Annotated in this window: 114 protein-coding genes, 1 other RNA gene and 3 pseudogenes (2 of these 118 running past the window's edge); 69 read left to right on the plus strand and 49 right to left on the minus strand. The window is 37.0% G+C overall.

Annotation, left to right across the window (positions count from 1 at the left end; all coding sequences use genetic code 11):
* Nucleotides 1–1416, minus strand: partial view of a glycoside hydrolase family 65 protein gene (locus tag LDL57_RS13625; RefSeq protein WP_225505983.1) — the 5' portion only. It extends 1314 nt beyond the left edge of the window; 1416 of the gene's 2730 nt are visible here — the first part of the coding sequence; its start codon is at nt 1414–1416; its stop codon lies off the left edge, out of view.
* A 41-nt stretch (nt 1417–1457) separates the two neighbouring features.
* The gene (treB, locus tag LDL57_RS13630) at nt 1458–2891 is read right to left on the minus strand and encodes a PTS trehalose transporter subunit IIBC (protein WP_225505984.1); all 1434 of its coding nucleotides are present in this window, start codon (nt 2889–2891) and stop codon (nt 1458–1460) included.
* Nucleotides 2892–3635: 744 nt separating this feature from the next.
* On the opposite strand from treB, the gene LDL57_RS13635 reads away from it, so the two are divergent.
* From LDL57_RS13635 to LDL57_RS13650, 4 genes are read left to right on the plus strand one after another with little or no spacing between them, the layout of a single operon-like run.
* Nucleotides 3636–4301, plus strand: coding sequence for a hypothetical protein (locus LDL57_RS13635; protein WP_225505986.1), 666 nt, complete (start codon nt 3636–3638; stop codon nt 4299–4301).
* A 27-nt stretch (nt 4302–4328) separates the two neighbouring features.
* Nucleotides 4329–5009, plus strand: a complete 681-nt coding sequence (locus LDL57_RS13640; RefSeq protein ID WP_225505988.1) for a glycosyltransferase family protein — start codon at nt 4329–4331, stop codon at nt 5007–5009.
* A gap of 40 nt (nt 5010–5049) precedes the next feature.
* Nucleotides 5050–6324, plus strand: a complete 1275-nt coding sequence (locus LDL57_RS13645; protein ID WP_180559440.1) for a glycosyltransferase family 2 protein — start codon at nt 5050–5052, stop codon at nt 6322–6324.
* Nucleotides 6324–7070, plus strand: coding sequence for a radical SAM protein (locus LDL57_RS13650; protein WP_225506056.1), 747 nt, complete (start codon nt 6324–6326; stop codon nt 7068–7070). The genes LDL57_RS13645 and LDL57_RS13650 overlap by 1 nt, the downstream gene beginning before the upstream one ends.
* Before the next feature lie 19 nt (nt 7071–7089).
* Here LDL57_RS13650 and LDL57_RS13655 read toward each other — a convergent pair.
* Nucleotides 7090–8315 (minus strand): annotated as a pseudogene (locus LDL57_RS13655) (RNA-guided endonuclease InsQ/TnpB family protein).
* Nucleotides 8316–8373: 58 nt separating this feature from the next.
* Here LDL57_RS13655 and tnpA point away from each other — a divergent pair.
* The 3 genes from tnpA to LDL57_RS13670 all read left to right on the plus strand — a co-directional run bounded on the left by tnpA (nt 8374) and on the right by LDL57_RS13670 (nt 10617).
* Entirely contained in the window at nt 8374–8778 is a 405-nt protein-coding gene (gene tnpA / locus LDL57_RS13660) for an IS200/IS605 family transposase (protein ID WP_225506073.1), read from the plus strand.
* 97 nt (nt 8779–8875) lie between these two features.
* Complete coding sequence (locus tag LDL57_RS13665; RefSeq protein WP_225506084.1) at nt 8876–9565, plus strand: hypothetical protein; 690 nt, start codon at nt 8876–8878, stop codon at nt 9563–9565.
* 242 nt (nt 9566–9807) lie between these two features.
* Nucleotides 9808–10617, plus strand: coding sequence for a hypothetical protein (locus LDL57_RS13670; protein WP_225506086.1), 810 nt, complete (start codon nt 9808–9810; stop codon nt 10615–10617).
* Nucleotides 10618–11324: 707 nt separating this feature from the next.
* On the opposite strand, the gene LDL57_RS13675 is transcribed toward LDL57_RS13670, so the two are convergent.
* Nucleotides 11325–12200, minus strand: a complete 876-nt coding sequence (locus LDL57_RS13675) for a LysR family transcriptional regulator (protein ID WP_180559437.1) — start codon at nt 12198–12200, stop codon at nt 11325–11327.
* A gap of 1586 nt (nt 12201–13786) precedes the next feature.
* Between LDL57_RS13675 and LDL57_RS13680 the strand changes: the two genes are divergently transcribed.
* Nucleotides 13787–15808 (plus strand): NADPH-dependent 2,4-dienoyl-CoA reductase, encoded by a 2022-nt coding sequence (locus LDL57_RS13680; RefSeq protein ID WP_180559436.1) that lies wholly within the window; start codon nt 13787–13789, stop codon nt 15806–15808.
* A 337-nt stretch (nt 15809–16145) separates the two neighbouring features.
* Here the strand turns inward: LDL57_RS13680 and LDL57_RS13685 are convergent, their stop codons facing one another.
* Nucleotides 16146–17102: a TerC family protein gene (locus tag LDL57_RS13685; protein ID WP_225506104.1), complete on the minus strand. Its 957-nt coding sequence runs from the start codon at nt 17100–17102 to the stop codon at nt 16146–16148.
* A gap of 531 nt (nt 17103–17633) precedes the next feature.
* On the opposite strand from LDL57_RS13685, the gene LDL57_RS13690 reads away from it, so the two are divergent.
* From LDL57_RS13690 to LDL57_RS13710, 5 genes are all read left to right on the plus strand, one after another.
* The gene (locus LDL57_RS13690; protein WP_180559434.1) at nt 17634–18299 is read left to right on the plus strand and encodes a DedA family protein; all 666 of its coding nucleotides are present in this window, start codon (nt 17634–17636) and stop codon (nt 18297–18299) included.
* A gap of 224 nt (nt 18300–18523) precedes the next feature.
* Nucleotides 18524–18820 (plus strand): ElaB/YgaM/YqjD family protein, encoded by a 297-nt coding sequence (locus tag LDL57_RS13695; protein ID WP_180559433.1) that lies wholly within the window; start codon nt 18524–18526, stop codon nt 18818–18820.
* Nucleotide 18821: 1 nt separating this feature from the next.
* A complete protein-coding gene (locus tag LDL57_RS13700; protein WP_180559432.1) occupies nt 18822–19229 on the plus strand; it encodes a phage holin family protein in 408 nt (135 codons plus the stop codon).
* Nucleotides 19216–19512, plus strand: coding sequence for a YqjK-like family protein (locus LDL57_RS13705; protein ID WP_180559431.1), 297 nt, complete (start codon nt 19216–19218; stop codon nt 19510–19512). The genes LDL57_RS13700 and LDL57_RS13705 overlap by 14 nt, the downstream gene beginning before the upstream one ends.
* A 226-nt stretch (nt 19513–19738) precedes the next feature.
* Nucleotides 19739–20134 carry a DoxX family protein gene (locus tag LDL57_RS13710; RefSeq protein ID WP_180559430.1) on the plus strand — a complete coding sequence of 132 codons (396 nt, stop codon included), beginning with the start codon at nt 19739–19741 and terminating at the stop codon, nt 20132–20134.
* A gap of 58 nt (nt 20135–20192) precedes the next feature.
* On the opposite strand, the gene LDL57_RS13715 is transcribed toward LDL57_RS13710, so the two are convergent.
* Nucleotides 20193–21110: a LysR family transcriptional regulator gene (locus tag LDL57_RS13715; RefSeq protein WP_180559429.1), complete on the minus strand. Its 918-nt coding sequence runs from the start codon at nt 21108–21110 to the stop codon at nt 20193–20195.
* Between the two features lie 113 nt (nt 21111–21223).
* On the opposite strand from LDL57_RS13715, the gene LDL57_RS13720 reads away from it, so the two are divergent.
* The 11 genes from LDL57_RS13720 (at nt 21224) to dagF (ending at nt 30047) form a co-directional block, all read left to right on the plus strand.
* On the plus strand, nt 21224–21925 hold the full coding sequence (locus tag LDL57_RS13720; protein ID WP_180559428.1) for a pirin family protein: 702 nt from the start codon (nt 21224–21226) through the stop codon (nt 21923–21925).
* 197 nt (nt 21926–22122) lie between these two features.
* Complete coding sequence (locus LDL57_RS13725; protein ID WP_225506115.1) at nt 22123–22752, plus strand: BglG family transcription antiterminator; 630 nt, start codon at nt 22123–22125, stop codon at nt 22750–22752.
* Nucleotides 22753–22803: 51 nt separating this feature from the next.
* Nucleotides 22804–24057 carry a BglG family transcription antiterminator gene (locus LDL57_RS13730; protein WP_225506131.1) on the plus strand — a complete coding sequence of 418 codons (1254 nt, stop codon included), beginning with the start codon at nt 22804–22806 and terminating at the stop codon, nt 24055–24057.
* Nucleotides 24058–24545: 488 nt separating this feature from the next.
* The gene (locus LDL57_RS13735) at nt 24546–24884 is read left to right on the plus strand and encodes a transcriptional antiterminator (RefSeq protein WP_180559427.1); all 339 of its coding nucleotides are present in this window, start codon (nt 24546–24548) and stop codon (nt 24882–24884) included.
* A gap of 20 nt (nt 24885–24904) precedes the next feature.
* A complete protein-coding gene (locus tag LDL57_RS13740) occupies nt 24905–25270 on the plus strand; it encodes an SFCGS family glycine-rich protein (protein ID WP_026821393.1) in 366 nt (121 codons plus the stop codon).
* Complete coding sequence (locus LDL57_RS13745; RefSeq protein ID WP_180559537.1) at nt 25270–25566, plus strand: DUF4312 family protein; 297 nt, start codon at nt 25270–25272, stop codon at nt 25564–25566. The genes LDL57_RS13740 and LDL57_RS13745 overlap by 1 nt, the downstream gene beginning before the upstream one ends.
* Nucleotides 25567–25593: 27 nt before the next feature.
* On the plus strand, nt 25594–26385 hold the full coding sequence (locus LDL57_RS13750; RefSeq protein WP_225506145.1) for a DUF4311 domain-containing protein: 792 nt from the start codon (nt 25594–25596) through the stop codon (nt 26383–26385).
* Nucleotides 26386–26387: 2 nt separating this feature from the next.
* On the plus strand, nt 26388–27038 hold the full coding sequence (locus LDL57_RS13755) for a DUF4310 family protein (protein WP_180559425.1): 651 nt from the start codon (nt 26388–26390) through the stop codon (nt 27036–27038).
* A 27-nt stretch (nt 27039–27065) separates the two neighbouring features.
* Complete coding sequence (locus LDL57_RS13760) at nt 27066–28205, plus strand: amidohydrolase/deacetylase family metallohydrolase (protein WP_180559424.1); 1140 nt, start codon at nt 27066–27068, stop codon at nt 28203–28205.
* A complete protein-coding gene (locus LDL57_RS13765) occupies nt 28189–29304 on the plus strand; it encodes a DgaE family pyridoxal phosphate-dependent ammonia lyase (RefSeq protein ID WP_180559423.1) in 1116 nt (371 codons plus the stop codon). Before LDL57_RS13760 ends, LDL57_RS13765 begins: the two co-directional genes overlap by 17 nt.
* Nucleotides 29304–30047, plus strand: coding sequence for a 2-dehydro-3-deoxy-phosphogluconate aldolase (gene dagF, locus LDL57_RS13770; protein WP_180559422.1), 744 nt, complete (start codon nt 29304–29306; stop codon nt 30045–30047). Before LDL57_RS13765 ends, dagF begins: the two co-directional genes overlap by 1 nt.
* A gap of 103 nt (nt 30048–30150) precedes the next feature.
* Here the strand turns inward: dagF and rnpB are convergent.
* Both rnpB and rsmI read right to left on the minus strand, forming a co-directional pair.
* Nucleotides 30151–30525: RNase P RNA component class A (gene rnpB / locus LDL57_RS13775), an RNA gene on the minus strand.
* Nucleotides 30526–30592: 67 nt separating this feature from the next.
* Nucleotides 30593–31489, minus strand: coding sequence for a 16S rRNA (cytidine(1402)-2'-O)-methyltransferase (rsmI, locus tag LDL57_RS13780; protein ID WP_180559421.1), 897 nt, complete (start codon nt 31487–31489; stop codon nt 30593–30595).
* 59 nt (nt 31490–31548) lie between these two features.
* On the opposite strand from rsmI, the gene LDL57_RS13785 reads away from it, so the two are divergent.
* The 4 genes from LDL57_RS13785 (at nt 31549) to dolP (ending at nt 34928) form a co-directional block, all read left to right on the plus strand.
* Nucleotides 31549–33237 carry a penicillin-binding protein activator gene (locus LDL57_RS13785; RefSeq protein WP_180559420.1) on the plus strand — a complete coding sequence of 563 codons (1689 nt, stop codon included), beginning with the start codon at nt 31549–31551 and terminating at the stop codon, nt 33235–33237.
* Between the two features lie 112 nt (nt 33238–33349).
* Nucleotides 33350–33730 carry a YraN family protein gene (locus tag LDL57_RS13790; protein WP_180559419.1) on the plus strand — a complete coding sequence of 127 codons (381 nt, stop codon included), beginning with the start codon at nt 33350–33352 and terminating at the stop codon, nt 33728–33730.
* Nucleotides 33731–33752: 22 nt separating this feature from the next.
* Nucleotides 33753–34343, plus strand: a complete 591-nt coding sequence (gene diaA, locus LDL57_RS13795) for a DnaA initiator-associating protein DiaA (RefSeq protein WP_026821383.1) — start codon at nt 33753–33755, stop codon at nt 34341–34343.
* A gap of 9 nt (nt 34344–34352) precedes the next feature.
* A complete protein-coding gene (gene dolP, locus LDL57_RS13800; protein ID WP_180559418.1) occupies nt 34353–34928 on the plus strand; it encodes a division/outer membrane stress-associated lipid-binding lipoprotein in 576 nt (191 codons plus the stop codon).
* A 639-nt stretch (nt 34929–35567) separates the two neighbouring features.
* On the opposite strand, the gene mtgA is transcribed toward dolP, so the two are convergent.
* The 8 genes from mtgA to zapE all read right to left on the minus strand — a co-directional run bounded on the left by mtgA (nt 35568) and on the right by zapE (nt 43490).
* Nucleotides 35568–36308 carry a monofunctional biosynthetic peptidoglycan transglycosylase gene (gene mtgA / locus LDL57_RS13805; RefSeq protein WP_225506148.1) on the minus strand — a complete coding sequence of 247 codons (741 nt, stop codon included), beginning with the start codon at nt 36306–36308 and terminating at the stop codon, nt 35568–35570.
* On the minus strand, nt 36289–36945 hold the full coding sequence (gene elbB, locus LDL57_RS13810) for an isoprenoid biosynthesis glyoxalase ElbB (RefSeq protein WP_225506155.1): 657 nt from the start codon (nt 36943–36945) through the stop codon (nt 36289–36291). Before elbB ends, mtgA begins: the two co-directional genes overlap by 20 nt.
* Nucleotides 36946–37185: 240 nt before the next feature.
* Nucleotides 37186–39519 carry an aerobic respiration two-component sensor histidine kinase ArcB gene (gene arcB, locus LDL57_RS13815; RefSeq protein WP_225506157.1) on the minus strand — a complete coding sequence of 778 codons (2334 nt, stop codon included), beginning with the start codon at nt 39517–39519 and terminating at the stop codon, nt 37186–37188.
* Between the two features lie 233 nt (nt 39520–39752).
* A complete protein-coding gene (sspB, locus tag LDL57_RS13820; RefSeq protein ID WP_180559415.1) occupies nt 39753–40244 on the minus strand; it encodes a ClpXP protease specificity-enhancing factor in 492 nt (163 codons plus the stop codon).
* A gap of 6 nt (nt 40245–40250) precedes the next feature.
* On the minus strand, nt 40251–40892 hold the full coding sequence (gene sspA / locus LDL57_RS13825; RefSeq protein WP_180559414.1) for a stringent starvation protein SspA: 642 nt from the start codon (nt 40890–40892) through the stop codon (nt 40251–40253).
* 396 nt (nt 40893–41288) lie between these two features.
* Nucleotides 41289–41681: a 30S ribosomal protein S9 gene (gene rpsI, locus LDL57_RS13830; protein WP_026821376.1), complete on the minus strand. Its 393-nt coding sequence runs from the start codon at nt 41679–41681 to the stop codon at nt 41289–41291.
* Between the two features lie 18 nt (nt 41682–41699).
* Complete coding sequence (gene rplM, locus LDL57_RS13835) at nt 41700–42128, minus strand: 50S ribosomal protein L13 (protein WP_180559413.1); 429 nt, start codon at nt 42126–42128, stop codon at nt 41700–41702.
* Nucleotides 42129–42377: 249 nt separating this feature from the next.
* On the minus strand, nt 42378–43490 hold the full coding sequence (gene zapE / locus LDL57_RS13840) for a cell division protein ZapE (protein ID WP_180559412.1): 1113 nt from the start codon (nt 43488–43490) through the stop codon (nt 42378–42380).
* Between the two features lie 223 nt (nt 43491–43713).
* Between zapE and zapG the strand changes: the two genes are divergently transcribed.
* The 3 genes from zapG to degS all read left to right on the plus strand — a co-directional run bounded on the left by zapG (nt 43714) and on the right by degS (nt 46952).
* Entirely contained in the window at nt 43714–44118 is a 405-nt protein-coding gene (gene zapG, locus LDL57_RS13845; protein WP_180559411.1) for a Z-ring associated protein ZapG, read from the plus strand.
* Nucleotides 44119–44362: 244 nt separating this feature from the next.
* Nucleotides 44363–45781 (plus strand): Do family serine endopeptidase, encoded by a 1419-nt coding sequence (locus LDL57_RS13850; protein WP_180559535.1) that lies wholly within the window; start codon nt 44363–44365, stop codon nt 45779–45781.
* 97 nt (nt 45782–45878) lie between these two features.
* Nucleotides 45879–46952 carry an outer membrane-stress sensor serine endopeptidase DegS gene (gene degS / locus LDL57_RS13855; protein WP_180559410.1) on the plus strand — a complete coding sequence of 358 codons (1074 nt, stop codon included), beginning with the start codon at nt 45879–45881 and terminating at the stop codon, nt 46950–46952.
* A gap of 55 nt (nt 46953–47007) precedes the next feature.
* Here degS and murA read toward each other — a convergent pair whose 3' ends face one another.
* From murA to mlaF, 7 genes are all read right to left on the minus strand, one after another.
* A complete protein-coding gene (gene murA / locus LDL57_RS13860; protein ID WP_180559409.1) occupies nt 47008–48273 on the minus strand; it encodes a UDP-N-acetylglucosamine 1-carboxyvinyltransferase in 1266 nt (421 codons plus the stop codon).
* A 51-nt stretch (nt 48274–48324) separates the two neighbouring features.
* On the minus strand, nt 48325–48579 hold the full coding sequence (ibaG, locus tag LDL57_RS13865; protein WP_180559408.1) for a BolA family iron metabolism protein IbaG: 255 nt from the start codon (nt 48577–48579) through the stop codon (nt 48325–48327).
* Between the two features lie 147 nt (nt 48580–48726).
* Nucleotides 48727–49011 carry a lipid asymmetry maintenance protein MlaB gene (gene mlaB / locus LDL57_RS13870; protein WP_225506160.1) on the minus strand — a complete coding sequence of 95 codons (285 nt, stop codon included), beginning with the start codon at nt 49009–49011 and terminating at the stop codon, nt 48727–48729.
* Nucleotides 49008–49640, minus strand: coding sequence for a phospholipid-binding protein MlaC (mlaC, locus tag LDL57_RS13875; protein ID WP_180559406.1), 633 nt, complete (start codon nt 49638–49640; stop codon nt 49008–49010). The genes mlaB and mlaC overlap by 4 nt, the downstream gene beginning before the upstream one ends.
* Before the next feature lie 35 nt (nt 49641–49675).
* Nucleotides 49676–50209 carry an outer membrane lipid asymmetry maintenance protein MlaD gene (gene mlaD, locus LDL57_RS13880; RefSeq protein WP_180559405.1) on the minus strand — a complete coding sequence of 178 codons (534 nt, stop codon included), beginning with the start codon at nt 50207–50209 and terminating at the stop codon, nt 49676–49678.
* A 3-nt stretch (nt 50210–50212) separates the two neighbouring features.
* Nucleotides 50213–50995, minus strand: coding sequence for a lipid asymmetry maintenance ABC transporter permease subunit MlaE (mlaE, locus tag LDL57_RS13885; RefSeq protein WP_180559534.1), 783 nt, complete (start codon nt 50993–50995; stop codon nt 50213–50215).
* 7 nt (nt 50996–51002) lie between these two features.
* The gene (gene mlaF, locus LDL57_RS13890; RefSeq protein ID WP_180559404.1) at nt 51003–51806 is read right to left on the minus strand and encodes a phospholipid ABC transporter ATP-binding protein MlaF; all 804 of its coding nucleotides are present in this window, start codon (nt 51804–51806) and stop codon (nt 51003–51005) included.
* Between the two features lie 305 nt (nt 51807–52111).
* Here mlaF and kdsD point away from each other — a divergent pair, with 305 nt between their 5' ends.
* From kdsD to npr, 10 genes are all read left to right on the plus strand, one after another.
* Complete coding sequence (gene kdsD / locus LDL57_RS13895; protein ID WP_180559403.1) at nt 52112–53080, plus strand: arabinose-5-phosphate isomerase KdsD; 969 nt, start codon at nt 52112–52114, stop codon at nt 53078–53080.
* 16 nt (nt 53081–53096) lie between these two features.
* The gene (gene kdsC, locus LDL57_RS13900) at nt 53097–53660 is read left to right on the plus strand and encodes a 3-deoxy-manno-octulosonate-8-phosphatase KdsC (RefSeq protein WP_180559402.1); all 564 of its coding nucleotides are present in this window, start codon (nt 53097–53099) and stop codon (nt 53658–53660) included.
* Between the two features lie 16 nt (nt 53661–53676).
* Nucleotides 53677–54267: an LPS export ABC transporter periplasmic protein LptC gene (gene lptC / locus LDL57_RS13905; RefSeq protein WP_180559401.1), complete on the plus strand. Its 591-nt coding sequence runs from the start codon at nt 53677–53679 to the stop codon at nt 54265–54267.
* Between the two features lies 1 nt (nt 54268).
* Nucleotides 54269–54823 carry a lipopolysaccharide ABC transporter substrate-binding protein LptA gene (lptA, locus tag LDL57_RS13910; protein WP_225506165.1) on the plus strand — a complete coding sequence of 185 codons (555 nt, stop codon included), beginning with the start codon at nt 54269–54271 and terminating at the stop codon, nt 54821–54823.
* A 5-nt stretch (nt 54824–54828) separates the two neighbouring features.
* Nucleotides 54829–55554, plus strand: coding sequence for an LPS export ABC transporter ATP-binding protein (lptB, locus tag LDL57_RS13915; RefSeq protein ID WP_180559399.1), 726 nt, complete (start codon nt 54829–54831; stop codon nt 55552–55554).
* A 62-nt stretch (nt 55555–55616) separates the two neighbouring features.
* Nucleotides 55617–57056: an RNA polymerase factor sigma-54 gene (rpoN, locus tag LDL57_RS13920; RefSeq protein WP_180559398.1), complete on the plus strand. Its 1440-nt coding sequence runs from the start codon at nt 55617–55619 to the stop codon at nt 57054–57056.
* Between the two features lie 22 nt (nt 57057–57078).
* Nucleotides 57079–57366: a ribosome hibernation promoting factor gene (hpf, locus tag LDL57_RS13925; protein ID WP_180559397.1), complete on the plus strand. Its 288-nt coding sequence runs from the start codon at nt 57079–57081 to the stop codon at nt 57364–57366.
* Between the two features lie 119 nt (nt 57367–57485).
* Nucleotides 57486–57953, plus strand: a complete 468-nt coding sequence (ptsN, locus tag LDL57_RS13930; RefSeq protein WP_180559396.1) for a PTS IIA-like nitrogen regulatory protein PtsN — start codon at nt 57486–57488, stop codon at nt 57951–57953.
* Between the two features lie 67 nt (nt 57954–58020).
* Nucleotides 58021–58875, plus strand: coding sequence for an RNase adapter RapZ (gene rapZ, locus LDL57_RS13935; protein WP_180559395.1), 855 nt, complete (start codon nt 58021–58023; stop codon nt 58873–58875).
* On the plus strand, nt 58872–59144 hold the full coding sequence (gene npr / locus LDL57_RS13940; protein ID WP_180559394.1) for a PTS phosphocarrier protein NPr: 273 nt from the start codon (nt 58872–58874) through the stop codon (nt 59142–59144). The genes rapZ and npr overlap by 4 nt, the downstream gene beginning before the upstream one ends.
* 299 nt (nt 59145–59443) lie before the next feature.
* Here npr and pmbA read toward each other — a convergent pair whose 3' ends face one another.
* Nucleotides 59444–60784 carry a metalloprotease PmbA gene (pmbA, locus tag LDL57_RS13945; RefSeq protein WP_225506168.1) on the minus strand — a complete coding sequence of 447 codons (1341 nt, stop codon included), beginning with the start codon at nt 60782–60784 and terminating at the stop codon, nt 59444–59446.
* A 182-nt stretch (nt 60785–60966) separates the two neighbouring features.
* Here pmbA and yjgA point away from each other — a divergent pair, with 182 nt between their 5' ends.
* Complete coding sequence (yjgA, locus tag LDL57_RS13950) at nt 60967–61506, plus strand: ribosome biogenesis factor YjgA (RefSeq protein ID WP_180559392.1); 540 nt, start codon at nt 60967–60969, stop codon at nt 61504–61506.
* Here the strand turns inward: yjgA and LDL57_RS13955 are convergent.
* The 10 genes from LDL57_RS13955 to mreB form a co-directional block, all read right to left on the minus strand.
* Nucleotides 61503–61793: a barstar family protein gene (locus LDL57_RS13955; protein WP_225506170.1), complete on the minus strand. Its 291-nt coding sequence runs from the start codon at nt 61791–61793 to the stop codon at nt 61503–61505. The two genes, yjgA and LDL57_RS13955, sit on opposite strands and share 4 nt — an antisense overlap.
* Nucleotides 61794–62255: a ribonuclease domain-containing protein gene (locus LDL57_RS13960; RefSeq protein WP_180559391.1), complete on the minus strand. Its 462-nt coding sequence runs from the start codon at nt 62253–62255 to the stop codon at nt 61794–61796.
* A gap of 20 nt (nt 62256–62275) precedes the next feature.
* Nucleotides 62276–63721: a metalloprotease TldD gene (gene tldD / locus LDL57_RS13965; RefSeq protein ID WP_180559390.1), complete on the minus strand. Its 1446-nt coding sequence runs from the start codon at nt 63719–63721 to the stop codon at nt 62276–62278.
* Between the two features lie 15 nt (nt 63722–63736).
* Entirely contained in the window at nt 63737–64594 is an 858-nt protein-coding gene (locus tag LDL57_RS13970) for a carbon-nitrogen hydrolase family protein (protein ID WP_180559389.1), read from the minus strand.
* A complete protein-coding gene (gene yhdP / locus LDL57_RS13975; protein ID WP_180559388.1) occupies nt 64584–68405 on the minus strand; it encodes an AsmA2 domain-containing protein YhdP in 3822 nt (1273 codons plus the stop codon). The genes LDL57_RS13970 and yhdP overlap by 11 nt, the downstream gene beginning before the upstream one ends.
* Before the next feature lie 54 nt (nt 68406–68459).
* Entirely contained in the window at nt 68460–69929 is a 1470-nt protein-coding gene (rng, locus tag LDL57_RS13980) for a ribonuclease G (RefSeq protein WP_225506174.1), read from the minus strand.
* Nucleotides 69919–70515: a Maf family protein gene (locus LDL57_RS13985; RefSeq protein WP_180559386.1), complete on the minus strand. Its 597-nt coding sequence runs from the start codon at nt 70513–70515 to the stop codon at nt 69919–69921. The genes rng and LDL57_RS13985 overlap by 11 nt, the downstream gene beginning before the upstream one ends.
* Before the next feature lie 42 nt (nt 70516–70557).
* Complete coding sequence (gene mreD / locus LDL57_RS13990; protein ID WP_180559385.1) at nt 70558–71046, minus strand: rod shape-determining protein MreD; 489 nt, start codon at nt 71044–71046, stop codon at nt 70558–70560.
* Between the two features lie 42 nt (nt 71047–71088).
* Nucleotides 71089–72078 carry a rod shape-determining protein MreC gene (mreC, locus tag LDL57_RS13995; RefSeq protein ID WP_180559384.1) on the minus strand — a complete coding sequence of 330 codons (990 nt, stop codon included), beginning with the start codon at nt 72076–72078 and terminating at the stop codon, nt 71089–71091.
* A 103-nt stretch (nt 72079–72181) separates the two neighbouring features.
* Nucleotides 72182–73225 carry a rod shape-determining protein MreB gene (gene mreB, locus LDL57_RS14000; RefSeq protein ID WP_180559383.1) on the minus strand — a complete coding sequence of 348 codons (1044 nt, stop codon included), beginning with the start codon at nt 73223–73225 and terminating at the stop codon, nt 72182–72184.
* Nucleotides 73226–73849: 624 nt separating this feature from the next.
* Here mreB and acuI point away from each other — a divergent pair.
* From acuI to LDL57_RS14060, 12 genes and pseudogenes are all read left to right on the plus strand, one after another.
* Nucleotides 73850–74826: pseudogene (gene acuI, locus LDL57_RS14005) on the plus strand (acrylyl-CoA reductase (NADPH)).
* 186 nt (nt 74827–75012) lie between these two features.
* Nucleotides 75013–75510, plus strand: coding sequence for a type II 3-dehydroquinate dehydratase (gene aroQ / locus LDL57_RS14010; RefSeq protein ID WP_180559382.1), 498 nt, complete (start codon nt 75013–75015; stop codon nt 75508–75510).
* A gap of 17 nt (nt 75511–75527) precedes the next feature.
* The gene (gene accB / locus LDL57_RS14015) at nt 75528–75998 is read left to right on the plus strand and encodes an acetyl-CoA carboxylase biotin carboxyl carrier protein (protein ID WP_180559381.1); all 471 of its coding nucleotides are present in this window, start codon (nt 75528–75530) and stop codon (nt 75996–75998) included.
* A gap of 10 nt (nt 75999–76008) precedes the next feature.
* Nucleotides 76009–77355, plus strand: a complete 1347-nt coding sequence (gene accC, locus LDL57_RS14020; RefSeq protein ID WP_180559532.1) for an acetyl-CoA carboxylase biotin carboxylase subunit — start codon at nt 76009–76011, stop codon at nt 77353–77355.
* Nucleotides 77356–77481: 126 nt separating this feature from the next.
* Nucleotides 77482–77724, plus strand: a complete 243-nt coding sequence (locus tag LDL57_RS14025; RefSeq protein WP_180559380.1) for a YhdT family protein — start codon at nt 77482–77484, stop codon at nt 77722–77724.
* Nucleotides 77714–79156 (plus strand): sodium/pantothenate symporter, encoded by a 1443-nt coding sequence (gene panF / locus LDL57_RS14030; RefSeq protein ID WP_180559379.1) that lies wholly within the window; start codon nt 77714–77716, stop codon nt 79154–79156. Before LDL57_RS14025 ends, panF begins: the two co-directional genes overlap by 11 nt.
* Before the next feature lie 31 nt (nt 79157–79187).
* Nucleotides 79188–80075, plus strand: coding sequence for a 50S ribosomal protein L11 methyltransferase (prmA, locus tag LDL57_RS14035; protein WP_180559378.1), 888 nt, complete (start codon nt 79188–79190; stop codon nt 80073–80075).
* 421 nt (nt 80076–80496) lie between these two features.
* Entirely contained in the window at nt 80497–81522 is a 1026-nt protein-coding gene (gene dusB, locus LDL57_RS14040) for a tRNA dihydrouridine synthase DusB (RefSeq protein ID WP_180559531.1), read from the plus strand.
* Entirely contained in the window at nt 81489–81785 is a 297-nt protein-coding gene (gene fis, locus LDL57_RS14045) for a DNA-binding transcriptional regulator Fis (protein WP_032115641.1), read from the plus strand. Before dusB ends, fis begins: the two co-directional genes overlap by 34 nt.
* Nucleotides 81786–82616: 831 nt before the next feature.
* Complete coding sequence (locus tag LDL57_RS14050) at nt 82617–83006, plus strand: hypothetical protein (protein WP_225506177.1); 390 nt, start codon at nt 82617–82619, stop codon at nt 83004–83006.
* Nucleotides 83007–83098: 92 nt separating this feature from the next.
* The gene (locus tag LDL57_RS14055; RefSeq protein WP_225506180.1) at nt 83099–83293 is read left to right on the plus strand and encodes a hypothetical protein; all 195 of its coding nucleotides are present in this window, start codon (nt 83099–83101) and stop codon (nt 83291–83293) included.
* The gene (locus tag LDL57_RS14060) at nt 83290–83907 is read left to right on the plus strand and encodes a reverse transcriptase domain-containing protein (protein WP_255653905.1); all 618 of its coding nucleotides are present in this window, start codon (nt 83290–83292) and stop codon (nt 83905–83907) included. The genes LDL57_RS14055 and LDL57_RS14060 overlap by 4 nt, the downstream gene beginning before the upstream one ends.
* Before the next feature lie 253 nt (nt 83908–84160).
* Here the strand turns inward: LDL57_RS14060 and LDL57_RS14065 are convergent, their stop codons facing one another.
* The 6 genes from LDL57_RS14065 to ftsY all read right to left on the minus strand — a co-directional run bounded on the left by LDL57_RS14065 (nt 84161) and on the right by ftsY (nt 90519).
* On the minus strand, nt 84161–85732 hold the full coding sequence (locus tag LDL57_RS14065; RefSeq protein ID WP_310740133.1) for a DUF8451 domain-containing protein: 1572 nt from the start codon (nt 85730–85732) through the stop codon (nt 84161–84163).
* 272 nt (nt 85733–86004) lie between these two features.
* Nucleotides 86005–86190: an AlbA family DNA-binding domain-containing protein gene (locus LDL57_RS17990; RefSeq protein WP_310740135.1), complete on the minus strand. Its 186-nt coding sequence runs from the start codon at nt 86188–86190 to the stop codon at nt 86005–86007.
* A 376-nt stretch (nt 86191–86566) separates the two neighbouring features.
* On the minus strand, nt 86567–87424 hold the full coding sequence (gene rpoH / locus LDL57_RS14070; RefSeq protein WP_180559377.1) for an RNA polymerase sigma factor RpoH: 858 nt from the start codon (nt 87422–87424) through the stop codon (nt 86567–86569).
* A 227-nt stretch (nt 87425–87651) separates the two neighbouring features.
* Nucleotides 87652–88611: a permease-like cell division protein FtsX gene (gene ftsX, locus LDL57_RS14075; RefSeq protein ID WP_180559376.1), complete on the minus strand. Its 960-nt coding sequence runs from the start codon at nt 88609–88611 to the stop codon at nt 87652–87654.
* Nucleotides 88604–89269: a cell division ATP-binding protein FtsE gene (gene ftsE, locus LDL57_RS14080; RefSeq protein WP_180559375.1), complete on the minus strand. Its 666-nt coding sequence runs from the start codon at nt 89267–89269 to the stop codon at nt 88604–88606. Before ftsE ends, ftsX begins: the two co-directional genes overlap by 8 nt.
* 5 nt (nt 89270–89274) lie before the next feature.
* Complete coding sequence (gene ftsY, locus LDL57_RS14085) at nt 89275–90519, minus strand: signal recognition particle-docking protein FtsY (RefSeq protein WP_180559374.1); 1245 nt, start codon at nt 90517–90519, stop codon at nt 89275–89277.
* Between the two features lie 213 nt (nt 90520–90732).
* Between ftsY and rsmD the strand changes: the two genes are divergently transcribed.
* Complete coding sequence (rsmD, locus tag LDL57_RS14090; protein WP_180559373.1) at nt 90733–91311, plus strand: 16S rRNA (guanine(966)-N(2))-methyltransferase; 579 nt, start codon at nt 90733–90735, stop codon at nt 91309–91311.
* Nucleotides 91312–91327: 16 nt separating this feature from the next.
* Entirely contained in the window at nt 91328–91603 is a 276-nt protein-coding gene (locus LDL57_RS14095; RefSeq protein ID WP_180559372.1) for a DUF1145 family protein, read from the plus strand.
* A gap of 47 nt (nt 91604–91650) precedes the next feature.
* On the opposite strand, the gene LDL57_RS14100 is transcribed toward LDL57_RS14095, so the two are convergent.
* Entirely contained in the window at nt 91651–92007 is a 357-nt protein-coding gene (locus tag LDL57_RS14100) for a DUF2500 domain-containing protein (RefSeq protein WP_180559371.1), read from the minus strand.
* Nucleotides 92008–92105: 98 nt separating this feature from the next.
* On the opposite strand from LDL57_RS14100, the pseudogene LDL57_RS14105 reads away from it, so the two are divergent.
* Both LDL57_RS14105 and LDL57_RS14110 read left to right on the plus strand, forming a co-directional pair.
* A pseudogene (locus tag LDL57_RS14105) lies at nt 92106–92728 on the plus strand (lysoplasmalogenase).
* A gap of 139 nt (nt 92729–92867) precedes the next feature.
* Nucleotides 92868–95234, plus strand: a complete 2367-nt coding sequence (locus tag LDL57_RS14110; protein WP_225506200.1) for a zinc/cadmium/mercury/lead-transporting ATPase — start codon at nt 92868–92870, stop codon at nt 95232–95234.
* Nucleotides 95235–95339: 105 nt separating this feature from the next.
* Here LDL57_RS14110 and tusA read toward each other — a convergent pair whose 3' ends face one another.
* The gene (gene tusA, locus LDL57_RS14115; RefSeq protein ID WP_180559369.1) at nt 95340–95588 is read right to left on the minus strand and encodes a sulfurtransferase TusA; all 249 of its coding nucleotides are present in this window, start codon (nt 95586–95588) and stop codon (nt 95340–95342) included.
* Between the two features lie 199 nt (nt 95589–95787).
* Here tusA and LDL57_RS14120 point away from each other — a divergent pair, with 199 nt between their 5' ends.
* The 3 genes from LDL57_RS14120 (at nt 95788) to glpQ (ending at nt 99519) form a co-directional block, all read left to right on the plus strand.
* Entirely contained in the window at nt 95788–96459 is a 672-nt protein-coding gene (locus tag LDL57_RS14120) for a 7-cyano-7-deazaguanine/7-aminomethyl-7-deazaguanine transporter (RefSeq protein WP_180559368.1), read from the plus strand.
* A 528-nt stretch (nt 96460–96987) separates the two neighbouring features.
* Nucleotides 96988–98340: a glycerol-3-phosphate transporter gene (gene glpT / locus LDL57_RS14125; RefSeq protein ID WP_180559367.1), complete on the plus strand. Its 1353-nt coding sequence runs from the start codon at nt 96988–96990 to the stop codon at nt 98338–98340.
* A 102-nt stretch (nt 98341–98442) separates the two neighbouring features.
* Nucleotides 98443–99519 (plus strand): glycerophosphodiester phosphodiesterase, encoded by a 1077-nt coding sequence (gene glpQ, locus LDL57_RS14130; RefSeq protein ID WP_180559366.1) that lies wholly within the window; start codon nt 98443–98445, stop codon nt 99517–99519.
* Nucleotides 99520–99578: 59 nt separating this feature from the next.
* On the opposite strand, the gene epmA is transcribed toward glpQ, so the two are convergent.
* A complete protein-coding gene (gene epmA, locus LDL57_RS14135) occupies nt 99579–100559 on the minus strand; it encodes an elongation factor P--(R)-beta-lysine ligase (RefSeq protein WP_225506203.1) in 981 nt (326 codons plus the stop codon).
* Nucleotides 100560–101483: 924 nt separating this feature from the next.
* On the opposite strand from epmA, the gene frdA reads away from it, so the two are divergent.
* From frdA to frdD, 4 genes are read left to right on the plus strand one after another with little or no spacing between them, the layout of a single operon-like run.
* On the plus strand, nt 101484–103280 hold the full coding sequence (gene frdA / locus LDL57_RS14140; protein ID WP_180559364.1) for a fumarate reductase (quinol) flavoprotein subunit: 1797 nt from the start codon (nt 101484–101486) through the stop codon (nt 103278–103280).
* Complete coding sequence (locus LDL57_RS14145; RefSeq protein ID WP_180559363.1) at nt 103273–104007, plus strand: succinate dehydrogenase/fumarate reductase iron-sulfur subunit; 735 nt, start codon at nt 103273–103275, stop codon at nt 104005–104007. Before frdA ends, LDL57_RS14145 begins: the two co-directional genes overlap by 8 nt.
* 9 nt (nt 104008–104016) lie before the next feature.
* Nucleotides 104017–104409 carry a fumarate reductase subunit FrdC gene (frdC, locus tag LDL57_RS14150; RefSeq protein WP_180559362.1) on the plus strand — a complete coding sequence of 131 codons (393 nt, stop codon included), beginning with the start codon at nt 104017–104019 and terminating at the stop codon, nt 104407–104409.
* A 13-nt stretch (nt 104410–104422) separates the two neighbouring features.
* On the plus strand, nt 104423–104779 hold the full coding sequence (frdD, locus tag LDL57_RS14155; RefSeq protein WP_180559361.1) for a fumarate reductase subunit FrdD: 357 nt from the start codon (nt 104423–104425) through the stop codon (nt 104777–104779).
* Between the two features lie 77 nt (nt 104780–104856).
* Here frdD and LDL57_RS14160 read toward each other — a convergent pair whose 3' ends face one another.
* The gene (locus LDL57_RS14160) at nt 104857–105495 is read right to left on the minus strand and encodes a CatB-related O-acetyltransferase (protein ID WP_180559360.1); all 639 of its coding nucleotides are present in this window, start codon (nt 105493–105495) and stop codon (nt 104857–104859) included.
* Between the two features lie 657 nt (nt 105496–106152).
* Here LDL57_RS14160 and LDL57_RS14165 point away from each other — a divergent pair.
* The 3 genes from LDL57_RS14165 to LDL57_RS14175 all read left to right on the plus strand — a co-directional run bounded on the left by LDL57_RS14165 (nt 106153) and on the right by LDL57_RS14175 (nt 108708).
* Nucleotides 106153–106530 (plus strand): SgcJ/EcaC family oxidoreductase, encoded by a 378-nt coding sequence (locus LDL57_RS14165; RefSeq protein WP_441293613.1) that lies wholly within the window; start codon nt 106153–106155, stop codon nt 106528–106530.
* Between the two features lie 517 nt (nt 106531–107047).
* The gene (locus LDL57_RS14170) at nt 107048–107713 is read left to right on the plus strand and encodes a DUF1007 family protein (protein ID WP_180559359.1); all 666 of its coding nucleotides are present in this window, start codon (nt 107048–107050) and stop codon (nt 107711–107713) included.
* A complete protein-coding gene (locus tag LDL57_RS14175; RefSeq protein WP_225506209.1) occupies nt 107704–108708 on the plus strand; it encodes a nickel/cobalt transporter in 1005 nt (334 codons plus the stop codon). Before LDL57_RS14170 ends, LDL57_RS14175 begins: the two co-directional genes overlap by 10 nt.
* Here LDL57_RS14175 and LDL57_RS14180 read toward each other — a convergent pair.
* Together LDL57_RS14180 and dcuC are read right to left on the minus strand one after the other, a co-directional pair.
* A complete protein-coding gene (locus LDL57_RS14180; protein WP_180559358.1) occupies nt 108705–109496 on the minus strand; it encodes a sulfite exporter TauE/SafE family protein in 792 nt (263 codons plus the stop codon). The genes LDL57_RS14175 and LDL57_RS14180 overlap by 4 nt on opposite strands.
* A 179-nt stretch (nt 109497–109675) precedes the next feature.
* On the minus strand, nt 109676–111037 hold the full coding sequence (gene dcuC, locus LDL57_RS14185) for an anaerobic C4-dicarboxylate transporter DcuC (protein ID WP_225506211.1): 1362 nt from the start codon (nt 111035–111037) through the stop codon (nt 109676–109678).
* 441 nt (nt 111038–111478) lie between these two features.
* On the opposite strand from dcuC, the gene mqo reads away from it, so the two are divergent.
* Nucleotides 111479–113113 carry a malate dehydrogenase (quinone) gene (gene mqo, locus LDL57_RS14190; RefSeq protein ID WP_225506230.1) on the plus strand — a complete coding sequence of 545 codons (1635 nt, stop codon included), beginning with the start codon at nt 111479–111481 and terminating at the stop codon, nt 113111–113113.
* A 92-nt stretch (nt 113114–113205) separates the two neighbouring features.
* On the opposite strand, the gene LDL57_RS14195 is transcribed toward mqo, so the two are convergent.
* The 3 genes in view from LDL57_RS14195 to LDL57_RS14205 are tightly spaced (at most 20 nt apart) and all read right to left on the minus strand, a layout consistent with a single transcriptional unit that may run on beyond the window.
* Complete coding sequence (locus LDL57_RS14195; protein ID WP_180559355.1) at nt 113206–113940, minus strand: fimbrial biogenesis chaperone; 735 nt, start codon at nt 113938–113940, stop codon at nt 113206–113208.
* The gene (locus tag LDL57_RS14200; RefSeq protein WP_225506233.1) at nt 113937–115274 is read right to left on the minus strand and encodes a fimbrial protein; all 1338 of its coding nucleotides are present in this window, start codon (nt 115272–115274) and stop codon (nt 113937–113939) included. Before LDL57_RS14200 ends, LDL57_RS14195 begins: the two co-directional genes overlap by 4 nt.
* Nucleotides 115275–115294: 20 nt before the next feature.
* A protein-coding gene (locus tag LDL57_RS14205; RefSeq protein ID WP_310740191.1) for a FimD/PapC C-terminal domain-containing protein crosses the window boundary here: on the minus strand, nt 115295–115343 show its end. The gene runs 308 nt beyond the window's last position; the window shows 49 of its 357 coding nt (coding positions 309–357); its start codon lies off the right edge, out of view; it ends in the stop codon at nt 115295–115297.

Here is a 115343-nt window from a genome sequence, read left to right on the forward strand (position 1 = left end):
AAATGGCAGAATGAATATCTCATCCCAAAAAATATGCCCTCGGTAAGCTTCTCCATGTAAACCTCTGGCAGTAACAGAAACATCTAATTTATGTTTGCCATTCGTTAATGGGGAACAAGAGGCTAATAGATGATAAGTATGTAAACGCAGAAGTTTTTGCGTCATCATATCACCAGCAATGACAATATCACTTTCCCGCCACAGTGTTTGCCAAGCAAGCTGACTTTCTGCTAACTGAGCGGCAAAATTAGGCAATTGCCATGTATTTACCTGTTGCCAATCTTGTTTAAAAACAGTAGAAATCGCGATCGCTACATTTTTCTCTAACCGATAACAGTTGCCTTGCTCCGCAGAAAAAACCACTTGTTGAACAATACTATTTTCATTTATCCTATTTTCGACACTATCTGGCGCAAAGAAATCACCACTAATTTCTGTCGAAATACCAATACCTATTTTACTTTGATAGGTTTGCGCTAATAAATAGGTTTTGTGTTTATCAGCAATTAAATCTTTTATCTGATAATGATAAGAATTGAGCGAACGATAACGTTCAACACCATAATTAAACGTTCCACCATCTGTTTTGGTACAAATGGTTATTTGATCAGAAAAGTTTAACGGACAAAATTGATATTCAATACTGTAGTGCGTCATTCTTGCCATATTAGTAAATTTTCGACAATCTATTTTTAAGCGACGCCCTGCTTCATCTTCAATTTGTAATTCACTCGATAAAATCCCTGCTTGCAAGTCTAATCGACAATAAAGAGATATGATCTTAAAATCAGTAAGATTAACAAATTTACCTTGGCCAATACGTAGCGAGATATATTGTGCATTGGGTGCATTCACGAAATCTTCATTATGCACTTGGTGACCATTTATTACCGAAATAGCTTGATTATAAAGCCCAGCAAGATAAGTTGCCGGATAGGTATCATCACTGATTACCATTTCAGGTAACGTACCCCTTAATCCTAAATATCCATTTGCAACAGTCAATAAAGACTCAGTGGTATATTCCGCTTTGCCTGGATTATATCCGCAATAATCAATGCTCCAACCTATTGTTTGTTGTTTCTCTGTTAAAGCATTTTTTAATGTTTCTTCAGCATTATCAAGCAAAATATCTGCTCGAATGAAAGGAACATTAAATATTTCAGCAAAACATTTCTCCATATCAACAACATCTTTATTAGCAATTTCTATACAAAATGGCGAATAAAACGCTAACGCATCTCCTTTTAATATTCCACCCTGAATATGGGGAAAATCTAATTTAATTTGCTTAATTAACGCTAATAAATCTAATTTATTAATTTTCTGATAGGTAACCGGATAAGATTTATTATTCATTTGGGCTTGGTAAACCACTAATTCTTGTGGTTTAAAAACAACATGCAAATAATTCATATTCAAATTCACTATTAAAAATATATTAGTCAAATAATCCTTTAATCAGAAATAAGTATGCCTTTTCGTTGTTGATAACGGTAAATCAATATCGTCAATATAATTGGAACAACAATAGCAATGATTGTGGCAAATGAGTAAACTAGCCAATAAATCGGTTGGATAGAAAGAATACCCGGCAATCCGCCCACACCGATACCGTTGGAAAGTACGCCACAAGCACCGCAGATAAAACCGGCAAAAGCAGAACCTACCATAGCGCAGAGCAAGGGAAAACGATAATAAAGATTAACACTATAAAGCGCCGGCTCAGTAACTCCCAGATAAGCAAAGATAGCGGCTGGGATGGTGACTTCACGTTCATTTTCTTTACGACTGACAATAATAATGCCAACTACAGCGGAGGCTTGTGCGATATTGGAAAGCGCAATAATTGGCCAAATTGGTGTTCCACCCTGCGCTTGCATTATCTGCAGATCAATCGCCAACGTAGTATGATGCACGCCACTGATTACTAATAGAGGATAGGTGAAACCAAAAATAGCAGAGCCGATTGGCGCAAAACCACCGAACATGATAATTCTAACTACTTCTGCAATTTCGTTACCTATCATTCGTCCTATGGGACCGAGTATTCCATGGGCCACAAAAACAGAAATGCTCAACGTAATAATAGGAACAATCACAAATTTTAAATAACCTGGAACATAACGACGTATAAATATTTCAAACCAACCTAAAAATAAGCCAGCAAAAATAGCGGGAATAACTTGAGCCTGATAACCTACTTTTTGAATAGTAAATAGACCAAAATCCCAAACAGCAGGTAACTGATTACCTAAATTATAGGCATTCATTAACTGTGGTGAAACTAATGTAATTCCAAGAATAATACCTAATATTGGCGTTCCGCCTATTTTTTTTACTGCTGACCAGCAAATTGCAACCGGCAAAAAATGAAAAATTGCCTCACAGGGCAACCAGAGAAAATCATAAATTGGTTTTAGTGCAGGATAAAATGCCACTAATGGTTGATTATTTACTATTGGCATTTCACCTAAAACATTTCTCAAACCTAACAACAAGCCGCCACAAATAAGCGCAGGCAACAAAGGGAAAAAAATTTCAGCCAGATTAGTTATTAACCGAGTCCAAATTTTTGGCTTCTTTTTAATCGCTATCTTAGCCCCTTTTTCGTCGTCGTCACTGTTTGTTATATCAAATTGTTCTTGAATTGCTTTATAATATTTATCTACATTAGTACCAATAACAATTTGTAATTGCCCTGCTTGATTAAAACAACCTTTAACTTCCGGCAGTTTTTTTAAATCTTCTATATTGGCCTTTTCTGGTTCATGTAAAATAAAACGTAATCGAGTCAAACAGTGGGTAAAACTATTTACATTATTTCTACCACCAATCGTAGAAATAATCTTGTTAATATTAACGTAATTTATTGTGATGTTCTTTAACATAATTTCAATAATTTTTTATTTTTACATAATAAAATATAAAATATCTCATCAATAATCATATTTCATAGAGATCAATCACAAAATAGATATAAAACAAAATGAATATAATTTTTTTGAAAAAAATATTATTTATTTTGAATAATGTAATGATAATTTTATGATTTTAATAAGCATTAGTATGAGCATTTTCCTTTTTAAAATAAATATAACTTACTTATGTCAATTTACTTTAAAAATAATTTTTCATTATTCTAATTTTTAGAATAAAAAAAACAGAAAAAAATTTTACGACACTCAGTTATCAATAGAAATTTCCATCAAAAAAATTTATTAAATTAAAATAACATTCATATTAGTCATTATTATTAAATATAAAAATTGAAACTTTACTAAAGTTGTATTGATAGATGTTATTACTTGGTTTCAGTTATTTTAATAACATTTATCGTTAATCATTTTTTTGTTCTAATTTAATATTTTTAATAAACTGTTTATATATATCTAATTAATATAAATTTTAATGTATTAAAAGTTGAAATATATTTACAGTTAAATGACAAGTGTTATTTGAAAAATTTTTATTTGTATCTCAATTATCGCAAAAATTACTTTTTCCCTTGTTGCAAATATTTTTATTCGATACTTATCACAAAATATATTAATAATCATTATAAAATAATAAAATATTTATATTATAAATGATAAATATTTTTTATTCAAAAAAAATAAAAGATAGGAATTAATATGCCTTATAAAAAAAAAGTTATGTTTATTTCATTTGATGCCATAGCTGTTTCAGGTATTACAGTTGAAGCAGCAAAATTAGCATGTTATTTAAATAATAGAGGGTTTGAATCCTTTATTGATTTAGGCTATGACATAAAAATTGATAAAGGAAATTTTGCCAAACCCTATTCTTGTTATGAAAAATCAATTTTTGATAAACATTTTAACTTAGTAAGAATTAATGATATACATTTGTTAAAAAATTACACCACTGAATTTATCGATAAAATAAATAATACTTTAATTAAAGGTACGACAAAAGCTAATTTAAAAGAAAAAAATAGACTACTAGAACAAGTAGATATTGTTGCCGATCAGTTATCTGAATTAATTTTTAATATATGGAATAAACTAGAGATTACTCATTTAGTCATTGAAAATGGAACATTACCTGAAAATATTATTTATACTAAAGCACTATATAAAAGTATAGAAAAATATGGTACACAAAAAAATCTAGCCTGTTTTGTATTATGGCGAGATTATGATCTAATGTGGAACAGCGAAACTTTATCAAAAAAATATGGCCAAGAGCCTTGGTATTATGCGATCAAGCCTATTAAATCAAAATATATAAAATATGTTACGTTAAACAATTCATTAGCTAAAAAACTAAAAGATTGAAGTAAACAAGATATCAATATTGATGTTATGCGTAACACTTATTTATTTAATAATAATCATGATAGAATAAATATAAGAGATAGATTTAATATATCAAAAGATGATTTTTTAATTGCTAGAACCACTAGAATTATTCCTGAAAAAAAACTACAACGAGATATTTATCTAATAAAAAAACTTAACGAATTATATATAAAAAATAATAAATCAAATTATATATATTTAATTATTGCTGGTGATGAAAAAGAAAATAGTGATTATTCACATTATCTAAGGAAATATATAAAAAAATTGGAACTAGATAGTTTTATAAAATTTTCTGGGCCACTACAACATGATTTTATCGAAAATGAAAACAATAAACCAACTATTCAAGACCTCTATTATTCTAGCGATATGGTTTCATTCTTAACATCCTATGATTATGATAGTTATGGTAATCCCATAGGTGAAGCAATTAGTCATAATCGTTGTTATATATCTACAAGTTACGAATATTACCATGAAGTTTATGGTCAACATGGTTTTAAAACTGAATTAATGAATATTTCGCCAAAAGAAGATGGTCTACCGGACGATGATTTTATCCAGCGAGTTTATAATTTAATCAATGATAAAAATAAGACAGCAGCTTTAGTGAAACATAATTTTAATATAGGGAAAAATTTATTATCTAATCAGATAATAAATAAAATATTTAATATCTAGTATTAAAAATGAGTATTTTAACCTTTAATATGGATAATTTATGCGTAAAGAAACCTTCATATCTATTGTATTCCCTTTTTATAATGAAAGTGAACGATTAGAAAGTGTCATAGAATCAATTTATAATCAAAAATTTAAATATAAACTTTTTGATCTTAGTAATGCTGAGTTAATTTTCGTTGATAATAATTCAACCGATGATTCTGTTAACAAAATTATTGCTTGTCAAAACAGATATAACAATCTAGATATTCATATTATTAATGAAAAAATTCAAGGCGTTTCTTCAGCAAGAAAAAAAGGGATGGATTATGCCTCCCTAAGAGCTGAAAAACGGCGGGCTCAATTTAACAACTGGCCAAAACATTATATTGTTTCAGCTGATGCTGATTGTACTGTAGATCAATATTGGCTTGACGAACTTATTTATACAATGATCACCGAAGATGGTGATTTAGGTACCTGTAATTATTTTTATGAAAAAAATGATTTTATCGAGCGACCTAATTTATATAAAGAAATAAATAAGACATTACGCTGTCGTGATTTTTCATTCTCCTTGTTTGGTGGCTTTCCTGATGGAAAAGGATTTGCTGTTGAAAAAAATATTTATGATCTTGTTGGTGGCATTGAAATATTTTACCAATTACAAGATGGTAAATTTGTCGAACATTTATCTGACGATTGGGATTTTGGTATCAAAGTTATTGCTTATGGTGGAAAACCAGTATATTCACCAAAATCATATGTAAAAATTAATAGTCGAAGAGTAGACACCTTATTAAATGATGTTATCCATGGCATCGCCTATGGTGAAAATGGCGTTATTACAATGAAGGATGTAAGGCCATTAGACAATCAATTAAATCATTATCAAGATTTAAGTCTTAATGATGCTGAACAAGCCTGGTTTTATTCAATCAAAGATTATATCCCGAAAAACATTATATTACCGGCGTTATTAAATCCTAATATTTTGATTAATAACCAAGAAGTTATTAAATTTTTCACACCTGACATTGCCAAGGATCTCTATAATAGGATTAAAGAAATCAAAAATGAAACCAGTATTACTGATTTCAAACCCATACATTCTTACAAAACCCCCGCCTTCCGACTCTATTTTGAATTTAAAGAAGAGATATTTAACTCACTTCGCCGTTATGTAGGTGAAGACATAGGTTTTCCTCCTCCGCTTCCTGACTGTTTTAACGCTATAGATAACAAAGATTTTAATAGATTTGTTTATTATTTTTGTGAGGATAGAGAATCAGGAGAGGCTCACAATTATTTTGCTAATGGTGGAGTGTTCTAATGCGAGATACTTATATTGCCTCTCTTAATGATATTGATGAAAAATATCCTAGACCAAATATATGCAATATTTTAAGTAAAAAAGAAAATACAGATTTACTTGAGTATGTCATTAAAGATCCTTTTGGTTGTCATATTTTCCCCGGCGATATTGACAATTATCCCTTAACCTCATTTTTTGATGATATGAATAAGGAGATAAAAAAGGCTGAAAATATTCATCTCTGGGTCTATATTCCAACTTGTCGTTATCGATGCCACTTTTGTCAGTTTCCTACCGTTATAGTGAACCCTAAATCAGCAAAAGCTGACAGTTTATTTAAAGAAATCGTTGATCTTAATATTAAAGAGGCCACGCTTTGGTTAAAACAAGTACCAAATCTTGCTAATGTGAGTATTGGTGAATTTAATATATTTGGCGGTACACCTTCTCTTCTACCTGATAGCGAATTAAAAAGACTAATAAATTTTTATAAAGATAATTTTAACTTCTCATCCACAACTATGCGATTTGAAGGAGAGCCAGGTAGTCTTAATAAAGAATATTTATCGTTACTGAAAGAACTTGGTTTTTCTAAATTATCCTTTGGTACCCAATCATTTCAGGATCATTTAATTAAAGCCTGTGGCAGGAAACATACTGCTGAAGAATGTTTTAAAACCATTGCAGATGCTAATACATTAGGTTTTGAATTAATTAGTGTCGATCTCATTTTTGACATCCTCCCCCACCTTCACACTTCGTGACTCAGGAGGGGGATTCCCGTTAGTCGGAGACTATCTGATCGCTCAGAAGCCTGGTTCCTGCTGCTGACGGCATTACTGCACCGTTCACTTCACAGGCTAACACGGCATGTCCTGCCGCTAAAATGTTACGAGCTCCGTTGATATCTGCGTTCTCTGTATACCCGCACTCAAGGCACTCGAATCTACTTTGTGATTGACGATTTTCTTTCGCTGTATGACCACAACATGCACACCGTTGACTTGTATATGCCGGAGGCACAGCTAATACCTGACCACCGCGCCATAGCTGCTTGTACTCAAGCTGACGGCGCATTTCATACCAACCCTGATCCAGTATCGAACGGTTAAGTCCTGATTTTGCCCTGACATTCCGTCCGTGCTGCTCTTGTGTACCTTTTGCCGATTTCGACATGTTACTGACCTTTAAGTCCTCAATGACGATCATCGCGTGGTTTTTGCTGATTTCACTGGTGACTTTGTGAAGGTAGTCTTTGCGGATATTGGTTATATGCGAGTGGAGACGTTGGATTTTTCGCTTCTGTTTTTTCCAGTTATTGCTGAATTTAACTTTACAGCTTAACTGACGCTGGAATTTCGCCAGCTTTTTTTGGTTGGTTTTAAAACTGTTTACAGGTTCAAACACTGTGCCGTCTGACAGCGTGGCGAGTCTGGTTACACCTGCATCCAAACCAATCATTGTTGCTGACGAATGAGGCTGAATGTCCATTTCCAGTTCGACCTGAAACGATATATACCAGTGTCCCGCATGTTGGCTAACGGTTGCGTTTTTAATCTTACCGTACAGCTTTTGCGACTGCCGGAACTTTACCCATACCAAACCTGACGGTAATCTCACTCTGCCATTATCGAGCTGACAATATTTATCAAAATTAACAAAACGAACTGAATCACGCCCGTCATTTTTCCTTTTAAATACAGGAGCTTTTGCTGCCAGTTTTTTATCAAAGCAGCGTTTCCATGCCCCGTGCAGATCTTTGAGTTTCTGCTGAAGATTATCCGTGTAGGCTTCTTGCAAAAGGAATGTTCCGGCTTTTTTTTCCATTCTGTGAGCATCCGATTTAGTTCAAACGCTGACGGTAGTTTACCGCCGGATTCAATAATGCGTTGCGTCTCTGCTAGCCCGTAATTCCAGATAAAACGAGCGCATCCGCACAACTGCCGCAAACGTTGCGACTGTTTTTCGGTTGGTTCGAGTCTGAATTTGTAGGCTTTTAGAATTAGCATTATTACTCAGTGTGTAGTAAATTATCTCACTATCTTACCGTATATCCGGTTAATTTCAATGCAAAAATATAAAATCAACCGTTCAAGACATGCAGCGTTTCTTTTACATGTTCACCTTGTCTTTGTGACTAAGTACCGAAAGAAAGTACTCAGTGGCTTGCACTACAAAGCATTTTATCAGTATGCAGGTGAAGTGTGTCGCGACTTTGGGGCTGATTTAAAGGAAAGTAACGGAGAGTCCGATCACGTTCATATGCTGATCGAGTACCCGCCCACAGTGCAGTTGTCAGTACTAGTAAACTCGCTGAAAGCGGTAACGTCTCGTCGTCTGCGTAATGAGTTTCTAGACTTGCGTGGGGCTTACGGCAAGCCAGTGTTGTGGTCTCGATCATACTTTGCAGGTTCGTGCGGGGGAGCACCGCTGGAAGTTGTTAAGCAATACATTCAAAATCAGCGTGGCTGATCATTCTTCGGGCTTTTCAAGCCCGACCAAATTCCCCTCCCACCTTATGTCGGTGGGAGTACCCTTTGGAGGTTAAGATGGTATATTTGGTCAAACTGTGGATGATGTAAAAAACGACATGGAAATAATAAAAAGACTCAATATTTCTCATGTTGTTTGTACTAAATTACATATGAAAGAATTTATGCAAACCAGAACTGGCGTATCAGGAGAGAGAGATAGTTTATGGCAGAAAAAAATAATTTCTGACGCAGATAAATCGCTACCCAGTTTAGGGAAACAGTATCAAATGCGCGATTTAATAGATAAATATCTAGACAGGGAATATAACGAGCACCCGACAATGTATTTTTATAAGAAAAATACTTATCCTGAAAAATGGAAAAGCCTTATTACTGATCTTAATAAACAATACCCTGAGATAGCGATCGGATTAGGTGGAAGCTCAAAATCTATCTCCTCTGAAATGATAAATATAACAAACTATAAACAATACAAAGAATCTATCACTAAAAGCCAACTACCTTGTCACTCCATTAGAGGTTTTTCAAACAATCAAAAAAGAATAAATGCTTTTAAAATGGCATTATCTAGCTTGATCCCAGTAGATGATAATGTTTATAAAACAAAATTTGCTGGGGAAAGTTTTTTTACCAACAAAACTATTAATAATGCACTAACAAAATTACAGCTGAGAAAACTTATTTTTATTGATAATAATAAGGTTTTTTTAACTAAAGAAGCGGCAATATTAGTTGAATCCATTATTAACACCCAATTTAGTTAAGATGGATTAATTAAAAAAATCAACCCTATTTATTGGATGCCGTATTTCAGGTATGGCTTACAGAGGTGATAACGTTATTATCACGTCAGATGTATAAGCCGTTATTAATAAGTAGAAGCCCATACTTTACGATGGTCACACTATATCATAGCCAATAAGCATCATACCGGATGCCTAATGACATAATGTTTAGCAAGAAGCTATAGCCGGACATCTACGGCAAAAATGTAAGGAAATCATTGATGGAAAAAAAATATAACTTACCCTTACCCGTTTTCAGTCTGTATTACATTGCAATTGACACCGAAGCAGGTGTTACACCAGAGCAATTTGAAACATTCGTTCGCCAAAAAGGTGTCTATCTTCCATGCTATCCTGGTTGGCGCTGGACGCTATTGCGTGGTCTGCGCGGTGAGCGAGTTGGACAATATCTGATGCTGTTTGAAATAGACAGCGTTGAACATCGTAATCGCTATCAATTATGTGACGGCAATAAAAAAGAATTAGCCAATCAATTCTGGCAGGCACAACCACAAAAAATACATAAAATCCTTGCTGAATGGCAACGTTATGCTACTTTTAGTGAAATTCCCACTATTTACACGGATTATCAACTACTAGCGGAAAATAAAAAAAGCACTGTCTGTCATGGCCCACGCTATTTGGAACGACCTAACCAAGAGTCTATCGCCAGAATAATTGGCATCCACAACCTAGCACTCAAGCCTGGAATTATGGCAAAAACTTTTGAAAACTTTATTGCTGAAAACCATCATCGAATAGAAGATTATCCAGGATGGAAATTTCGCTTGTTAAAAGGTGAGTGCGGAAATCGTCTAGATCAATATGTGGTAATGATGGAGATTGAAAGTTTTGCAGCACTTAATCTATTTTATCCCAAACCAGACATAGCCACTGATGAGGCTTTTCATTTTGCGCGCGCACATCAGGACACTAAACTTATGTATAAAGAGTGGAAACAATTTGCCTCCTTCTCTGGCTCTCCTCAAATTTATACTGATTATTTGTCAGTAGCAGAAAGTTTAGCTTAAAGTAACAAACCAGAAGTTCAACTTGCAGTTATCAAGCTTCATAATCAGACCATCCCTGCTTATCACTGCTTTGCGATATCATTATCGATGATAAATAAGAATATTTTTAACAGTACTAAATAATAAATTTATCAACATCTTAAAGCATGAAAATTATTCAAATTGTTAATTGCTTATCGTATGAAAGTTTAGTGTTTTTTATAAGCTATTTAAAAAAAATATTTTCGTTAACTAAAGTTTTTTCAAACATCGATAATATGATGTTGCGAAGAAAAACAATAATTTTCTAACTTACCATACTTAATAAAATATTATATAAATATTGAATTATTTTAAATTTATTTTTATATTCAATTGTTAAAAAAAATTTATCTTATAATTTATTAAAATTACTCTACAAAATTAATCATGAATTAAAATTACTAATAAATAGTTATTAAATAAAAAAATTAACTCATTATTTCATTTAAATTAATATATATAAATCATTGGAATAATAAAAGATAATATAATCATTTATTAAAATGATAATTAAATAAAAACTGACAACAATTAAAAACCAATAAATGTCGCTCAAGGAAACAATAAATATCATGTAATAAATAAAAACCAGAAGATAAATTTCAAATAGAAACTTGATACAGAAAAACTGCTATATTATATATTTTTGGTTTAATATTAGATTCCCTGGTGTTTATTACATCATATTAATCACATATTAAATCTATAAGCCATTGTAAAGATTCTTTTTTTTCAGCCTTATAATATAATTTTCCTCGAAATTCTATATTGAAAGGTGCAGGAGGAATAGCAAAATTCACCTTATGTTGCTTACCTAATGATATATTTTTATTGGATTTAGGAATAAACGAAATACCTTTCCCATCCCCTAATATCTGAAAAACATCATCAATACTTGAAACTGAAATTATATTTTTCTTATGCTTATCCATTAATAAATTTTTTATTCTCTCAAAACCTTTCGATAACAACATACTTTCTGTTTGTATAATATTATTATTAAGCAGTAATTCCATTTTATCTTTATAGTTATTTATAATATTTTCAGCTGCACCTAACTCTAACTTAGAAGATAGTGCTAAGCTTTCAATATTAGTAGGTAAATTCTCCTCTTCTCTTGAACCAATAAAAATATCAGCCTGAATACGACATATAATATCTGATATTAAATGATTAGAATACTTCTTAATATCAACAAGAATTCCCGATTCAATTGAGTCTATTTTTGATATTACTGATGCCAGATCAGGAAAATATGCATCATCTGTCGCTATATTAATAACAGACTCTTTTTTACTAGAAAAACCTAAAATTAATTTTTTTGTTGTAGCACTTACATCCTGATAATGTGGAAATAATTCTTGATATAATTTTTCCCCATTAGAAGTTAATCTTGCTCCTCTTCCTGAGTGTCGAAAAAGTTGAACACCTAACTGCCCCTCTATTTCCTTCATTCCCTTACTAAGGGCAGAAGGAGATATACATAACTCATCTGCCGCTTCTTTAAAAGTTCCTTTTTGGGCAATAGTTATAAATTGCTCAACTCTTTTTGAGAAAAACATATTATCTCCTATATGAAAATCTGATAAAAATAAATTTTTTACGAAAAACATATTATCTTCTCTATAAAAAATTAGATAGAAGCAAAATTTTATTAAAAAAACAACTCAAAACCTATAAATAACCAGTTCAATAATTTTTATATTTTTAGAATTCTCAATGTAATAATATATAGTGTAAGCTTTTATTTCATCCTAATATAGCTACATATAACTTCTCCCTATCAATTGTTATTACTTCTTATAACTTATAAATAATAAAATGTCACATACCTTTTTTTCATTTATTGTTTACTTATCATCAATTTGTAATCATTTATAAGAATAATAATGAAATTTTTAAAATTTAAAAATTTATCATATTTAACCACTTATAATAAACTGTATAAAAACACATATATTTTTCATTTTTAAAAATTAAAAATTGTGATATTGTAAAATTAATAATTCTTAGTGCATTTAAATAAAAAAATAAATAACTAGAATATATACATTACAATTAAAAAATTGTAATGTATATTTTATTTTACTATGGTACATCACAATATTTTAAATTTATTGAATTTTGTAACAAAAGATCATGTAATGTTTTTTTGTTATAACATTACCTTCTTTGGTTTATTGATTAAAACCAAATACTAGGTATTACATTAATCTTTATATTATAGAGTTAATTAAAGATAAAAAATTTATTGTTAATAAAGAATATAATTAATTTCATATGAAAAATTACTCATCCGAATTATATTTCTAGAGATACTCATCATATTGTAACATTAATTTTTTTATTCTTTATTTTCGATTAAAGCCATTTTTCTTCTTATGACTACCTATTTTTTTATAAAAAGCTAAAACTTTTTAGTTTTATCTTACTTATCCTAAATCCAGCAATACCTCAACATAATCAGATTGACCTTAATAGTTAAGAATATTAACACTAAAATAAAATAACAAAGAACGACCGAATACCTTGTAAACCTATTTTGATTAATTCTCGCACAACTAACTTTTTTCTACTTAAATTTCAGCTAAGTTTCAAAAAAATCTTATCCATATAATAAAAGCAATAATATAACAATTTCTTAGTCTACTCCCAAAGAACGTAAGTAAAATGAATACAAAAATTGTCAATTATTATAAATAACTTTTCTAAATCAATACATTAAAATTACACAATCATGCATACCAAATATGTGGTTTATAACTGTCCTGTAAAATTTAGTTGATATCGCTATGTGACAATAGATCTATGAAGAAGCACAATTATATCAAATCTCCAATCATTCAAATGTGACCCTACACTAAAATTAATAACATTTAACTACCAAAAGAATGAAAATTGCATTTTTAGGCTGTTACAACCTTATTTTTAACCTAATTATAATTAGTAGAGGACTTTATGAGTATCGATTAATCAGAAAGCATACTTCAGTAACTATGATAAAAATTACAATTTATTAATAATAATATAGTCTTTCAACTATTAATATGAATTAAATTAAGATAATGTTTCTACAATTTGCGTTGCAATTAGCTATTAAGTAATAACAATAATCCTATACTAAGAACTCATCATAAGGAAAATGGATATGCATCTCTTTCCTCATTTATTTAAGCCATTAGACTTAGGTTATACGCAATTAAAAAACAGAGTAATTATGGGCTCTATGCACACTGGACTAGAAGAGCATCCTCAAGCTAGTGTTAGGCTAGCCACGTTCTATGCAGAAAGGGCAAAAAATAATATTGGATTAATTATTACTGGCGGCATCGCCCCTAATCACCCTGGCAGCCTTACCAAAGATGGTGCAACCCTAATTAGTAAGAAACAAATTATTCACCATCAAAAGATTACTAATGCGGTGCATCAAGCAGGAGGGAAAATCGCCTTGCAAATCCTTCATGCTGGCCGTTATAGCTACCATCCTGATCTAGTTGCACCTAGTGCATTACAAGCGAGTATTAATCCCTTTTTGCCTAAACCACTCAGTCATACTGCAATTTTACAAACAATTGAAGACTATGCCCATTGCGCTGAACTTGCTTCGCTGGCAGGCTATGATGGTATAGAAATTATGGGTTCAGAAGGTTATTTAATTAACCAATTTATTACTCAATATACAAATCATCGTGAAGATTTGTGGGGCGGTAGTTATCAAAATCGGATCCGATTTCCGATTGAAGTTATTAAAGCTGTTCGACAACGAGTAGGCCATAATTTTATTATTATTTACCGATTATCTATGCTTGATTTAATTGAAAAAGGATCCGATTGGAGTGAAATAGAACACTTAGCAAAAGCAATCGAAATGGCTGGAGCATCGATGATCAGTACCGGTATTGGCTGGCATGAATCGAGGATCCCGACTATTGCAATGATGGTACCAAGAGCAGGCTTTACTTGGGTCACTAAAAAATTGATGGGAAAAATATCAATTCCTTTAATCTGCGCTAATCGCATCAATTCGCCTGAACTAGCCGAGCAGATTTTATCTGATGGCTGTGCTGATTTAGTCTCTATGGCGCGGCCTTTTCTTGCTGATTCAGAATTTATGACTAAAGCGGCGGAAAATCGTGCGGATGAAATTAATACCTGTATCGCTTGTAATCAAGCCTGTTTAGATCAGATATTTGTTGGTAAGCAAGCATCATGTTTAGTTAATCCGCGCGCTTGTCATGAATTAGACTTTCCATTTCGACCAGCATTAAAACCAAAAAATATTGCGGTTATTGGCGCCGGTCCAGCGGGATTATCATTTGCTATAACCGCAGCAGAGCGTGGCCACCATATTACCCTATTTGAGCAAGAAAGTCAGATCGGTGGTCAACTAAATCTTGCTAAACAAATCCCTGGAAAAATAGAATTCCAAGAAACAATTCGTTACTTTCAACGCCAACTGACACTAAAAAATGTTACTATTCATTTAACTAACAAAGCCTCAGCCGAACAACTGGTAAACTTTGATGAAATCATCATTGCTACCGGCGTACTACCTAAAAAAATCCACATAGAAGGCATTGATCACGACAGTGTCGTGAATTATTACGATGTACTAAAACACCATATTACCATCGGTTCGCAAGTAGCAATTATTGGCGCTGGCGGGATCGGCTTTGATATCGCACAATATCTTTGTCAAGAAATAGATAAAAGTAGCCAAGACATTGATGCATTTACTCATCAATGGAACATTGATACAACGATCACACAACCAGGCGGTATTTATCCTAAAGGAGAACATCAACTTGCTTCTCCTAGTAAAATTTATCTGCTACAACGAAAATCAACGCGTGTTGGTGAACAACTTGGCAAAACAACCGGCTGGATCCATCGCTTAAACTTACTACGTTATGGCGTTACTATGATGAATGGTGTTAGCTACCAGAAAATTGATGATCAGGGATTGCATATTTACCATAACAAGCAAAAAAAGTGTTTGCCTGTTGATAACATCATCATCTGTGCTGGCCAAGAATCCCTTCGCACTTTAGCCGACGCACTATACAAATTAGGCAAAAAACCCCATATTATCGGTGGTGCTGATATTGCCGTAGAACTTGATGCACGGTGTGCTATTGATCAAGGAATGCGCCTTGCATATGCAATATAAAGAAAAACACTAATAATCGCCGATAATTAGTCTTTGCTTTATGCTTTACTAAGCTTGCATGTATGATATAAGACAGTAACCAACATGTTTTTTTCTATAATCATGGCAAATTGTTTTTATGGTTATAAAATGTTGTATCTACGTTAGTTAGGATAAAAAAAGATACCACCATATACAAAAACAGATTTATTAGATAAACAACTAACTAACCCTTTTATTAATAAATTAACTAGCAGAACAAATTTAGCTAATAGAGAAATAACAATATCCCTTTTTACCATTTTTAATTAATATTAAGGGATACAGTATTATAATATTTAAAACTATTATTTAATTATTAAATATGTTTTTTATATTTATTAAAGATATAATTAAAGAACATTGTCAATGTTAAAATAGCCGCAACAATAGTCAGTGAAACAGCGGTAGGAATGTGAAATACATCCATTAATAACATTTTTATGCCAATAAAAATTAAGATAATAGACAGTCCGTACTTTAGCATAGAGAATTTTTCAGCAATACCTGATAAAACAAAATACATCGCCCGCAAGCCTATAATCGCAAATAGATTTGAAGTCAATACAATAAAAGGATCCGTTGTTACTGCAAAAATAGCCGGGATGCTATCCACCGCAAAAATAATGTCACTAATCTCAACTAAAATTAATACCATAATCAACGGTGTCGCCAATAAAATGCCTTGTTGACGAATAAAAAAACGCTCATCATGTAAAGTATTTGTCATGCGTATATGAGAACCGAGCCATTTCACTAATGGTTTTTTATCAATCGATTGATCATTTTCTTTAACAAAGAACATCTTAATACCAGTGAAGAGTAGAAAAATGCCAAAGAGATACAAAATCCAGTGGAACTGTGAGACTAGCCAACTACCTGTAAAGATCATGATAGTACGCAATACTATCGCTCCCAATACACCATAGATAAGGACTCGGCGCTGTAAATTCACCGGAATTGAAAAATAATTAAATAACATTAACCAAACAAATACATTATCAACAGCTAATGCTTTTTCTAGTAAATAACCGGTTAAAAAAGCCATTGTTTGGCGGTTAGCAATCATTAGGCTAGTTGTTTGTTTAAAATAAAACCATAAACCTAAGGCAAACAACAATGCCAAACTAATCCAAATTAAACTCCATATAATCGCCTGTCTTACTGTTATTTCCCTTCCCTTATGCTTACCCTGTAAAGAAATATCAATAAGTAACATAACCGCAATAACAATAGTAAAGATTGCCCATAATACGGGAGTACCAACAGTATGCATATTAGCTCCTAGAAACGAAAAACGGCCGAACCCCACAGAAGGCTCAGCCGTTATAATCCATTTTAGTCTTCATAGGTTTCTATTCCACTAATTTAAATTATAAGTAAACCTTGCCTACTGGCAAGGTCTCACTTACAACACAAAAGCGACTTAGAAATTCACCTGTGATGCCCGGTTACCGGGTGCATAACACCGTAATGACGATAAACCGGCTGAAGAAGTTACTCCCCTTTGCTAGCTAATAAAATAAAAGATCTGCTACCAAAACACAAGATGTTGGTAAATGTATTTCATGAATTGTAAAAAAATAAAATATTAAATAGAAAGTCAATTTCACCGAAAATTTACTATTTAGTTATTTATGATTTTGTTAGAGTATCACATTAGTCTAATATATTATGCTTATACCTGAATTTAATATTTAAAGCTCATATACAAGCTTTTTAACTAGGATTGCATTATCTCTAATAAGGGATAATAGATAATAACTGCCAATTAGGTTTAAAGATAACGGTATTTAGGAAACACTTGATGGAATTAGTTAAAGAACTTTTTTTTGCACTCTGGCATCAAGATTACAATATGCTAATGAATCCTTCATTAGTATGGGCTATCTACATTATATTGTTTGCAATATTATTTTTGGAAAATGGAATATTACCTGCCGCTTTTTTACCTGGTGACAGTTTGCTTATCCTAGTCGGTGTCCTAATAGCCAAAGACACGATTAATTATCCATTGACAATCATTATCTTAACCGCAGGTGCCAGTTTGGGTTGCTGGATAGGATATCTCCAAGGTAAATGGCTAGGAAACAATAAAATCGTGCAAAGCTGGCTCTCTCATCTACCTGAACATTATCACCAACGTGCTTATAGCCTTTTCCATCGCCATGGCTTGGCAGCGCTGCTTATTGGCCGCTTTCTTGCTTTTATCAGGACAATTCTACCTACCATTGCCGGCCTATCCGGTTTACCTAATGGACGCTTTCAGTTTTTTAATTGGCTTAGTGGGTTACTTTGGGTATTGATTTTAACCACTATTGGTTATGTATTCGGTAAAAGTCCACTCTTTCAATACTATGAACGCCAAATCATGAGTATTTTGATGCTGATCCCGGTTGTCTTGCTTTTTATTGGTCTAATAGGCAGTATAGCCGTAGTACTAAAGAAAAAATTTAATCGCCGTAATCCTTAAATCCAACTTAATTTATGCTGTTGCCTACTTTCCTGGTAACAGCATTCCTTTCAATCAAACTTTTTATCAAATTTTTATACCAATATAGTTATTTTTATATTTCAATATAACAAATTTTAAATTACCTTTAATGAGATATAGATTGATTTTATTGGATCTTTTACTATTCTCAAAGAACAAGAGTAGTAAAAATTAACGATCTTTATTGAAAAGAGGTTAACGTTATGAAAAATACCGAAAACCTACGTACAGAATTAAAATCATTAGCTGATTCTTTGGAAGAAGTTTTGAACAATACAGAAAATAAGTCCAAAGCAGAAATTGATAAAATTCGCCGTAAAGCAGAAAAAGCGTTAAACGATTCTCGCCAAAAACTGAGTGATGTCAGCAGCAAAATTATTGATCAAACCAAGGAGGTTGCTGGCCGGGCTGATGATTATGTACATGAAAAACCATGGACCGGTGTTGGTGTAGGTGCCGCTGTCGGGCTGGTATTAGGCATTTTACTGGCTAGACGTTAACATGCGAGAAAATCAACATCCAAATGGACCGGCTAAAGGCTTGCTAACTACCTTACAACGGATAGGTTCTATTCTTGTTAATATGGTTGAGACGCGACTGCAACTCATTGCAGTCGAGCTCGAACAAGAAAAGCAAACCTTTGTCCAACTGATTTTATTAGCCGGTACCACATTACTATTGATCGCATTCGGCCTGATGAGTTTGCTGGTATTAATTTTTCTTATGGTTGATCCCGCCTATCGTATACAAGTGGTTGCTATTACAACAGCTGTTTTACTTATCCTGGCATTATTAGGTACTTGCTGGACATTAAAAATAGCCCATCGCACGTCTCTATTAGCGGCAACCCGTGAACAATTAAAGCAGGATATCAAACAGTTAAAACAGGATGAACATGAAACTGAGTAAAGCGAAACAATTGGCATTAAAAAAGCAGCAATTGTTAACCAATATTCAGCAGCAGCGTAATGTGCTGTCCGCAACTTCTGAGCATTGGTTAGCAATTACTGCACCCTATGATCGTACCTGGCAAAAGATGCTAGCTTTCAAACCATTGGTTATTGCAAGTTTTTCATTAATTGCACTCTATCATATTCGTCATCCTAAAAAACTTTATCGCCTCAGTCGACGCGCTATTGGTATTTGGGGAATAGCAAAAACTTTACAAACATTTATAGCAAAAAAAGCGTAACCGATTGGCAAATTCGAAAAAAACTTCCTCCTATCAATAACAAATTATCCTCCATTAATTCATTCAATTTTTTTGCATAATAGATTGAATTTTTCTGGCTAGTATTTTTAATAATCTAGGCTTTACTATAAATAAAACAGCAATTAATTAATTCTTGTTTGGCAGTCAAACGTTCACTACAGATTAAAACCCTTACTTTAAATAGTAAGCTTTAAGAAGGATGTATATGAAAAACATAGAGAATATCACAATCCTGGTGGCTCGTATTTTAATGCCACTGTTATTTATTTTTGCCGGCTATGGTAAGCTTGGCAGTGGTTATATTGAAACCCAGCAATATATGCATGCAATGGGCGTGCCGGCTTTTTTACTGCCATTAACTATTTTATTAGAGCTTGGCGGTGGCATCGCGATCCTATTTGGTTTTTTAACGCGAACCACAGCTATTTTTACCGTTGCTTTTAGTTTGTTAACCGCTTTTATTTTTCACTTCAACTTTGCCGAAGGCGATAACCAATTGATGTTTTTAAAAGATCTCTCTATCGCTGGCGGTTATATGCTATTAGCCATTCTCGGGCCAGGCAAATTCAGTATCGATCACTGGTTAAATAAAAAATGGTAATATAACGTTTGGGCGATCATATTACCATCGCCCATAAGTAAAATTTAACCAACTATTTTTAAGCTAAATGATCGGTATTGTGATCACTATTAAACAACTGTGGAATTTGACGCAAGCACCAAAATTTAGCTTCACCAATTTTGCCACGATGCCAAGCCATAATAATATTCGTCTCATGGCTATATTCTGATCCGACGACACGTAATCGCCCCTCTTTAATATCTTTTTCAACCAACCTATAAGGCATAGTCGCAACACCCAATCCTGCTAATAAAGCACGACGTTTTTCATCAAGCGAACTTACTGTTAATCGCTGCTGTTTATCTAATAACTGTACCGTTAAGACTGGTCGTTCTTTGGCGGTATCTGCAATAGCAATTCCACGATATTTAATCCGTGTCATGTCGGAAAGTGGCTCTGGCTCTTGATGAATAGGATGCTCAGGACTAGCAACATAAACATTATTGATAGTACCAAGTAAACGACTATTAATTTCAGGTGAAGAACGAAAATGCAAATCAGGTGCAATCACAATATCTGCTTTACCGGTTTCTAAACATTCCCATGCGCCGGCTAACACTTCAGTTAACAAACTGAGCTGAGTTTCCGATTTTTGTGCTAATTTATCGACTAAAGGGAAAAGTGTTGAGACCGGGATCAATACTTCACAAACAATGGTAAGATAGGGTTCCCAACCACGCGCCAAGGCTTCAGCATCAACCACAAGTTTATCGGCCGCTTCTAACAATAATCGCCCCCGCTCCAACAACATCCGTCCAACATCAGTAAAACGTGTCCGATGGCCAGAACGATCAAAAAGCTCCACATCGAGCTCTTCTTCCAATTTTTGCATCGTATAACTTAATGCAGAAGGGACTTTACCTAATTCATCAGCTGCTGCTGCAAAACTTCCGCGTCGATCAATCGCATTCATTACGCGTAACGCATCTAATGTTAGTGCACGCTCTTTACTCATAAAAAATCTCAATCAAGAAATTTGAATGTTTAACTCAGATTAACTAGCTAACAATTTTTCGTCTAGTTAATTATTATTTTTTCATCATAAATTATCTGAAAGGTAAAATTACTATGATAATTCCTAGATTAGAAAAAGAGTGTGGTCATGCTGATTTTGGTTGGTTACAAGCACAGTATACTTTCTCTTTTGGTCACTATTTTGATCCTAATTTTACCCATTACGGTGCTTTGCGAGTATTAAATCGAGAAATTATCGCGCCAAAAGCCACCTGTCGAGCCAAAAGCTATCCCAATATCGATATCATTAATTTGGTTTTACAGGGCGACGCTGAGTTCCACGATAGTGAAGGAAATTGCATTCATCAATCAGAAAATGAGTGCTTACTTTTCTCTCCGATCCATAACATAAGTTATAGCGAACACAATACTAATCACGAAAAACCATTAATCCAATTACAATTATGGATCAATGCCTGTGTTGAATATTTCTGCCAACCACCACAAAAACGTAAACTGATTAATAATAACTCATTGACATTACTTGCTTCACCAAATGGTTCGGAGAATAGCTTAAAAATCCGACAACAAACTTGGGTTAGTCATATTTATTTAAAAACAGAACAAAATATGACACTTAGCCTGAAAGGGAAAAAGAGTTATCTATATTCGATTACAGGAATAGTAAAATTAGAAAATAACAATCACAAAATTGCTTATATTGACTATAGTGATGGTGCATTTTTGATGCAGGAACAAAAGGTAAAATTAACTGCCCAAACAGATTTTCGTGGCATGTTGGTTTATTTAAATTAAACATAAAATTGATAACTTTCAATAAAGTATTTAATAAAAAGATCGACAACCAATAAAAGTGATAGAATAAATATAGTTGTTTTAATAGATATAATTTATTTGGATGTCAGTGATAACCTTTTCATCAAGTTTTTAACTAGGATATCATCTTCAATCACCAACAACTTTTCTATTTTATTAATTGAAAGGTATAACTCGTGGCTGTGTTTACAAATCAACGTATTCATCAAATTTTTACTAATATTCAGACCGAAATTGTATCGCAAGAAGAACTTGCCAAGCGTTTTGGTGTTTCAACGCGAACCATACGTTCAGATATTAACGAATTAAATGAATATTTGCAGGGCTATGATGCGTGCATCGTTTATGAGCGCGGTAACGGATACCATTTAAAAATTAATAATGAAGCCCTTTTTGCTACCATCAAAACGGAAAAAATAGCCGATGATGAAAATATTCCCCGCACCGCAAGAGATCGGGTTGATGCATTATTATTAAAGCTTTTAATGTTGCCATTACCCGTTAAACTTGATGATATTGCAGAAAAATGGTTTATTAGCCGCGGTACTATACAGCAGGATATGAGTATCGTCAGAGAATATTTACATAAACATGACATCCAACTGGAAGGCATTCCACATCAAGGGATACGATTAAGCGGGGATGAATGGGCAATTCGTACTTGTATTACCGAAATATTATGGCGGCGTTTCTCACAGGAAATAAATAAAGACATTGTTAAATTTAGTCTGACCTATCTTGATAATATTGATTTAACCTATATTGATAAAGTACTACAAAATAGCCTTAGCCGTTTTGATATTTGACTGACTAACGAAGGCCACCAATATCTTATCTTTAATTGTGCTACCACTATTTTGCGTATTACTCGTGGCCGTGAATTAACCACTTTTATCAATAACGAAATGGATCCTGTTATTCAGAACGCAGTGAAAGAAATTTCTAACGGGTTGATTTACTTTCTCGGCGGTGATCTATCAAAAGCTGAACAAGCTTACTTATGCACACAACTAGCTGCCCAACGTATTATTGGTAATGAACAGCCCACGCAAAAAACAGGTTTACATACCAAATTGCTTGATCATATTTTGCAATATATAAACGACTCCTATAATTACGATTTACGTAATGATGAGAAATTAAAACGTGATTTGACCACCCATCTCGCCACTTTATTGACTCGTTTACAATTTAATATTAATACACCCAATCCTTTACTTAACGATATCAAACAATTTTATCCTTTTGCTTATGATGTCACCCTCGATGCACTACGCAGTGCCAGTACCCTACTCCCTTACCCAATAAGTGAAGACGAACTTGGTTATCTGGCAGTCCATATTGGAGTAAGTTTGGAATGTAATTATGGTACCAGCCACCATCACCCAACACAGGTACTAGTCGTTACTGATTCAGGCAACTCAACAGTACGCGTTATAGAAACCAAAATTATGCGTGAATTTCCACAACTAAAATTTAATCGTGCGCTATCGTTACAAGAATATGAAGCCTTAGAGAACATCGATGAAGACTTTGTCATCACCACTATCCGATTAGCGGAAAAAAATAAGCCGGTAGTGAAAATCGCTCCCTTTCCAACTCCCTATCAATTGGAGCAAGTCGGGCGTCTTGCGATGATCAACCAAACCAAACCTTATATTATTGAACGATTCTTTGATAAACGTTATTTCATCATACTTAATGAAAAAATTAGCCAAGAAGCACTATTTAAAAAAATTTGTAAAAAACTCCAAGTCGATGGTTATGTCACAAACGATTTTTATCCATCGCTGATCGAACGCGAATCTATTGTGTCAACCTTACTGGGCGGAGGTATTGCCTTACCTCACTCATTAGGTTTATTGGCAAATAAAACGGTGGTTGTTACCATAATTTCACCACAAGGAATCGAATGGAATGCAGAAACTAAGGAAGTTGCTAATGTCATTTTTCTGCTAGCTATTAGTAAAGCAGACTATGAAGAAGCAATCGCTATTTATGAGTTATTCGTTACTTTTGTCAAAGAAAAAGCGACCAAAAGGCTAATTAATAGTAGAAATTTCAATGACTTTCAGGTTATTGCCAAGGATAGCCTAAGTCGTATTAATTAATAATTTCCACTTAATAGTGGAAAAGTGGAAATAATAAGCTAAAAGTGCCATTTTTAGTGATCATTATCATAAGACAGGTAACTTTTTTATCTTTTTGGCTCGCCTCTTGCTCTTAGTTTGCTTTAAATTGGCAAGCTAAACTTCCAGAAACCTATTATTATTTAGCTGGCTATTTCCACTTAACCAGCTCACTAAATAAACAAATAATTAATCAACTTTACATTACCTAATCTACTGAAATAAAACAAAAATAATAATATTGCAACGTATTGAATAACAATAAAAATAATAAAAAATCTACCCTTGATTTAGTTAAATTTCCAGTTTGATTAAAATTAATTCATTATTTTGGTCTTTATTTTTCCAGATATTTGCCAGTTTAAAGTGGAAATGTTTCCTCTCCAAAACCATACTGGAAAGAACTAAAGTTATTCACAATAGCAAAAGACTGGTTTTATTTTAATTTCCAAATGGGATAGCGAAAGTTTATGAGTGAATCCTCAATTGTTTTTAATGTCGCAAAAGATAACCTGGATGTAGAGACTGTCACCAATAAATTAATTTCTATTATCGATGGCTGGCTAAAAGCGGAAGGGGCCCATACAACTGATGTTCAACAACAGATGCTACGTTCTCACGTTAAAGCAATGGTAGAGAGAGCAAAAACAGGTGAGTCTCTGCCTGAAGTGGATGTCTCACTGTTTGAAGAAATATCGCCTGAATCTATAGCCTTGGCCGAGAAAGTTGTTAATACCTTGCCTGGCCTGGCATACGAAGAGGCTTATCTGCTCTCAGTTCATTTTGAAGTAGCACGTTCTAACTCTTAAAGATAATAGGAGAATTAAATATGAAACAGATCCATGTCGTTATTGGTGATCGTTTAGGCAAAGGACAAAAAGTGGCTGCCGGTGTTGAAGCTGCTGGTGGTAAAGCAACCGTCATTCCTGGCGTTGCTGCTGATATGAAGTTAGGCGACGTAATGAAAGAGCATAATGCAGACCTAGGGATCTCATTCTGTGGTAGTGGCGGTGCAGGTGCCATCACTGCACAGACTAAGTATGGTTATAAAGCACGTTATGGTATGCGTTCGATTGAAGAAGGCGAAACGGCGATTGCAGATGGCTGTAATGTCCTCGGGTTTGGTTTTATGGATAAAGAAGAGTTGGGCGAACGTTTAGTCAAAGCATTTAATAAGAAACATGGCAATGCATGATGAAACAGAAAATGGAAACATCTGTACGTGTTAATGGTCAAGGGAATTCCCGACAAAAAGCACTTGCTGATGCACTAAGTTCAATACAACGTACCATACTAAAAAACACTGATAACATTCTGCTACGTATCGAACCGAAAGACATCACTGTTATCAGTGCTAAAGTAAAAACGACAACAGAAAGGTTTCTTTTTTTATTCTTACCTCGCAAGCGTGAATATTTCTCTGTTGTTTTAGATGTTTCATTAGATATCACCTTGCTAAATGTTAAAGAAATCACATTTACCGATGAATAATCGGTATCTTGATTTGGAGAAAAAGTCATGGGCGAGACAACGTCTTTTTTAGAAATACTCGGCATGTCCCTAATTATCGGTGGCTTATGTGGTTTTGGCCTCGGTGCAGGTGCTGCGCGTATGTTTCACGCACCCACCGTTCAAGGTATGGGAGCTTTCCGTACATTAGGTGAATTAAATTCCTGTGAAGGCGATCCTGCTTCTCACTTTTCATTCGGCTTAGGTTTTTTCTTCAATGCTTGGGCATCATCTGTTGCTGCTGGTGCTTTTACGCAAGACGTTGATCACCGAATTATACCCAACTGGGGTACCGCCGTTTTGATGATCAAAAACCGCAATGTCGCAGAAACAATGCATAATCCGAAGAAAATGGCTATTGCCTGTGCCATTATCGGTGCCATAGTGGTTGCTTTCTTAAATACAACGGCTTCTGCTGTGCCTGCTGCGCTACAAACAACGGCAATTAATGTCTTAGTCCCTGCGGCAAATTTATTAGTCGAAATCGTCATGCCGGTTATCTTCTGGTTAGCCGCCATGGATGCTGGTCGGCGTTCTGGCTTTTGGGCAACGCTGTTTGGCGGTTGTGCACAACTTGTTATGAGCAATGCCATTCCAGGTCTGGTACTTGGGATTTTAATTGGTAAAGGCGTCGACGATAGTGGCTGGACAAAAATTACCCGCACTATGATGATAGCAGTGATTTTATTGTTCGTACTCAGTGCCTTCTTCCGCGGATTTGATATCAAAATACTCGAATCTTTCCATCTTGGTGCACCAAACTGGCTGCAACATATCCACCAAATCATGAGTGGAGAATAATTATGACAACGGAAATCAATAAAAAAGACTTTTGGTATGCAGAGTGGTCATTTCCTCTGTTTGTTGGACTTCTATCCGCCGGTATCTTTGCCGGCACCCATATGTATGTCGTTTATGGCTTTGGCGCTTTCAATGAAGTTGCCTTTGTGGCTATGCTACGTTCTGGTCTTGATACCGGTGTCTTTGGTGCAGTGGCGGCATTTGGTGCTAGTTTCCTCTTTGCCCGTATTATTGAAGGATCACTGGTAGGGATCTTGGATATCGGTGGTGCGTTGCAAACTGGACTTGGTTTAGGCGTACCAGCGCTATTACTTGCTAGTGGTATGGACTTTTTGGTCACCAATTTCTGGGCATCGCTGATGACCGGCTTAGTATTAGGTATCGTTATTGGTTGTATCATTATCTTCGCCCGCAAATTTACCGTTGGACAAACTAATTCCACCTTCGGGGCTGATGTCATGATGGGTGCAGGTAACACCTCTGGTCGGTTTTTAGGGCCGTTGATCATCTTAGCCGCGATGGCAGCCTCGATTCCAATTGGTATCGGTTCGCTGATTGGTTCGCTACTTTTTTATATTTGGAAAAAACCGATTGCCGGCGGAGCAATACTCGGTGCGATGGTTCTGGGCTATTTCTTCACTATCGCCGCCTAAATTAGTAAGAAAATAAAGAAGGCTATTATGAACGATCTCATTATCAAACAAGGGAAACTTATCAACGACCAGATCGTTGATATCTTAGTACGTGATAGCAAAATTGTTGCCATTGGCCCAGATGCTGCCAAAGGACAACAAGCAACTAAAATGATTGATTTAAAAGGCCAACTCTATATTAGCGCTGGCTGGATCGATGCCCATACCCATTGTTACCCAGAATCACCGATTTATTTCGATGAACCCGACTTAGCCGGCGCATCCTGCGGGGTTACCACACTAGTAGATGCTGGTAGTGTCGGGGCTGACGATATTGATCACTTTTTTGCTGTTACACGTAAAGTCAAAACCAATGTTTATTCACTGCTTAATATCGCTAAAACAGGTATTATTGCTCAAAATGAATTAGCCGACATGCAGCAAATTGATGAAGCTAGTTTACAAAAAGCTATCGATGATCATCCAGACTTTGTCGTCGGGATAAAAGCACGCATGAGTAAAAGTGTGGTTGGTGAAAATGGTATAACTCCGCTTGTCAAAGCAAAAGCGATGCAGAAAAAAAGTGGGTTACCATTAATGGTGCATATTGGTAATAATCCTCCCAATCTCGATGATATCGCTGATTTGTTAACCAAAGGTGATATCATTACCCACTGTTTTAATGGTAAACCTAATCGTATTTTGGATGATAATGGCAATTTAAAGCCATCGATTCAACGCGCTCTTGCCCGTGGCGTGATCCTGGATGTGGGTCACGGTGGTGAAAGTTTCAGCTTTAAAGTTGCGGAACAAGCAATGCGTATTGGAACTTATCCCGATATTATCAGTTCCGATATTTACCACAAAAACCGTATCAATGGTCCAGTTTATAGTCTGGCTTTCGTAATGACCAAATTTCTTTGTATGGGGTTCTCAATACAACAAATCATTGATTGTGTTACGAAAAAAGCTGCAGACCTGCTTCATTTGCAAGGTAAAGGCTATCTAGACATTGGTATGGACGCAGACTTCACTATCTTTGATCTCAAAGAAGAGCGTACTCAACTTTCTGATGCAGAAGGTGAAGTACGCATTGGTAGCCATAAGTTTGTGCCTGTTGTTGCCATTGTTGGCGGTAAAGAAATCGTTTCCACAGAAAGTGAGTCTGAATATGCAATCGATTTATGAACAATATCAACTCAAAAATGTCATTAATGCCTCCGGTCGCATGACAATGCTAGGTGTTTCAACGCCCAAAGCAGAAGTTACAGAGCGCGTCGGTTATGGACTTAATCATTACTTTGAAATCAAAGATCTGGTAAATAAAACCGGGCAATATATTGCCAAGCTACTTAAGGTGGAAAATGCGGTGGTTGTTTCTTGCGCCTCAGCAGGAATTGCGCAATCCGTCGCGGCCGTGATAGTAAAAGATAATGCCGATTTACTTTATAATCTTCACACTTCTCATCAACCTGTTGCCCGTGAAATTGTCATACCAAAAGGACATAATGTTAATTATGGGGCACCAGTTGATACCATGGTTGCACTTGGTGGGGGTGAAGTTGTCGAAGCCGGTTATGCTAATGAGTGTAGTGCTGCCCAAGTTGCTGCTAAAATTACCGATCAAACCGCAGCTATTCTTTATGTAAAATCGCATCACTGCGTACAAAAAAGTATGTTAACGGTAAAAGAAGCGGCACTAGTTGCTAAGAAACATAAAATCCCGTTAATTGTCGACGCCGCCGCAGAAGAAGATCTAATGGCTTATTATCAAGATGGCGCTGATTTGGTGATCTACAGCGGAGCTAAAGCAATTGAAGGTCCAACTAGCGGCCTAGTTATTGGTAAACATCAATACGTTGAGTGGGTTAAACAACAAAGTAGCGGCATTGGTCGCGCAATGAAAGTTGGTAAAGAAGGTATTTTAGGTCTAACACTGGCGATTGAACTTTACCTAACTGCCATAAAAGAAACCGGTAAACAAATGGTTGAGCGGATGTCTGACTTTATCAGTGAGCTCAACAAAATCAAAGGTGTCAAAGCCCAAATTGTTTGGGATGCAGCTGGCCGTGATATTGCTCGGGCAGAAATAAGCTTCGATCAAAAAGCCATTGGTAAAACCACTTACGCCATGATGGCAGAATTGAAACAAGGCGATACCGCTATCTATTTTCGCGAATATAAAGCCAACGAAGGGAAAGTTGAGGCTGATATCCGTAGTGTTACTAACGAACAAATGAAAACAATTGTCTCACGCATACGCCAAGTTGTTACTGGAGTCAAATAATGGGAAAACAATTAACCCCTAATTTTTATCATGATCGTGTTTGTCTGAATGTTCTGGCAGGCTCTCACCAAAATGCTAAAGAAATTAATCAAGCTGCTGAAACTTATGTCGTGGTTGGCGTGCTGTCGAAAAACTATGCTGACTTAAATAGTGCCATCGAAGATATGGCTAAGTATGCTGATGAAATTGATAATGCGCTTTCTGTCGGTTTAGGTGCAGGCGATCCTAATCAATCTAATATGGTTTCGCAAATTGCTAAAGTTATTCAACCTCAACATGTAAACCAAGTATTCACTGGGGCGGCAACCAGTCGTGCACTATTGGGCCAAGAACAGACTATCGTTAATGCCCTTATTTCACCCACTGGCCAAGTTGGTAAAGTAAAAATTTCTACTGGACCGCTAAGCTCAAATTATCCTGATGCCATTGTTCCTGTTGAAACGGCAATTGCAATGCTAAAAGATATGGGCGCAAGCTCAGTGAAATTTTTTAATATGGCAGGATTAAAATATCGCGAAGAGTATCAAGTTGTTGCCGAGGCTTGTGCTAGCTGTGATTTTTACCTTGAACCAACCGGCGGTATCGACTTAGACAATTACACGGAAATTCTTAAAATCGCATTAACTGCTGGCGTAAAGAAAATTATTCCGCATATTTATAGTTCTATTATCGATAAAGCAACCGGTAATACCCGTCCTGAGGACGTCAAAAAATTACTTGAAATGACTAAGCAGTGTTTATAGACGCTATTGATAATAAATAATCGGTTTATCAATTCTATTGCATTTTAAATAGTTAAAAAGTAAAACCCCATTGTGAGTAAACTTACAATGGGGTTTTTTAATGGTTTAGAGTCAGCCGATAAGCCGGGTTCTGTCGTGGACAACCATTCATCTAGGCCAGCACTTGCGCACTGACTCAAGCAGCCTACCCGGGTTCGATGCGGGCCGCATCTAATGAACCCCTATTTGGCCTTGCTCCGGGTGGAGTTTACCGTGCCACAAACTGTTGCCAGCTGCGCGGTGCGCTCTTACCGCACCCTTTCACCCTTACCTGTGCTTTAATAGCCATCGGCGGTTTGCTCTCTGTTGCACTAGTCGTAAGCTTTCGCCTCCCAGACGTTATCTGGCACCCTGCCCTATGGAGCCCGGACTTTCCTCCCCTTTATTATCAATTACCTACGGTAACCAACAACAAAGCAGCGGTCGTCTAGCTAACTCCAACGCCAAATTATAGGGATTTAACATTAATTTGTATAGTTATTTATAACAGCTGGCCAACTGCTAATCTACTTGATTGCACTATCAGCGCTAACTTGTTGCTCAAGGGCATGCTTATATAATGCATTCTTCTTTAAACCATAAATTTCTGCGGTAATGGCCGCCGCTTTTTTTAACGGTAATGATTGTTGTAATAATGCTAACGTTTTCTTCACCTCAGAGGAAATGGCTGCATTAGCCTCCTTTGGTGCTCTATACCCTTCAACCACCAAAACCATTTCGCCGCGATAACGATTTTCATCTACTTTTACCCAGTCAAGTAGTTCTCCAACCGGCAAACCATGAATAGATTCCCAGGTTTTTGTCAATTCCCGCGCCAAAATAACATAACGTTCAGCGCCCCAAATAGTTACCATATCCGCTAAGGTGTCTAACAAACGGTGGGGTGACTCATAAAAAATTAGTGTTCTAGACTCATCCATTAGCTCTTGCAATACCTCTTGTCGACTCTTGCGTTTTGCCGGTAAAAAACCTTCATAACAAAAGCGATTTGAAGCAATTCCGGCCGCAGAAAGCGCTGTAATTGCAGCACAAGGCCCTGGCAAGGGAACCACCCGAATGCCAACTTGTCGACAATATTTTACCAAATGATAACCAGGATCATTAATTAATGGTGTTCCAGCATCAGAAACTAACGCTATACTTAGTCCCTGTTTTAATTGCGGAATTAATTGATCTGTTTTCTGCTGTTCATTATGATCATGTAAGGACATCATGCGGGTATCAATAGCAAAGTGCTGCAATAATAAACCCGTACGCCGGGTATCTTCCGCGGCAATAAGATCCACCTGCTTAAGGATCTGCAATGCACGCAGAGTGATATCGTCCAAATTACCAATTGGAGTTGGTACAATATATAGCGTTGATACCATCTCTACCTCTTTAGCTTGATTTGGTTCATTCATTGTTTCTTCCGAATAACCGATTAAAATTGAGCAATGATAATTACATCACTGGACAAAGTATGCGTTCTTTAATTTTTGTTAAAAAAGGTTTGATCTGTATAGCAATACTATCCTCACTTTTATTAGTGGGATGTCATTCCTCAGTAAATCAAAGTGAACCAACTACCGATACATCTATACAGACCAGCTCCGAAAGCAACCATTATCAATCAATTATTGATGCTGCTAATGGTACACCATCTGCGGAAGCTTTACGCGCCTATATTGCGCAAGAACCACTCTTAAAAGATCAGGTTCGTCACCAAAAGAATATTGATGATTTTTGGCAAATGTTAATCAATATGCCGGCTGAACAAATTCAAAAACTCGACGTTAGGGCGGATGAAAATGTTTTACAGGGTTGGGTTGATCTGCTTGATCTCTACCATAATAACTACCAAGATCCAGCGGCATTACATAATGCATTTAACGATTGGAAAATACGCTATCCAGCCAACCCAGGTGTTAAAACTTCCCCAACAGCACTAATACAAATCATTCATCACTCTTCAATCAGTAGCAACCCTAAAATTGGTCTATTCTTGCCTTTAAGTAATAATGGCAAAATATTTGCTGAAGCCATTTTACAAGGTTTCCTTGACGCCCAAAAAGGGTTACCTATTAATAAGAACGCAATAACCAGCTCATCTGAGCAAAACAATCAAAATAGTGATACTGTTCAAAGTATTATTGATTCAATTACTAACAGTAGCAATAATATAGCGCAAGAAAACAGTCTACAAACCCCATCGCTTGTTATTGACAATGCGCCTATTAATAATCAACAGGTTAAAGTATACGATACCAATACTCAATCGATTGAGACACTAGTTCGACAAGCCGAGCAGGATGGCATTACTTTAGTTGTCGGGCCATTGTTAAAACCGGATGTTCTTAAAGCTATCCAAATAGATACTCCATTAAATTTATTAACATTAAATGAATTAGATAATCATAAAATGCCGCTTAAAAATAATGTCTGTTACTTTTCTCTATCGCCAGAAGATGAGGCGATCAATGCGGCTCGCCATATTGCAAAACAAGGTAAACAAGCACCATTGCTGCTGATCCCGGCTTCACCTTTTGGGGAACGTATCGCAAATGTATTTGCTCAAGAATGGTTAAAATTAAGACAAACTTCTGTACGTAAACAAAGCTTTGGTGATATTAATAGCCTAAAAGCCCGAACTACTCAGAGTACTGGCATACGTATGGTAGGCACACCAATAGTGCTTGCCGAACAGCAATCATCAATTACCAACGATCCGGCTGAGACTATTGATGCCGTGTATATTGTGGCCACAAGTGATGAATTATCATTGATTAAACCGATGATAGATATGGCAACTGATAGTCGCACACGTCCAACGCTTTATGCTAGTTCTCGTAGTCATCAAACTGGTTTAAGTACCGATTATTATCTGGAAATGGAAAATCTGCAATTCAGCGAAATCCCTTTACTCGCTGGTGCTAATTCCGCTTTACTAACCCAAGCTAATCAACGACTCTCGGCTGATTATTCCTTGATTCGTCTTTACGCCATGGGAATTGATGCTTGGTTATTAGCCAATCATTTCAATCAACTACAACAACAAAATATCGAGTTAAATGGTGCCACAGGCAAACTAAGCGTAGATAGTGACAATTGTATTATTTTTCGTACCCTGCCGTGGTTAAAATTTCAACAAGGAAAAGTTCAGTTGATCTAATAAATTGTAAGTTAAAAGTAAAATTTATCAGTCAATAGATAAAAATAGAGTAAAATAGTGACTAAAGTGTCATCTTAACAGCATCTTCACCTGACAGATAAGGATATCCGCTATGCTTAAATCGCCAAATTTATCTTGGATACAAGGACGCCATTTCGAATACAAAGCCAAACAATTCTTACAACAGCAAGGGCTGCAATTTATTAGCCGCAATGTGAGTTTCGCGGTTGGAGAAATTGATTTAGTTATGAAAGATCAAAACATCTGGGTATTTGTTGAAGTACGTTTTCGCCGCCATGATAACTTTGGTAATGCATTAATATCAGTAACTTTAAGTAAACGAAAAAAATTACTTGCAGCCGCTAAATTATGGCTACTTAAACATAATGAAAACATAGAAACCGCTTTATGTCGTTTTGACATTTGTGCTACGACAGGAAATCAGTTTGAATGGTTACCAAATGCCTTTAGTGACTATGATACCATCCACTAATTATATGTAAGTAGGTCTTAACGTGTTGGAGAAAATAAAAGCCTGTTTTACCGAAAGTATTCAAACACAAATTGCTGCTGCTGAAGCATTACCCGATGCTATTTCTCGGGCAGCGATTATGATCGTTCACGCCTTACTAAATGGTAATAAAATTTTATGTTGCGGCAGTGGCGGCTCGGCAGTTATTGCACAACGCTTTGCAACCAGTATGATTAATCAATTTGAAGCTGAGCGTCCAAGTCTTCCCGCTTTATGTCTTAACACAGATAATGCAATTATAACCTCGATCGCTAATGGCCAAAAACCGGAAGAAGTGTATGCTAAACAAGTGCGTGCATTAGGCCAATCTGGTGATGTACTCCTGGCAATTGCTACCAAGGGTGATAGTCGCGTTGTGATAAAAGCGGTTGAAGCTTCACTAGCACGTGATATGACTATTGTGGCCTTAACCGGTCATGATGGAGGAGAATTAGCCGGCTTACTAGGCACACAGGACGTAGAAATTCGAATACCTTCGCAAAGAAGCATTAGAATCCAAGAAGTTCACCTATTAACAGTTAACTGTTTATGTGATCTAATCGATAATACACTTTTTCCGCATCAAGATGACTAAGGAGTAATAATGAGATTATTTCCTCTAATTACCATAATATGCAGTACCCTTTTGTTACAAGGATGCCTTGGTGCTGCTGTAATAGGCTCAGCGGCGGTCGCTACAAAAAGTGCGACGGATCCGAGAAGTGTAGGCCGCCAAGTCGATGATGGAACATTAGAAGCTCGCGTTAGTGCTGCTATTAACAAAGATCAAGACATTACTCGTAATGCTCGTATTATTACTACGGCTTATGAAGGTAAGATACTACTTACCGGCCAAGCGCCTGATCTTGCATTAGCTGAAAGAGCGAAGCAGATAGCAACCAAAGTAGAAGGTGTTGAAGCGGTTTATAATGAAATCCGCCAGGCAATGCCAGTTGATCTTGGTACGGCGTCTAAAGATACCTGGATAACAACCAAAATAAAATCGCAAATTCTTACCAGCGATTCGGTTAAATCATCAACTGTTAAAGTTATTACAGAAGCTGGGGAAGTGTTTTTACTTGGCATTCTAACCCAACAAGAAGGAGCTGCGGCAGCAAAAATTGCTAGTGAAACAGATGGCGTGAAACGTGTCACGACGGCATTTACTTATCTTAATTAATCTCCTTTCTCGAGCAACTTAAGAAGTTATCGCTTTGTTAACGACCCGGCAATCATTTGTCGGGTAGCAATTCTTAGCATAGTCACTAGCTGTATTTTATCTATATTAAGAGCGACTCAATATTTGGACTAGTTTTATAATAATTTAAAAAATCGTGTAGATTAACTTTAGCTACTTACCTTCAATATGAGCACTTTGTATCGAAATTTAATCACAGTTGTAAAGTGTTTAAATTGATCGATCTGGAATTATGATCACTATTTCTTGAACAACAATTTATCTTAAAAGAATATTACTCAGGGTAAATATTACGTACTCGGCAATACTGCCTGGCTGAATTGGTAGGAGCATAGCTAGCAGTGCGGTTCCATATAACTCTATTTTAAGGTAACGGTTATATTTAATTGGAAAATAACAAAATTTATAACACCTAAATTTGCTTAGACCATACATTGACTATTTTGCTAGTTTATACACAGAGGTATCGGTTTTTTGCTGAAACTTAATTAGCTATTTTACATTTAAAATAACAAAAGTTATGACCTAGCAAAAATAATAAAAAAATGAAATAATTTACCTTTGTAAATAATAAAAATCCATAAAAAATAAAATTTTCAATATTATCTACTAGCACTAAAATTAATCAGCAATGAAGTCATATTTTTTCAGAAAATTCTTACCACCTAACTGCTGCATTTGCCGCAGTATCCAAGCTTGTTTTATTAATAAACCATTAGATGGTCTTTTTACTTGATAAACTAAAGGATTTGGCAAAACCGCCGCTAAAAGAGCAGCTTCAGCTTCATTTAATTGATTTGCCTGCTTTTTAAAATAATATTTTGCAGCTTCTTCTACGCCAAAAATACCTTCACCGAACTCAGCAATATTCAAAATCGTCAAAATCCGCTTTTTAGACCACATAACTTCAATTATTGGCGTCATAATAGCTTCAATCCCTTTACGTAACCAGCTTCGTCCATCCCATAGCCAAAGATTTTTTACTACTTGTTGAGTTATAGTTGAAGCTCCTCTGACAGGTTTTTTGTTAGCCGGATTTTGGTTGATGGCGCTTTCTATGGCCTGAAAATTAAATCCCCAATGATTTGGAAAATTTTGATCTTCTGCGGCAATAGCTGCAATTAACATGTTGGGCGAGATAGCATTAATTTCCACCCAAGTGGAGCGAGATACATAAGAAAAATTTAATGATAACCAAGCATTAATTTCTCTTTCTACCATTACCATCGAACAGGGAACAGGCAAAAATTTAAAAATTACAATCGTTATTGCCAGCATGAAAATAAGATTAATAATGCCCTTTTTAACCAATGCCACAATAATAATAAGTAAGCTGACATAATTAACAGCTAGCCATTTCAATGACTTTTTTTACTAATTTATTAATCCCTTGCCATGCTTGATTGGGTGATGATGCTGACATATAAGCGGGTGTTGTTATTACTTTATTATCTTCATCAACTACAATATCATCAAAGGAACAAATAATATGTTCTCCTCCCATTTGTTCTATTTGAGCAATGGTTTTTTTATCATTGCCAATGGTTAACTTTACCGTTTTATTTAGAATTTTAGGTAGCATAACAGGTGCTATACACATCAACCCCATGGGCTTCCCTTGTTCATGTATTTTTCGACAAAATGTTAATAAATCTTTATCTATTTCACAATCACTTCCTTTAATAGCAAAATTAGATAAATTCTTTGCTACCCCAAATCCACCAGGAATAATAACTGCACTAAAGTTATTAGCATCAGCAGAGGCTAAAGGCGCTATTTTTCCACGAGAAATACGCGAAGATTCTACCATTATGTTCCTTTTTTCTTGTTTTTCTTTTCCATTTATATGATTAATAACATCTAGTTGCTCTTGATCAGGCGCTAAAAAATACATTTCAACATTGTTTTGACTTAAAGATAACATAGTGAGTACTGACTCATGGATTTCGCTACCATCGAATACACCACATCCACTTAAAATTACTGCAATAGGTTTCATTTTTGACTCCATTTGTAGTAGATTGTTACTCATTCATTTAATGTGATAACATGGAACTTAATCACAAATTTTAATGAATCTTGTAACAAAAACGATTATATTTGTTATGTTGATTGGCTGACAAAAAATCAAGATTTCTATTTTACTCACCATCTACATGCACTCATATCATAATTGGTGAGTAGAAAACGATTTCCCTGGTGTTGGCGCAATATTCGCGCACCCCAACTTCGGTTGGGGTTATTTTTTTTCAGCTACAGCTAACCATCGCTTCAAAACCTTAACATCTTTTTGCCAATCTACTTTTAATTCATCAAACCATTCTTGGATAACATCCCACCAGGCTGGCAAATCAGGGGATTGTATCTGTTGAGCTAACTGCTGGAGGTGGCGCAAACCAACTGCACCCGCAGCACCTTTAATTTTGTGGGCTTGGGCAACAATGCCATTTCGATCTTTAGCCACAATATTAGAATCTAGTAAAGATAGATATCCTGGCATCACATTTTCAAAGATCTTTATGCTGTCTTCAATCAGTTTTGGACCAACTAATTCGAAATATTGGTTAAGCATATTGAGATCTAATACCTCATCATGATTAGCAACTTTTTTTAGCGGAATGTTGATGGCATTGTTTTTACAATCAGTTAAATACTTCTCAATAATCTTTATTAATGCACTTACAGAGAGTGGTTTACTTAATACATCATCCATACCTGCCGCAAGATACTCTTTTTTATCTTTCAATACATTAGCCGTTAATGCAATTAAAGGTGGAAGTTGATTATTAGCATAGTTTTGACGAAGCTGACGTGCAATATCGAGACCGGTCATATCAGGTAGTTGAATATCCAACAAAACCAAATCGTAACGACCAATCTTGAACATTTTTAATGCATCCTTACCATTCATAGCAACATCAACGGTATGGCCTAATTTTTCTAATACAGATCGTGCGACGATAATATTTAATTCAATATCCTCCACCAAAAGGATATGCAATTTAGGTAGTAAAACAGCTTCTGGAGTTGGCATTTCAATCGTTTTTGCAACAATTGGCGCTATCACTGATACAGTGAAGCAAGATCCTACCCCTAATGTACTAGCGACCTGTATATCTCCTCCCATGCTTTGCGCTAACCGCTTAGAAACAGCAAGACCAATCCCCGTACCCGTTTCTGGCCGACCACCAGCACTACCTTTTACCTGATAGTACATAGCAAAAATTTTTTTTTGCTCTTCTTTTGGGATCCCAATGCCACTATCAATAACCTGAATAAAAAGCTGCTCATGTCCTTCATACCAAATACGAACCTTGATCTCACCTTTTTGGGTAAATCTCACAGCATTACCAATTAAATTCCATAGTATTTGGCGTAACCGTGTTGCATCGGTAATGATCTTACTCGGTAAATTTTCTTTTACTTCAAGGATAAATTTTAAATCTTTAGGTTGTACTAAAAGCCCCGATAAATTTTCAAGGTCAAAAATAAATTCATTAAAATCGATTGGTTGACTATCTAAACTAACTTTGCGCCGTTCAATCTTATCCATCTCAATAATGTCATTGAAAATATTACCTAAAGTGATGGCACTGACGTGAATAGTTTTCAAATAATTTGTCTGTTCATTGGTTAATTCTGTATCGAGTAATATACGACTCAGCCCAACAATCCCATTAAGCGGCGTACGAAGCTCATGGCTGATGGTTGAAATAAACGTTGTCTTATCCCTGCTAGCATTTTCTAACGCTTCTTGATAATGTTTACGCTCGGTTATATCGCGTCCAAACCCTACTAATCCATGACGTTTTCCCACCCGATCATAAAAAGGGACTTTACGTATTTCAAAACATGCTTTCCGCCCATCTGGGTATACCAACCATTGTTCATAGGTCAATGACACATTATGACGAAATACTTTTTCATCAGTTTCAAGTTCTTTCTCTGCAACTTCCTCACCATAAATTTCACGATAAGTTAGTCCAATAAGCTGCTTTTCACTACGACCTGTCAATAATTCCATTGCTCTATTACAACAAGAGAAATCATTATTTTCATCACGATAATAAACAAGATCAGGTGATGCATCTAAAAATGATTGTAATAATATAGACTGCTGTTCGAACTCGAGTTGTGTCTGCTCTCGACGTTTCATCTCTTTTTGCAATTTTTCTAATAATTCTAAATGCGCCTTTTGTACTTTTTCACGCTCTGCAATTTCCAAATTCAGCTGAGCAATATTCCCTTTAAGTTTGTCAGTAAGCTCAGCATCACGCTTACGCATAACTTCTAATTTATCAACCATAGCTGATAAACGACGTCGAGACTCTTCTAGTTGCTCGACAACTACAGAAAGAAAATAGACCGCCCAAGGCGTAATAATCAATCCAAAAAAGATAGAGCGAACCAAATCAATATTATGAATATTGCCATATAATAAAATATCAACCGCTATCTGTAATACCATGGCTAATACAACAAGTGCTGTGGCTAACAGTAAGGAAAATCCTATCAAGCCAAGCTTCATCATTAAATCAACATAATACTGAGCAAGTCCTTTAAGCAGCTTCATACACACTCCGATACCGAAAATCAGCTTAAATCATAACTTATATAGATAAAAAGCAGAGGGATCTAACATACATTATGAGGGATAAATTACATTTAGATTTTCATAAACAATGAATTAACTTATAAACTAAGTCTTATAATTATCAGATAAATAAAAATTTAATAAACAAAAAATAGAGATTTAAAAATAAAAAAAGGGCAGTATTTTATACTCCCCCTCAATCATAATATAACTTATTTAATAACACGTAGTGTCGGGCGTCCTTTTGGTGGCGTCGGCGGCTCATCATCAGAAGAGGAAATCGATGTTATTTCTTGCGCTTCATTTGATAATTCAGTATCACTGACAAGCACTAAATTTTCACTTTGAGCAATAGAATCACCTGCGCCACTCTCATATTCTGGCTCAGGTTCAAACATCATTCCTGCTCCATTTTCGCGCCCATAGATAGCAATAATTGCGCTCATAGGCACTTCAACATGGCGAGGAACACCACCAAAACGGGCATTGAAGCTGACGCTTTCATTTGTCAACTCTAAATTACCGACGGCAGAAGGTGTAATATTTAAAATAATCTGTCCTTTATGAGCATATTCCATCGGTACATTTACACCAAAAATATTAACATCCACAACTAAATGAGGTGTCATATTATTGTCGAGAAGCCATTCATAATGAGCCCTAAGAAGATAAGGACGACGTGGCGACATTCCTAACAACTCCATAATAAATTAACCTGTGGTAGATAAACGCATCTCACGTTCAGCTTCAGTTAGTGAAGCAAGGAAAGAGTCTCGTTCAAATACACGTTCCATATAAGAACGAATGCCCTCTGTTTCTTTTCCTTTGGGGATGTCGATATTCCAAAAAGGTAAACGCCACAAAAGGGGAGCTAAATAGCAATCAACCAGACTAAATTCTTCACTCATAAAAAACGGCATCTCTTTAAAAATTGGCGAGATTGATATCAATTCCTCTCTTAACTGCTTACGGGCAGCATCTGCTTGAGGATCTTTATTTTCAATCTTATACATCAAAGAATACCAATCTTTATCTATCCGATGCATCATCAAACGACTACTACCACGAGCCACTGGATAAACCGGCATCAATGGTGGATGCGGAAAGCGTTCATCAAGATATTCCATAACAACGCGGGAATCATACAATGTTAATTCTCTATCGACCAGCGTTGGTACTGTTTGGTAAGGATTTAGATCAATTAAATCTTGAGGCAAATTACCTGCTTCAACATTCTCAATCTCAACGCTCACGCCCTTTTCTGCCAATACGATCCGCACTTGATGGCTAAATATGTCGGTCGGGCCGGAAAACAGTGTCATTACCGAACGTTTGTTGGCAGCGACAGCCATGAAAACCTCCAAGTTTTATTAAAAAAGAACAAACAGCCATAATATAACAATAAGGCCATTCTCACATGTTTAAAACGCTTGTAAACCAATTCATTCAGTTAACAGGCATCTTTTCATTGATTCATTGAACTGCAATTAACACATGTCATTTCCACCAAATTTGGTGAGAAATAGATAAGAAATTAATGACCTATAGTCTATCAGATTTTGGTCAATATGGGGGAAAGTTTGACAAGATTTTATGATAAATGTACAAAATTAGAACAATTTTTTATTGAAAAAAATAATAATAAAAAAAATTAAATTAAGAATGGCAAGATAATATAAATTTATAATATACGAAAAACCCGCCTAAAGGCGGGCTTTATGTTAATAATTTGTTGCAAAAACAAGAAATTAACGTTTAGAGTATTGTGGACGACGACGTGCCTTACGCAGCCCCACTTTCTTACGCTCAACAGAACGCGCATCACGAGTAACAAACCCAGCTTTACGTAGTTCAGAACGTAATGTCTCGTCATATCCCATCAATGCACGTGTAATACCATGACGGATTGCACCTGCTTGACCAGAAATACCACCACCTTTAACGGTAATGTATAAATCCAGTTTTTGTAACATATCGACCAATTCTAACGGTTGACGAACAACCATTCGCGCCGTTTCGCGGCCAAAATACTCCTCAAGGCTGCGTTGATTGATAGTAATATTACCGCTACCTGGCTTAATAAAGACACGTGCGGAAGAGCTTTTGCGGCGACCAGTGCCGTAGTATTGATTTTCAGCCATTGCCTATATCCATCCCGATTAAATGTCAAGAATTTGCGGCTGCTGTGCCGCGTGGTTGTGATCACTACCCGCATAAACTTTCATTTTACGGTACATCGCACGACCAAGAGGTCCTTTGGGTAGCATACCTTTAACCGCAATTTCAATTACACGTTCAGGGTGACGGGCAATCATTTCTTCGAAGGTCGCTTGTTTGATACCACCGATATAACCAGTATGGCGATAGTAGATTTTGTCTTCACGCTTGTTACCAGTAACAGCAACTTTTTCTGCATTAACAACAATGATGTAATCACCAGTATCGACATGCGGAGTATATTCCGCTTTATGCTTGCCGCGTAAACGACGAGCAATTTCAGTTGCAAGACGGCCTAAAGTTTTTCCATCTGCATCAACAACGTACCAGTCGCGTTTTACGGTTTCTGGTTTAGCTGTAAAAGTTTTCATTAAAGCTTACCCATATATAAGTTACATGTTGGCGAACACTCATATTTTATATAAATACTTCAGCATGTTCACGCTAGTTGTGTCCAGTGAATCCTACCCCTTCGAGTAGTCAAACTGACATTAATGCAAGATTTTTGGGAAATAAAAAACTTGCTGTAACGTGGGGTGGCGAGATTATAGAGAAGTTTTTGCCAAAAATCGACCCAAAAATAAATTTTCTCAGTAATTTATTGTATTATTACTCGCTAATCAAGCTAGATGAGGTAATTTTAGGTACTCCTCACTCTGCATTTCCTGCAATCTTGATAAACAACGTTGATATTCAAAACGTAATAAATGTCCTTGGTAAAGTTTATCCATTGCAACCTCGGCATTTATAATCAACTTAACTTTTCGCTCATAAAATTCATCAATTAGAGCAACAAAACGCCTAGCTACATCTTCATGGATTTCGGACATCATCGAAACATTATACAGTAATACAGTATGATAATCTTTCGCTAAAATGATATAGTCATTTTGACTACGTGCATCTTCACATAATGCTTTAAATTCAATTGATAAAATACCTTCTGCGGTACAAATTGCCGGCATAGTACGATGATTAATCTCAAGGATAGGGAATTTATCTCCAGGTTTACCCGCTAATTTAATAAATATCTCATCCATCCTATTGCAGCTCTCTTCATCAATTGGCGTAAGATAAAGATCCGCTTGTTTCAAGGTACGTAAACGATAATCAATACCTGCATCAACATTTATAATGTCACAGTATTTTTTAATTTGTTCGATAGCAGGTAGAAAACGTGTTCGTTGCAATCCATTTCGATAGAGTTCATCGGGTGGAATATTAGAAGTTGCTATTAAACAGATTCCTCTGGCAAATAAAGCTTTTAATAACGTTGACAAAATCATTGCATCAGTGATATCAGAGACAAAAAATTCATCAAAGCATAAAACATCAGTCTGTTTTTTAAATCTCTCGGCGATAATTTCTAATGGATCTTGCTGACCTTGTAACTCAATCATTTCATTCTGTACTCGCCACATGAAGCGATGGAAATGTAAGCGTAATTTTCTGCCATCTGGTAAACTCTGATAAAAGAGATCCATCAGCCAGGTTTTTCCTCGGCCAACACCACCCCACATATATAATCCGTGGATAGGCGCACAATTCTTATATGATTTCTTAACAAATAATTGACCAATTTTATTTCTCAATGATAATTGGGATGTTCTGTTTAGTAGCTGATGATGAATAATATCTAAACGTGCTATCGTTGTGCTTTGCACCTCATCAAATTGATAATCACCGGTAGCCAAAAACTGATGGTAAAGTTTAGTGGGAGTCAGCAATGCCATTAACGTGATACTCCTTAAAAGGTCATAATTTTATTGGCCAATGAAACCTATCATAAACATTATATCGATAATTTTTCTTACTTTAATACCTCAGAATAATATGAAATCATTAGCAACAACTTTTCCTGCTTTCACTTATCTCCTTTTAACAGGTATAGTGACTGCTATAATGTGAATTTATTTCTATGAAAATAAATGTTGTTTTGTTAATGAAGGAGTCACCATGACTTGGGAATATGCACTAATCGGTCTAATTGTAGGTTTCATTATTGGTGCACTAGTAGTTCGCTTTGGCAATACCAAGCTACGTAACCAACAAGCTTTGCAAGCCGAACTTGAAAAGAAAAACCATGAATTGGAAGAATATCGTAAAGAATTAGTCAGCCATTTTGCGCGTAGTGCAGAATTACTCGATAACATGGCGCAAGATTATCGGCAACTCTATCAGCATATGGCGAAAAGTTCTCATGACCTCATGCCTGATATGCCAATACAAAACAACCCTTTTAACTACCGTTTGACTGAATCAGAATTAGATAATGATCAAGCTCCCGTTAATTTACCGCCCAAAGACTACTCTGAAGGCTCTTCTGGCTTATTTCGCTCAATGAAAGAAAAAAAAAGGTAAATTAGGTTACCTATATTAATAAAATTGCATCGTTACCTAATTTTGATGGTAGTGCATCCGCCTGATAGATCCATTTTGTTATAAAAAATTAATATCATGTAAATACATGTAAAAATACAATTACCACTATCGGTTGGCTGAACTTTTTTGCATAATTTATAGTCTTAGACCTGCTGAGGCCTTTTCTATCCAGGAAGCAAATTACCTTAAAATAAATTAGGTATGTAAGAGAATTGAATTCATGATGAAAAAAGAGAAACATTTTTTAACTATATTAGCTATGAGTATCAGTCTTTCACTCATAAGTATACCTGCAGTAAGTTATTCTGCATCAATGCCACCAGTTACTTTATCATCTGGTCAAGAATTACCTAGCCTAGCCCCTATGCTAGAAAAAGTACTTCCTGCCGTAGTTAGTATTCGTGTATCTGGAACACGTGTTCAAAATCAACAGTTACCCGAAGAATTTAAATTCTTTTTTGGGCCCAATTTCCCTTCACAGCAACAGAGTATTCGCCCTTTTGAAGGATTAGGTTCCGGGGTCATTATTGATGCTGAAAAAGGTTATATCCTAACTAATAACCATGTCATCGATAATGCTGATAATATTCAAATTCAGCTTAATGATGGCAAAGAAATTGATGTTAAACTTATTGGCCGTGATCCTCAAACAGATATCGCCTTGTTACAAATCAAAGATTCGAGCACAGCAAATCTAAAAAAATTGAACTTAATAGCGATAAAAATAGCTGACTCCGATAAACTGCGGGTTGGCGATTTTGCTGTTGCTGTTGGTAACCCTTTTGGCTTGGGTCAAACGGCAACATCCGGTATTATTTCTGCATTGGGTCGCAGTGGTTTAAATGTAGAAGGTTTGGAAAATTTTATTCAAACTGACGCTTCTATTAATAGAGGTAACTCAGGTGGCGCATTGGTTAATCTAAATGGTGAGCTTATTGGTATTAATACCGCTATTTTAGCACCTGGCGGGGGTAATATTGGTATTGGCTTTGCCATTCCATCCAATATGGCTAAATCCCTTAGCGATCAAATTATCAAACATGGTGAAGTAAAACGTGGATTATTGGGGATCAAAGGCACAGAAATGACCTCTGATGTAGCAAAAGCCTTGAATATTGATGCACAGAAAGGGGCATTTGTCAGTGAAGTAATCCCAAATTCTGCCGCAGCTAAAGCAGGCATTAAACCTGGTGATGTTTTGGTTTCAATTAATAACAAATATATCAATAGTTTTGCCGAGTTGAGAGCTAAAATTGGCACCAGTGAAATTGGTAAACAGATTACTATCGGACTACTGCGTAAAGGCAAGCCGATGGAAGTAAACGTTGTCTTAGAAGATAGTGAAACCAGTAGTACAAAGGCCGAAGTTTTAACTACTTCTCTGATGGGTGCCACTTTAAGCAATAGTACAATTAGGGGTACAAAAGGTGTCAAGGTCGATAGCGTTTCGCCTAATTCACCTGCAGCAATGCTTGGTTTGGCAAAAGGTGATCTTATTGTTAATGCCAACGAACAACGGATAGAAAATATTAATCAACTTCGTAAAATTATTGAAACTAAGCCTACCGCTTTAGCATTAAATATTTTACGTGGTGATCAAAATATCATCTTATTACTTCGTGGTAATAATATATTCAATTAATCATCCAACAAACAGGTACAATTAACTACCGTACCTGTTTTTATTTATGGTATCCTGCTATTTTATTATCTCGTTCGCTTATTACAGAATACTTACTATGTTCATCAAGCTTTTTCGTGCCGTTATTGTAGGGCTTGTTATCGCTGCTATTTTGCTAGTGACAATTCCATCTATTCGCCCAAAAGGACTCACTGATCTCCTTGACGGTAAAAAAGATGATCAACCTATTAGTTTTAGTAAAGCGGTACGTAGAGCAGCACCGGCAGTAGTCTATGTTTATAGCAGCGGTACCGGTAGTTTTTCCCAGAATGGACGCGAATTAACCGCACTAGGCTCTGGTGTCATTATGAGTAGTAATGGTTATATTATTACTAATAGACATGTCGTTAATAATGCAGATCAAATTCAGATTGCACTACCTGATGGGTTAATTTTTGACGCGTTAATTGTTGGCTCAGATAGCTTAACAGACCTGGCTGTTTTAAAAATAGACGCCGAAAATCTTCCCGTGATACCGATTAATCCACATCGTAAAGCACACGTTGGTGATATCGTGTTAGCCATCGGTAATCCCTATAATTTAGGACAAACGGTAACACAAGGCATTATTAGCGCCACCGGACGTGTAGGACTAAGCCCCACCCGCCGACAGAATTTTCTACAAACAGATGCATCTATTAATCATGGAAATTCGGGCGGAGCACTAATTAATACTGAAGGCGAATTAATGGGTATTAATACCCTCTCATTCGATCATTCAGAAAATGGTTTTACACCTGAAGGGCTAGGTTTTGCTATTCCAACTGAATTAGCAGCTAAAATTATGGAAAAACTTATTCGCGATGGACAGGTGATCCGCGGCTTTATCGGTATCACTGCGCGGGACTTACCTCGTATTCGCTCTAACAATAACGATATTAATCAAATTAAAGGGTTACGAATTTTCCAGGTTGCGCCAAATGGTCCAGCAGAAAATGCTGGTATTCAAGTCGGTGATATTATTATTTCTGTTAATGGCCAGCCGGTTATCTCCGCTGCTGAAACCATGGATCAAGTCGCTGAAATTAATCCTGGCAGTATCGTCCCAATCGTACTACTACGCAACGACAAAACAATCACTGTTCACGTTAAAATCGAAGAATACAATGAAGGAAAATCATTACTACAATAAGTAAGAACCAGTAATCTAACTAAGCTACTGATTTTTACCTTTGTACAATAGTGGGTTATTTTTTATCTGCGCTAATACGCTCTATATTTGCCCCTAAACTACGTAGTTTCTCTTCTATTCTTTCATATCCACGATCGATATGATAAATCCGATCAACAATTGTTTTTCCTTTCGCGACACAGCCTGCCAGCACTAAACTAGCTGATGCCCGCAAATCCGTAGCCATTACTTGAGCACCCATAAGTTGTTTAACACCATGACAAACAACGGTATTTCCTTCTATTTCCGCATGGGCTCCCATACGGATCAACTCTGGGATATGCATAAAACGATTTTCAAAAATAGTTTCCGTTATTGTACTAACACCTTCAGCCACCAAATTAAGTAAGCTAAATTGCGCCTGCATATCTGTTGGAAAGCCAGGATGCGGCTCTGTTCTGATAGTCACTGCTTTTGGTCGCTTACCATGCATATCCAGTTGGATCCAGTCCTCACCAATTTCAATCTCTGCCCCCGCTTCCCGTAATTTAGCTAATACTGCATCCAATGTAGCCGGTTTAGTATTGCGGCAAATAACTTTTCCACCAGAGATAGCAGCGGCAACAAGGAAAGTTCCTGTTTCAATGCGATCAGGTAAAATTCGATAAATACCACCACCTAAGCGCGCTACACTGTCAATAATAATGCTGTCGGTGCCCGCACCCGTAATTTTTGCTCCCAATGAATTTAAAAAGTTAGCTGTGTCTTCAACTTCAGGTTCACGAGCGGCGTTTTCAATGACGGTTTTTCCCTCTGCTAGGGTTGCAGCCGTCATTATAGACACAGTGGCGCCAACACTAACCTTATCCATAACAATATTGGCGCCTTGCAAACGACCCTCAACCGAGGCTTTAACATAACCTTCGTCTAAAGTAATTTTTGCGCCAAGTTGCTCAAGTCCAGCAATATGCAAATCTACTGGACGTGCACCAATCGCACATCCTCCCGGTAAAGACACCTGACCTTGACCGAAACGAGCAACTAATGGTGCCAAAGCCCAAATAGATGCACGCATCGTCTTGACTAATTCATAAGGAGCACAAAATTTATTAATACCACGTGCATCCACAAAAATAGCACCATTACGTTCAACTTTGGTACCTAACTGATTAAGTAATTCAATTGTTGTATCAATATCTTTTAACTTTGGCACATTTTGTAATTCAACGGGTTCTTCTGCCAATAATGATGCAAACAATATCGGTAGTGCTGCATTTTTTGCACCAGAAATCGAGACCTCTCCCATCAAACGAGTTGGTCCTTTTAATCGAAACTTATCCATCAAGAAATTCTCTATGAGTAATATTTATATTATTAATGCAGAAGTATAGTCTTAAAAACCATTGAGCTTACGATCTCTTGTCCATTCTGCAGGGGTATAAGCTTTAATTGATAATGCATGAATCCGATTATCTGCAATATATTCCATTAGCGGCGCATAAATCACTTGCTGCTGCTTAATCCGACTCATGCCATTAAACATTTCACCAACAGCAATTATTTGAAAATGGCTACCATCGCCATTGACGATCACTTCATCAAGTTTCAATTGTTCTATTAATACTTGCTTTATTTCATTTGTATCCATAATTAAACTCAATTCTAACATTAAAAGATAATGTATCTATCCTAATCGATCTATTATCTACTGCAAATCAAGCAAACGCCCTTGGCATAAAAAATGCGCAAGAGCGACTGCTTTATATATAAGCTAGTTTTAAAATTTATAACCTGATTAGTTTATAAAACTCTCAAGTTTATAAAGCCTGATAAGCGTATTAAAACGTTCACTAATACCTTCAAATACCAATTTATTCTCTGACCGCTGTTCTGACTTTAACCTAACAAACATAGCAAGTCCGGTAGAATCGATATGAGATAACTGGGAAACATTAATTGCATTGATACCTTTTAGTAACTGATTTCTCTGTTGCCAAAAAGCAGGCAAAGTATCACGATCAAGCTCACCATTTAAAATCAACGTATTACCATTCTGCTCCCAGGTTAATATAAGTTTCATGATTTTTTATTTTCCAAGGTGATCGGATTTTTTGCGCTACTGAGCAATTCTTGCGTCAAGCCGTCAATACCTTTGGTACGTAAAATATTAGCCCACTCATTTTGTTTAGTGGTAATTAAACTGACGCCTTCAGTAATCATATCATAAGCTTGCCAATAGCCTGTTTTACTGTTTTTACGCCATTGAAAATCAAGACGCACAGGAGGTCGCCCCTGTGGATCGGTAATCGTTACCCGAATAGCAACTACATTCCTATCACCTAGTGGTTGTTCAGGCGCAATTTGATATTGTTGACCATGATACATTGCCAAAGCCTGGCCATAAGCCTGTTCCAAATAGGCTTCAATTGCTTGAAAATAAGCATCCCGTTGTGAAGGCGTTGCACTACTATAATAAGATCCTAAGACTAATGCGCCAGCATATTTAATTTGGACATAAGGCATAAGTTCTTCACGAACAACCCTGCGTAAGTAATCTGGATTTTGCCGGATCATTGGTTGCTCATTTTTTAAGCGTGTAAAAGTTCTAGCGGCGGCTTCTTGCATCAGTTTATATGGGTTGGTTTGATCTATCGCCATCGCAAACGGAGCAACCACTAATAAAGCCACTATTAAGAAACGTTTAAGCATAAAATAGGTTCCTTCTCGTCATATTAGATTATTCATTATGGTGTCGCGGAAGATTTTTCGTTATTGCCGGAAACTGAGCTTGCCCTATTTGAACGATTAGGATCGCCACTTCTATATAATAATTGCCCAATTAAATCTTCCAATATTATGGCCGATTTCGTATCTTCAATGCGTCCACCTTCTTTAAGAAAGGTAACGCCCATATCTGGATCATAAAAACCCACATTCAGTGCTAAAAACTGTTCACCTAATAATCCAGCGGTGAGTATTGATAATGAGCTGGTATCAGGAATATTGTCATATTGACTAAAAATCGCTAAGGTAACACGTGGAGTATAAGTTTTCTTATCCAACATAATATCGACTATTCGGCCAACCACAACACCACCTATCTTTACCGGTGAATTGACTTTCAATCCACCTACATTGGTAAAAGAAGCTGTAACTTTATAAGTCGGTTGATTTCCAAATGATTTAATATCTGCAACTTTTAAACACAAAAAGACAATCGCAGCTAATGCAATCAAAACAAATAGTCCAACTAGAATTTCACTTTTCTTACTTTGCATGAATTAATTCCCAAACATCAGTGCAGTAAGCACAAAATCTAAACCCAACACAGCTAATGACGAATGTACAACAGTTCTGGTTGTTGCGCGACTGATCCCTTCCGATGTTGGGATTGCATCATAACCATTAAATAAAGCGATCCAACTGACCGTAAAAGCAAATACCACACTTTTAATAAAACAGTTGAGAATATCCTTTTTCCACTCAATAGCAGATTGCATCGATGACCAAAAAAAGCCCTCATCAATTCCTTTCCAATCGACACCAACTAGTGCACCTCCTAATATGCCCACTGCGACAAAAATCAATGCCAGTAATGGCATACTAATTAGCCCAGCCCAAAAACGCGGCGCAATCACTCGGCGTAGAGGATCAACTGCCATCATTTCCAAACTTGAGAGCTGCTCTGTGGCTTTCATGAGTCCTATTTCTGCTGTTAATGCAGAACCCGCTCTGCCAGCAAATAAAAGCGCTGTCACTACCGGCCCTAATTCCCTTAATAAAGAAAGGGCTACCATCATGCCAAGACTGGACTCAGCACTAAACATGGTCAAGACTAAATATCCTTGTAAACCAAGTACCATGCCAATGAATAATCCCGATACAGCAATAATTAATAAAGATAAGACTCCTACATTGTAGAGCTGTTTTATTAATAATGGCCATTGTTTTGCAAATTCAGGTCTACCAAATAAAGCCCGAAATAACAAATAGCCTGCACGGCCAAATGTCGCCACCACAGCCAATGAACGACGGCCTAATGCTGCTAGTGTATCAATTAGTATCATCCCATTACCCTAATAAATCTGCTGCATAATTTCCTGCCGGAAACTTAAATGGTACTGGACCATCTGCTATACCATCAAGAAATTGCCTAACCCGCGCATCCTTATTTTGTTGCAATTCTTTCGCTGTACCTTCAGCAATGACATGTTGCTCTGCAACAATATAAGCTTTATCCGCTATACTTAACACTTCTGGTACATCGTGAGAAACAATAACGCAAGTAATACCTAATGCCTGATTAAGTTCATCAATAAGTTTAACCAAAACCCCCATGGTTATCGGATCTTGCCCAACAAAAGGCTCATCAAATAGAATTAATTGTGGGTCAAGGGCAATAGCCCGTGCTAACGCGGCTCGTCTTGCCATACCGCCTGATAATTCAGCTGGCATAAGATTGGCTGCGCCTCTGAGTCCAACAGCTTCTAGCTTCATCGTAACAACTGTTTGAATAATTTCTGCTGCTAAAACAGTATGTTCACGTAAAGGAAAAGCAACATTGTCAAAAACATTCATATCAGTAAACAAGGCACCAGACTGAAACAACATACTCATTTTCTTTCGAGCGGCATAAAGTTCTGTGCTTGATAGTGTTGGAATATTAACACCATCAAACCAAATTTCTCCCTTATCTGGCCGTAATTGTCCACCAATCAAACGTAGCAAAGTTGTTTTTCCAATACCTGATGGCCCCATAATTGCCGTAATTTTTCCCCTGGGGATCGTCAAGCTCATATCGGTAAAAATCGGCCGTTGACCCCGAATAAAAGACATATCTTTGATTTCTATGATATTATCTACAGACTTCTTCATGACGATAATAGCCTTTCTGTCTAACTATCATTTAAGTATATTTACTCAGTATGGAACATATTACCTAAAAACTACCATATATTCGCTATCAATATTATTGCCAATTTTACTTTTGCTCATTACATGGTCACAATAAACAAATTCTCAAATGTCATCATAGTGAAAAATGCTATTTTTTTAATAATATGATGTACGGATAATACAATGTTGGCTGTAATATAAAACGAATGATATGAAAAAACAGCCTTACCAAAGAGCTATTAACCCATATAATTAAATTACTTATATCAAATTGGTAAATAAAAATGTCGGAAATTGATTTTCAAAAAACAGCAAAAAAGGTATTGGAAATTGAACGTAGTGGACTTGCCAATCTGGAGCAATATATTAATGATGATTTTAACCAAGCTTGTGAGCTGATTTTCACATGTGCTGGCAAAGTGGTAATTATGGGGATGGGAAAATCAGGCCATATTGGCCGTAAAATTGCAGCCACATTAGCCAGTACTGGAACACCTGCATTTTTTGTCCATCCAGGAGAAGCTAGTCATGGTGACTTAGGCATGATTAGCAGTAAAGATATTGTTCTAGCTATTTCTAACTCCGGTGAGTCAAATGAAATATTAGCACTCATTCCGGTGTTAAAACGCCAACACATTGCGCTAATTTGCATGACAAAAAACCCTGCAAGTAGCATGGGCAAAGCGGCAGATATTCACCTTTGTATCAAGGTGCCACAAGAAGCTTGCCCATTAGGTCTAGCGCCAACAACAAGCACAACTGCGATGCTCGTTATGGGAGATGCCATTGCTGTCGCTTTACTTGAAGCTCGTGGTTTTACTGCTGAAGATTTTGCACTCTCTCATCCCGGTGGCACATTAGGACGTAAACTTTTATTAAGAGTGAGTGACTTAATGCACACAGGGAAAAATATTCCTAATGTCCCGAAACAAGCAACATTACAGCAAGCATTAGTGGAAATTACGCACAAAAAACTTGGCATGGTGGTGATTTGTAACGAAGATATGCAGATTGAAGGTATTTTCACTGATGGTGACTTACGACGTGTCTTTGCAATGAATATTGACTTAAATAATGCCAAAATTGCCGATGTAATGACAACTGGGGGTATTAGAGTAAAACCTGATATGCTAGCGATTGACGCCTTAAATTTGATGCAACACCACCATATTACTTCATTACTGGTAGCAAAAGCAGATAAACTTGTGGGTGTTATTCATCTGCATGATCTTCTGCAAGCTGGCATCATATAATTATTGGAAATAATACATGAATGATCACAATAAAATAACAACTTGTTATGGCCCAGTAGAACAGCATATTGTTGAAAAAGCACGTCTGATAAAATTACTCATTTGCGATGTTGATGGTGTTATGACAGATGGCTTAGTTTATATGGGAAATAATGGTGAAGAGCTAAAAGCATTCAATGTAAAGGATGGTTACGGTATTCGTTGTTTACTAACCTCAGCGATTGAAGTTGCCATTATTACCGGGCGAAAAGCCAAATTATTGGAAAATCGTGCCAAAACGCTCGGTATCAATTATCTTTACCAAGGGCAAAGTGAAAAAAATTTAGCTTATAATGACCTGATGACCCGATTAAAACTCCAACCTCAACAAATTGCTTATATTGGTGATGATTTAATTGACTGGCCTGTCATGTCCCAGATAGGGCTTTCGGTTGCCGTAGCTGACGCGCATCCAATGTTGTTAAGTAAAGCGCATTATGTTACATATCAAGCAGGAGGCAAAGGTGCGGTACGTGAAATATGTGATCTTATCCTGCTTGCTCAAGACAAGATAGAAAATGCCCACGGTTTATCAATATAGGCAAAAATGAAACAACATGAGCAAATTTAAGTTTTGTCTTAACATTATATTAACACTGATTGTTTTAGCACTTATTGGCTGGAACTTAGCTGATTTTAATCAATCAAAAACGCCTGCTATGATTGATAACAGTCAACCAAATTATCAAACTGGCAATGCCGTTACCCATGTCTATGATCCAATGGGTAAATTGGCTTATAAGTTGATAACGGATGAGACACACCACTTTTCCAGCAATAAAATCACTTGGTTCATTAATCCAGTATTAACAACCTACGACCCAAAGAGTATCCCAACTTGGGCCATACGAGCCAATAAAGCTAAATTAACAAATGACAACATGCTCTATTTATATGGTAATGTTCAAGTAAATAGCTTAAATCCAACTTCAGATTTACAAAAAATTTTGACAGAAAATGCCATCGTTAACCTAATTACCCAGGATGTTTCATCCAATGATAAAGTCACGGTAATTGGTATCGGTTTACGATCAGTGGGTATGAAAATGCGCGGTAATATGCGAACCCATACCGCAGAGTTAATTGAAGATGTTAAGACCTATTACGAAATCCCAAATAAGCAGACCGCTCCCGAAGGAAACCACTAAAATGATATTGGCAAAAAAGATTTTCCTTAATATAGCACTTACTAGCTCAATATTTATATTAAGCTTGCCAGCAATGGCGCTGAAAAGTGACTCTCAACAACCCATTCAGATTGATTCAGTCAAACAGTCACTTGATTTAGAAAAGAATATTACTACATTTACAGAAAATGTTGTCATAAAACAAGGTTCTATAGATGTTCGAGCTGATAAAGTCGTTGTTACTCGTCCAAACGGCGATGCTAAAAAAATGGTTGTCGAAGCCTATGGTACGCCAGCGACCTTTTATCAATTACAAGATGATGGTAAACCAATCAAAGGCCACAGCGATAAAATGCGTTATGAAATGGAAAAAGAGCTGGTTATTTTAACGGGTAATGCTTATCTTGAACAACTAGATAGTTATATTAAAGGTGACAAAATTACCTATTTAGTCCCAACCCAACAAATGGAAGCGTTTAGCGATAAAGGGAAACGAGTAACAACCATATTGTTACCTTCCCAATTACAAGAAAAAGGCCCTGGTGTGAAAAACACAAATGATAGTAAGAGTAAATAATAAAAATGGCTAAATTAACTGCGAAACAGTTGGCAAAAACATACAAAAACCGTAAGGTTGTCGAAGATGTTAGCCTAGAAGTCAGTTCAGGTGAAATCGTTGGTTTACTAGGGCCAAACGGTGCAGGTAAAACGACAACCTTTTATATGGTAGTTGGTATCGTTCCTCGTGATATTGGAAAAATTACTATTGACGATGAAGATATCAGTTTGCTACCGCTGCATGAACGGGCTCGTAGAGGAATAGGCTATTTACCACAAGAAGCCTCAATATTTCGTCGGCTAAATGTTTACGATAATCTGATGGCAGTATTAGAAATTCGTAAAGATTTAACATCTGAAGAAAAACAACAACGCGCCGAAGAATTGATGGAAGAATTTAGTATTACTCATTTAAGAAATAATCTCGGTCAATCACTTTCTGGTGGGGAGCGCCGCCGAGTGGAAATAGCACGGGCATTGGCGGCTAATCCTAAATTTATTCTCTTAGATGAACCTTTTGCTGGTGTTGATCCGATTTCCGTATTAGATATAAAAAAAATAATCCAACACTTGAGAGATTATGGTTTAGGCGTGTTAATAACCGATCATAATGTCAGAGAAACATTAGATGTTTGTGAACGCGCTTATATTGTCAGTCAAGGTCATCTTATCGCTCATGGAACCCCTAAAGCGATTTTAGAAAATGAGCAAGTCAAACGCGTCTATTTGGGAGAAGGTTTCCGCCTCTAACCGTGACTCATTAAAGTTGTAAATTTTTTATTATGTTATTCCCAAGAGGTTAAGCCAATTTTATGAAACAGAGTTTGCAACTCCGACTCAGTCAGCAGTTGGCGATGACACCACAGCTACAACAAGCTATTCGTTTGTTGCAACTTTCAACATTAGAACTTCAACAAGAAATTCAGCAAGCACTTGAAACCAATCCTTTACTTGAACAAGATGACCTCTACCAAGAAATCGAAACATCAGATATCAATGATAACGAGCCAGCGGCACTAGATAGTTTTGAAGCAATTGAACAAAATGAGATGCCTAACGAATTGCCTTTAGATACTAACTGGGAAGAAATTTATATTTCAGATAGTCATTCAAAGCTAACCAATAATTTTAGCGACAATGATTTTACCCTCTACCAAGGGGAAACGTTACAAACATTGCAAGATTATTTATCCTGGCAAGCATCGTTAACCCCCTTTACTGAAATAGATGCAGCAATTGCTACCGCCATTATTGATGCTATCGACGATTCCGGCTATTTTAGCACCACTATTGAAGATATTTATACCGGTTTAGCGCTAAGCGATATTACCCTGGAAGAAGTAGAAATTGTATTAAAACGGATCCAACACTTTGATCCGATTGGCGTTGCAGCAAAAAATTTACAAGACTGCTTACTTATTCAGTTATCAGCGTTACCTAACGAGACTCCTTTTCTAAAAGAAGCTAAACTAATAATTAACGACCATTTAGAATTACTTGGCAATCGTGATTTTCGGCAACTTAGCCGGAAAACTAAATTAAAAGAAACGGCTTTGAAAGAAGTTATCGCTATGATCCAACGATTAGATCCTAAACCTGGACAAATCATTCAAACTAAAGAACCACAATATATTGTCCCAGACGCTCTAGTTCGTAAAATAGATAATGACTGGCAAGTAGCCCTTAATACTGAAAACATTCCACGCTTAAAAATCAATCAACATTATGCTTCTCTAGGCAAATACTCTAATAATGAAGAAGATAACCAATTCATCCGTAACAACTTACAAGAGGCGAAATGGTTAATAAAAAGTTTAGAAAGTCGTAATGAAACTTTATTAAAAGTTGCCCAATGTATTGTTGAAAATCAGCAAGAATTTTTTGAATATGGTGAAGAGCATATGAAACCTATGGTACTAGCGGATATTGCTTATCAGGTTGATATGCACGAATCGACGATTTCCCGTGTTACATCACAAAAATACCTTTATAGCCCAAGAGGTATTTTTGAACTGAAATACTTTTTTTCTAGCCATGTTAACACTGATACAGGAGGAGAAGCGTCTTCTATTGCTATACGCGCGCTAGTAAAAAAACTCATTGCGGCAGAGAACCCTGTAAAACCCTTGAGTGATAATAAATTAACGAGCATACTAGCAGAACAGGGTATTCAAATTGCTCGTCGTACAGTTGCTAAATATCGAGAGTCTCTATCCATTCCACCCTCTAATCAGCGTAAAAAACTGATTTGAATTAACTGAGAAGGAAGATACTATGGAATTTCAAATTACTGGACAAAATATTAAAATTACCGAAGCATTACGCCAAACCGTTGAAGAAAAATGTTCAAAATTCGAACAATACTTTGACCATATCAATGGTCTTCATGTAATTTTAAAAGTACAGAAATTTAATCAAATTGCTGAAGCAACGGCGAAAGTGAATGGAGCGGAACTCCATGCTTCTGCTCAAGAAGATGATATGTATGCTGCTATTGATGCCATGGTAGAAAAAATGGCACGCCAGCTTACTAAATATAAAGAAAAATTGAAACAACATTAATTTGTGTTATTAAACAACAAGGGCATATGACACTAAATATAGATTATTGATGCTAGTATCGTTCATACCAGATATTGATTATGGATATCTGGTATAATTGCCCAAAGTGAATAAATCCAATGAATAGTGAAAAAAAATTATCATTAAGCTCGGTATTAACACCATCATGTACACTAAATAATGTACATTGTACGAGTAAAAAACGAGCACTAGAGATTATCAGTGAAGTTGCTGCTATTGAACTAAATGTGCCTGAAAATATTGTTTTTGACTCTTTACTAACCCGTGAAAAAGTCGGCACAACCGGTATTGGTGGGGGTATTGCAATACCTCATGGCAAATTAAATGACAGTAATTCATCCGACGCAGTGGGTGTATTTCTTCATTTGGATGAACCTATTGCTTTTGATGCTATTGATAATCAGTCTGTTGATTTGCTGTTTGCATTATTAGTACCTTCAGAGCAATGTAAAACCCATTTACATACGCTCTCTTTAATTGCCAAACGGTTGGCTGACAAAAACTTATGTCGTCGTTTAAGGGCTGCGCAAAGTAATGAAGAACTCTATCAAATCATTACTGAATAACGGTTTTAAAAAATCTATGCCAAAAATAATGATTTTTTATTGTGAACAAACTTAAGGAGTATTACTCATGGTGCTGATGATAGTCAGTGGCCGCTCTGGTTCAGGTAAATCTGTTGCTCTACGAGCACTGGAGGATATGGGTTTTTATTGTGTTGATAATCTGCCCGTTATTTTACTACCAGAATTAGCCAATACACTGGCTGAACGACAAACTTCAGCTGCTGTGAGTATTGATGTTCGTAATATGCCTGCCGATCCGGCAATTTTCGAAAAAGCGTTAAAAAATCTACCGGCTAATTTTTCCCCGCAATTACTTTTTCTTGATGCAGATCGTAACACTCTGATCCGAAGATATAGCGATACACGCCGGCTACACCCACTCTCCAGCAAAAAGTTATCATTAGAAAATGCGATTGATGAGGAAAATGATTTATTAGAACCCTTGCGTTCACGAGCTGATTTAGTCATCGATACCTCTGAAATGTCAGTGCATGAACTGGCTGAAATGCTAAGAGCTCGTTTATTAGGTAAGCGAGAACGTGAATTGACTATGGTATTCGAATCCTTTGGCTTCAAACATGGTATTCCGATCGATGCAGATTATGTCTTTGATGTACGTTTTTTACCTAATCCACACTGGGATCCCAAATTACGTCCTATGACAGGTCTCGATCGTCCTGTTGCCGCCTTTCTTGACCGACATACAGAAGTGCATAATTTTATTTATCAAACACGTAGTTATCTTGAATTATGGTTACCCATGTTAGAATCGAACAATCGTAGCTATTTGACGATTGCTATCGGTTGTACCGGAGGTAAACACCGTTCAGTTTATGTTGCCGAACAATTGGCTGATTATTTTCGTTCAAGAGGAAAAAATGTTCAGTCGCGTCATCGAACGTTGGAAAAAAGAAAATCATGACCGTTTATCATCGCATTATTATAAAAAACCAGCAGGGTATGCATGCCAGGCCAGCAATAATGCTTTGTGAACTGATCCAACAGTTTGAATCTACGGTACTCTTGCGTAACTGCCATAATATTGAAGCTCAAGCAGATAGTGTCATAGCGATGTTGATGCTAGATTCAGAGCAAGGTAGTTATATCGATCTTGAAGTAACGGGTCCAGATGAAGAACAGGCATTGGCAGCAATTATTCAACTTTTTCAGCACAAACTTGAAGATGACTAATCAATTTTCTATCGAAATGTCATGATATCGACATTATTCGTCAGCAAAATCACCTTTCATTACTGTTAAGCTCTATCAGCTAACTCCATTTCTTAAAAAGCTAATATTAAAACGTTGAGGCAAATTGCAGCTAATGTCATTTTGCCACAACTTAAATGCTAGTGAGCTAACGGCAACAAAATAGCTGTCTCTATCGTGCGGCCAATGTTGGCTGTTGCGATAAGATGCACGTTACCTTAATCGGCTAGTTTTTGCCCATTTTCGCATTCTTCATTAGCAATTTATTAGCAATAATTGGTTTACTGCCCAGCTACATGCATTTCTGACAATAAAACCGAACCACATTGAATATTACTACGCGTTTCGATATCGTTGGCTATTGTTACAATATTAGCCCACATCTGTTTTAAATTACCGGCAATAGTAATTTCATTGACAGGATATTGTATTACTCCGTTTTCGACCCAAAATCCGGCCGCTCCTCGAGAATAATCCCCCGTTACCATACTCACTCCCTGCCCCATCAATTCAGTGACAACCAATCCTGTCCCCATTTCTTTTAATAAAGCAGCAAAATCTAATCCTTGGCCGGCAATATGCCAATTATGGATACCACCAGCATGACCAGTACTCTGCAAGCTAAGCTTACGTGCTGAATAAGTGGTCAATAACCAAGTTTGTAATATTCCTTGCTCAATAATATTACGTTGAGTGGTATTAACTCCTTCACTATCAAAAGGAGATGACGCAAGCCCCCCAATTTGATGAGGATTTTCTTGAATGGTTAACCAAGCAGGAAAAATTTGCTTACCCAGGTTGTCTAATAAAAAAGAGGATCTTCGATAAATACTGGTACCACTAATCGCACCAACCAGGTGAGCAAACAAACCAGTTGCGACCTCAGCAGCAAAAATGACCGGTGTTTTCATCGTTGATAATTTACGCGGCGAAAGCCGGGCTACAGTTCGGCGAGCGGCCTCCTGTCCAACCCATTGCGGTGATTGTAAATCCTCTAAGCGGCGGGCAATGGTATAAGCATAATCTCGCTCCATCCCATCATTCTCCTGCGCAATCACACAACTTGACATTGAATGGCGGCTGGAGCAATAGCTCTGTAACATTCCGTGAGTATTACCAAACACTCTGATACCATAATGACTATTAAAGCTTCCTCCTTCGGTATTTTTAATCCTCTTATCCGCATTTAAAGCAGATATTTCCGCTTCACTTGCCAATTTGATTGCCTTTTCGGTATCAATATCAAAGGGATAAAAGAGTTTTAAATCAGGCGATTGATAAGCCAAAAGTTCAGCGTCTGCTAAACCAGCAAAGGGGTCTTCTGAAGTATACTGGGCAATATCAATAGCGGCTTGCACCGTACGCTTAATGGCTTCCGGATGTAAGTTAGTCGATGACGCGCTGCCTTTACGTCGCTTATGATAAACCGTGATGCCGAGCGCACCATCACTATTAAACTCAATATTTTCAGTTTCACCAAAACGGGTACTTACACTGATACCTGTTGATTTATTAATAGCCACTTCAGCTGCATCACAATGGGCTGTAGCGTAAGATAATGCATATGCAACTGTTTCTTCTAATTGTTTACGTTGTAATAAAACCTGTTCAGTCAAACTCATTGATATCATCCAAATATAGAAAATAAAATCAACTCAACCAATACCTATCTGCAGCAGAAAATAAATCCTCTATAGCATTAAATCTATTTTCCCAGTTACAATAGAGATAAGATGTTAACATACCAGACGACAGATTATTCTAAAATAAAATAATTCTGCGTTTTACTAAGAGGAAAGCCGCGATGGCAAAACAGCCCAATAACTGGTTCGATGATAACGCCGATAATATCGATAAGGATGAAATCATCTGGGTCAGTAAAAGCGAAATCAAGCGTGATGCCGAAGCGCTAAAAAAGCTGGGAGCTGAACTGGTTGAACTTAGTAAACATGAACTAGAACGAATCCCCCTTGATGATGAACTACTAGCAGCCGTTGAATTAGCGCAAAAAATTAAGCGTGAAGGACGACGACGCCAGTTACAATTTATTGGTAAATTACTCAGAGCGCAAGATCCTCAACCTATTTATGATGCGTTGGATAAGCTGAAAAATCGGCACAATCAACAAATCGCTATATTACATAAGCTTGAGGCTTTACGTAATCAATTACTAGAAAATAGCGATAATGCGATTGAAGATGTAATAGGTTTATTTCCCTTAGCCGATCGTCAACAGCTACGTACATTAATTCGTAATTGCAAAAAAGAAAGAGAGACAAATAAACCGGCTAAAGCTTATCGCCAACTCTTTCAGTACCTAAAAACACTATCTGAAAGCGCCTAGACTGGATCAGACTGGGAGGCTCGGCAATGAAATATTAATTGCCCTCCCAATGTGTGTTCCGCTTCTCTAAAAACCGTTATTACTTCAGCAAATTTTGTTAACTGATGTTGATTTATATGAGAAAAAATAACCTCTACCGGTAAAGCAATTTCCCCAGTCAACACATCCCACAGGGCATCCAAATTTTGGCCAAACCATTTTGGCAATTCAAAAACCAATATCGCTTTTTGATAGAAATCAGCCAGATTGTCTATTTCACGAAAATCAAACTCAACACAATGCATCATTTAATTCACTCTTGAAAAGGTTTTATAATGATCTAAAGTTACATAAATCAATCCATCTGATGAGTAAAGCAGTCGATCACTACCTCGATGACCACAGTGATAATTGATATCAGCTTCATACCATTGGCGATCTGGCGCAAAAGGTAGTAATTTTTCTCGATTATTGTATCTATCGCCACCAATCGCTTTACCCGGCACAACCTGACATAAATTACCTTCTCTTGGGCTCCAGCCATTTTGTTGCGCTTTTCTTTTCGTAATATAAAAGTCAGGTAATCTATGATATTGCCGTAGATAATTAACCACATTTTGCTGTGCTGTTAACTGGTCAATATTGTGCACAGCTGTTGGCCTTTCCGCTTGGCCGATAACTTTTGCCTGCTGCAGACTATTCCATTTAAAGTAAACACCTGCCCCTATTAATATGGCTAATATTACCGAGATAACAATTTTTTTATTCATCCAATAATCCAAAAATTTTATTATGTTGTTCCACCAACCGTCATACTATCGAGCTTTAATGTTGGTTGGCCAACACCAACAGGAATACTTTGCCCTTCTTTGCCACAAACACCTATCCCACTATCAAGTTTGAGATCGTTGCCAACCATGGAAATCTGCTGCATTGCTTCTTTCCCCGCACCGATTAATGTTGCTCCTTTTATCGGCTGCGTGATCTTCCCTTTTTCGATCAAATAGGCTTCCGCAGTGGAAAACACAAATTTGCCTGAGGTAATATCAACTTGTCCACCAGCAAAATTAGGTGCATAAATTCCACGCTCTACACTGGCTATTATCTCTTCAGGAGTTGACTGTCCCGCTAACATATAGGTATTTGTCATCCGAGGCATCGGCAAATGCGCATAAGATTCACGGCGACCATTGCCAGTTGGCAAAACCCCCATCAAACGTGCATTCATTTTGTCTTGCATATAACCTTTTAAAATACCATTTTCAATCAAAACATTATATTGACCTGGCACCCCCTCATCATCAATGGCTAAAGATCCTCTACGCCCGACTAGCGTCGCATCATCAACTACGGTACAAAGTGGTGAAGCAACTTGTTGACCGATTTTGCCACTAAAGATGGATGTTCCACGACGATTAAAATCGCCTTCAAGACCATGGCCGACTGCCTCGTGTAGTAAGACACCTGGCCAGCCAGCACCTAGCACCACAGGCATTGTTCCTGCTGGCGCAGCAATTGCAGCAAGATTAACCAATGCTATGCGTACAGCCTCGCGGGCATAATATTCCGCCCGAGCCTCACCCTGAACTGTTTCAAGAAAATACTGGTAACCATAACGACCACCGCCGCCACTAGCCGCACGCTCACGCTTGCCATCATGTTCGACTAGCACACTGACAGATAAACGTACTAGTGGGCGAATATCAGCCGCCAAAGTGCCATCTGTTGCAACGATAAGAATATGTTCATAAACGGCAGATAGCGTTACATCAACCTCTTGCACGCGAGGATCTTCGGCTCTAGCAATTTGATCAACACGCCGCAGCAAGGCTATTTTCTCTTCAGGACTCATTGTTTGCAGAGGATCAATCGCAGAGTATAAATGTTTAAAATCGACCTGATTAATTAGAGATACTTTGCCTTGTCCACCTTGATTTACAATGCTTCGTGCTGCATTAGCGCTTTGCTGTAATGCCTGTAAAGTGATCTGATCAGCATAAGCAAACCCGGTTTTATCATCACGAATAGCGCGAATACCTACACCCTGATCAATATTGTAGGATCCTCTTTTTATAATACCGTCTTCCAATCCCCATGCTTCATGACAACTCGACTGAAAATAGAGATCGGCATAATCTAAATGTCGCTCTGCAAGTGATGCTAAAATATCTTGCAAATGTTGATGATTAAGATCGTTTGATGTTAGCAAATATTCACTAACAGAGGTTAAACTCATATTTATTTACTCTTTCTATTTCGTTTCATGTTCAATCAATGGCATCAAACTGGTACAGAAGCGATTATGTTTTACGACTTTCATCTGCTCACGGACACCGATTAGCCTTTCTCTCGCTTTATCAATATTAAGGGTTAATGCACTCACTGCATCTGCATTTTCTTGCACAATATTACCCCAGCTATCAACCACCATTGAGTGACCCCAAGTACGACGTTGACCATGTACACCTATTTGTGCAGGCGCTAAAATAATACATTGATTTTCAATTGCACGGGCTTTTAAAAGTGTCTCCCAGTGTGCTTCACCAGTTAAACGAGTAAAAGCAGCGGGCACAGCAATAAGATCCGCCCCTTGCTTTCTTAATGCCTGAAATAGGCTGGGAAAACGTAAATCATAACAAATCGTCAGTCCTAAACGGCCAACCGGCGTATCAACGACTGTAATATGTTCACCTCGTTGATAAATTGAAGATTCATTATAAATACCCTGTTCATCATCAATAATATTCACATCAAACATGTGAATTTTGTCATAACGAGCGCGAATTTCACCATTTTCATCAAATAACAGACTACTACTCGTTATAAGTTCAGGATCTTCTCGACTAATTAGTGGCATAGAGCCTACCAATATCCATACTTGATATTGGCGAGCCATTTCAGCAATTGCGCTTTGTAAAGGACCTTTACCCTGTAATTCAGCAAAATTACGGTAACTGATATTATCACTAAACAACAGTGCATTTTCCGGTGTTAAAACCACTTTTACACTATTCGGCAATTGTTTAATCTGTTGCTCTATCTGCGCAAGGTTATGTTTAGTATTTTTACCACTACACAATTGTAATAGTGCAATATTGTCACTTGTCATCCTGTTGATTCTCCTTCAATTGACGCAAAGTTTCATCAATTTTTGGTTGTTCCAGACTACCGGTAATTCGATAACGAATAACCGATATTTTACTCCATAATGGCCCCAATACTCTAGTGGCGGCAAACACAGCTGCACCTGCTAGTGGATTAACCGCAAACGCCGTCGCAACACCTACCGTGGCTGAAATTTCAGGGGTAATGATAGCTTCTAAATTCATATCACGACGGACTAAATTAATTTTGCCATGTATTGCAATATCAGCCATTAAACCATCAATAGAAAAATCATCGGTATTTAAGATGCCATTTTTTATATTGGCTCTGCCACGAATGGAATCGAACGCAAAGTCATTACTAAAAGTATCACTAAAATCCAGTTGCAATTTACGCAGCAGTGCGTCGAAACTAACAAAACGTAACAACTGACCTGCACCACCACCACCCATCTGAGCAATTGCTCCCTTAGTCAAATTAAAACTCAGATTACCATTCAAACTATTAACATCCAGTTGCCATGGCACTGTTGCCCAATTTAAATCAAAATCAATTTTAAAGGGTGCCTGTTTAATAGGCACTTGTATGCCGTAATAAGCAGCCAGATCATCAAATCGGTTACCTTTTAATATCCCTCTTATGCTGGTACTGTTCTGTTGATCTGCATACCATATACCAGAGATTTTCAAATTAGTGGCACTATTTATTAACGATCCCTCTTTTAAAATAAGTGTTTGTCTATTCCGGATAATTTGCGCTTTAAGCTCACCAAGTTTATAGCCGGCAACCCAGCATTCCGAGCAATAAATATCCATATTGGGCCAAGCAGAAATATCATATCTTTGCGCAATGTTATTTGTTGCCACGTCATCTTGCTGTTGGGATGAAATTTCTGGATTGAAATAAAGATAGTTGATCCTAGCTTGCCAGTTACCTTGCTTCGGAATAGTTAAGCTTCCCTTTAACATATCACTCTGTGCAACAATTTTCGTCAATTCCGCCGTTTTATTAATGGTAAATACCATATTATCCCATTGCTGTTTAGCAAAAGTGATCTTTGGTAAGTTAACAATAGCAATATCCGGTAGCACAAATGATTTACCATAATTTTGTGGCGCTAAGTTTAGTGAAGAAAATAAAGCCAACCATGAAAACCATTTTGGATCACTAATTTCAGGTAAATTGATCATAATTAACGAGCTGTTCGGCAGAACAACCCGTTTGGGTATGTAAGGCTGAATAGCACCTTTTAGTAAACGGACTTGCTTGTCAGTAAATTGCCATTCAGTATTAAAGCTAATTTGCTGACCAACATCGCCATAAATTTGCAATTGCCGGGTATTACCACTAGCACGAATTTGCATATCAGCTAATTGCCTTAGTTGCTGAGAATCCAGACCAGGAAGTTGGCTGCCAAGCTGGCCTAATTTACTATTAAGAGCAATGGATAAGGTAGGATTTTGCTTTAACTGATTGGGCAATTGAATATTAACCTGTCCTTGCCAGGCTGTGCTACCCGCCAAGTAACGTGTAATCGATTTAGGCAAAATAGCTATTTTTTTAGCTTGCCAATTACCGTCAACATTAACAATAATCTGGTAATTCTGTCGCTGATCGGTGGTATTAAATGTTAAATTTATTGGTTGACCAAACCATTGAGCTTGCAATTTTTCACTTTTCAAATCACCATTAAGAAAATAAAAACGTCCTGTTAATTGTTTCAACTGACTATCAATAGCTGTGATATCGACATCATTATTATTAAGATCAACTTGACCACTGGCAATCACACTGCCACTATTCTCCTCCAACGGAATATTAAGCACCAATTTACCATTAATATTACCGCCTATTTTCACTGCATCTAATGCCTTACCAATCGAACCCTCCATTGGGCTGTGGTTAAAATAATTACGGATCGCTTTTCCATCGCCGCTAACATTTGATTTTATTGATAATTTCGACTGACTATAATCAGCAATACTTGCGCTAAGATCCAACGCTGTAGCATCCCCTAATTTCACACTAGGCGCCGACATCCAAAGTCCATTACGTTCAAAATTAAGATCGATATCTAAATCAAAAATTGTCGGCCAATCAGGTTGATATTTAAAAGTTGCGTTTCGTAGTGGCACAAAAACTTGAAATTGCCCGTTATTCTTTTTAAAAGGAAAATCAGCCGGATCACCATGAAAAATCATAGTGGCAGCGTCAACATGGCCGGCAATAATTGCTTTTGTTAGATAATCAGTTAAATCTTTGCCCATTAAGGTTGCGGGAAAATAACGCCATGCTTCACCCGCATCGGTCAATTGCGCGCCAAGCAAAATACTTAATATCGGTGGCTGATCTTTTATTGCTAGATAACGAAAATCACCGGTTGTCGATAGTGATTTTGCTTGCAACTGCAAATTCTCACTCCAAATCTGGCGTGAATTGTCTTCTTCTGACCAAGAAATTGTTCCCTGTCCGGTAGAAATTTCTAATGGTGCTTTAAACATCGGCGCATATTCAATAAAACTGTTATTTAAGTTAAATGAAAATACCCCTCCTTGCTGACTCCCGCGTAATGAACCACTAAAATGGCTAACTGAAGGCAAATCTTTCCAACGTATCCAGCTAATATCTTGCCAAGTTACATCAATTAACGCCTTTTCTGGCTTATCAGGAGTAATATCCAATGCAAGTGCGATGAGTTGACCTTTTGGCTGACGTTTTTGCCAATCACTGATAAATTCAGGCGTGAAAAAAGAGAAAATAGGCAAAATAGATCTTAATCGTTCTAATTGAATATTATTAACCCGTATACGCCAAAGATTTTCATCTGCTGTTGATTGGGGTAAATAGAGTAGAGAAATTTGGCCTTCAAGCCATTGTTGTTGATCGGTTTTTAATTGTTGTAACTGTGGAATATTAAATAACCAACCATTTTCTTGGCGATGCAGGGTCAGCAATAAATCATCAACAGTCAACTGATGCTCTTGTTCATCAACCTGCCAATTTGCCTGTCCCTGATGTAGCTGTAGTTGCCCCCCTTCGATACGGCTATCTTTGATCGTAATCCAGCTAGAAAGACTAAACACTGCATTCTGTAATCCAGTACTATCCCGTAACCAACGACTTAACCAAGGGCGCAAATTAACATTATCTGCCTGTAAGTAAACCGTTCCTTCATTAATGACACCATTTTTATTACGAAGGTTGAGTTTAATTTGAATGGCATCCTGATCTTGCTGCTGTTGCACACTATCAAGATTGACAAATCCTTGTGCTCGATGATATTCATTTTGATTTAACCAGGTTAGCTCCGGGATCTTTAATGTTCTTTTTTCTGCTGATGGCGTTAAAAAAGTGATTCGACTTTCTTTTAGCGTAAAATAATCAAATTGCTTTAAAAACAGTTCATCTAAGGCATCTAAATCAAAATGACTAAAATCACCTTCACTGACAAATTCTAGTGGTTTATAACAATCTGCATTTAATTGATAGAAAATAATATCGCGAAAACGTAGATGTAAAGAAAATAGTGAACGCCATATATCAAATGAAAACTTTACTTTCTTTACCTTGATATTTACTTTCTCAGTGGTGACACTGACATCAGAAATCGTTAATACCGGCCCAAAAGAGACCCATTCACCTTCAATATGACCTATTTTAAACGGTATTCCCGTTAGCGTTTGAATTTGTCCTTCAAGTTGATTTCGATATTCATTAATTTGAGGAAGAAAAAGACGCAATCCAATAATGGCTAACGCCATAATAAGTACTATTACTGTGCTTATGGCTACCAATACCTTAGGTAGTCGCTTCACCCATCTCTCCTTCCAAAAGAAGTTACTACAATGACAATCTAGCCGTTAGCATAACTACATCATAACAACATCAAACTGTTCCTGACTATACAGTGACTCAATTTGGACTTTGACCGATTTGCCAACAAAAATTTCTACTTCCGCCAATACATGAGATTCATCACCATTTAATGCCTCAACAACCGCGGGTGAAGCATAGACTAAGAAACGATTGGCATCGATAGTACGATTTATACGAACAATTTCACGTAAAATTTCATAACAGACTGTTTCTACCGATTTTACCGTTCCTCTACCCTGGCAAGTTGGGCATTCATTACAAAGAACATGTTCAAGGCTTTCTCGCGTTCTTTTGCGAGTCATCTCTACCAATCCTAGTTGAGAAAAACCATTAATAGTGGTTTTGACCCGATCTTTCAATAATGATTGCTCCAGCGATGCCAAAACACGGCGACGATGCTCAGGATCAAGCATATCAATAAAATCGATAATAATAATACCACCCAAGTTGCGTAACCTTAACTGTCTCGCTATGGCTTGTGACGCTTCAATATTGGTATTAAAAATGGTCTCTTCCAAGTTACGGTGACCAACAAAAGCACCGGTATTAATATCAATGGTGGTCATCGCTTCAGTTTGATCAATAATCAGATAGCCACCTGATTTTAATTCAACCTTACGTTCTAAAGCACGTTGGATCTCTTTCTCAACATCATATAGATCTAATATTGGTAATGGCCCTTGATACAGTTCAAGTTTTACTGTCATTTCAGGCACATATTCATCAATGAAATCTTTTAATGAAACAAAAGTCAGTTTTGAATCAACCCGGATCCGGTCTAATGAAGCACCGGCAAAATCACGAATAATACGATGTGCTAAAGCCAGTTCGCCATAGATCTGCATACGAGACTTATGACGTTTTTTACGTTCAACAATTTTAGACCATAAACGCTTCAAGAAGGCAGCATCTTGAGCCAATTCATCATCACCTACCCCTTCTGCCGCAGTACGAATAATGAAGCCACCATTTTCATCACAAAATAGTTCAACAATACTTTTCAAACGTTCTCGTTCTTCTTCACCTTCAATGCGTTGGGAAACACCAACATGAGAAGCGCCTGGCATAAAAACAAGATAACGGGAGGGTAATGTGATATCTGTTGTTAAACGTGCCCCTTTTGTACCAAGCGGATCTTTAACCACCTGTACCATAATATCTTGCCCTTGCCGAACCAGTTCGCCAATATCAGGCACATGAAAGTTTTTTTGTTCATCACCGGCAATGCATTCGGTATGCGGCATAATATCAGAGGCATGAAGAAAAGCAGATTTTTCCAAGCCAATATCAACAAAGGCCGCCTGCATACCGGGCAAAACTCGACTCACACGACCTTTGTAAATATTACCTACAATTCCTCTTTTAGCTTCACGCTCAATGTGAATTTCCTGTAACACGCCACCATCAATATAAGCCACCCGCGTTTCAGAAGGGGTTACATTGACTAATAGTTCAGCTACCATAGCTCTTGTTCCTATTATTTAACGCTAGAAATTTAGTCAATAATTCATCTGTTTCAACTAACGGTAACCCCACTACGGCGTGGTAACTTCCGACAATCCGCCTAACAAAACAGCCACCTTTACCCTGGATAGCATAAGCTCCTGCCTTGTCCATAGGTTCTCCCGACAAGATATATTGATCGATTTCTTTATTTGTTAACTGTCGCAATGTTACTTCGGTGACAATTAAATCATACAATGTCTTTTGTTTATCTGAGAACGCAATTGCAGTCATCACTTGGTGTGTTCTGCCAGAAAGTTGTCTTAATATTTGCGCAGCATGATTTTCATCTTTAGGCTTACCCAAAATATTTCCATCATTTACAACAATAGTATCCGCCCCTAACACTGGATAGGGTTTCGTTGCCATATCAGCACCCGCTTGTGATTTTTCACATGCTAAACGAATTACATATTCACTTGGTCTCTCTCCTTCACACCATAATTCAGATATTTCAGGATGAATAATGTCAAATAGCCATCCTAGCTGTTCAATTAACTTACGCCTTCTTGGCGAAGCTGACGCTAAATAGATTCTATTTACCATAGAAAAAACTCTCAGAAAAAATAGACAATTGACTGTCCATTTTTAACGAACTAAAAACTGACGTCGAACTTTGCGCAATAATAAAAACATCCAAGGCCACAAAATGGCATTAATCAAACAATTCCAGAATATTTCAGGATGAAATAAAACAAGAGAAGAAAGAAACTCTGCCCAGAATATCGTAAAATTCATAACCACTGATAATCCAGCAATAACAAGTGATTGTTGCCACAGTGCCATATTACGAAGAAGCTGATGTTTATACGATACTAAATAACAAATCATACTATAAGCTAATGCATGTACACCAAGCGCTGACCCTTGGATCAAATCCATTAAGATCCCCAAAAAAAATCCCGTACCTACACTAACTCGATGTGGCAAAGCCATAACCCAATAAATTAAAATTAAAGCTAACCATGTAGGCCGATAATAAATAAACTGCTCAGGCCAGGGCATTTGCTCCAAAATTATTGCAATTAAAAAGGACAGCCAAATGATCCACCGCCCATTACCACGGTATTGATCCACTCTATGTTTCCTTTAGTTGCCTTGATTTCACGGTAGCAATTCCTATTGAGCGACCAAAGGAGGTTGCTCGACATTTTTTTTCATTTCTGTAGATGGTAGCTGTGGCCCTTGAAGCTCGTTTGGGCCTGGAAGCACCTGGGGCAGAATCTTCATTAAACGCTCATTTGCTGCTCGATATACTTCTGATGGAGGTAAAGGATGAGAAGGATCGCTAGAGTTTCCCCATAGCAATAAGAGATAGCGTAGTCTTTGTAAATCTGCGGTAGGTCGTGCATGAATAATCGTATAAGCGCGTTGGGTATCATGCTTTACGGAAGAGACAATCGCAACGGGATAACCTTCGGGAAAACGTCCGCCTAGACCAGATGTGACTATCACATCACCAATACGTATATCAATATTATCGGGTAAAGGTTCAAGTTGAAGATCATCACTACATCCTGTACCCACTGCAATAACCCTAATATCATTACGTAATACTTGGATAGGTAATGCATGTGTTGTGTCACAAATCAGTAAAACACGGCTATTAAACTGGCTCACTGCGATAACCTGCCCAACAACACCTTTATCACTAATAACAGGCTGGCCTTCATAAACACCATCATGTAAACCTTTATCAATCACAATTTGATCTCGATAAGGCGTATTTGCACCTGAGAGCACTTGAGTAACCATCATGTGTTCGTCCTGACGTAGAGGTGACCCCAACAGCTCACGTAATCTAGCGTTTTCCTGTTTAAGTTGCCCAAGTAATAAATTATCTGCTTTTTTTAATAAAACCTCTTTCTTCAATGCCTTATTTTCAAAAAGAAGTTGATCTCTTCTTGCCAATGCGTCTGAAATATTATCAAGCAGTTCTCGCGGACCACTGGCCAAAAAATAAAAAGGACTAACAGCCGTATCTAAATAACTACGTATTTTATTAAAAGTATCAAATTGACGATCAAAAGCAACCAACGCGATTGCAACAATGATCGCAATAATAATACGCAATTGTAGGGATGGCCCTCGACTAAAGATCGGCTTCATGAGTTATTTTGATAAAAAATAAATAAACGTTAAACATTAACATCGCTTTACATAAAGTAAGGAGGAGCGCCATCCTTAAGTTCCTCCTTCTATTGGCTAACGTCTAGTCATCACTAAACAGATCACCGCCATGCATGTCGATCATTTCCAATGCCTTACCGCCACCACGTGCAACGCAAGTTAATGGATCTTCAGCGACAATAACGGGAATGCTTGTTTCTTCCATTAAAAGACGATCCAAATTACGCAACAACGCACCACCACCGGTTAACACCATGCCTCGTTCGGAGATATCAGAAGCTAACTCTGGTGGACATTGTTCCAAAGCCAACATAACGGCACTAACAATACCAGTTAAAGGTTCCTGCAGCGCCTCAAGTATCTCATTCGAGTTAAGGGTAAAACCACGTGGTACACCTTCAGCCAAATTACGACCGCGCACTTCAATTTCATAAACTTGATCTGTAGGATAGGCTGAACCGATTTCGTGTTTAATTCGCTCCGCAGTTGCTTCACCAATTAATGAACCATAATTACGACGAACATAATTAATAATGGCCTCATCAAACCGGTCACCGCCGATACGTACCGATGATGAATAAACAACACCATTTAATGAAATAACAGCAACTTCTGTCGTTCCACCACCAATATCAACCACCATTGAACCCGTTGCTTCGGAAACAGGCAAACCAGCCCCAATTGCAGCCGACATGGGTTCTTCAATTAAGAAAACCTCGCGGGCGCCAGCACTCAGAGCCGACTCCCGGATTGCACGACGTTCTACCTGGGTCGCACCTACAGGTACACAAACCAAGACGCGTGGACTTGGACGCATAAAGCTATTGCTATGAACTTGTTTGATAAAATACTGTAACATCTTTTCAGTAACATAAAAGTCCGCAATCACGCCATCTTTCATTGGACGAATAGCCGCGATATTACCCGGCGTCCGGCCTAGCATCTGTTTTGCTTCATGACCGACTGCAGCAACGCTCTTAGGTGAGCCTGCGCGATCTTGACGAATAGCCACAACTGATGGTTCGTCTAACACAATACCTTGTCCTTTGACATAGATGAGAGTATTGGCGGTACCCAAATCAATAGACAAGTCGTTGGAAAACATGCCACGAATTTTTTTAAACATAACGAAAGGATAATCCTGCAAGCTGGAAACGAATGAAAATCCGTCTACTTTACCAACCACATGAAGCGACGACAAGGTGTTAATTAAATCGCTTCAATAAAAAGTGGCTAATTTTTTTACAATACAAAAACCGTTATTACTGCTTATTTTCTATAATCGATTACAGTATAAAGTAAACAACACCCTCATAAAAAAAATCACTTAATGCATTTAATATAAAACTTTCTAACAAGAAAATTAACTCATTTACATTAAAATAGATCACTGTATTAAGTTTATATGACGCTACAATAATTATTAGTTGACATATGCTTCAAAGCAAGGCCAATTCACTTTTTAATATTACCTTAAAGTATAAAAGTCTTCCATGTTAATACTTTATTAAAGTAACAACAAAAAATAATTTAAATGTAAATATTAATTCTGCACGTTATTATTTATAGAAGAAAAAATTTCTTTACGACTAAATATAATAAACCTGTATTCTGCCTGATAACTCCCTATTGGCGCTAGTAAAAAAAACATATTTACAATTTATTTATCATTGAGACTTTTATCCCCGCCGAAATAACGAAAATAACTTTATACTGAAGCATCCTTATACATATTTAAAGGCCACAAATTATGAAAGCGCTACTACTAGAACAAGAAAATCAACTATTAAAAGCTAGTATAAAATCGATCGACGACACACTTTTGCCTTCTGAAGACGTTACTGTAGATATTTATTGGTCTACACTAAATTACAAAGATGCTTTAGCTATTACCGGTAAAGGAAAAATTATCCGCCAATTCCCGATGGTACCAGGTATCGATTTTGCCGGTATTGTTAAGTCTTCAACAGATCCAAAATTTCAAGCCGGCCAACAAGTTTCACTGACTGGTTGGGGAGTTGGTGAAAACTATTGGGGTGGATTAGCAGAACAAGCCCGAGTACCAGCCGCATGGTTAACAGCTATTCCTGAAAAAATAACGATGCGACAAGCCATGATAATCGGTACTGCAGGTTTTACGGCTATGCTCTGTATCATGGCTTTGGAAGAAAATGGAGTAACCATTGATAAAGGCAACATTGTTGTAACAGGCGCCAGTGGTGGTGTAGGTAGTACCGCAATACAACTTCTTGCTAAACTTGGCTATTCCGTCACCGCAGTAACTGGTCGAGAAAGTAATATCGAATATTTAAAAGCGCTTGGTGCTAAACAAGTGCTGCTACGTAAAGAGTTTACTACTATACCTCATCCTTTAAAAAACAGCGCTGGGCAGGCGCTATTGATACCGTTGGCTGCAATATTTTAGCTACCGTTATTTCACAAATGTGCTATTCAGGGACGGTAGCAGCCTGTGGTCTGGCCGCTGATACTATGTTATCAACAACAGTAATGCCTTTTATTTTACGTAATATAAGGCTACAAGGGATCGACTCTGTAATGGTTCCAGCGATAAAACGTCCACAGATATGGCAACGGTTAGCCAATTTATTACCTGATAGTTTTTATCAATTAACAACAACAGAGATCCCATTAGAAAAAGTGATTGATTATGCCAATAAATTAATAAATAACCAAATTACTGGCCGGACACTGGTAAAAATACGTTAAATGTTTAATATTCGAGGCAACTTTGTGCTGTTTAGACTAAAATTTTGCTGCTAATTGCTATGAAATGTTTATAATATCGCTCTTTGTCGTCAAAATAAACGTTTCCATTATGAGAAAAAGATGACAAACTATTAACATCACGTTATGTTGTCAAATTGACAATTATCAGTTGGAGAGACCCGCAAAATGGCAAAAGATTTCCACATTTTGCTGCTAAATGGCCCAAATTTAAATATGCTGGGGACGAGAGAGCCAAGATTCTATGGTGCTGTTACACTTCAGGATATTGTTAACCAAACGAGCCAAAAAGCAAAACAATTAGGAGTTAAATTAAGTCATTTTCAATCTAATGCGGAACATGAGCTTATTGATAAAATCCATCAAGCTCAAGGGAAAGTCGACTTTATATTAATTAACCCAGCAGCATTAACGCATACTAGTGTAGCATTACGAGATGCAATATTAAGCGTTGCCATTCCTTTTTATGAGATCCACCTTACTAATATTTATGCACGTGAACCATTTAGGCATCACTCTTATCTCTCCGATATTGCAAACGGCGTCATTTGTGGCTTTCGAGCTGATGGTTATATTTTTGCATTAGAAGCCGCGGTTAAATTCTTATTGAGTATTGAAGAATTAGAAACCATTGATGAACCCAAACCTAATAAATGTAAAGAATAAAAATACGGAATTAACTTATGGATATTCGTAAAATTAAAAAATTAATTGAGCTTGTTGAAGAATCTGGCATTTCTGAACTAGAAATTTCGGAAGGTGAAGAATCAGTGCGTATCAGCCGTACAATCGTGCAGAATTTACCAACTTTACAACAGTATATGGCAGCGCCCACCTCGCATCAACCAGCTTTAGCAAACGCCATAGCACCTTCTCAAATTTTACCTGAAACAACCAATGAGCAAAAAGCAGAAATCAGTGGTTATACTGTTCGTTCACCAATGGTAGGTACCTTCTACCGAGCGCCTAGTCCGGAAGCAAAACCATTTGTTGAAGTTGGCCAAACGGTTAAGGTAGGAGATCCTCTATGTATTGTCGAAGCGATGAAAATGATGAATCAGATCGAAGCTGACAAAGCAGGTGTAGTTAAAGCAATTCTCCTAGAAAATGGAGAAGCGGTTGAATTTGACGAGCCATTGGTTATCATCGAATAACGAGGCATCTATGCTGAAAAAAATTGTTATCGCCAATCGTGGCGAAATAGCTTTACGCATTTTACGTGCCTGTAAAGAACTAAAAATAAAAACTGTCGCCGTGCATTCTACCGCCGATCGCGATTTAAAACATGTATTACTTGCTGATGAAACCGTCTGTATTGGGCCTGCCGCTTCAGCTGAAAGTTATCTTAATATCCCAGCGATAATCTCTGCAGCAGAAATTACTGCTGCAGAAGCCATTCATCCTGGTTATGGTTTTCTATCTGAAAATGCCGACTTTGCCGAAAAAGTGGAACGCTCTGGATTTATATTTATTGGTCCTAAACCAGAAACCATTCGACTCATGGGGGATAAAGTTTCTGCCATTGAAGCCATGAAAAAGGCGGGTGTTCCTTGCGTTCCAGGCTCAGATGGACCTTTAGGAAATGACATCAAAACCAATAAAACGATTGCTAATCGAATTGGCTACCCGGTTATAATTAAAGCCTCTGGTGGTGGTGGTGGCCGGGGTATGCGTGTTGTTCGTAATGAAAGTGATCTAGAACAAGCCATTACCCTGACGCGCGCTGAAGCGAAAGCGGCTTTTAATAATAGTATGGTTTATATGGAGAAGTTTCTGGAAAATCCACGCCATATTGAAATTCAAGTACTTGCTGATGGTCAAGGCAATGCGATTTATTTAGCCGAACGTGATTGCTCAATGCAGCGTCGTCATCAAAAAGTCGTTGAAGAAGCGCCGGCGCCAGGTATAAAAATTGATATGCGTAAGAGCATTGGTGAACGCTGCGCAAAAGCTTGTCTTGATATTGATTATCGTGGTGCCGGTACCTTCGAATTTCTTTATGAAAATGGCGAGTTTTACTTTATTGAAATGAATACGCGTATTCAAGTTGAGCATCCTGTGACAGAAATGATCACTGGGGTTGATCTGATTAAAGAACAGTTAAGAATTGCTTCCGGCTTACCTCTATCTATTAAACAAAAAGATGTTAGAATTCATGGGCATGCAATAGAATGTCGTATTAATGCCGAAGATGCCAATACCTTCTTGCCAAGTCCAGGTAAAATTACTCGCCTGCATATTCCTGGTGGTTTTGGTATACGCTGGGAATCACACATTTATGCCGGTTACACAGTTCCACCTTACTATGACTCTATGATTGGTAAGCTGATTACTTATGGGGAAACTCGCGAAATTGCTATTCTTCGGATGAAAAATGCCTTATCTGAATTAATCATTGATGGCATTAAAACTAACATAGAATTACAACAAAAAATTATGGATGACAGCAATTTTTTCAAAGGTGGTACCAATATCCATTACCTGGAAAAAAAACTCGGATCACAGGAATAAACTTTTCTATTTACCTTTCATTGCAATAGGGTACTGAATGTACCCTTATTTTTGATAACTTTTCTGCATATAATCTTTAACCAATATATAAATCCTCAGATTAAATTTTTACTACCAGGAGAACCAATGGACAAACGTTTTTTGCAATCCAACAAAGAAGCTCGTTGGTCAGTTTTTCTTACCGTGGCTTATTTATGTAGTTGGATTATAACTGCCTACCTCCCCGGTGAAAAAGTAGGTATAACAGGGATGCCATTATGGTTTGAACTTTCATGTTTATATTTACCGCTGATTTTTATTTTACTTTGTATCTTAATGGTTAAATTTATTTTTAAACAAATGTCATTGGAAGATAAAGATGCAAATTGAAATCCTCTTACCACTTATCGGTTATTTATTATTGGTTTTTTTACTATCTATTTATGCCTATCAGCGACGCCAAAAAGGCGAATTTTTGCATGAATACTTTCTAGGTAATCGCTCTATGGGTGGGGTAGTTTTAGCGATGACTATCACCGCAACCTATATCAGTGCGAGTTCTTTCATAGGTGGTCCTGGAGCAGCCTATAAATATGGCCTTGGCTGGGTGCTACTTGCCTTAATTCAGGTGCCTACTATTTGGCTTTCGCTTGGCGTTTTAGGTAAAAAATTCGCCATCTTAGCACGTCGCTATCATGCGGTAACACTTAATGACATGCTGTATGCTCGTTTTCAAAGCCGTTTACTGGTATGGCTCGCTAGCGTTAGTCTGCTGGTCGCTTTCTTTGGTGCGATGACGGTTCAATTTATCGGTGGAGCTCGTCTGCTCGAAACGGCGGCAAATATCCCCTATGAAATAGGGTTATTAATATTTGGCATCTCTATTGCACTTTACACTGCCTTTGGTGGCTTTAGAGCCAGTGTCCTTAATGACACCTTACAAGGCTTTGTTATGTTATTAGGAACAATTATTCTGCTGGTAGCTACTATTCACAAGGCAGGAGGCCTAGCCACAGCAACAGAGGCGCTAAAAACAATTGATCCCAAACTGATTACGCCACAAGGTGCTGATAATATCTTTAGCATGCCATTTATGTTTTCCTTTTGGGTTTTAGTTTGTTTTGGGGTTATTGGCTTACCACATACTGCTGTCCGCTGCATTTCCTATAAAAATAGCCAAGCGATGCACCGAGGGATCATTATCGGCACCATTGTAATGGTTATTTTAATGTTAGGAATGCATTTAGCGGGAGCATTGGGGCGAGCCATTTTACCGAATTTAACTATTCCAGATCAGGTCATCCCGACATTAATGATCACAGTCTTACCTCCATTCGCCGCAGGAATTTTCTTAGCAGCTCCGATGGCTGCCATTATGTCAACAATTAACTCACAATTGCTTCAATCTTCAGCAACTATCATAAAAGATTTATATTTAAATATTGCACCAAATGAGATAAAAAAAGAGAAAAAATTAACCTGGATCTCAAGTGCTTCTACCCTCATTCTTGGGGCTTTATTACTATTAGCCGCCTGGCACCCACCACAAATGATTATTTGGTTAAACTTACTGGCTTTTGGTGGATTACAAGCTGTTTTTCTTTGGCCATTAATACTTGGACTTTATTGGGAAAGAGCAAACCGTTTTGGTGCATTAAGCTCAATGATCATAGGCGCCCTTTCTTACACATTATTTACGGCCTTTGATGTTAAAATTTTAAATTTTCATCACATCGTACCATCACTATTATTGAGTTTGATTGCTTTTTTAATTGGTAATTATGTTGGTGAGAAAAAATTATTATCTACAGCGATAAAATGAACTAATAACCCACGATTTCAAGAGAATATTTATGCCTTGGATACAAATACGTCTGAATTCAACAGCCGAGCATGCAGAAGCCTTAAGTGATATATTAACGGAAGCCGGAGCGGTTTCTGTCACCTTTCAGGATAGTTATGACAACCCTGTTTTTGAACCCCTACCAGGTGAAACTCGTCTTTGGGGAGATACTGATGTTATTGGTTTATTTGATGCCAAAAGCGATATGGAGCAGGTTATTAGTCAACTTGAAAGTCACTCCTTATTGGGTAAAAATTTTGTGCATAAAATTGAACAAATAGAAGATAAAGATTGGGAGCGTGAATGGATGGATAATTTCCATCCCATGCGTTTTGGAGATAAATTATGGATTTGTCCTAGCTGGAGTGATACACCAGATACCAATGCAGTCAATGTCATTTTGGATCCTGGCTTGGCGTTTGGTACCGGCACACACCCTACCACATCACTCTGTTTAGAGTGGTTAGATAGCTTAAATTTGACAGACAAAACGGTTATCGATTTTGGTTGTGGCTCAGGCATACTGGCTATAGCCGCACTTAAATTAGGTGCAAAAAAAGCCATTGGTATTGATATCGATCCACAAGCTATTCTTGCTAGCCATAATAACGCCGAACAAAATAATGTCGCCGATAAATTAGTTCTTTATTTGGCAAAAGATCAACCGAAAGATCTAAAGGCGGATATAGTTATTGCCAATATCTTAGCGGGTCCCTTACGCCAATTAGCGGATGTAATCGGAAGGTTAACCAATCCAAACGGTCTACTTGGACTATCTGGAATATTAGCCAGCCAGGCTGAAGGCGTTATAACCGCTTACCAACAACAGTTTAATATTGAGCCAATAATAGAAAAAGAAGGCTGGTGTAGAATGACGGGAATAAAAAAAACGGATTAACCCTTAAGCAGGATTAGCGTAATTTATACGCTAATTCCGGTAATAAAAACTTTTCGAATAGTCTATTTTAGTAAAAAATCAGGCAATGATAACGACCATAAATCTAATAATGTTTATTGTTTAAGTAATATATTATCTTTTAATACCCATAATAAAATAATTATTTAAGGTTGATTTTTATACAATCAACAGAGATAATCTAACCTAACAAGGAATTTACGATAAAGAATAACAAAATTTGAAAACAAATCAGAAATTTTCATTATCTTGATTTTTATGAATATTATTTGTCATCAGAAAAAATCAAGTTAAAATTTTTCAAAGAAATATCAATTTGCTCAAAGTTTGTCCTTTCATATCTCGTAAAAAATGCGTAATATACGCGCCCTTGCAGTCACAGGATGGTCTTCTTTTATCGTCTATGTATATTGGTCAATATCAGATAAAAAACTGCCTCGTTGCAGCACCAATGGCGGGTATCACCGATAGGCCTTTTCGGTCACTGTGTTACTCAATGGGTGCTGGTATGACAGTTTCGGAGATGCTGTCTTCCAATCCTCAGGTTTGGAAATCGGACAAATCCAGATTGAGAATGATCCATAGTGATGAATTAGGTATTCGTTCTGTGCAAATTGCAGGTAGTGATCCCGATGAAATGGCAGCAGCTGCACGAATTAATGTTGCTAATGGTGCTCATATCATCGATATCAATATGGGTTGCCCTGCCAAGAAAGTGAACCGTAAGTTAGCAGGTTCAGCATTATTGCGCTATCCGGAGCTGATTGAGAAAATTCTATTAGCTGTTGTGAATGCGGTTGATGTTCCTGTTACATTAAAGGTTCGCACTGGTTGGTCACCTGAAGAACGGAACTGTATAAAAATAGCCCAACTGGCCGAACGTTGTGGTATTCAAGCTGTAACTATTCATGGCAGAACTCGTTCCTGTTTATTTAATGGTGCAGCTGAATATGACAGTATTCGAGCAGCTAAGCAAAATGTTACTATTCCTATTATCGCTAATGGTGATATTACTGACCCGCTTAAAGCCAGAGCAGTGCTTGACTACACTGGGGCTGATGCCTTAATGATTGGTAGAGCTGCTCAGGGAAGACCCTGGATCTTTCGGGAAATCCAGCATTACCTGGAAACAGGTGAGTTACTGCCACCTATGCCTATTGCTGAGGTGCAGTGCTTAATGCAAGCGCATGTTAAGGAGCTGCACGACTTTTACGGTCCAGGCAAAGGAATCCGCATCGCACGCAAGCATGTCTCTTGGTATTTAAGAGAACATGCACCTGATGACCAGTTTCGGCGCACATTCAACACCATAGAGGATGCCAGTGAACAACTGGAGGTGTTGGAGGCATATTTCGAAAAATTTTGCGTAAATCAAAGAAAAGAGCTGACAGAACTATGTTCGAACAACGCGGAAATTCTGACGTACTAACCGTTGCTACTGTAAATTCACAAGATCAAATAACTCAAAAGCCATTACGTGATTCAGTTAAACAAGCACTGAAAAACTACTTTGCCCAACTTAATAACCAGGATGTCAATGACTTATATGAATTAGTATTGGCTGAAGTGGAAAAACCATTATTAGATATGGTAATGCAATATACCCGTGGAAATCAGACCCGTGCTGCATTAATGTTAAGTATCAACCGTGGAACGCTACGTAAGAAATTGAAAAAATATGGTATGAATTAACTATAGGTTATTAGCATACTGATTAAAAAAGCACTTTTATATTTTATTTAAGTGCTTTTTTGTTATTGTTTATACCCTACTTACTGAACATGGATATAAATAAAAGACAAAATGAAAACATGATGGAACAGTAGATAATGGCGTATCTAAACGAAAACTGGCAAAATCCAATTACTCTATGTTGAAATCAACGCTATAAACCGTTACATCCAATTGATTGCACTAGCGGGCAATCTGATCTCAATGCTTAGTTTCAAGTTCTACAGAATCTAGCATAAATTTGCTGATACTAAGAATATGCCATCGTTCTTTAGCAAACACACTGAAAAAATATCCCTTAACTAACATCAATTAAATTTTTTTAAAATCTTACTCAATAGCAATCAACAAAACCTAAAGTTTTATAAATAGGGTTAATGCTAATATTTATTAACGTGATAACTAGAAATAAAAATACGCCATAAATTATTACAGATCATTGAATAATATAATTTAGGTTGCACTTAAATCATCAGAAATGTTATAAATTGTACGCCCTATGTATAGGCGTAGGGGTGATGTACAGTTTGTCAACTCCCGGGCAGCAACCATGACTGCATTCCGCACAGAGGCTGGCTAACAAGTGGATGATGCTCATAAGGGTCTCCATGATATTAATTACATTATACAGTGTTTCTAACATTTGCGGTGAAATGCACTATTTGACTCTTTTGTAGTTCTTTGTGTATGAGAAGGTTGGATAAAGACCACTTTGTTAAGCCGGGGCGATGTTTTTCTGAACGACCGCAATTCAAAATCGCTCCGGTTTCACAATTCTTGAGAACTCATAATATGGAATTCCGTGAACATCCTTGGTTTAGAAAGCGTGGTTATCTTCATTTCGATAAACCTATTTCAGTTGAGCACGCTTTGGATATCGTAACCAATCCCCACACCGTTGCAACTCATTCTTTCTTACCTTTCATTACTTTTACTGCAACTACTTATAAAGTACAAAAAGATAAAGGCACAAACGCTATAAATAAAACCCTCAAAGAAAGACCAATAGCGTATTCCTCTCACGTTGATAGCCATATATTCTCTTATTACGCTGCAATCCTTAATAAGCTATATGAAACAGAGTTACAGACTCATGGTATTTCAAAAAAAGTATTAGCCTTCAGAGCAGCATTAAAAAAAAAAGTAATATTGAGTTTGCATATGAAGCCTTTCAGGAAATAAAAAAAAGAGGTGATTGTATTACAGTTGTTTTAGATCTATCGAAATTTTTCGATACTCTTGATCATTCGTTATTGAAAGATGCGTGGTGCAGATTGCTTGCCACTGACAAGTTGCCTGAAGATCATTATGCTGTTTTTAAAGCAATAACAAAATTTTCTAAAGTCGATAAAAATAAAGTATATGATTTAATCGGGATTTCTAAAATAATGCCAGACATATTAAGAAAACCAGGAAACAAATCTGTTCTTTTGAAGATTTCAGGAATAAAATCAGAAAAGCTAATTTGATAACACCTAACAAAACTAATTTTGGAATCCCGCAAGGTTCACCAATTAGCGCTCTTTTATCGAATATATATATGCTTAACTTTGACATTGAAATGAATAATTATGTTTCATTATTAGGTGGTGTATATTTTAGATATTGTGATGATATGCTTTTTATTGTCCCTTCACATGAAAAAAATAATGTTGCTGACGAAGCCCAAAAAAGATTGCTCAAACTCAAAGTTTCACTTAATACCAAAAAAACAGAAATTAGAAAATTTGTAGCTACGCCATCTAAAATAAAATGTGATAAACCTCTGCAATACTTAGGGTTTATATTTGATGGTGATAATATTTTTCTGAGGTCATCATCTCTTTCACGTTACTCTGATAGGATGAAACGTGGAGTACGTCTTGCGAAAGCAACGATGAAACGTAAGAATAAAATCAGAAAATTTAAAGGATTGCCTAAAAAGGAACTATTCAAAAAAAAAATCTATGCCCGTTATTCTCATGTAGGTAGACGGAATTTTTTAACCTATGGATATAGAGCGTCTCGCATAATGCATTCAAATTCAATAAGAAAACAATTAAAGCCTCTATGGGAAAGATTACAGAAAGAAATTAACAAATAAAAAGTTGATGATATTAAATTATTTGCTCTCAACTAGGCGCCTCATTTTGGATTTTTCTCCAGCACTTAATGTAATTTTGTAATTTCGCATCAGGTACCTTGCCTTATGTGTTCAACTATGTCCGCTCCTCGCTCATAGCTGACTGTAAGATTTGATTGCGTTCTGACGAGAAAGCTGTCAGCTCAGATTTGAGTTAATACAATTAAGTAGAGGTAAAAATCTTATAGCCTAAAAAATAGTCAATATTTTAACATTACTCATTCAGAACCGTATATCCTTGCTTTGGTGAGTGTGGCTTATTCGGAAAAGCTAAACTCAGCACACCCTTCTCAACCATTTCTTTTAAATGACTTTGACGCAAATTTTGAGGAGTACGATTTGTTAATCGACTCAAAATAGATTTAGCAACATAATGTCCTTTACATAACTGAATTAAAACATTTCTCATTTCATTCGATGTAAGCCTTTTCTTTTTTATAGGCAATTGTGCTAGTTGAAAAAGTCGCTGCTTAAAGTCAGGAGATAAAACCTCAAGATCATCAACAAAAGGTCTATCTAGCAACCTACTGATAAGCCTGCCATTGTTATCCCTATTATCTACCTCAGTATTGATAGGGATGTTTTCTGTGCCACTATCCGTTAAGCTGCCGCCGTTATGCGTTAAGCTGCCGCCGTTATGCGTTAAGCTGCCGCCGTTATGCGTTAAGCTTTCGCCGTTATGCGTTAAGTTGGTATCAGAAATAATCGAATTAGAAAACACTTCTTCAGGAGTTGGAATTCCCATTCCCGGCAGAGAATATGACTTATCACGTTTTTCCCCACTAGAAACTAAAAATCCCTTAGTTTCTAATCGAGGTAAGGCTAAAGTAACGTCCCTGGGGTGTTTACTGGTCAATTGACAAGCTCTTGAATGATTTATCCAGCCCTCAATTGCAGCCGTACTGACAATCATTCTTTCAAAATCATCAAGCTCATTAAATTTCCCTGAAAATTTATCTTGTAGGAGATCTGCTATATGTTCAGGAATTAGACTCACAGTCGAAAGTTTTAATAATGTTTGCTCTGAGGGTGACAATGTTTCATATAAATTAGGGGTTATCCAATTCACAGATTGCCACCCACTATATATTTTAGGGATACCTGAACCCGCCCGTTCACTAGCACCAATATTTAAAAACATTTGATGCATACGGCGATTAGGGCAATCACTATCACCACCTTTTATTGCGATCTCTTTCGGTACTCTCATTAACCCAGGATTTCTAAAACCAAACATATCTGGCCGTTTTACAACTAATATAGATGCTCGCCCGGTAAAGTCAGCATGTACTAATGTATTCACAAGCGCTTCCCTTAAAGATACATGTATTTGAGTATCCCCTTTTCTAACCCCATCCTTGATTTCAAAAGGTATTTTTAGATCAGTTATTAATTTACGATACACCCTACGATAAAAATCAAAAACATTACCAGACCAAGTACCATCAGGACATAACCTATCAATCCATCTTTTCTCTGTTTTAGCTTCAGGCCGTTCTTGATAATCCACAAAATAATTAGGAGCGGCATCCTGAATTGCTTGCCAAGTTCCAAACATCAAAACTCCTGCCAGAGTTAGCCCCTCCTCACCGGTTTGTCTATCTTTTTTCCAGCCACCAATTTTTTGTAGAAACTTTAGCGTGGTTAATTCTAAGAAGGGATGTCGAGGCTTGGAAATTGCTAACAATTGCTTATATGCACTTAAAGTTTTAATATCAATATCGTTCAAATCAAAACCTTTGATTATCTTATCATCGCGGCTGTCTTCAACCTGTTCCGCTAGCATTCTTTTAACTTCTTCTTTCGAACACTTAATATCAGCTTTACCTAACCGCTTATAAGTATTGTCTATCGGGTTATTTTTAAAAAAAATGGGTTTTTGGTGACGTGTAATGCCTGCGGGATCCTAATAGCTACAATTTGTTTGCCATTAATATTGAACTCATGAAAATCTTTTAAACTTAATAGGTTATAGCTAACTTTGGAATGATTATTTAAAGTATCAAATAGCTCTTTTTTATTTTAGCTACATTATTCATACCTACAGGCAAAAATGAATTATCTTGCTCTTTCACACCTAAAATAATATATCCACCCACCATGAGTGTTAGCCATCGAACTAAATGTAGGCCAAAACTCTTTTGGTAGTTTACCTTTCCCATCCTGGCCTTGAGCTGGTTTAAATTCAATTTCTTCAGACTCAGCCAAAGCTTGTATATCCAATAAATCAGTAAGTTGAATCATTTTTATCCTGTTTTTTTAATAGAAAACAAGCAACAACATATAATAACGAGCATTAATATATTCTATCATCATTAACGAACGTGTTATTCATACATGTTCAAATGAAATATATTAAATATAAACACGCGCAGAACATCATTGACAGGTAAAAATTAGATAATATTTAGGAAGTAATGAGACAAGCGCTACTTATACATCCATTGCAAAAAAGGCGCTTACCTTATAGGTAAACGCTTTTTTATTTAACAGCTAACAAACAAAATAAATCAGCCATTACTTTTATTTTTCAATAACTTTTCATATAGTTATTGCCAAACTTTAAATTAGCCAAAAATTTCAGCTAAATATTTATTATGCTAGCGCGGATTATTTTAATTTAAGCTTCCATCACTAAGCGAAGTTTTTTCATGGCATTTTTTTCTAATTGTCGAACTCGTTCAGCAGATACACTATATTTATCGGCTAAATCCTGTAAAGTTGTTTTATTCTCGTCATCGAGCCAACGCGCACGAATGATATCCTGACTCCGCTTATCCAAGCTGGACAGTGCTTGCGTCAATTTATCAGTAGCATGGTTTTCCCAATTATCTTCCTCAATGCTATCGGCAAAATCAGAAGATTTATCCTGTAGATATAAAACCGGTGCAATAGTCGTATTTTCACCACTATCATCATCGTCATTCATGTCGAATGCCATATCTTGTGCAGCCATTCGCGACTCCATTTCACGAACATCCTTGCTGGTTACACCTAATTCCTTGGCAACCATATCAACTTCACTTTGATTAAACCAGCCGATACGTTTCTTATTCTTACGCAAATTGAAAAAAAGCTTACGTTGAGCTTTGGTGGTTGCAACTTTAACTATCCGCCAATTACGCAATACATATTCATGAATTTCAGCTTTGATCCAATGAACAGCAAATGAAACTAAACGTACGCCAACTTCAGGATTAAAACGACGAACAGCTTTCATTAGGCCAATATTACCTTCTTGGATTAGATCCGCTTGTGGTAATCCATAACCTGAATAATTACGCGCGATATGAATAACAAAACGTAAATGAGAAAGAATAAGCTGTTTAGCCGCGTTTAAATCACCATGATAATGCAGCCGTTTTGCATATTCTTGTTCTTCCTCTGCTGTTAGCATCGGATAAGCATTAGCTGATCGCACATAAGCTTCAATGCTACCTTGTGGAATTAATGCTAATGATTGCATATCTTTGGTCATTGATATCCTCTTTGAATTCAATAAACTAAGAGTTAGTTCTAAAATAAAAAGTTTATATTTGAGCAGAATTCCATTGCTCAGCGATTAATCTGATATCGAGTAGTTTACCACTGCTTGGTATCGAAGAAAATTGCCTTGACTTAATTACATTGAACTTTTAACTTCGACACAATGACAGCATAAAAGTTCAATATTGATTATCCAATCACTTTTACTGCTGAAAATGATCACTCTGGCGTAAAACGTCTTAAATGTTGAACTGTAGCAAGCCAAGCCGCTAACCAGCCAATCATCGCGGCAACCAGTATAACTAATAGCACTTCATCCCACAAAAGCCCTTGAATATGAAATGTAGTACCGAATACACCCGCTACTTGGGTAACTATATCGCTCAGTTGCCATACCAATAGTGCAGAAAGTATTAATGAAAGTAAAGCGCCAAAGAATCCCAGTATAATACCACCATTTAAAAAAGGGCGCATAATAAAACCATCTGTCGCCCCGATCAACTTCATGACATTAATCGTATCCCTACGGGCAAAAATATTTAGTCTTATACTATTGCCTATCAATAAAAACACCGCCATAACCATTAAAATACCAATCACCAATGCAATCTGGCCGATCAGACCCGTTAATGCGGCTAAACGAGTAAACCAACTTTCGTCCATGCGAACATCTTCAATTCCAGCTAATTGACCTATTTTATTACGCAGGTTTATCAATGATTGTGAATTTTGAAAATCAATTTTAGGTGTGATAATTGCTACTGCGGGTAAAGGATTTTCTTCTAATAGATCTAATGCTGTGCCAAATCCTGACCAATTACGAAACTCAATCATGGCTTCTTCCCGCGATAGATAATTAACACTTTTAACACCGTCTAATTGCCTAAGACCAGCGACTGTCTGTTCAGCCCCTTTTTCATCTAAGGATTTATCCAAATAAACGGTTAATTGGGGTGTCGGGTACCATTGTTGCGCTGCTTGTGAAACATTTTTCCAAACAATATAACAAAGACTAGGCAGCGTTATCGAGATCGCAATAACAGCCACCGTCAAAAACGTAGCCAAAGGCTGGCGTAACATATCTGCTAATGTATTTAGCCAAGCGTAGCGCCATTGCTCTCGCCAGCCCCCCTTTAATGCTTTGGCTTTAGCTGTTTTATGGATAGGTTTTTTAGCCATTCTGACCTCCTATCATTCTCCCTTCGTTTAATGTCAGAATAGCATAATGACGACGCGCAATAAGCTCAAGATCATGAGTGGCGACTAAAACTGTCACACCGACGCGATTGAATTCTTCAAACAATCGCATGATACCTTCAGATAATTCATCATCCAAATTACCCGTTGGTTCATCTGCTAGCAATACACTAGGCTTATTAACAATGGCTCGAGCTATACCTATCCGTTGTTGTTCCCCACCTGATAATTGGATTGGATAACTTTTCGCTCTATTAAGTAAACCTACTTTATCTAGCGCAGCAGAAACTCGACGACGAATGTCCTCAGAGCTGGCACCGGCAATAATCAGCGGCATAGAAACATTGTCGTAAACGTTTCTATCAAATAACAAATGGTGATCTTGAAAAATCATGCCAATTTGTCGACGTAAAAAGGGGACTTCCCGTTTTTTTAAGCGACTAATGTCGTGACCGCCAAACCAAATATGGCCAGTACTAGGGCGTTCAATACCACAAATTAACTTTAATAAGGTACTTTTCCCCGCCCCGGAATGACCGGTAAGAAACGCCATTTCTCCAGGATGAAGATGAAAATCAATGCCCTGGAGTGCTTGCTTACCACCACGATAAGCTTTACTAACATGTTCAAAGCGAATCATTGATATTAATCCTCTCGGACAAAAAGCGCCTCGATGAAATCATGAGCTACAAATGGCCGGAGATCATCAATGCCTTCACCAATCCCGATATAACGAATTGGGATCTTAAACTGATCAGCAATAGCAAAAATCACGCCGCCTTTAGCTGTACCATCAAGTTTAGTCAAAATAATACCGGTTATACCCACTGCCTCATGAAAAATTTTAGCCTGATTAATTGCATTTTGACCAGTACTCGCATCTAAGGTTAGCATCACTTCATGAGGTGCATGTTGATCAAGTTTTTGCATAACTCTGACAATTTTTTTCAACTCTTCCATCAAATGTACTTTGTTTTGCAATCGTCCAGCAGTATCTGCAATCAATATATCAATCCCTTTCGCTTTCGCCGACTGAATGGCATCAAAAATAACCGATGCAGGATCGGCTCCAGTATGCTGAGCAACAACCGGGATATTGTTACGCTCTCCCCAAACTTGCAATTGTTCCACCGCTGCTGCCCTAAATGTATCTCCAGCGGCTAACATTACCGATTTACCTTCGGCCTGATATTGACGGGCTAACTTACCAATTGTTGTGGTTTTACCAACCCCATTAACCCCAACCATCAATATGACATAAGGTAGCTTATTTTCTATAACCAATGGCTTCTCAACAACAGATAAGATAGTGGCCATTTCTTCGCGCAATTTGCTATATAGCATCGCAGCATCATTCAACTCTTTACGATTAGCATGAGTAGTTAAACTATTTATAATCTTGCGTGTTGTTTCTAGCCCCACATCAGCGATTAAAAGTTGTTCTTCCAATTCATCGAATAGATCATCATCAATTTTTTTACCGCGAAAAAAACTAACAAAACCGACACCCATATTCTGCCGCGTTTTTAATAAACCCCGCCTTAACCGCGAAAAGAAATTTTCTTTTGCCGGTTTTTTTTGCTGTTGCATCAACGGTGTTTTTTTCTGTTCATCTCTTGCTTGTAAAGTGACAGTATGTTCACTAAGTGTAACAATTTCTGCGGCTTTAACGTCGACTGTTTGATATTGACTATTTTCTTCTTTTACTGTTTGAGGCTGCACCTTTTCTGCTTTTACAGACGGCTTTGATGCCTCTATGACATCCGTCAACCCTTCAGCCTTGTCTTCTACCGTCGGTTCAGATTGTTGCGCTGTCTCTTTTTTTTGCACTTCATTTTCAGATCCCAACCCTAGCCAGGAAAAAAAACTTTTTTTTCTCTTTTTAGCCATCTGCCATTACACTCCTAGCGGTAAAAAATGTGGTGTAACCAAGGTAAATAATAAAATATGTTGGCAGTGTATCATTTGATTTGCTTGCAACACATATCTGACACCTATTTCATGTTAAATTAGCGATAATTTTCATGTTGTACATACTGACGATAAACATTGGTATTATTATCACCTATATTAACAAACTGTAATGACTAAACTATGTAAATTATGGCAAGAAAAATACAATCTGCATCACGTGGCCAAATTCGTATCATTGGCGGGAAATGGCGAGGACGTAAACTACCTGTTTCTGATAGTGAGGGCTTACGTCCCACAACAGATAGGCTCAGAGAAACTTTATTTAATTGGCTAATACCTGTGATTCAAGAGGCTCGTTGTCTTGATTGTTTTGCTGGTAGTGGCGCTTTAGCTATTGAAGCACTTTCTCGCAATGCCGCTTCCGCTACTTTAATTGAATTAGAACGCCCTATTGCAACACAACTTGTGGCCAATCTCGCTAAATTAGAAGCAAAAAATGCGCAAGTAATTAATAGCGATACATTAAACTATTTAGCACAGGCTGGCACAGCCTATGATGTCATTTTTCTTGATCCACCTTTTCGTAAAGGTCTCTTGCAACAAACAGCTTTACTATTAGAACAGAATGGGTGGTTAACCGAAAACTGTTGGATCTATGTTGAGGCAGAAGCAGAAGCTAATTTAGCCATGTTACCTAAAAATTGGCAGCTTCATCGTAAAAAAGTTGCCGGGCAAGTCGCTTACTATCTTTATATCCGTCATCAATGATTAACTGGAAGATATCATGTTAATAAATGCTGGAAAATTATTAATGGTTTTTGTTTGGGGTTTTATGATTTTTAATTTAATCCATCCGTTTCCTAAACCATTAAAATATTTTATCGATGTAGCAATGATATTTATGATTTTTATGCATGCTATGCAAGCCATTTTTTTGCAAGCCGCTTTTGCAAAAACAGAAAAACATCCTCGTTGGCTGCAAATAAAAATATTTCTATTCGGCGTTTTTGAACTTTTAGCCTGGCAGAAAAGACAAAAAAACGACAAATTGCAACAATAAACCATAAGCGATTACAAGAGCCATGCCTAATTGGCTAATAAATTTAGTTATTTTGCATTGGCTTTGATTTCAAAGCGAATAAATCTTGTTCCCTGTATATAAAGGGTACCTTTATCTCCTTTTTTAATCACATTGTATTCCTTTTCCGTTTTAACAAAAATCTTTATCACTTCACTAGTTGATAGACGCCGAAAATAAATTTCATAACGAAAAGTTTCAGGAATAACAACCTCTCGTTGACGTGAGCGCATATTAGGATAGGGATAATCTTTCTTGTCAATAATCTCAACTTGATAGCTGATAATCGGCGAATTATCATTAATTACATTTTGTCGACGCTGATCAAAAAAACGTTTCGTCGCTAGCATAATAATGGTAATAACGAATATAACCGATTTATTCACAATATTTTCCAGGCTTTCATCATTTATGTCATTATTATTGTCTATCCTCTAATAGGATCAATAATTTCTAATTAATCTTTTTAGCTTGTGGGGAAACAATGATTAGTTGGCCATTTCTTGCTGTGTTATTTTCTGGTTGGCTCTATATTGATGCTGCCTATCGCGGCCCACAATGGCAATGCTGGCTGTTTCGTCCAGTTACGCTATTATTGCTAGTATTTTGGGCCTGGAGTGCCGATATTACTGATACTTCCGGCTACCTGATCATAGCGGGGTTATTCGTGATGCTGATGGCTGGCAAATGCTTTCGAGTGAACGCTTATTACCCGCTATTTTCTTGTTATCTCTTAGCTTCCTACTTTATACCATCAGTTTTGCTCTGCAAATGAGCTTCTCTTTCTACTTGCCATTACTAGCTATCTTGCTGATCCTGAGTGTTATTGTATTATTTATAATCTGGAGACCGGCAGGGTCACTACGGGCGCCTGTCATTTTTCTACTAATAATGTCATTTATTATGGCATGGATAGCGGGTGAACAATATTTTGGTCTAGCAAGAGAACATAATTTCTCCATTATGATAGGCGCATTTTTACTTTTTATTGCTAACAGTATCTGGCTGATCGCCAATTTTCGTTATCCATTTAAAGCGTCTAAAGCGACAATTACTGCTTGCTATTTTATTGGTCAGTTTTTAATTGTACGTTCGCTTTATTTATAAGTTTGATAACTATTTTTTTGCTAATAGCATTTTTTATCAAAAAATCCCCTCTTTTATGTTTGACTTTAGAGTTAACTCTAAAGTGTAAAGTAGCTCACAGAAACGAAATTTTAAGTTGAGTGCATTAAAAGGGGATACTATGTGTGCACATACCCATAAACAACATAAGCATACTACACGATGTTGCACAATTAGCGGTTGTTGTAGCGCTAAAAAGAAAGTTAATGGTCACAAGCAGAGCAAAAAAACAGTATCACAATCAGTAAAACCGTCAGCTGATGAAGAACATCACCCTGCGAAAAGTCACGCTAATCTTACTGATCTGCATGTACGCAATGATACCAATAAACATAACTGTGTAAGTGAACATTCACTTATTTCTAAGGAAAGCAATGCTTTTATATCAAAAGGAAAGCAGCGCTTCCATTGGATTGTAAGCGGTATGGACTGCGCAAGCTGCGCGCGTAAAATTGAAATAGCCGTCAGTAAGGTCAATCATGTTAAACAAGTAAAAGTGCTATTTACAACCGAAAAATTGATTGTCGATGCTGATCATGATGTTCGTGATGATGTAATCAAAGCTGTGCAACAAGCTGGCTTCAAATTATATCACCTCAATACAGCTGAGTTAGCAGCAAAAAACAGGCAAAATAATCCATTTAGTGAATCTAAACGTATCATTATTTTACTATTTTTAATGCTAATCAGCTGGGTAATTTCCTTCATTGATGTAAAAATAGGACAAATTGCTTTTATTCTAACAACATTATATGGACTCTATCCGATCACTGTTAGAGCAATACAGTTAATACGCTCAGGTACTTTTTTTGCGATAGAAACACTCATGAGTGTGGCAGCAATAGGCGCATTATTTATTAATGCCAGCGAAGAGGCCGCGATGGTACTGTTGTTATTCATGTTAGGAGAAAGATTAGAGTCATATGCCGCAGGACGCGCGCGGCGAGGCATTAGTAGTTTAATGGCTCTTATTCCTGAGCAAGCGTCGCTAATTAAAAATGGGGTAAAGATCACTGTTCCTGTCTCAACTCTGCAACCAGGCGATATCATTGAAATTGTTCCCGGTGGCCGTTTACCAACCGATGCTGAATTACTGAATGAATTTGCCAGCTTTGATGAAAGCGCACTAACGGGTGAATCAATGCCTGTTGAACGAAAAACAGGCGAACAAGTACTGGCAGGTGCACTTTCCATCGATCGCGCTATACAAATGAAAGTGGTATCCGAACAGGGGCAAAATGCAATCGATCGCATTATGATATTAATCGAGGAGGCTGAAGAGCGCCGCGCACCGATTGAACGATTTATTGATCGTTTTAGCCAAATTTACACGCCCACTATTATGTTAATCGCTATATTGGTTATTATTATTCCCCCGCTATTTTTTGCTCAACTTTGGGATGTATGGCTCTATCGTGGCCTAACTTTGCTATTAATCGGCTGCCCTTGTGCCTTAGTGATCTCTACGCCAGCGGCAATTACTTCTGCCCTGGCCGCAGCAACCCGTCGAGGTGCACTGATTAAAGGTGGCGCAGCTTTAGAGCAATTAAGTTCAGTCACCCAAGTGGCCTTAGATAAAACGGGTACGCTTACCGAAGGAAAACCGCAAGTTACAGACATCATAACAGCTGAAACCGTGGCTCAGGAAACACTATTGCAATTTAGCGCTTCAGTCGAAAATGGCTCACACCATCCCTTAGCAAAAGCGATTTTGGCCAAAGCTGAAGCACTAGAAATTAATGTTGAACCCGCCGAAAATCATAAAGCATTGGCCGGTATTGGGGTGGAGGGTTATTTGGCAGGTAAACATATTCTGGTATCAGCACCGAATAAACTGGCTGACGATATATTAACCATAAAATGGCAACAAACGGTAAAAAAACTTGAAAATCAAGGCAAAACCGTTGTGGTGGTATTAGTCGATAATAAGCTACTTGGCATTATTGCAATGCAAGATACATTACGCATAGATGCGTTTGATGCTGTTAATAAGCTGCGAAAACTTGGTATTAAAACTGTCATGCTAACGGGGGATAACCCACTGGCAGCTAAATCAGTTGCCCAAAAAATTGGTTTAGATTATCGGGCGGGACTGTTACCTGAAGATAAAGTCAATGCAATTATATCGCTCAGTAAAACCGATCATACCCTGATGGTTGGTGATGGTATTAATGATGCTCCCGCAATGAAAGCGGCTAATGTTGGTATTGCCATGGGTAATGGAACGGATGTCGCGCTTGAAACCGCTGATGCGGCATTAACACATAATCGGCTAACTGGATTAGCCGAGATCATTATGTTGTCGCGAGCAACCAGAGCCAATATTCGTCAAAACATTTCTATCGCCTTAGGACTAAAAGCCATCTTCCTTGTGACTAGTTTATTAGGCATAACCGGCTTATGGATGGCTGTTTTAGCGGATTCTGGTGCTACGGCACTAGTGACCGCAAATGCACTGCGCTTATTAAAGGCACGTCAGACAGAATAAACTTTTTATTAAATATTATTTATATATTGGATAAAGGAGAGGCATATTGCGATAACCTCTCTTTTTCAATATATTATTTTATTTAACAGCGTTTCATTTTTAGTATTAATTCACTTTTTTGCGGATCAAATAACGGTACGGAGTTTGCTCAATCTCTTCAGCTAAAAGTTGATGTTGCATGAAACGACAAAAGGCAGGAATATCACGAATTGTAGCCGGATCATCAGCAATAATTAATAACGTTTCACCTTCAGCCATCTGACGAACCATTTTTCTTATCATCATCATTGGTTCAGGACAACGTAATCCTTGTGTATCAAGGGTTCGATTTGGATTAGTAAAAATATCTGGCATAGGTATTTCGTTTTAAAGCCTCTTCAATAGCTTGGCATTATATTACAAATCAAATAAATTCTCCTGCCATTTATTAAATAAAAATAGATAAGAAAATTTTACTATTCATTTTGCTTTAATCTTATCTCAGGCGTATGATGCACTGCGTAAATTAAATTGTCATGGGTTCCCTCACCCCATTTAACCAAAAAGGTATAATATGTTCGAATTGACGCCACAACAGCGAATTAAGGCTCTCATCTGGCTTTCCTTTTTTCATATTTTGATAATTAGCTCAAGTAATTATCTGGTACAACTGCCGATTACCATTTTTGGCTTTCATACCACATGGGGAGCATTTACTTTCCCTTTTATTTTTTTGACAACGGATCTAACTGTACGTATTTATGGTGCTGCTCTCGCTCGCCGGATTATTGCTGCGGCTATGCTGCCAGCGCTTTCTGTCTCCTACATTCTGTCGGCACTTTTTTACCAAGGACAATGGCAAGGGTTTATTACACTAAATGAATTTAATTTATTTGTTGCCCGTATTGCGCTAGCAAGCTTCATGGCTTACGCTTTAGGCCAAATTATGGATATTTTCGTGTTCAATAAATTACGTAATTATCGTCGTTGGTGGATTGCGCCAACTGCTGCAATGTTTTTCGGTAATCTACTAGATACGATTGCTTTCTTTTTTATTGCATTTTATCGCAGCACTGACCCTTTTATGGCGACAAACTGGGTGGAAATTGCTTTAGTCGATTATAGCTTTAAGTTATTTATTTGTATGTTATTTTTTCTTCCTGCTTATGGGTTGATGTTGAACTTCATTCTAAGCTACTTTTTCCAGGGTCAACACGCAAAGAATTGTTATTTAGCTAGCAGATAATAATTAAGTTGAATCAAGTCAAAATATGCCTAATTGAATATCTGTTTAACAATAAAGCCATTCATTGAGTGGAGAATAACAATGTCCACTCAGTGCAAAATCGTGCAACCCACAGAACGCTCAGCAATAATTTCCGCTAGGGGAGAGTTATTCGCTTAAATCTGATATTTGATACTGACTTTATAAGCGATCATCTATCACAATATAAACAATTTTTAATCAATAATGTTTATTAAGAAACAAAACGAGCATTCATAGTGATTTTTGATAGCAGAACTCAAAAATTTATGACGAAGTTCACACTTATGCTTGAATAATTAAAAAATTATTTCTATGGCCGATATATATTTTGTCTGTTTACGCACAAATTTATAACATTTTCGCATTCATATGCAGACATATGCATTAACATGAGTTATCTTAGCGCGCGATTAAGAAAGAAGACTGAATAATAACGTCTCACATTTTTCGTTTTAGCAATTGCTTATTACTTGATAGCAATAATTTAAATGCTATCGGAGGGGAATTATGTTAAGTATTTTCAAGCCAGCACCACATAACAAAAGAGTTCCGGCAGATCAAATAGATCCACTATATCGCCGCCTACGTTGGCAAATTTTCTTTGGTATATTCTTTGGTTACGCTGCTTACTATCTAGTTAGAAAGAATTTTGCCTTAGCAATGCCCTATTTAATTGAGCAAGGTTTTTCTAAAGGTGATCTTGGTTTTGCGCTATCTGGTATCTCAATTGCGTATGGTATCTCAAAATTTATCATGGGTTCCATCTCAGATCGTTCAAATCCGAGAGTATTTTTACCTGCTGGGCTAATTTTATCCGCCGCTGTGATGCTGATTATGGGCTTTGTGCCTTGGGCAACTTCAAGCATTATGATCATGTTTGTTCTACTCTTCCTGTGTGGTTGGTTTCAAGGTATGGGATGGCCTCCCTGCGGCCGAACAATGGTTCACTGGTGGTCACAAAAAGAACGTGGTGGTATCGTTTCGATTTGGAACTGCGCACATAATGTTGGTGGTGGCATCCCACCTTTATTATTTATATTAGGTATGGCATGGTTCCACGACTGGAAAGCAGCGTTATATATGCCAGCTTTTGCTGCCATTTTAGTTGCTATCATTGCTTTTGCTCTAATGCGTGATACTCCACAATCCTGTGGTTTACCACCGATTGAAGAATATAAAAATGACTACCCACCTGATTATACCGCTAAAAATGAAAAAGAGCTGACCGCAAAGCAGATCTTTATGCAATATATTTTGCCTAATAAACTGCTTTGGATGATAGCTTTTGCTAACGTTTTTGTTTATTTACTACGTTATGGCGTTCTTGACTGGTCGCCAACTTACTTACGTGAAGTTAAACATTTTGCTATGGATAAATCCTCGTGGGCTTATTTCTTATATGAGTATGCAGGTATTCCTGGCACACTACTTTGCGGTTGGATGTCAGATAAAGTTTTTAAAGGGAATCGTGGTGCCACTGGCGTATTTTTTATGGCATTAGTAACCATTGCAACCGTTGCCTTCTGGCTTAATCCTCCAGGAAATCCTCATATTGATATGGCTTGCATGCTAATTATTGGGTTCTTGATCTATGGCCCTGTTATGTTGATTGGTTTACATGCACTTGAATTAGCTCCTAAAAAAGCCGCTGGCACTGCTGCTGGTTTTACCGGTTTATTTGGCTATCTGGGTGGTTCGGTAGCGGCAAGTGCTATCGTGGGTTATACCGTTGACTATTTCGGCTGGAATGGCGGCTTTATGGTAATGATTGGCGGTAGTCTGCTATCTGTTATTTTATTGTTTATCGTGATGTTAGGTGAAAGTAAACACAAGCGCCAAATGATGGAACAACATGGCTAATTTTTTTCATAAATCTACTATTTTTAATTAATAAACTCGGCCAACAGGGGAAACTTCACTTTATCGCTGATTTCCCCAATCATAATAAAGAGAATTATACTAATGAATATAAAATTAAATACCTTGGTTGCTAGTATGTTATTAGTTATGTCGATGTCAACAATTGCCCAATCTAATGCAAAAGTCGTTATTGCTCATCGTGGTGCAAGTGGTTATCTGCCTGAACATACATTACCCGCCAAAGCAATGGCTTACGCGCAAGGTGCCGATTTTCTTGAACAAGATCTGGTAATGACAAAAGATAATGAGCTAATTGTACTACATGATCACTATCTTGATAACGTAACAGACGTTGCTGACCGCTTTCCAGGCCGTGCTCGCAAAGATGGTCGCTTTTATGCCATTGATTTTACCTTACCAGAAATTCGTTCACTCAAATTTACTGAAGCCTTTGAAATCAAAGACGGTAAAAAGGTGCAAACCTATCCTAACCGTTTCCCGATGGGAAAATCCAACTTCCATATTCATACTTTTCAAGAAGAAATTGAATTTGTCCAAGGTTTAAATAAATCAACCGGCAAAAACATAGGCATTTATCCTGAAATTAAAGCACCTTGGTTTCATAAGCAAGAAGGAAAAGATATTTCGACTAGGGTGTTAGAAGTACTGAAGCAATATGGCTACAGCAACAAAAGCGACAATGTTTATCTCCAATGTTTTGATGCTAATGAATTAAAACGTATTAAAAAAGAGCTTTTACCTAAATTAGGTATGGATTTAAAACTGGTTCAATTAATTGCTTATACTGATTGGCATGAAACCTATGAAGAGCAGCCTAACGGTAGCTGGACTAACTATAGCTATGATTGGATGTTCAAACCAGGCGCAATGAAAGAAGTGGCTAAATATGCTGATGGGATAGGACCAGATTATCACATGCTTATTAGTGACAACTCCAAGCCTGGTAAAATAAAGCTTACTGCTATGGTTAAAGATGCACACAAAAATAAGTTAGTCGTTCATCCTTATACCATTCGGATTGATAAGCTACCAAATTACGTGAAAAACGGTGAACAACTGTTTGATATTATCTATAACAAAGCTAACGTCGATGATGCCTTTACCGATTTCCCTGATCGTGGGGTAAAATTTTTGCAAAAGCAGCATCAACATCAATAACAACCACCAATAAACTCAGCGGTAACAATTTACCGCTGATTACTATTAGCTTACTAATATTAAGCCCGCTCGATAGAAAAAGAGATAACATCACTGATTTTTTCTGCATTCAACGCCAACATAACTAAACGATCAATGCCTAAAGCAACGCCTGAACAATCAGGAATGACTTTATCTAATGCAGCAAGGAGACACTCATCAATAGGCTGTTCTGGTAAACCCATTTTTTCACGAATTTGGTTATCATGCTCAAAACGTTCTCTTTGTTCTTGTGCATCTGTCAACTCACGAAAACCATTAGCCAACTCAATACCCTTAAAATAAACTTCAAAACGTTCAGCAACCCGGTGATCTTCTTTACTAATTTCGGCTAATGCTGCCTGTGAAGAAGGGAAATGATAGATAACGGTGGGTTTATCTTTACCTAAATTAGGTTCAACTCCCATAGTAAACAAAAATTGTAACAACACATCCTTGTCTTCTTCTGTTTCTGCGTTATTTAAACCCAACTTCACTGCTGCATCACGCAATTGTTTTCTTTCTGATTCCGGTGCTAATGGATCAATATTTAGATAGCGCTGAAAAGCCTGTTGATATGATATCCGTTCAGTTGGTTGGCAGTCCAAAATCTGTTGCAGCAAATCATCCACTTCATCAATAAGTCGGTACATGTCATAATGAGGTCGATACCATTCAAGCATAGTAAACTCTGGATTATGGTAACGTCCCTCTTCTTCATTACGAAAAGCTTTAATTATTTGGTATATAGGCCCACTGCCAGCCGCTAGCAAACGTTTCATATGATACTCCGGACTGGTTATCATATACAATTTGGTGCTGTCAGCGATCACTGGAGCAATAAATTGGGTTTCAAACGGCGAAAGATGAATATCTGTTACCGTGAATTTACTTAATATAGGCGTCTCTACTTCTACTACTCCCCGATCGATGAAAAAACGTCTGATTTCAGCAATAATTTTGGCTCTTTTCAGTAAGTTATTGATAGACGCGCTTGGTTGCCAATTCACTATCTCACTCATTGTAAAAACTCCAAAAAAGAATAAAGCGCGCTAGTTTACTCGCCTGTAAACAAATAAACAAATGTTTCATATCGTTAATCTCATCACTAGGTTTTTAACAAAAATAAGCTAACCCTTAGTTGAATAGTAAGAGAACTTGAAAATATTAATTAGTTGAAAGAAATAATTAACATTAGTTATAAGTTGATATAACTATTTTCTATATCATCTCCAATTTAGCTGAATAAAGAAAATATTTCAACTGAAAATCATCATACCATAAAAAACAAATTCAAATAATATCAATATGTTAAAAGTATTAAGAAGTTATTTTCAGCTGTAAGATTAATAAAAATACTAAAAATAATCATTTTAATGCATTAGTACAAATATTTATTATTAAATAATGCATTTATTTATAATGATTTTATAAACACAAAAATATCATAAATATGACTAAAATTACCTTATTGCTCATGGAAATATTATTAATGAATATATTTTATTGATGATAAAAAAACCTAAAATGGAATAATGTTATATACCAATAAATGAACATATAATTATGCTATTTTTATTAAATAAAAATCATATTATTTATTATGTTAGCAACAAAAATTTGCTACTAATGCTTGTTTGAAACTTATTGAAAAATCATTATCAATAAAAATAAAACCAACTCTAAATCCATTAAGGTAACAAGATAACATATAACCTTAATTATACTCATTTTATGGTCAAAAATAGCGAATTTTTAAACAAATCTATTCGCTCTCACTTTTTATAAACAAAATCCTAGAAAACTTATACCTGAATCAAATCTCTGTCGGTAACAATTTGTTATAAATTGCTAAATAATAATTTATTGTTAATTATTAATCATAATTAAATAACAATGCCATAACAACATGAAGTTTATTTCAATTAGTAATGGAGAAGCATAGTGTGCAAACCTTTAATGCTGATTTAGCCATAATAGGAGCTGGTGGAGCAGGTTTAAGAGCAGCAATTGCTGCTGCTGAAGCTCATCCCCATCTGAAAATTGCCTTGATTTCAGAAGTCTACCCCATGCGCAGTCATACCGTTGCTGCAGAAGGTGGCGCTGCTGCAATCGCTCAATCCCATGATAGCTATGATTATCACTTTAATGATACGGTTTCAGGAGGAGATTGGTTATGTGAACAGGATGTAGTTGAATATTTTGTCAAACACTGCCCAACAGAAATGACACAATTGGAATTATGGGGATGTCCATGGAGTCGTAAAAAAGATGGAACTGTGAATGTCCGCCGTTTTGGCGGAATGAAGATCGAGCGCACTTGGTTTGCTGCTGATAAAACCGGCTTCCATATGTTACATACTTTATTTCAAACTTCACTCAAATACCCACAAATCCAACGATTCGATGAACATTTTGTATTAGACATTCTTGTTAATGAAGGACGAGTACATGGCCTAGTTGCTATTGATATGATGGAAGGCGCTCATATTCAAATTAGCGCAAATGCCGTTATTATGGCCACCGGTGGTGCCGGTCGGGTTTACCGTTATAATACTAACGGTGGAATTGTTACTGGTGACGGCATGGGTATTGCGTTACGCCATGGCATTCCATTACGTGATATGGAATTTGTCCAATACCATCCAACTGGTTTGCCAGGCTCTGGAATACTCATGACTGAAGGCTGTAGGGGCGAAGGTGGGATCCTCATCAACAAAGACGGCTATCGTTATCTGCAAGATTATGGTTTAGGGCCTGAAACTCCACTAGGTAAACCAGAAAATAAATATATGGAATTAGGTCCACGAGACAAGGTTTCTCAAGCTTTTTGGCATGAATGGCGTGCAGGACGCACAATAAAATCATCTCGCGGTGATGTTGTACATCTTGACTTACGTCATCTGGGGGCAGAGAAACTACATGAACGTCTGCCTTTTATTTGTGAATTAGCCAAAGCTTATGTCGGCGTCGATCCAGTTACAGATCCTATCCCTGTCCGCCCAACCGCGCACTATACAATGGGAGGTATTGAAACGGATCAGAAATGTGAAACATCAATTAAAGGTCTGTTTGCTGTGGGCGAATGTTCATCTGTTGGCTTACATGGTGCAAACCGCCTAGGTTCTAACTCCTTAGCAGAATTAGTCGTTTTTGGACGATTGGCTGGCACCGAAGCGGCTAAATATGCCACTGAAGCCCCTCCAGCAAATAATAATGCTATTGAATTAAAAGCGCGTGAGATTGAGACCAATTTAACCAAGCTATTCAACCAAAAAGGTAAAGAGAATTGGGCTAACATCCGTGATGAAATGGGAATAGCAATGGAGGAAGGCTGTGGCATCTATCGAACACCAGAATTAATGCAAAAAACCATAAATAAATTAGCCGAACTTAAAGAACGCTTTAAACAGATTGAAATTACAGATCATAGCAGCGTCTTTAATACTGATTTGCTCTATACTATCGAATTAGGATTTAGTCTGGATGTAGCAGAATGCATGGCTCACTCTGCTTTCTATCGCCAAGAATCTCGTGGCGCCCATCAGCGTCTGGATGAAGGCTGTACTGAACGTGATGATGTTAATTTCCTAAAACATTCTCTTGCCTATTACGATTCACAAGGCGCGCCGCATATAGCTTATCGTGATGTAAAAATTACCAAATTAGCACCCGCTAAACGAGTATATGGTGGTGAAGCAACAGCACAAGAGCAAGCAAATAAGGAGCAAGCGAATGGCTAAGATGAAAACACTGAAAATGGAGATCATGCGCTATAATCCTGAAACAGACGATGTCCCTTATCCTGTCACTTATGAAGTTCCTTATGACGAACAAACCTCTTTGCTGGATGCTCTCGGTTACATTAAAGACCACTTAGCATCGGATCTCTCGTACCGCTGGTCTTGTCGCATGGCCATATGTGGCTCTTGCGGTATGATGGTTAATCAAGTGCCTAAATTAGCCTGCAAAACTTTTTTACGGGACTATACCGATGGTTTAAAAGTAGAAGCATTGGGAAATTTTCCTATCGAAAGAGATTTAGTGGTAGATATGACCCATTTTATTGAGAGCCTTGAAGCGATTAAACCCTATATTATTGGTAATAATCGTAAAGTTAGTGATGGCCCTAATAAACAAACACCTAGTCAAATGGCGAAATACCATCAATTCTCTGGCTGTATTAATTGTGGTCTCTGTTATGCTGCTTGCCCTCAATTTGGTCTTAATCCAGAATTTATCGGCCCTGCGGCGATCACACTGGCACAACGTTATAACCTCGATAATCGCGATAAAGGCCAAAAAAAACGCATGCCATTACTAAATAGCGATAATGGGGTATGGAGTTGTACATTTGTCGGTTACTGCTCTGAAGTATGTCCTAAACATGTTGATCCTGCTGCGGCAATTCAACAAGGAAAAGCAGCAAGTGCTGAAGATTTTATTATCGCTATGTTGAAACCAAGCTAAGGAAAAAAAATGACGACAAAACGTAAGCCCTATGTTCGCGAAATGTCATCAAGTTGGTGGCAACAGATTGAATTTTATCGTTTTTATGTTATCCGTGAAGCAACCGCCATCCCACAAATTTGGTTTAGCTTAGTCGTGCTTTATGGCGTTTTTTCATTACAAGCCGGTCCTGAAAGTTGGTCTAACTATGTTGCCTTGCTCCATAATCCTATCGTTTTACTAATTAATATTTTCACTTTAATAGCGACTTTATTTCATACAAAAACCTGGTTTGAACTGGCGCCTAAAGCGGTCAATATTGTGATAAAAAATAAAAAAATAGCCCAAGAAAGCATCATAAAATTATTCTGGGGTATCACTTTTCTAGTAACAGTCATTATCTTAGCTGTAGCGCTAATATAATCTAAGGAGAACAATGATGAATCACCCTCCTAAACGTTCTGATGAACCTATTTTTTGGGGATTATTTGGTGCTGGTGGTATGTGGAGTGCAATTGTCTCTCCCGCTATTATTCTTTTGCTAGCAATTTTAATTCCTTTAGGTTTAGCGCCAGAAATGTTCAGTTATGAACGCATTCTGACATTTTGCCAAAGCTTTATTGGTCGTATTTTTTTACTATTAATGATCATTTTGCCTATTTGGTGTGGGCTACATCGACTTCATCATGGCATGCATGATCTAAAAATAGCAATTCCGGCTGGTAAATGGATTTTTTATGGTGCTGCTGCCATTATTAGTGTGATTGCTATTATTGCTATCATCAAACTCTAATCAATAACTAATCTAATAATAAAGCCAGATCATATCCAACTATCTGGCTTTTATATTTGTTATACATATTGACTAGTTTAACTTATAGACAGGCTAGCAACAGCTCGTTCCAGTTCGTCAATATTATTAGCCGTCAAATACGGACGAATAACTGCAAAATCTACAGTACTAAGCCGGTAAATATTTAGGGCTAAAAGCCGCGAGATCACCAAAGGCTCAAAGCGCTGTCTGACCAATTTAGCTGGATTGCCGGCTAATATAGTATAAGGTTCAACATGGGTGGTAACCACACTACCCGCTGCTACGATAGCACCTTCACCAATAGTAACTCCCGGCATCAGCATGGCACGCATGCCAATCCAGCAACCATTATCCAAGTGAGTATCACCTCGCGCTAAATAGGCTTGCTCAATAGTTTGCATGAAGGGATAAATACTGAACCAATCAGTCCGATGAGTATTGTTGCCCCCCATCAAGATCACTACTTCAGCAGCAATGCATACATAATCACCTATCCAGAGTTGATCAACGGTGCCCAGTGGCGTCCACCGTTGACTAATACTATCGCCATGCAGATAGCGAACCACACTTTTCTCAAAACCGTCATCCCAGCATTGGCTGTAATAACTATTTATACCTTTAACGTGAATATTAGGGTTAGTAACTGTTTGGTGGAGCAATTCTACTTTAGACCAATGTTTAATTTTATCTGGCATGGTTTTTAATCTCTAATAGGGTTAAAAGCCACGGAACGTTATTCCGCAGCAGTGAAAGCACGTTCAACCTTCATTGCGTTATTAAGCGATACGGGGATGATGTAATAGAGGATAGATTGGCATAATAATTACCTACAATAATTAATATTAGCTATTGAGCGTTATAGGCTTCAAAGGTTAATAGTTTATCCAATTGGCTTTTGTCCTTGGGCCAACTGTCCAATATCATTACAATTACCTTTTCACTCAATTATAACTCAATCAAAAGATAAGTAACCAGCGGCAAAAATTGCTGTTATTTAAGTAACCATTGTACTAATCATATTGACTAATCTAATCTTTAATTGCGCCATAATCAGCATAGACAAAAAACAATTTCAGTTAACCATATGAAATGGATTTATAAATTAAAATTTTAAAAGAATAGGCTTGGAAAAAAGTTTCAGTGAAAATTTCAATTTTTTACCGATTCTGACTATTGCTGAAATAGATTACTAAACATATAAAAAATTATTTCTATATGAAATAATAATCATACTAAAATATCACAAAAATAATACTTACTAGCGAGACGTTTATGAGAAAACTGAATTTTTTACTATTCCATTAACTTTACTTTCTAGCTATACATTCGCTCTAGATACGGCGCCCAAATGTATAAAGGTAGATCAACAACAAATTGCTAGTTTATTCAATCGTTGGAATGATTCATTAAAAAGTGGCGATGCAAAAAAAGTTTCGGCGAACTACCTCGCAGATGCAGTATTATTACCAACTATATCAAGTCAGGTTCGTTTAACGGATGCTGAACGTGTCGACTATTTCAAACACTTTTTAGCCAAAAAACCAGTAGGAAAAATTGATAACCGAACTATTCGTATTGGTTGTAATAAAGCAATCGATATCGGTACTTATACTTTTACTTTTAAAGATAAATCCACTGTTTCTGCTCGTTATACATTTACCTACGTCTGGGATGGTAAAGAGTGGAAGATATCAACCCATCATTCATCGGAAGTACCAGCAAATAAGTAAAAATTTTTTTAATTAGCTAACCACTTTAAGTAACGCTATTCAAAGGTGACTGATTAGATAGTCACCAATTTAAATTTAAAATAGCCTCAAAAGATCAACACTATTTTTTCCATTACTTCACCTTGTCCATGCTGTAGGCTGACTCTCATTTTATAAATACATCCCTGTATTATTAAACTTCCTTGTTCTCTATTTTTAACCTAATCATTTAAATGACTTCCAATCGTTTAAAACGTTCGATATAAACATTTATGATTAGCAAAAACTATTGATGCACAAATATCGATCGAATAAAGCGATTGATTAATCTAGTTAGGATAGAAAGAGATGTTTTAAACAACAATATATTTATTATTAAAGGAATATAATCCACTATTGCGCAAAAAAATTTAAGTAAATATAAGTAATAAACCTTTTAACCAATTAAATAGCAAAGTAACATTTAATTAGCAAAGAAAATTGACAGCATAAAATATGCTATTTTCAGTTAATCAAAATATCCTATTCGATGGCTCAAATGTGTTATTACAAATTAGTAACCATAGTGAAAATTTTTCTACAACGTTTGCTAGCAGCTTTAGCATTATGCTATTCAATAACGGTTTTTGCTCATCCCCACAGTTTTATTGATATGCAAAACCAATTACAAATAAAAGATGGTCACCTTATTGCGATGAAAATGACTTGGGTTATGGATCCCATGACATCAGCTGATTTACTTTATGATGCACAACAGGCAAAAGAAAGTGATGAAGTGTGGAAGCAATTAAGTGCAGAAGTCATGGCTAATGTTATTAAGCAACACTATTTTACCTCTCTATATGATAAGAATAAGTTAATAAAATTTCGCTTTTACCCTAAAGAGTATCACCTATCGCGCAAAGGCAACCAAGCCGTGCTCTCTTTTACGTTAGAATTAGCTAAACCAGAACCTATAACAGGTAAGACATTAACCGTAATGACTTATGATCCGAGTTATTATGTTGATATGACTTATCGCAGCAAAAAGCAAATTTCATCGCTAACTGATACCTTATCTCAATGCAAAATTCAACTGATAACACCTAAGCCCAGCGCATCGATGATTAACTACGCCCTTTCTCTTGATAAAGGAGAAACTCCACAAGAAGACCTTAGTCTCGGCCAACAATTTGCGCAAAAGGTAAACATAATATGTCAATAATGCCCAATAAGCCTGCAATCAATCTATTTAATAAGAAATACGCTATATTAATCGGATTATTTAGTTTCATTTTTATCGTATTGTCATTTTATCTGTACAAATATTGGCATCTTGGATTACAACTAGCGATCACTGGGCAGCGAGAACTTAATCAACATCTTTCTTCTCTTCTGATGCGCGTGGCAAACTCGCCAACTGAAGCAGGCTTATTACTGGTTGGTTTTAGCTTTTTATATGGTTTATTACATGCTTTGGGACCCGGGCACGGAAAAATCATTATTACCACTTATATTGCCACCCATTCTTCACGACTAAAAAAAAGTCTTACCCTTACGTTATTAGCATCCTTATTACAGGGAGCTATTGCTATTCTTTTAACATCGATTGTCCTCGGATTATTCCAGCTATCTAGCCGACACTTACATCTAAGTAGCTTTTGGTTAGAAAAATTAAGCTACGGCTTGGTTTTTTTTCTTGGTCTATTATTATTTCTAAAAGCGATTTCTCGACTGAGAAAAATATTTAAAAAATCTCGGTATGCTCCCTATCAATTTACTAAAATTCATTCGCCCACCCAACCTCAACATTCTCATGACTGTAATTGTGGTCACAAACATGTATTGTCTGATGAAGAATTACAAGGCAATTGGCGAACTCAACTTGCTGTTATTGCTGCAATGGGGGCACGTCCTTGCTCTGGCGCATTAATTGTTCTACTTTTTTCCTATGTAATCGGTGTTTATTTTTGGGGAATTATTGCCGCTCTAATGATGGCCTTAGGAACCGCAATAACTATTAGCGGAATTGCATCACTGGTCCATAGCGCCCGTCATCTAGCAATTCGCTATTCAAAATGGCAAGGATTTAAAATCAGCCCTTACTGGACTTTAGGAATGATGTTAATAGGCGGCATAGTGTTAACCATTGTGGGATTACTTATGTATCAAAGTGTTGAAATTCCAAAAACAATGGGTTCTTATATTTTTGGCCGTTAAAAGTAGTACCATAATTTTATACTCATCATAATGGCACTTGATAAAATAAATAATAGCGTTAGATACTGCAAAACACGATCAGATAAATGCAACATTAAATATTTGGCCAGCGGCATAGTAATCAATGACCCTACACATAGGATAAAAGCAAGAACAATATGAGTATGCCCATCGCGCATATAGGCTATTGCTGATGAACCTGATAAAATAGTGGTGACAAAAATCGCGGTGCCAATCGCTTGTTTAATTGATAATTTTAAATAACGTAATAATAGTGGCAATACAACAACACCACCTCCTACTCCAGTCGCACCAAGCACTACCCCAGCAGCGATAGCAGGCAACAGTAAAGATCTTACGTTAATAGTGTTATTTTTTTCCAACTGATTTAACGAAAATGAAAAAAATATACGATAAATAAAGAGAAAAAGGGAATAAATAATCGCGACTACAATAAGGATATTAATGGCTAATTCAACTTGCTGTTGATAACCTTGCCATTGACTAAAATAAGTTACTAAAAAACTTGTCAATACTGTGGCTGGTAACATAATAACTAACACAGCCACAGCACTTTTAATCGGAACATTGCCTAAACGAAAATGCATATAAGAAGATGAGATTTTCATTAGCATAGAAAGAAAATTGGCGGTTGCAACTGCAGACAAGGCATCCATACCAAAAAAATAAGTTAAAATCGGTAATACAATAACTCCCCCACCAACGCCGGTTAAGCTAATAATTAATCCCAAAATTGCGCCAATTATCAATTCTGCTACCAAAAACATGATTAATTACCTTGCATGGAGAATTTACATTAGCTATCAATCAGTTCGTCACGACATGTGAAAGTTAATGATAAAAATCAATTCCAAATCATGAGATTAAAATATGGCTAACACACTCAATAATCAAAGCCGGAACACGGTTACAAACATGGATCCGGATTTGATATAACTGGGAAAATTTATACAGGATGAACTGGAACTAAAACTTCAGTTGCAATAATAACAACCAATAATCCAACTAAAACTGGAATAGACGTACGTTTAACCACTTCAAAAGGTGAAATTTTCGCCATTCCTGACACAGCAACCACCACACCTGACACCGGAGACATTGTTCGACCAAGATTAGAGGCCTGTAACATAGGGATAACTAGGTAAGTCGGATTAATTCCCATTTGTGCGGCTAACCGTGGGATCAATTCAACAAAAGAGTAAAATGGTGCATTACCGGAACCCGTTGTCATTGCCGCCAACATAGTAATCACCACCAACACAATCATCATTACAATAGCGCCAGACCCAAAAGATTGTGATAAATTAATTAACGAGGTAATAAATCCGATAGTACTTAACCCTTGGGCAAATACGCCGGCAGCCACCAGCAGTACAACAACTGAGACAAATGCATCAGCCATACCACGATAACAAACATCTAACCCATCAAATACCGTTTTTACCCTAAAATAGCGCACAAATTCAATTAAGCTCGTTAGAATAATGCAGCCAACGATAATAGTAATAATATGTAATTGAGGTGCCCATTTACCATCAAAAATTAATACCCCAATAATGGGCGTAAAAGGTAAAATAGCATAATAGTCAGGTGCTTTGGTCTTTATTTCATTAACATCAAGTTTTTCTGTTTTTACCTGTTCACGTTTATCAAGGTAGCGTTGCCAAAAAAAGTGGCTAATGGCCATAGCAATAATAGCAATAATCGAAATAGGCAACGTGGTTTTAAAAGCAAAATCAATTAGTGGCATGCCTGATGCTTTTGCTGCTAATACAACATCACCTGATGTAGGAGCCAAAATTATTGCAGCTGGTGAGGCGCAAATTGCTGCTGCAGCGCCACGACTAATTCCGACATTAACCATAATCGGAAATAGGGTTGCCATCAATAAGACACCCAGTCCTGCTGCAGAAGACACTGCTAATGACATTAAGCAAGCGACAATATATGCCGCAACCATGAGTGCATAAGGTGAATTGATCATTTGTAATGGCTTAGAAGCTATTATGACCACAACATCATTAGCCCCAATATGGGTCATATAGGCAGCAAAACCACATAAGATCATAATCATCATGCCTAAATCACCACCACGGCTCATCAGTAGGTATTTGATATATTCTAAAATATCGGTGGTTTTCCAACCCGTCACTGGCACATCATTAGGTAATATATTTTTACCCATAATAGCGCTGATAATAAGCAGCAATATGCCGCCAATCATTAAAACACCGGTAGCTGAATAGCCTTTAATAATATAACGACCTATTCCAATCGTAACTAATACACCCATTAAGAGTTCCATCATTTTACTCCTCTGTATCTACCCCAAGGCCGTCAAAAATAGTAATAAAAATTTATTTAATCATTATGAATATTATTTATTTTAATAATAAAGTAACGATGAAAAAACAATTTACCGATTAAAGTTTGATTAATAACAGTATTACCCCAAACTTCTCCTATTTTATCAGCATAAAAAGCTTGCATTTAAGCATTATTATCAATTTTTTTATCTTTATTTATCTATTTTTAGAACACTAAAAGGACTTTATTTATACCTAATTATAAGTATTTTTTATAAAAAATTAAACTTTAACTACTATTTAACAATCAAAAATATAAAAATACTTCATAATAAACAATAGATTACATCATTAAATATATAATTATTGCGCAGTATGCAACAGAATACCATAATTAATTTTTATGTTTGATGTGATCATCGATAATTAAGGTACATTTTCATATGAAGAGATCATTAAAATATACAGCTGTAATTATTTGTCTATTAATAATTATTTTTTTAATTTATTTATTTAGACCAACAGCTTCATACCCGATCAAAACTTCAACCAATGAACCTACTGTTAATATTGTACTTATTGGTGCTGGTATCATGAGTGCCACACTAGCAACATACTTAGCCGAATTGCAACCAGATTGGCAAATCCGCATGTATGAGCGACTAGATAGTATTGCAGGTGACACGTCTAATGGCTGGAATAATGCTGGGACCGGTCATTCAGGCTTTATGGAAATGAACTATACGCCAGAAAAAAATGGGCAAATCGATATCACTCAAGCAACAGAAATTGCCAATCAATTTGAAATTTCTAAACAATTCTGGGCTTACCAATTAAAACATCGCGTTCTTCATCAATCCCAAACTTTTATAAATCCTGTTCCACACATTGCCTTTGTCTGGGGAAAAGATGACGTTAATTTCTTAGCAAAACGCTATGCAGCCATGATCAAAAATCCTATGTTTTATGGCATGAAATATTCTACCTCTGCGGACGAAATTAAATCGTGGGCACCACTAATTATGGAAGGGAGAGATGAAAAACAACCTGTTGCAGCAACGCGTATGGATATTGGCGCTGATGTAAACTATGGTGAAATAACCCGTCAGTTAGTTGCCAATCTGCTTAAACATCCCAACTTCAAATTACAGACCAGAACCGAAGTGAACGCAATTAGCCGTAATGATGATGGCACTTGGAGTATCGGTTTTAAGAATCTCACAACCGGCGAAGAGAGTCACATAAAAACGCGTTTAGTCTTTATTGGTGCAGGTGGTGCAACGATAAAATTATTACAATACACAGGGTTAGAAGAAGCAAAACAGTATGCCGGATTTCCGGTCGGTGGTGAATTTCTGGTTACCGATAATCCTGAGGTGGTCGATAGGCATACCGCAAAAGTTTATGGAAAACCAGCACTTGGCGCTCCCCCTATGTCAGTTCCTCATATTGATACCCGCTATTTAGAGGGTAAAAAATATGTGCTATTTGGCCCTTTTGCTACTCACTCAAATAAATTTCTCAAATATGGTAGCCAACTCGATCTTTTTGCTGCTACTAATGACAGTAATATAATTTCCATCATTGCTATTGGCATCAAACACTTAGATTTAGTGAGATATTTAGTCAGTCAATTAATGTTAAATGATGAAGAACGTTATCAGTCTTTGTTAGAATATTATCCTAACGCCAAAAAAGAAGATTGGAAATTAGTTATCGCTGGGCAACGAGTGCAAATCATAAAGAATGCCAAAAACAAACCCGTTACATTACAGTTTGGTACTGAAACTTTTATCTCGAATGATAAGACCGTCTTTGGTTTGCTTGGTGCTTCACCTGGCGCATCAACCTCCCCTTATATTATGTTAAATTTATTAGAAAGAGCATTTCCCGATAAAGTCAAAAATCAGTGGAATGCCAAATTACATGAAATCATTCCATCCTATGGCCAACATTTAGAACAAAATCCAACATTACTTAATCACATCCGCCGATACACCAGTGAAATATTAGGCCTTAATTATATTGTTCCGCAACAGGAACAAACTAATCAGCCGATGATACCCAAACAACAGTAAGCAAATACTAGGTGCTCTTTTGTTAAATAAAAACTTATTGCCCATATACAGATCAGACTGATAGCTTTTAATTATTAATATAGGCAAGCAAACTAGGGTGTTTGAAAAGTGGTTACTTCTCGAACAGAAAAACCTGCGTCATTCAGATATGAAAAAACTATCCGTCCAGCCTGCTGAGAAATGGGTTGTTCAAATGGATATATACGCTCTGAGAATGGCGGGATCATCATATCCATCTGTTGTTTAATCCAATAGCGCTTATGCGGACTCTCAAAAAAGATTTGTGAGAAAGAAATATGAAAAGGTAATGGATTTTTGCAGACCAATACCCATTCTTGGCCCTTTTGTAGCAGTTTAAAGGTGATTTTATCTGCTAACTTTGCAGGAAAATCAGCTAGTTTTGTCGGGCGATAAAACAATTTTAATTGGGTATTCATTGCCAAGCTTACTTTAGGATTTTCCTGCTTTAACGCTTGATCAAGCAAATTAGGTGGTATTTCATACAAATTTAACCAAAAAACTGACTCTCTATCATCTGGTAAAGGATCACCATTATAAATAATCCTAATAGCTTGGATCTTTTGCGCTGCTAGATGAAAAACCGAAGCAAGCACCACAAAAGGTGTTTCTGCTTGTGGATCGGCTTCACCGTGATCAACCCAGTTTTGGACAATAACCGGATAACTATTAGTATTAGCTAACAATACCGAACGTTCTTTATCACCCTGATGGTAAATAACTCGGGTCATATTAGCCATGATCCCGGCTTTAGCTGTTATCAACCAGAATAGTGATAAGTATGCGACAACAACGGTTAATCGCTTCATTGTACTTTTACCAATACATATGCCGTAGCATGTATTTTTCCTGGTTTAATAACTTGACCTGGCAATTGCTGCAATACTGCTGTGTATGAGTGTAAGTAATGTGTATAACCAGAAATTGAAGGCCCCAAATTTTTAGCATCTCTAAGCACAGGATACCAACCGGCACTTTCTCCACTTGGCCCCATACCAGTAATACCGGGTTGAGCGACAAATACCATCGGTTGTTGAGTAACGCTACTACGTAATGTAATACCAACCCCGGTTGCTAATGTAGGATCAACGCCATAATTATCTGAAACTAGAGCCATTACACCACCTTGAGAATTAATTAAATTTAAACCTTGTGCGGCGCGATAAGCACCTGGTGAAACCTGAATACCAATTGCTGTTTGCCCGCCGCTGGTACCTGAGTTTACATTATCACTACATTCGATTTGGACAGAGATATCAGCTTCTCTGGTACCACCTGCCAATAACTCTTGGCTAGAAATAGTTGGAAAAAGCACTAATGGTGTCGCATTTCTAGCCACACAAGTAGCATTGTTACTCAGTGTAATAGACTGACGCAAACCATAGCCAAAACCATTATCTACTCCCCAAAAACGAAAATTATAGGCGGAATCTTCGCCTTCATTGTCATGTATAATTCCCGGTCCAACAAATTGAATATAAGCATTAGGCTGAGTACATTGATAATTTGTACCTGTTGCACTGGCATAACCTAATCCGCCTTTACCTAACCCACCAAAATAATTTGAAGCCGCATTATTGGGTGGAATTGTACTAACACGATAGAGTTCCACTTGCATTGGCGGGATATCTTGTAATCGAATATGTATTTTACCTTTTCCTGGTTGGCTTCCTTCAACCAGTAAATAAGTTGTAAGCGGAACCCTTTTCCAACTACGTTGCACCACAACACCAGCCATGGTTTGTTTTATACCAACGTAAGCAAGCCAAGATGCATATACACCAGGCAATCCATCAATAAGACCCGTTTCATGAAATCCACCGACTCTATCATCACCATTGGTTGCTACCAGAAAATAAAGCTGAGGCAGATCAGCCTCATCACAGATCCATAATACCGAAGAGGCATTCGCGCCACCAAAAGTATAAGCGGTTGGTGGAACAACAATAGAAGCCATTAAAGAACCAACTGGCTGAAAATAAGTATCCGTTAGATTAACGCGACCAAATAGCATCTGGGCTGAACGATTATCCTCAGTCTGAGAAACACCTGTTATTCTACAATTTGCGCTCACAGTGAACGATAAAGTAAAAAGGGTTATGATTAATAAATACGTACTTAACCAATATGAAGTATATTTCATTATCTCTCTCCACTTGCGGGTTAACGTTGCACGCACATAGCCGTTAATTTCGTTATAGGCTGTTTAGCT

Source organism: Arsenophonus apicola, from assembly GCF_020268605.1.
Lineage (GTDB): Bacteria > Pseudomonadota > Gammaproteobacteria > Enterobacterales > Enterobacteriaceae > Arsenophonus > Arsenophonus apicola.

Coding starts and splice junctions, on each gene's coding strand:
- LDL57_RS13755 (WP_180559425.1), top strand. CDS start 26,388: ATGACAACGGAAATCAATAAAAAAGACTTTTGGTATGCAGAGTGGTCA.
- LDL57_RS14095 (WP_180559372.1), top strand. CDS start 91,328: ATGTTAATAAATGCTGGAAAATTATTAATGGTTTTTGTTTGGGGTTTT.
- LDL57_RS13955 (WP_225506170.1), bottom strand. CDS start 61,793: ATGATGCATTGTGTTGAGTTTGATTTTCGTGAAATAGACAATCTGGCT.
- treB (WP_225505984.1), bottom strand. CDS start 2,891: ATGTTAAAGAACATCACAATAAATTACGTTAATATTAACAAGATTATT.
- degS (WP_180559410.1), top strand. CDS start 45,879: ATGTTCATCAAGCTTTTTCGTGCCGTTATTGTAGGGCTTGTTATCGCT.
- rng (WP_225506174.1), bottom strand. CDS start 69,929: ATGGTAGCTGAACTATTAGTCAATGTAACCCCTTCTGAAACGCGGGTG.
- tnpA (WP_225506073.1), top strand. CDS start 8,374: ATGCAAAAATATAAAATCAACCGTTCAAGACATGCAGCGTTTCTTTTA.
- LDL57_RS13720 (WP_180559428.1), top strand. CDS start 21,224: ATGATAATTCCTAGATTAGAAAAAGAGTGTGGTCATGCTGATTTTGGT.
- rpoN (WP_180559398.1), top strand. CDS start 55,617: ATGAAACAGAGTTTGCAACTCCGACTCAGTCAGCAGTTGGCGATGACA.
- accC (WP_180559532.1), top strand. CDS start 76,009: ATGCTGAAAAAAATTGTTATCGCCAATCGTGGCGAAATAGCTTTACGC.
- LDL57_RS14170 (WP_180559359.1), top strand. CDS start 107,048: ATGTGTTATTACAAATTAGTAACCATAGTGAAAATTTTTCTACAACGT.
- LDL57_RS14180 (WP_180559358.1), bottom strand. CDS start 109,496: ATGTTTTTGGTAGCAGAATTGATAATTGGCGCAATTTTGGGATTAATT.
- elbB (WP_225506155.1), bottom strand. CDS start 36,945: ATGAAACCTATTGCAGTAATTTTAAGTGGATGTGGTGTATTCGATGGT.
- LDL57_RS13760 (WP_180559424.1), top strand. CDS start 27,066: ATGAACGATCTCATTATCAAACAAGGGAAACTTATCAACGACCAGATC.
- LDL57_RS13785 (WP_180559420.1), top strand. CDS start 31,549: ATGCGTTCTTTAATTTTTGTTAAAAAAGGTTTGATCTGTATAGCAATA.
- frdD (WP_180559361.1), top strand. CDS start 104,423: ATGATGAATCACCCTCCTAAACGTTCTGATGAACCTATTTTTTGGGGA.
- dusB (WP_180559531.1), top strand. CDS start 80,497: ATGTATATTGGTCAATATCAGATAAAAAACTGCCTCGTTGCAGCACCA.
- hpf (WP_180559397.1), top strand. CDS start 57,079: ATGGAATTTCAAATTACTGGACAAAATATTAAAATTACCGAAGCATTA.
- LDL57_RS14050 (WP_225506177.1), top strand. CDS start 82,617: ATGGAATTCCGTGAACATCCTTGGTTTAGAAAGCGTGGTTATCTTCAT.
- LDL57_RS13675 (WP_180559437.1), bottom strand. CDS start 12,200: ATGTTTTTCTCAAAAAGAGTTGAGCAATTTATAACTATTGCCCAAAAA.
- ftsY (WP_180559374.1), bottom strand. CDS start 90,519: ATGGCTAAAAAGAGAAAAAAAAGTTTTTTTTCCTGGCTAGGGTTGGGA.
- LDL57_RS13715 (WP_180559429.1), bottom strand. CDS start 21,110: ATGAGTAAAGAGCGTGCACTAACATTAGATGCGTTACGCGTAATGAAT.
- LDL57_RS13960 (WP_180559391.1), bottom strand. CDS start 62,255: ATGAATAAAAAAATTGTTATCTCGGTAATATTAGCCATATTAATAGGG.
- zapG (WP_180559411.1), top strand. CDS start 43,714: ATGACTTGGGAATATGCACTAATCGGTCTAATTGTAGGTTTCATTATT.
- LDL57_RS13635 (WP_225505986.1), top strand. CDS start 3,636: ATGCCTTATAAAAAAAAAGTTATGTTTATTTCATTTGATGCCATAGCT.
- npr (WP_180559394.1), top strand. CDS start 58,872: ATGACCGTTTATCATCGCATTATTATAAAAAACCAGCAGGGTATGCAT.
- LDL57_RS13750 (WP_225506145.1), top strand. CDS start 25,594: ATGGGCGAGACAACGTCTTTTTTAGAAATACTCGGCATGTCCCTAATT.
- LDL57_RS13790 (WP_180559419.1), top strand. CDS start 33,350: ATGCTTAAATCGCCAAATTTATCTTGGATACAAGGACGCCATTTCGAA.
- LDL57_RS14200 (WP_225506233.1), bottom strand. CDS start 115,274: ATGAAATATACTTCATATTGGTTAAGTACGTATTTATTAATCATAACC.
- ftsE (WP_180559375.1), bottom strand. CDS start 89,269: ATGATTCGCTTTGAACATGTTAGTAAAGCTTATCGTGGTGGTAAGCAA.
- LDL57_RS13700 (WP_180559432.1), top strand. CDS start 18,822: ATGCGAGAAAATCAACATCCAAATGGACCGGCTAAAGGCTTGCTAACT.
- rsmD (WP_180559373.1), top strand. CDS start 90,733: ATGGCAAGAAAAATACAATCTGCATCACGTGGCCAAATTCGTATCATT.
- rpsI (WP_026821376.1), bottom strand. CDS start 41,681: ATGGCTGAAAATCAATACTACGGCACTGGTCGCCGCAAAAGCTCTTCC.
- LDL57_RS13690 (WP_180559434.1), top strand. CDS start 17,634: ATGGAATTAGTTAAAGAACTTTTTTTTGCACTCTGGCATCAAGATTAC.
- sspA (WP_180559414.1), bottom strand. CDS start 40,892: ATGGCTGTCGCTGCCAACAAACGTTCGGTAATGACACTGTTTTCCGGC.
- yjgA (WP_180559392.1), top strand. CDS start 60,967: ATGGCAAAACAGCCCAATAACTGGTTCGATGATAACGCCGATAATATC.
- LDL57_RS17990 (WP_310740135.1), bottom strand. CDS start 86,190: ATGATTCAACTTACTGATTTATTGGATATACAAGCTTTGGCTGAGTCT.
- tldD (WP_180559390.1), bottom strand. CDS start 63,721: ATGAGTTTAACCTCTGTTAGTGAATATTTGCTAACATCAAACGATCTT.
- LDL57_RS14025 (WP_180559380.1), top strand. CDS start 77,482: ATGGACAAACGTTTTTTGCAATCCAACAAAGAAGCTCGTTGGTCAGTT.
- lptC (WP_180559401.1), top strand. CDS start 53,677: ATGAGCAAATTTAAGTTTTGTCTTAACATTATATTAACACTGATTGTT.
- mlaC (WP_180559406.1), bottom strand. CDS start 49,640: ATGCTTAAACGTTTCTTAATAGTGGCTTTATTAGTGGTTGCTCCGTTT.
- mlaF (WP_180559404.1), bottom strand. CDS start 51,806: ATGAAGAAGTCTGTAGATAATATCATAGAAATCAAAGATATGTCTTTT.
- panF (WP_180559379.1), top strand. CDS start 77,714: ATGCAAATTGAAATCCTCTTACCACTTATCGGTTATTTATTATTGGTT.
- lptB (WP_180559399.1), top strand. CDS start 54,829: ATGGCTAAATTAACTGCGAAACAGTTGGCAAAAACATACAAAAACCGT.
- lptA (WP_225506165.1), top strand. CDS start 54,269: ATGATATTGGCAAAAAAGATTTTCCTTAATATAGCACTTACTAGCTCA.
- rplM (WP_180559413.1), bottom strand. CDS start 42,128: ATGAAAACTTTTACAGCTAAACCAGAAACCGTAAAACGCGACTGGTAC.
- mlaB (WP_225506160.1), bottom strand. CDS start 49,011: ATGAAACTTATATTAACCTGGGAGCAGAATGGTAATACGTTGATTTTA.
- glpT (WP_180559367.1), top strand. CDS start 96,988: ATGTTAAGTATTTTCAAGCCAGCACCACATAACAAAAGAGTTCCGGCA.
- LDL57_RS13765 (WP_180559423.1), top strand. CDS start 28,189: ATGCAATCGATTTATGAACAATATCAACTCAAAAATGTCATTAATGCC.
- aroQ (WP_180559382.1), top strand. CDS start 75,013: ATGGCAAAAGATTTCCACATTTTGCTGCTAAATGGCCCAAATTTAAAT.
- LDL57_RS13735 (WP_180559427.1), top strand. CDS start 24,546: ATGAGTGAATCCTCAATTGTTTTTAATGTCGCAAAAGATAACCTGGAT.
- LDL57_RS13970 (WP_180559389.1), bottom strand. CDS start 64,594: ATGACAAGTGACAATATTGCACTATTACAATTGTGTAGTGGTAAAAAT.
- LDL57_RS13710 (WP_180559430.1), top strand. CDS start 19,739: ATGAAAAACATAGAGAATATCACAATCCTGGTGGCTCGTATTTTAATG.
- LDL57_RS13705 (WP_180559431.1), top strand. CDS start 19,216: ATGAAACTGAGTAAAGCGAAACAATTGGCATTAAAAAAGCAGCAATTG.
- frdC (WP_180559362.1), top strand. CDS start 104,017: ATGACGACAAAACGTAAGCCCTATGTTCGCGAAATGTCATCAAGTTGG.
- LDL57_RS13645 (WP_180559440.1), top strand. CDS start 5,050: ATGCGTAAAGAAACCTTCATATCTATTGTATTCCCTTTTTATAATGAA.
- dagF (WP_180559422.1), top strand. CDS start 29,304: ATGGGAAAACAATTAACCCCTAATTTTTATCATGATCGTGTTTGTCTG.
- ptsN (WP_180559396.1), top strand. CDS start 57,486: ATGAATAGTGAAAAAAAATTATCATTAAGCTCGGTATTAACACCATCA.
- LDL57_RS13985 (WP_180559386.1), bottom strand. CDS start 70,515: ATGGTAAATAGAATCTATTTAGCGTCAGCTTCGCCAAGAAGGCGTAAG.
- prmA (WP_180559378.1), top strand. CDS start 79,188: ATGCCTTGGATACAAATACGTCTGAATTCAACAGCCGAGCATGCAGAA.
- LDL57_RS14120 (WP_180559368.1), top strand. CDS start 95,788: ATGTTCGAATTGACGCCACAACAGCGAATTAAGGCTCTCATCTGGCTT.
- accB (WP_180559381.1), top strand. CDS start 75,528: ATGGATATTCGTAAAATTAAAAAATTAATTGAGCTTGTTGAAGAATCT.
- rpoH (WP_180559377.1), bottom strand. CDS start 87,424: ATGACCAAAGATATGCAATCATTAGCATTAATTCCACAAGGTAGCATT.
- arcB (WP_225506157.1), bottom strand. CDS start 39,519: ATGAAGCTGCTTAAAGGACTTGCTCAGTATTATGTTGATTTAATGATG.
- LDL57_RS13670 (WP_225506086.1), top strand. CDS start 9,808: ATGGAAAAAAAATATAACTTACCCTTACCCGTTTTCAGTCTGTATTAC.
- mreC (WP_180559384.1), bottom strand. CDS start 72,078: ATGAAGCCGATCTTTAGTCGAGGGCCATCCCTACAATTGCGTATTATT.
- LDL57_RS13680 (WP_180559436.1), top strand. CDS start 13,787: ATGCATCTCTTTCCTCATTTATTTAAGCCATTAGACTTAGGTTATACG.
- LDL57_RS13740 (WP_026821393.1), top strand. CDS start 24,905: ATGAAACAGATCCATGTCGTTATTGGTGATCGTTTAGGCAAAGGACAA.
- glpQ (WP_180559366.1), top strand. CDS start 98,443: ATGAATATAAAATTAAATACCTTGGTTGCTAGTATGTTATTAGTTATG.
- murA (WP_180559409.1), bottom strand. CDS start 48,273: ATGGATAAGTTTCGATTAAAAGGACCAACTCGTTTGATGGGAGAGGTC.
- tusA (WP_180559369.1), bottom strand. CDS start 95,588: ATGCCAGATATTTTTACTAATCCAAATCGAACCCTTGATACACAAGGA.
- LDL57_RS14160 (WP_180559360.1), bottom strand. CDS start 105,495: ATGCCAGATAAAATTAAACATTGGTCTAAAGTAGAATTGCTCCACCAA.
- LDL57_RS14175 (WP_225506209.1), top strand. CDS start 107,704: ATGTCAATAATGCCCAATAAGCCTGCAATCAATCTATTTAATAAGAAA.
- ibaG (WP_180559408.1), bottom strand. CDS start 48,579: ATGGATACAAATGAAATAAAGCAAGTATTAATAGAACAATTGAAACTT.
- LDL57_RS14145 (WP_180559363.1), top strand. CDS start 103,273: ATGGCTAAGATGAAAACACTGAAAATGGAGATCATGCGCTATAATCCT.
- LDL57_RS13695 (WP_180559433.1), top strand. CDS start 18,524: ATGAAAAATACCGAAAACCTACGTACAGAATTAAAATCATTAGCTGAT.
- ftsX (WP_180559376.1), bottom strand. CDS start 88,611: ATGGCTAAAAAACCTATCCATAAAACAGCTAAAGCCAAAGCATTAAAG.
- LDL57_RS14195 (WP_180559355.1), bottom strand. CDS start 113,940: ATGAAGCGATTAACCGTTGTTGTCGCATACTTATCACTATTCTGGTTG.
- LDL57_RS14110 (WP_225506200.1), top strand. CDS start 92,868: ATGTGTGCACATACCCATAAACAACATAAGCATACTACACGATGTTGC.
- LDL57_RS13685 (WP_225506104.1), bottom strand. CDS start 17,102: ATGCATACTGTTGGTACTCCCGTATTATGGGCAATCTTTACTATTGTT.
- mqo (WP_225506230.1), top strand. CDS start 111,479: ATGAAGAGATCATTAAAATATACAGCTGTAATTATTTGTCTATTAATA.
- rsmI (WP_180559421.1), bottom strand. CDS start 31,489: ATGAATGAACCAAATCAAGCTAAAGAGGTAGAGATGGTATCAACGCTA.
- pmbA (WP_225506168.1), bottom strand. CDS start 60,784: ATGAGTTTGACTGAACAGGTTTTATTACAACGTAAACAATTAGAAGAA.
- zapE (WP_180559412.1), bottom strand. CDS start 43,490: ATGGCATTGCTGACTCCCACTAAACTTTACCATCAGTTTTTGGCTACC.
- rapZ (WP_180559395.1), top strand. CDS start 58,021: ATGGTGCTGATGATAGTCAGTGGCCGCTCTGGTTCAGGTAAATCTGTT.
- fis (WP_032115641.1), top strand. CDS start 81,489: ATGTTCGAACAACGCGGAAATTCTGACGTACTAACCGTTGCTACTGTA.
- dcuC (WP_225506211.1), bottom strand. CDS start 111,037: ATGATGGAACTCTTAATGGGTGTATTAGTTACGATTGGAATAGGTCGT.
- mlaD (WP_180559405.1), bottom strand. CDS start 50,209: ATGCAAAGTAAGAAAAGTGAAATTCTAGTTGGACTATTTGTTTTGATT.
- sspB (WP_180559415.1), bottom strand. CDS start 40,244: ATGGAGTTGTTAGGAATGTCGCCACGTCGTCCTTATCTTCTTAGGGCT.
- LDL57_RS13745 (WP_180559537.1), top strand. CDS start 25,270: ATGAAACAGAAAATGGAAACATCTGTACGTGTTAATGGTCAAGGGAAT.
- dolP (WP_180559418.1), top strand. CDS start 34,353: ATGAGATTATTTCCTCTAATTACCATAATATGCAGTACCCTTTTGTTA.
- mreB (WP_180559383.1), bottom strand. CDS start 73,225: ATGTTTAAAAAAATTCGTGGCATGTTTTCCAACGACTTGTCTATTGAT.
- LDL57_RS14065 (WP_310740133.1), bottom strand. CDS start 85,732: ATGCTAGCGGAACAGGTTGAAGACAGCCGCGATGATAAGATAATCAAA.
- kdsC (WP_180559402.1), top strand. CDS start 53,097: ATGAATGATCACAATAAAATAACAACTTGTTATGGCCCAGTAGAACAG.
- epmA (WP_225506203.1), bottom strand. CDS start 100,559: ATGAGTGAGATAGTGAATTGGCAACCAAGCGCGTCTATCAATAACTTA.
- LDL57_RS13850 (WP_180559535.1), top strand. CDS start 44,363: ATGAAAAAAGAGAAACATTTTTTAACTATATTAGCTATGAGTATCAGT.
- kdsD (WP_180559403.1), top strand. CDS start 52,112: ATGTCGGAAATTGATTTTCAAAAAACAGCAAAAAAGGTATTGGAAATT.
- LDL57_RS13650 (WP_225506056.1), top strand. CDS start 6,324: ATGCGAGATACTTATATTGCCTCTCTTAATGATATTGATGAAAAATAT.
- LDL57_RS13640 (WP_225505988.1), top strand. CDS start 4,329: ATGCGTAACACTTATTTATTTAATAATAATCATGATAGAATAAATATA.